The sequence below is a fragment of the Pseudomonas sp. NPDC088368 genome, from assembly GCF_044753445.1.
GTDB classification, from domain to species: domain Bacteria; phylum Pseudomonadota; class Gammaproteobacteria; order Pseudomonadales; family Pseudomonadaceae; genus Aquipseudomonas; species Aquipseudomonas bambusae.
The window spans coordinates 1-110993 of record NZ_JBIVNG010000006.1; the positions used below are offsets into that span (position 1 = coordinate 1).

At 60.8% G+C, this 110993-nt stretch carries 110 protein-coding genes and 1 pseudogene (1 of these 111 running past the window's edge); 49 read left to right on the forward strand and 62 right to left on the reverse strand.

Going from position 1 to position 110993, the window contains the following annotated elements:
- Positions 1-156 precede the first annotated feature (156 nt).
- Positions 157-1074 carry a LysR family transcriptional regulator gene (locus tag ACIQAL_RS14030; protein ID WP_401146247.1) on the reverse strand — a complete coding sequence of 306 codons (918 nt, stop codon included), beginning with the start codon at positions 1072-1074 and terminating at the stop codon, positions 157-159.
- A 120-nt stretch (positions 1075-1194) separates the two neighbouring features.
- On the opposite strand from ACIQAL_RS14030, the gene ACIQAL_RS14035 reads away from it, so the two are divergent.
- The gene (locus ACIQAL_RS14035) at positions 1195-1947 is read left to right on the forward strand and encodes an SDR family NAD(P)-dependent oxidoreductase (RefSeq protein WP_401146250.1); all 753 of its coding nucleotides are present in this window, start codon (positions 1195-1197) and stop codon (positions 1945-1947) included.
- A 127-nt stretch (positions 1948-2074) separates the two neighbouring features.
- On the opposite strand, the gene ACIQAL_RS14040 is transcribed toward ACIQAL_RS14035, so the two are convergent.
- From ACIQAL_RS14040 to ACIQAL_RS14075, 8 genes are all read right to left on the reverse strand, one after another.
- On the reverse strand, positions 2075-2362 hold the full coding sequence (locus ACIQAL_RS14040; protein ID WP_166595330.1) for a hypothetical protein: 288 nt from the start codon (positions 2360-2362) through the stop codon (positions 2075-2077).
- Between the two features lie 208 nt (positions 2363-2570).
- Positions 2571-3650, reverse strand: coding sequence for an ABC transporter ATP-binding protein (locus ACIQAL_RS14045; protein WP_401146252.1), 1080 nt, complete (start codon positions 3648-3650; stop codon positions 2571-2573).
- 31 nt (positions 3651-3681) lie between these two features.
- A complete protein-coding gene (locus tag ACIQAL_RS14050) occupies positions 3682-4635 on the reverse strand; it encodes an SIS domain-containing protein (protein ID WP_401146253.1) in 954 nt (317 codons plus the stop codon).
- Positions 4636-4653: 18 nt separating this feature from the next.
- Positions 4654-5529 carry a carbohydrate ABC transporter permease gene (locus ACIQAL_RS14055; protein ID WP_401146255.1) on the reverse strand — a complete coding sequence of 292 codons (876 nt, stop codon included), beginning with the start codon at positions 5527-5529 and terminating at the stop codon, positions 4654-4656.
- Positions 5529-6434 (reverse strand): carbohydrate ABC transporter permease, encoded by a 906-nt coding sequence (locus ACIQAL_RS14060; RefSeq protein ID WP_401146256.1) that lies wholly within the window; start codon positions 6432-6434, stop codon positions 5529-5531. The genes ACIQAL_RS14055 and ACIQAL_RS14060 overlap by 1 nt, the downstream gene beginning before the upstream one ends.
- Positions 6434-7693, reverse strand: a complete 1260-nt coding sequence (locus ACIQAL_RS14065) for an extracellular solute-binding protein (protein WP_401146259.1) — start codon at positions 7691-7693, stop codon at positions 6434-6436. Before ACIQAL_RS14065 ends, ACIQAL_RS14060 begins: the two co-directional genes overlap by 1 nt.
- Positions 7694-7703: 10 nt before the next feature.
- A complete protein-coding gene (locus ACIQAL_RS14070; protein ID WP_401146261.1) occupies positions 7704-8675 on the reverse strand; it encodes an N-acetylglucosamine kinase in 972 nt (323 codons plus the stop codon).
- Positions 8672-9472 carry a DeoR/GlpR family DNA-binding transcription regulator gene (locus ACIQAL_RS14075; RefSeq protein ID WP_401146264.1) on the reverse strand — a complete coding sequence of 267 codons (801 nt, stop codon included), beginning with the start codon at positions 9470-9472 and terminating at the stop codon, positions 8672-8674. Before ACIQAL_RS14075 ends, ACIQAL_RS14070 begins: the two co-directional genes overlap by 4 nt.
- A 132-nt stretch (positions 9473-9604) precedes the next feature.
- On the opposite strand from ACIQAL_RS14075, the gene ACIQAL_RS14080 reads away from it, so the two are divergent.
- From ACIQAL_RS14080 to ACIQAL_RS14105, 6 genes are all read left to right on the forward strand, one after another.
- Positions 9605-10906 carry a D-tagatose-bisphosphate aldolase, class II, non-catalytic subunit gene (locus tag ACIQAL_RS14080; RefSeq protein WP_401146267.1) on the forward strand — a complete coding sequence of 434 codons (1302 nt, stop codon included), beginning with the start codon at positions 9605-9607 and terminating at the stop codon, positions 10904-10906.
- A 152-nt stretch (positions 10907-11058) separates the two neighbouring features.
- Positions 11059-11916, forward strand: a complete 858-nt coding sequence (locus ACIQAL_RS14085; protein WP_401146270.1) for an SDR family oxidoreductase — start codon at positions 11059-11061, stop codon at positions 11914-11916.
- A gap of 200 nt (positions 11917-12116) precedes the next feature.
- A complete protein-coding gene (locus ACIQAL_RS14090) occupies positions 12117-12380 on the forward strand; it encodes a DUF1652 domain-containing protein (protein WP_401146271.1) in 264 nt (87 codons plus the stop codon).
- 285 nt (positions 12381-12665) lie between these two features.
- Positions 12666-13565: a LysR family transcriptional regulator gene (locus tag ACIQAL_RS14095; protein ID WP_401146273.1), complete on the forward strand. Its 900-nt coding sequence runs from the start codon at positions 12666-12668 to the stop codon at positions 13563-13565.
- 195 nt (positions 13566-13760) lie between these two features.
- Positions 13761-14108, forward strand: a complete 348-nt coding sequence (locus ACIQAL_RS14100) for an EthD domain-containing protein (RefSeq protein ID WP_166595342.1) — start codon at positions 13761-13763, stop codon at positions 14106-14108.
- Between the two features lie 213 nt (positions 14109-14321).
- Positions 14322-16220 carry an ATP-binding protein gene (locus ACIQAL_RS14105; protein ID WP_401146277.1) on the forward strand — a complete coding sequence of 633 codons (1899 nt, stop codon included), beginning with the start codon at positions 14322-14324 and terminating at the stop codon, positions 16218-16220.
- 14 nt (positions 16221-16234) lie between these two features.
- On the opposite strand, the gene ACIQAL_RS14110 is transcribed toward ACIQAL_RS14105, so the two are convergent.
- From ACIQAL_RS14110 to ACIQAL_RS14120, 3 genes are all read right to left on the reverse strand, one after another.
- Complete coding sequence (locus tag ACIQAL_RS14110) at positions 16235-16864, reverse strand: DJ-1/PfpI family protein (RefSeq protein ID WP_401146279.1); 630 nt, start codon at positions 16862-16864, stop codon at positions 16235-16237.
- 148 nt (positions 16865-17012) lie between these two features.
- On the reverse strand, positions 17013-17639 hold the full coding sequence (locus ACIQAL_RS14115) for a LysE family translocator (protein WP_401146282.1): 627 nt from the start codon (positions 17637-17639) through the stop codon (positions 17013-17015).
- 97 nt (positions 17640-17736) lie between these two features.
- The gene (locus ACIQAL_RS14120; RefSeq protein ID WP_401146284.1) at positions 17737-18633 is read right to left on the reverse strand and encodes a LysR family transcriptional regulator; all 897 of its coding nucleotides are present in this window, start codon (positions 18631-18633) and stop codon (positions 17737-17739) included.
- Between the two features lie 94 nt (positions 18634-18727).
- On the opposite strand from ACIQAL_RS14120, the gene ACIQAL_RS14125 reads away from it, so the two are divergent.
- Positions 18728-19894, forward strand: a complete 1167-nt coding sequence (locus tag ACIQAL_RS14125; protein ID WP_401146287.1) for an MFS transporter — start codon at positions 18728-18730, stop codon at positions 19892-19894.
- A gap of 95 nt (positions 19895-19989) precedes the next feature.
- Here ACIQAL_RS14125 and ACIQAL_RS14130 read toward each other — a convergent pair whose 3' ends face one another.
- Positions 19990-20895 carry a LysR family transcriptional regulator gene (locus ACIQAL_RS14130; protein ID WP_401146289.1) on the reverse strand — a complete coding sequence of 302 codons (906 nt, stop codon included), beginning with the start codon at positions 20893-20895 and terminating at the stop codon, positions 19990-19992.
- 136 nt (positions 20896-21031) lie between these two features.
- On the opposite strand from ACIQAL_RS14130, the gene ACIQAL_RS14135 reads away from it, so the two are divergent.
- A complete protein-coding gene (locus ACIQAL_RS14135) occupies positions 21032-21784 on the forward strand; it encodes an SDR family oxidoreductase (protein WP_401146292.1) in 753 nt (250 codons plus the stop codon).
- Between the two features lie 63 nt (positions 21785-21847).
- On the opposite strand, the gene ACIQAL_RS14140 is transcribed toward ACIQAL_RS14135, so the two are convergent.
- The 5 genes from ACIQAL_RS14140 to ACIQAL_RS14160 all read right to left on the reverse strand — a co-directional run bounded on the left by ACIQAL_RS14140 (position 21848) and on the right by ACIQAL_RS14160 (position 27386).
- Positions 21848-23704, reverse strand: coding sequence for an ABC transporter ATP-binding protein (locus tag ACIQAL_RS14140; RefSeq protein ID WP_401146295.1), 1857 nt, complete (start codon positions 23702-23704; stop codon positions 21848-21850).
- 83 nt (positions 23705-23787) lie between these two features.
- Positions 23788-24948 (reverse strand): MFS transporter, encoded by a 1161-nt coding sequence (locus ACIQAL_RS14145; protein ID WP_401147130.1) that lies wholly within the window; start codon positions 24946-24948, stop codon positions 23788-23790.
- 146 nt (positions 24949-25094) lie between these two features.
- A complete protein-coding gene (locus ACIQAL_RS14150; protein WP_401146297.1) occupies positions 25095-25835 on the reverse strand; it encodes an SDR family NAD(P)-dependent oxidoreductase in 741 nt (246 codons plus the stop codon).
- Positions 25836-26123: 288 nt separating this feature from the next.
- Positions 26124-26687, reverse strand: a complete 564-nt coding sequence (locus ACIQAL_RS14155) for a hypothetical protein (RefSeq protein ID WP_401146300.1) — start codon at positions 26685-26687, stop codon at positions 26124-26126.
- A gap of 87 nt (positions 26688-26774) precedes the next feature.
- The gene (locus tag ACIQAL_RS14160; protein WP_401146302.1) at positions 26775-27386 is read right to left on the reverse strand and encodes an SRPBCC family protein; all 612 of its coding nucleotides are present in this window, start codon (positions 27384-27386) and stop codon (positions 26775-26777) included.
- 170 nt (positions 27387-27556) lie between these two features.
- On the opposite strand from ACIQAL_RS14160, the gene ACIQAL_RS14165 reads away from it, so the two are divergent.
- The 4 genes from ACIQAL_RS14165 (at position 27557) to ACIQAL_RS14180 (ending at position 34562) form a co-directional block, all read left to right on the forward strand.
- Positions 27557-28444 carry a LysR family transcriptional regulator gene (locus ACIQAL_RS14165; RefSeq protein WP_401146304.1) on the forward strand — a complete coding sequence of 296 codons (888 nt, stop codon included), beginning with the start codon at positions 27557-27559 and terminating at the stop codon, positions 28442-28444.
- A 215-nt stretch (positions 28445-28659) separates the two neighbouring features.
- Complete coding sequence (locus tag ACIQAL_RS14170) at positions 28660-29814, forward strand: efflux RND transporter periplasmic adaptor subunit (RefSeq protein WP_401146306.1); 1155 nt, start codon at positions 28660-28662, stop codon at positions 29812-29814.
- Between the two features lie 15 nt (positions 29815-29829).
- A complete protein-coding gene (locus ACIQAL_RS14175) occupies positions 29830-33069 on the forward strand; it encodes an efflux RND transporter permease subunit (RefSeq protein WP_401146308.1) in 3240 nt (1079 codons plus the stop codon).
- An 8-nt stretch (positions 33070-33077) separates the two neighbouring features.
- Positions 33078-34562, forward strand: coding sequence for an efflux transporter outer membrane subunit (locus ACIQAL_RS14180; protein ID WP_401146310.1), 1485 nt, complete (start codon positions 33078-33080; stop codon positions 34560-34562).
- 127 nt (positions 34563-34689) lie between these two features.
- Here ACIQAL_RS14180 and ACIQAL_RS14185 read toward each other — a convergent pair whose 3' ends face one another.
- Together ACIQAL_RS14185 and ACIQAL_RS14190 are read right to left on the reverse strand one after the other, a co-directional pair.
- Complete coding sequence (locus ACIQAL_RS14185) at positions 34690-34998, reverse strand: LysR family transcriptional regulator (protein WP_401146313.1); 309 nt, start codon at positions 34996-34998, stop codon at positions 34690-34692.
- A complete protein-coding gene (locus tag ACIQAL_RS14190; RefSeq protein ID WP_341964148.1) occupies positions 34998-35309 on the reverse strand; it encodes an antibiotic biosynthesis monooxygenase family protein in 312 nt (103 codons plus the stop codon). The genes ACIQAL_RS14185 and ACIQAL_RS14190 overlap by 1 nt, the downstream gene beginning before the upstream one ends.
- Positions 35310-35404: 95 nt before the next feature.
- Between ACIQAL_RS14190 and ACIQAL_RS14195 the strand changes: the two genes are divergently transcribed.
- Positions 35405-36310, forward strand: coding sequence for a LysR family transcriptional regulator (locus ACIQAL_RS14195; protein WP_401146317.1), 906 nt, complete (start codon positions 35405-35407; stop codon positions 36308-36310).
- Between the two features lie 80 nt (positions 36311-36390).
- On the opposite strand, the gene ACIQAL_RS14200 is transcribed toward ACIQAL_RS14195, so the two are convergent.
- Positions 36391-36771: a hypothetical protein gene (locus ACIQAL_RS14200; protein WP_401146319.1), complete on the reverse strand. Its 381-nt coding sequence runs from the start codon at positions 36769-36771 to the stop codon at positions 36391-36393.
- A gap of 264 nt (positions 36772-37035) precedes the next feature.
- Between ACIQAL_RS14200 and ACIQAL_RS14205 the strand changes: the two genes are divergently transcribed.
- A complete protein-coding gene (locus ACIQAL_RS14205; RefSeq protein WP_401146322.1) occupies positions 37036-37533 on the forward strand; it encodes a DUF302 domain-containing protein in 498 nt (165 codons plus the stop codon).
- A 55-nt stretch (positions 37534-37588) separates the two neighbouring features.
- Here ACIQAL_RS14205 and ACIQAL_RS14210 read toward each other — a convergent pair whose 3' ends face one another.
- The 3 genes from ACIQAL_RS14210 to ACIQAL_RS14220 form a co-directional block, all read right to left on the reverse strand.
- Positions 37589-38278: an SDR family NAD(P)-dependent oxidoreductase gene (locus ACIQAL_RS14210; RefSeq protein ID WP_401146324.1), complete on the reverse strand. Its 690-nt coding sequence runs from the start codon at positions 38276-38278 to the stop codon at positions 37589-37591.
- Positions 38279-38529: 251 nt separating this feature from the next.
- On the reverse strand, positions 38530-39345 hold the full coding sequence (locus ACIQAL_RS14215; protein WP_401146325.1) for an alpha/beta fold hydrolase: 816 nt from the start codon (positions 39343-39345) through the stop codon (positions 38530-38532).
- 1 nt (position 39346) lies between these two features.
- Positions 39347-40444, reverse strand: coding sequence for an MFS transporter (locus ACIQAL_RS14220; RefSeq protein ID WP_401146328.1), 1098 nt, complete (start codon positions 40442-40444; stop codon positions 39347-39349).
- Here ACIQAL_RS14220 and ACIQAL_RS14225 point away from each other — a divergent pair.
- Both ACIQAL_RS14225 and ACIQAL_RS14230 read left to right on the forward strand, forming a co-directional pair.
- A complete protein-coding gene (locus tag ACIQAL_RS14225; protein ID WP_401147164.1) occupies positions 40329-40577 on the forward strand; it encodes a hypothetical protein in 249 nt (82 codons plus the stop codon). The genes ACIQAL_RS14220 and ACIQAL_RS14225 overlap by 116 nt on opposite strands.
- Before the next feature lie 60 nt (positions 40578-40637).
- Positions 40638-41420 (forward strand): AraC family transcriptional regulator, encoded by a 783-nt coding sequence (locus ACIQAL_RS14230; protein ID WP_401146330.1) that lies wholly within the window; start codon positions 40638-40640, stop codon positions 41418-41420.
- A gap of 165 nt (positions 41421-41585) precedes the next feature.
- On the opposite strand, the gene ACIQAL_RS14235 is transcribed toward ACIQAL_RS14230, so the two are convergent.
- Positions 41586-42245, reverse strand: a complete 660-nt coding sequence (locus ACIQAL_RS14235; protein WP_401146332.1) for a glutathione S-transferase family protein — start codon at positions 42243-42245, stop codon at positions 41586-41588.
- Positions 42246-42370: 125 nt separating this feature from the next.
- Between ACIQAL_RS14235 and ACIQAL_RS14240 the strand changes: the two genes are divergently transcribed.
- Positions 42371-43270, forward strand: coding sequence for a LysR substrate-binding domain-containing protein (locus ACIQAL_RS14240; protein ID WP_401146334.1), 900 nt, complete (start codon positions 42371-42373; stop codon positions 43268-43270).
- Positions 43271-43375: 105 nt separating this feature from the next.
- Here ACIQAL_RS14240 and ACIQAL_RS14245 read toward each other — a convergent pair whose 3' ends face one another.
- Together ACIQAL_RS14245 and phnA are read right to left on the reverse strand one after the other, a co-directional pair.
- The gene (locus tag ACIQAL_RS14245) at positions 43376-44665 is read right to left on the reverse strand and encodes an MFS transporter (RefSeq protein ID WP_401146336.1); all 1290 of its coding nucleotides are present in this window, start codon (positions 44663-44665) and stop codon (positions 43376-43378) included.
- A 97-nt stretch (positions 44666-44762) separates the two neighbouring features.
- On the reverse strand, positions 44763-45986 hold the full coding sequence (gene phnA / locus ACIQAL_RS14250; protein ID WP_401146339.1) for a phosphonoacetate hydrolase: 1224 nt from the start codon (positions 45984-45986) through the stop codon (positions 44763-44765).
- Between the two features lie 155 nt (positions 45987-46141).
- Between phnA and ACIQAL_RS14255 the strand changes: the two genes are divergently transcribed.
- Positions 46142-47029 carry a LysR substrate-binding domain-containing protein gene (locus tag ACIQAL_RS14255; protein WP_341964157.1) on the forward strand — a complete coding sequence of 296 codons (888 nt, stop codon included), beginning with the start codon at positions 46142-46144 and terminating at the stop codon, positions 47027-47029.
- A gap of 88 nt (positions 47030-47117) precedes the next feature.
- Here ACIQAL_RS14255 and ACIQAL_RS14260 read toward each other — a convergent pair whose 3' ends face one another.
- The gene (locus ACIQAL_RS14260) at positions 47118-47528 is read right to left on the reverse strand and encodes a VOC family protein (protein WP_401146341.1); all 411 of its coding nucleotides are present in this window, start codon (positions 47526-47528) and stop codon (positions 47118-47120) included.
- A 76-nt stretch (positions 47529-47604) separates the two neighbouring features.
- Positions 47605-48345: an SDR family NAD(P)-dependent oxidoreductase gene (locus tag ACIQAL_RS14265; RefSeq protein WP_401146344.1), complete on the reverse strand. Its 741-nt coding sequence runs from the start codon at positions 48343-48345 to the stop codon at positions 47605-47607.
- 158 nt (positions 48346-48503) lie between these two features.
- Between ACIQAL_RS14265 and ACIQAL_RS14270 the strand changes: the two genes are divergently transcribed.
- Positions 48504-49100, forward strand: coding sequence for a TetR/AcrR family transcriptional regulator (locus ACIQAL_RS14270; protein ID WP_401146346.1), 597 nt, complete (start codon positions 48504-48506; stop codon positions 49098-49100).
- Positions 49101-49140: 40 nt separating this feature from the next.
- Here the strand turns inward: ACIQAL_RS14270 and arsH are convergent, their stop codons facing one another.
- The 4 genes from arsH to ACIQAL_RS14290 all read right to left on the reverse strand — a co-directional run bounded on the left by arsH (position 49141) and on the right by ACIQAL_RS14290 (position 51735).
- The gene (arsH, locus tag ACIQAL_RS14275; protein ID WP_401146348.1) at positions 49141-49842 is read right to left on the reverse strand and encodes an arsenical resistance protein ArsH; all 702 of its coding nucleotides are present in this window, start codon (positions 49840-49842) and stop codon (positions 49141-49143) included.
- Between the two features lie 12 nt (positions 49843-49854).
- A complete protein-coding gene (locus tag ACIQAL_RS14280; protein ID WP_401146351.1) occupies positions 49855-50325 on the reverse strand; it encodes an arsenate reductase ArsC in 471 nt (156 codons plus the stop codon).
- Positions 50326-50369: 44 nt separating this feature from the next.
- The gene (locus ACIQAL_RS14285; protein WP_401146353.1) at positions 50370-50717 is read right to left on the reverse strand and encodes a metalloregulator ArsR/SmtB family transcription factor; all 348 of its coding nucleotides are present in this window, start codon (positions 50715-50717) and stop codon (positions 50370-50372) included.
- Between the two features lie 256 nt (positions 50718-50973).
- The gene (locus tag ACIQAL_RS14290) at positions 50974-51735 is read right to left on the reverse strand and encodes an SDR family NAD(P)-dependent oxidoreductase (RefSeq protein ID WP_401146355.1); all 762 of its coding nucleotides are present in this window, start codon (positions 51733-51735) and stop codon (positions 50974-50976) included.
- 438 nt (positions 51736-52173) lie between these two features.
- On the opposite strand from ACIQAL_RS14290, the gene ACIQAL_RS14295 reads away from it, so the two are divergent.
- The 3 genes from ACIQAL_RS14295 (at position 52174) to ACIQAL_RS14305 (ending at position 54520) form a co-directional block, all read left to right on the forward strand.
- Positions 52174-52578, forward strand: coding sequence for a hypothetical protein (locus ACIQAL_RS14295; RefSeq protein WP_401146357.1), 405 nt, complete (start codon positions 52174-52176; stop codon positions 52576-52578).
- A gap of 183 nt (positions 52579-52761) precedes the next feature.
- Positions 52762-53499: an SDR family oxidoreductase gene (locus ACIQAL_RS14300; RefSeq protein WP_401146360.1), complete on the forward strand. Its 738-nt coding sequence runs from the start codon at positions 52762-52764 to the stop codon at positions 53497-53499.
- 109 nt (positions 53500-53608) lie between these two features.
- The gene (locus ACIQAL_RS14305; RefSeq protein ID WP_401146363.1) at positions 53609-54520 is read left to right on the forward strand and encodes a crotonase/enoyl-CoA hydratase family protein; all 912 of its coding nucleotides are present in this window, start codon (positions 53609-53611) and stop codon (positions 54518-54520) included.
- Here the strand turns inward: ACIQAL_RS14305 and ACIQAL_RS14310 are convergent.
- A complete protein-coding gene (locus ACIQAL_RS14310; RefSeq protein ID WP_401146365.1) occupies positions 54452-54790 on the reverse strand; it encodes an isochorismatase family protein in 339 nt (112 codons plus the stop codon). The genes ACIQAL_RS14305 and ACIQAL_RS14310 overlap by 69 nt on opposite strands.
- A 77-nt stretch (positions 54791-54867) precedes the next feature.
- Between ACIQAL_RS14310 and ACIQAL_RS14315 the strand changes: the two genes are divergently transcribed.
- Positions 54868-57444 (forward strand): EAL domain-containing protein, encoded by a 2577-nt coding sequence (locus ACIQAL_RS14315; RefSeq protein ID WP_401146367.1) that lies wholly within the window; start codon positions 54868-54870, stop codon positions 57442-57444.
- 9 nt (positions 57445-57453) lie between these two features.
- Here the strand turns inward: ACIQAL_RS14315 and ACIQAL_RS14320 are convergent, their stop codons facing one another.
- Complete coding sequence (locus ACIQAL_RS14320) at positions 57454-58356, reverse strand: LysR family transcriptional regulator (RefSeq protein ID WP_401146370.1); 903 nt, start codon at positions 58354-58356, stop codon at positions 57454-57456.
- A gap of 87 nt (positions 58357-58443) precedes the next feature.
- Here ACIQAL_RS14320 and ACIQAL_RS14325 point away from each other — a divergent pair, with 87 nt between their 5' ends.
- Genes ACIQAL_RS14325 through ACIQAL_RS14340 form a run of 4 tightly spaced genes read left to right on the forward strand, consistent with a single transcriptional unit; the run spans position 58444 to position 62023 of the window.
- Positions 58444-59568, forward strand: coding sequence for an alanine racemase (locus ACIQAL_RS14325; RefSeq protein ID WP_401146373.1), 1125 nt, complete (start codon positions 58444-58446; stop codon positions 59566-59568).
- 58 nt (positions 59569-59626) lie between these two features.
- A complete protein-coding gene (locus tag ACIQAL_RS14330; protein WP_401146374.1) occupies positions 59627-60922 on the forward strand; it encodes a dicarboxylate/amino acid:cation symporter in 1296 nt (431 codons plus the stop codon).
- 13 nt (positions 60923-60935) lie between these two features.
- The gene (locus tag ACIQAL_RS14335) at positions 60936-61325 is read left to right on the forward strand and encodes a RidA family protein (RefSeq protein ID WP_401146377.1); all 390 of its coding nucleotides are present in this window, start codon (positions 60936-60938) and stop codon (positions 61323-61325) included.
- A gap of 5 nt (positions 61326-61330) precedes the next feature.
- Positions 61331-62023: an HAD-IA family hydrolase gene (locus ACIQAL_RS14340; RefSeq protein ID WP_401146380.1), complete on the forward strand. Its 693-nt coding sequence runs from the start codon at positions 61331-61333 to the stop codon at positions 62021-62023.
- Here ACIQAL_RS14340 and ACIQAL_RS14345 read toward each other — a convergent pair.
- Entirely contained in the window at positions 62009-62902 is an 894-nt protein-coding gene (locus ACIQAL_RS14345; RefSeq protein WP_401146383.1) for a LysR substrate-binding domain-containing protein, read from the reverse strand. The two genes, ACIQAL_RS14340 and ACIQAL_RS14345, sit on opposite strands and share 15 nt — an antisense overlap.
- 98 nt (positions 62903-63000) lie before the next feature.
- On the opposite strand from ACIQAL_RS14345, the gene ACIQAL_RS14350 reads away from it, so the two are divergent.
- Positions 63001-63744 (forward strand): SDR family oxidoreductase, encoded by a 744-nt coding sequence (locus tag ACIQAL_RS14350; RefSeq protein ID WP_401146386.1) that lies wholly within the window; start codon positions 63001-63003, stop codon positions 63742-63744.
- 134 nt (positions 63745-63878) lie between these two features.
- On the opposite strand, the gene ACIQAL_RS14355 is transcribed toward ACIQAL_RS14350, so the two are convergent.
- The 3 genes from ACIQAL_RS14355 to ACIQAL_RS14365 form a co-directional block, all read right to left on the reverse strand.
- Complete coding sequence (locus tag ACIQAL_RS14355) at positions 63879-64508, reverse strand: glutathione S-transferase family protein (RefSeq protein WP_166595370.1); 630 nt, start codon at positions 64506-64508, stop codon at positions 63879-63881.
- A 104-nt stretch (positions 64509-64612) separates the two neighbouring features.
- Complete coding sequence (locus ACIQAL_RS14360; RefSeq protein ID WP_401146389.1) at positions 64613-65509, reverse strand: NAD-dependent epimerase/dehydratase family protein; 897 nt, start codon at positions 65507-65509, stop codon at positions 64613-64615.
- 11 nt (positions 65510-65520) lie between these two features.
- A complete protein-coding gene (locus ACIQAL_RS14365; protein ID WP_401146392.1) occupies positions 65521-66573 on the reverse strand; it encodes an SDR family oxidoreductase in 1053 nt (350 codons plus the stop codon).
- Between the two features lie 224 nt (positions 66574-66797).
- Between ACIQAL_RS14365 and ACIQAL_RS14370 the strand changes: the two genes are divergently transcribed.
- A complete protein-coding gene (locus ACIQAL_RS14370; RefSeq protein WP_401146395.1) occupies positions 66798-67685 on the forward strand; it encodes a LysR family transcriptional regulator in 888 nt (295 codons plus the stop codon).
- Positions 67686-67773: 88 nt separating this feature from the next.
- Complete coding sequence (locus ACIQAL_RS14375) at positions 67774-68343, forward strand: TetR/AcrR family transcriptional regulator (RefSeq protein ID WP_166595374.1); 570 nt, start codon at positions 67774-67776, stop codon at positions 68341-68343.
- Positions 68344-68406: 63 nt separating this feature from the next.
- On the opposite strand, the gene ACIQAL_RS14380 is transcribed toward ACIQAL_RS14375, so the two are convergent.
- The 3 genes from ACIQAL_RS14380 to ACIQAL_RS14390 are packed head-to-tail and all read right to left on the reverse strand — an operon-like array spanning position 68407 to position 74313.
- Entirely contained in the window at positions 68407-69963 is a 1557-nt protein-coding gene (locus ACIQAL_RS14380; protein ID WP_401146398.1) for an efflux transporter outer membrane subunit, read from the reverse strand.
- A complete protein-coding gene (locus tag ACIQAL_RS14385) occupies positions 69960-73100 on the reverse strand; it encodes an efflux RND transporter permease subunit (protein WP_401146401.1) in 3141 nt (1046 codons plus the stop codon). The genes ACIQAL_RS14380 and ACIQAL_RS14385 overlap by 4 nt, the downstream gene beginning before the upstream one ends.
- A gap of 7 nt (positions 73101-73107) precedes the next feature.
- Positions 73108-74313, reverse strand: a complete 1206-nt coding sequence (locus ACIQAL_RS14390) for an efflux RND transporter periplasmic adaptor subunit (protein WP_401146404.1) — start codon at positions 74311-74313, stop codon at positions 73108-73110.
- A 360-nt stretch (positions 74314-74673) separates the two neighbouring features.
- Between ACIQAL_RS14390 and ACIQAL_RS14395 the strand changes: the two genes are divergently transcribed.
- The gene (locus ACIQAL_RS14395) at positions 74674-75570 is read left to right on the forward strand and encodes a LysR family transcriptional regulator (protein ID WP_401147133.1); all 897 of its coding nucleotides are present in this window, start codon (positions 74674-74676) and stop codon (positions 75568-75570) included.
- A gap of 160 nt (positions 75571-75730) precedes the next feature.
- Positions 75731-76837 (forward strand): alkene reductase, encoded by a 1107-nt coding sequence (locus ACIQAL_RS14400; protein ID WP_401146406.1) that lies wholly within the window; start codon positions 75731-75733, stop codon positions 76835-76837.
- A 313-nt stretch (positions 76838-77150) separates the two neighbouring features.
- Here the strand turns inward: ACIQAL_RS14400 and ACIQAL_RS14405 are convergent, their stop codons facing one another.
- The 5 genes from ACIQAL_RS14405 to ACIQAL_RS14425 all read right to left on the reverse strand — a co-directional run bounded on the left by ACIQAL_RS14405 (position 77151) and on the right by ACIQAL_RS14425 (position 82166).
- On the reverse strand, positions 77151-77426 hold the full coding sequence (locus ACIQAL_RS14405; RefSeq protein ID WP_401146409.1) for a hypothetical protein: 276 nt from the start codon (positions 77424-77426) through the stop codon (positions 77151-77153).
- A gap of 143 nt (positions 77427-77569) precedes the next feature.
- On the reverse strand, positions 77570-78562 hold the full coding sequence (locus tag ACIQAL_RS14410) for a zinc-dependent alcohol dehydrogenase family protein (RefSeq protein WP_401146411.1): 993 nt from the start codon (positions 78560-78562) through the stop codon (positions 77570-77572).
- Positions 78563-78640: 78 nt separating this feature from the next.
- Positions 78641-79852: an MFS transporter gene (locus tag ACIQAL_RS14415; RefSeq protein ID WP_401146414.1), complete on the reverse strand. Its 1212-nt coding sequence runs from the start codon at positions 79850-79852 to the stop codon at positions 78641-78643.
- Positions 79853-79894: 42 nt separating this feature from the next.
- Positions 79895-81010, reverse strand: coding sequence for an alkene reductase (locus tag ACIQAL_RS14420; protein WP_401146417.1), 1116 nt, complete (start codon positions 81008-81010; stop codon positions 79895-79897).
- A 43-nt stretch (positions 81011-81053) separates the two neighbouring features.
- On the reverse strand, positions 81054-82166 hold the full coding sequence (locus tag ACIQAL_RS14425; protein ID WP_401146420.1) for a Gfo/Idh/MocA family protein: 1113 nt from the start codon (positions 82164-82166) through the stop codon (positions 81054-81056).
- Between the two features lie 262 nt (positions 82167-82428).
- On the opposite strand from ACIQAL_RS14425, the gene ACIQAL_RS14430 reads away from it, so the two are divergent.
- Positions 82429-83337 (forward strand): LysR substrate-binding domain-containing protein, encoded by a 909-nt coding sequence (locus ACIQAL_RS14430; RefSeq protein ID WP_401146423.1) that lies wholly within the window; start codon positions 82429-82431, stop codon positions 83335-83337.
- Positions 83338-83341: 4 nt separating this feature from the next.
- Here the strand turns inward: ACIQAL_RS14430 and ACIQAL_RS14435 are convergent, their stop codons facing one another.
- Both ACIQAL_RS14435 and ACIQAL_RS14440 read right to left on the reverse strand, forming a co-directional pair.
- Positions 83342-83659: an EthD family reductase gene (locus ACIQAL_RS14435; RefSeq protein WP_401146426.1), complete on the reverse strand. Its 318-nt coding sequence runs from the start codon at positions 83657-83659 to the stop codon at positions 83342-83344.
- A 15-nt stretch (positions 83660-83674) separates the two neighbouring features.
- Positions 83675-84568: an NAD(P)H-binding protein gene (locus ACIQAL_RS14440; protein ID WP_401146429.1), complete on the reverse strand. Its 894-nt coding sequence runs from the start codon at positions 84566-84568 to the stop codon at positions 83675-83677.
- A 275-nt stretch (positions 84569-84843) separates the two neighbouring features.
- On the opposite strand from ACIQAL_RS14440, the gene ACIQAL_RS14445 reads away from it, so the two are divergent.
- From ACIQAL_RS14445 to ACIQAL_RS14480, 8 genes are all read left to right on the forward strand, one after another.
- Positions 84844-85956 carry an NADH:flavin oxidoreductase/NADH oxidase gene (locus ACIQAL_RS14445; protein ID WP_401146432.1) on the forward strand — a complete coding sequence of 371 codons (1113 nt, stop codon included), beginning with the start codon at positions 84844-84846 and terminating at the stop codon, positions 85954-85956.
- A 37-nt stretch (positions 85957-85993) separates the two neighbouring features.
- Positions 85994-86761, forward strand: a complete 768-nt coding sequence (locus ACIQAL_RS14450) for an SDR family NAD(P)-dependent oxidoreductase (RefSeq protein WP_166595386.1) — start codon at positions 85994-85996, stop codon at positions 86759-86761.
- Between the two features lie 31 nt (positions 86762-86792).
- Complete coding sequence (locus ACIQAL_RS14455) at positions 86793-87032, forward strand: hypothetical protein (RefSeq protein ID WP_401146435.1); 240 nt, start codon at positions 86793-86795, stop codon at positions 87030-87032.
- 31 nt (positions 87033-87063) lie between these two features.
- The gene (locus tag ACIQAL_RS14460) at positions 87064-87489 is read left to right on the forward strand and encodes a MarR family winged helix-turn-helix transcriptional regulator (RefSeq protein WP_401146438.1); all 426 of its coding nucleotides are present in this window, start codon (positions 87064-87066) and stop codon (positions 87487-87489) included.
- An 83-nt stretch (positions 87490-87572) separates the two neighbouring features.
- Positions 87573-88277 carry an SDR family oxidoreductase gene (locus ACIQAL_RS14465; RefSeq protein WP_401146441.1) on the forward strand — a complete coding sequence of 235 codons (705 nt, stop codon included), beginning with the start codon at positions 87573-87575 and terminating at the stop codon, positions 88275-88277.
- A gap of 16 nt (positions 88278-88293) precedes the next feature.
- Positions 88294-88599: a putative quinol monooxygenase gene (locus tag ACIQAL_RS14470; protein ID WP_401146444.1), complete on the forward strand. Its 306-nt coding sequence runs from the start codon at positions 88294-88296 to the stop codon at positions 88597-88599.
- A gap of 343 nt (positions 88600-88942) precedes the next feature.
- Positions 88943-90478 (forward strand): catalase, encoded by a 1536-nt coding sequence (locus ACIQAL_RS14475; RefSeq protein ID WP_401146447.1) that lies wholly within the window; start codon positions 88943-88945, stop codon positions 90476-90478.
- A gap of 61 nt (positions 90479-90539) precedes the next feature.
- Entirely contained in the window at positions 90540-91193 is a 654-nt protein-coding gene (locus ACIQAL_RS14480) for an ankyrin repeat domain-containing protein (protein WP_401146450.1), read from the forward strand.
- Between the two features lie 13 nt (positions 91194-91206).
- On the opposite strand, the gene ACIQAL_RS14485 is transcribed toward ACIQAL_RS14480, so the two are convergent.
- Entirely contained in the window at positions 91207-92094 is an 888-nt protein-coding gene (locus ACIQAL_RS14485) for an alpha/beta fold hydrolase (RefSeq protein WP_401146453.1), read from the reverse strand.
- A gap of 231 nt (positions 92095-92325) precedes the next feature.
- Between ACIQAL_RS14485 and ACIQAL_RS14490 the strand changes: the two genes are divergently transcribed.
- On the forward strand, positions 92326-93474 hold the full coding sequence (locus tag ACIQAL_RS14490; RefSeq protein ID WP_401146456.1) for a lysozyme inhibitor LprI family protein: 1149 nt from the start codon (positions 92326-92328) through the stop codon (positions 93472-93474).
- A gap of 129 nt (positions 93475-93603) precedes the next feature.
- Here the strand turns inward: ACIQAL_RS14490 and ACIQAL_RS14495 are convergent, their stop codons facing one another.
- Complete coding sequence (locus ACIQAL_RS14495; RefSeq protein WP_401146459.1) at positions 93604-94491, reverse strand: SDR family oxidoreductase; 888 nt, start codon at positions 94489-94491, stop codon at positions 93604-93606.
- A 98-nt stretch (positions 94492-94589) separates the two neighbouring features.
- Between ACIQAL_RS14495 and ACIQAL_RS14500 the strand changes: the two genes are divergently transcribed.
- A complete protein-coding gene (locus ACIQAL_RS14500; RefSeq protein WP_401146462.1) occupies positions 94590-95417 on the forward strand; it encodes a helix-turn-helix transcriptional regulator in 828 nt (275 codons plus the stop codon).
- Positions 95418-95420: 3 nt separating this feature from the next.
- On the opposite strand, the gene csgH is transcribed toward ACIQAL_RS14500, so the two are convergent.
- The 8 genes from csgH to ACIQAL_RS14540 all read right to left on the reverse strand — a co-directional run bounded on the left by csgH (position 95421) and on the right by ACIQAL_RS14540 (position 101915).
- Positions 95421-95726: a curli-like amyloid fiber formation chaperone CsgH gene (csgH, locus tag ACIQAL_RS14505; protein ID WP_341964198.1), complete on the reverse strand. Its 306-nt coding sequence runs from the start codon at positions 95724-95726 to the stop codon at positions 95421-95423.
- A 5-nt stretch (positions 95727-95731) separates the two neighbouring features.
- Positions 95732-96244, reverse strand: coding sequence for a curlin-associated protein (locus tag ACIQAL_RS14510; protein WP_401146465.1), 513 nt, complete (start codon positions 96242-96244; stop codon positions 95732-95734).
- Positions 96228-97127, reverse strand: a complete 900-nt coding sequence (locus tag ACIQAL_RS14515) for a CsgG/HfaB family protein (protein ID WP_166595403.1) — start codon at positions 97125-97127, stop codon at positions 96228-96230. The genes ACIQAL_RS14510 and ACIQAL_RS14515 overlap by 17 nt, the downstream gene beginning before the upstream one ends.
- A gap of 49 nt (positions 97128-97176) precedes the next feature.
- Positions 97177-98454, reverse strand: a complete 1278-nt coding sequence (locus tag ACIQAL_RS14520) for a hypothetical protein (RefSeq protein WP_401146468.1) — start codon at positions 98452-98454, stop codon at positions 97177-97179.
- Positions 98455-98599: 145 nt separating this feature from the next.
- A complete protein-coding gene (locus tag ACIQAL_RS14525; RefSeq protein ID WP_166595405.1) occupies positions 98600-99022 on the reverse strand; it encodes a curli assembly protein CsgF in 423 nt (140 codons plus the stop codon).
- Between the two features lie 12 nt (positions 99023-99034).
- Positions 99035-99478, reverse strand: coding sequence for a CsgE family curli-type amyloid fiber assembly protein (locus ACIQAL_RS14530; protein WP_166595406.1), 444 nt, complete (start codon positions 99476-99478; stop codon positions 99035-99037).
- Between the two features lie 603 nt (positions 99479-100081).
- Positions 100082-100771: a GNAT family N-acetyltransferase gene (locus ACIQAL_RS14535; RefSeq protein ID WP_401146473.1), complete on the reverse strand. Its 690-nt coding sequence runs from the start codon at positions 100769-100771 to the stop codon at positions 100082-100084.
- 259 nt (positions 100772-101030) lie between these two features.
- Positions 101031-101915, reverse strand: a complete 885-nt coding sequence (locus tag ACIQAL_RS14540; protein ID WP_401146475.1) for a LysR substrate-binding domain-containing protein — start codon at positions 101913-101915, stop codon at positions 101031-101033.
- Between the two features lie 189 nt (positions 101916-102104).
- Between ACIQAL_RS14540 and ACIQAL_RS14545 the strand changes: the two genes are divergently transcribed.
- The 4 genes from ACIQAL_RS14545 to ACIQAL_RS14560 all read left to right on the forward strand — a co-directional run bounded on the left by ACIQAL_RS14545 (position 102105) and on the right by ACIQAL_RS14560 (position 106272).
- Complete coding sequence (locus ACIQAL_RS14545) at positions 102105-102989, forward strand: transketolase (protein ID WP_401146476.1); 885 nt, start codon at positions 102105-102107, stop codon at positions 102987-102989.
- Position 102990: 1 nt separating this feature from the next.
- Positions 102991-103992, forward strand: coding sequence for a transketolase family protein (locus ACIQAL_RS14550; protein WP_401146478.1), 1002 nt, complete (start codon positions 102991-102993; stop codon positions 103990-103992).
- A gap of 11 nt (positions 103993-104003) precedes the next feature.
- Positions 104004-104849: an NAD(P)-dependent oxidoreductase gene (locus ACIQAL_RS14555; RefSeq protein ID WP_401146480.1), complete on the forward strand. Its 846-nt coding sequence runs from the start codon at positions 104004-104006 to the stop codon at positions 104847-104849.
- 88 nt (positions 104850-104937) lie between these two features.
- Complete coding sequence (locus ACIQAL_RS14560) at positions 104938-106272, forward strand: MFS transporter (RefSeq protein WP_401146482.1); 1335 nt, start codon at positions 104938-104940, stop codon at positions 106270-106272.
- 405 nt (positions 106273-106677) lie between these two features.
- Here the strand turns inward: ACIQAL_RS14560 and ACIQAL_RS14565 are convergent, their stop codons facing one another.
- From ACIQAL_RS14565 to ACIQAL_RS14575, 3 genes and pseudogenes are all read right to left on the reverse strand, one after another.
- Complete coding sequence (locus ACIQAL_RS14565; RefSeq protein ID WP_401146486.1) at positions 106678-107016, reverse strand: hypothetical protein; 339 nt, start codon at positions 107014-107016, stop codon at positions 106678-106680.
- Between the two features lie 99 nt (positions 107017-107115).
- Positions 107116-107568 (reverse strand): GNAT family N-acetyltransferase, encoded by a 453-nt coding sequence (locus ACIQAL_RS14570; RefSeq protein WP_401146489.1) that lies wholly within the window; start codon positions 107566-107568, stop codon positions 107116-107118.
- A gap of 60 nt (positions 107569-107628) precedes the next feature.
- Positions 107629-109686: pseudogene (locus tag ACIQAL_RS14575) on the reverse strand (ATP-binding protein); the annotation flags it as partial.
- A gap of 374 nt (positions 109687-110060) precedes the next feature.
- On the opposite strand from ACIQAL_RS14575, the gene kaiC reads away from it, so the two are divergent.
- Positions 110061-110993 carry the 5' portion of a circadian clock protein KaiC gene (kaiC, locus tag ACIQAL_RS14580; RefSeq protein WP_401146491.1) on the forward strand. Its footprint extends 783 nt past the window's final position, so 933 of the gene's 1716 nt are visible here — the first part of the coding sequence; its start codon is at positions 110061-110063; the stop codon falls past the right edge of the window.

A 110993-nucleotide genomic window follows, 5' to 3' on the forward strand; every position in this document is an offset into this window, starting at 1 on the left:
CCACGGTCTGTACTGCTGCTAACAGTCAGAAGCTGGCTTTTGGTCCCACCCACCCCTTCGAGTCTTACCATACAAGCTGGCTTGCCTGCGATCTGCCGCGCAGCGGCAGCAAAACCGGTTCATGCAATGGCGCTGGGACGGCGCAGGGGGCGGCTTTCAGGGATTCCACCGCCACACCGGGTTCGAAAGGTGCTCGGTGAAAAAATCCGACAGCGCGCGGATTTTTGCGGGGCGGCTTCGCGCCGAGGGGGTGACAAAATACAGTCCGCCCCGGGCCATGCTCCAGCCCGGCAGGAGCGTGACCAGTCGGCCATCCGCCAGGTATTCGGCGGCAATGAACTCGGGCAGTTCGGCAATCGCCAGTCCCTCCAGCAGCACCGGGAGCAGCGCGTCCGAGTTGGTGACCCTTAATCGGCCTTTCGGCGCCACGTCTTCTTTCGTGCCGTTGGTGTGGGTGAAGCGCCACAGGTCACTGCGCGCCCGATAGGCATAACTGAGGCATGACCGATCGGCGAGCTCTCGCGGATGCGCCGGATGCCCGTGCTCCGCCAGGTAACCCGGCGAGGCCACCAGAAATTGCGTCACAGAACACAGTCGGCGCGCCACCAATGAGGAGTCGGGCAATACGGCGATGCGCAGTGCGGCATCGAAACCCTCGGCGATCAAGTCCACCGATGCGTCAGAAAGGTGAAGGTCCACCGACAGCTCAGGGTATTGGCGCAGCAGTCGGGGCAACAACGGCGCGACCCAGCGCAGGCCGAACGCCATCGGCATCGCCAGGCGCACTTGCCCGCGAGGCTGTATGGCCAGGTCCTGCGCCTCACTCTCGACCTCTTCGGCCTGCCGATAGATCTCCCCGGCCTTCGCCGCCATGCTTGAACCGAACTCGGTCAATGCCAGTTGCCGAGAAGTCCGGTTGAACAGCCGACCGCCCAGACGCTCTTCCAGCCGGGCCACCGCCCGCGAAACGGTAGGGACGGAAACGCCCATCAGCCGCGCCGCTGCCGCGAATGACCCTTCTTCCGCCACCTTGGCGAACATGGCGAGACCTTCGAAATCGGGGAGTTTGCTCATTTCATTTCTGCAATGATGGATTGCGGACAATTCTATTTTGAAAGGTGTCAGTCGTCGATAAGCTTCTCCTCATCGAAACACCTTACCGAACTCACTGACTGACCTTTCTGGAGAATCACCATGGCTCGCAAACTCGAAGGCAAAATCGCACTGGTCACCGGTGGCACCACGGGCATCGGCCTGGCCACCGCCAAACGTTTCGCCGAAGAAGGCGCCCACGTTTACCTCACCGGCCGCCGTCAGGCCGAACTCGACGCCGCCGTCGCGCAAGTCGGTAACGCCACCGGCGTTCGGGTGGACTCCACTCGCCTCGATCAACTCGATGCGCTATACGCACAAATCAGCGCGGAGAAAGGCCACCTTGACGTGCTGTTCGCCAACGCTGGTGGCGGTTCAATGGTGCCGCTGGGCGAGATTACCGAAGCGCACTACGACGACACCTTCGACCGCAACGTGAAAGGTGTGCTGTTCACCGTGCAGAAAGCGCTGCCGCTGCTGGCGAAAAACGCGTCGGTCATCCTCACCGGTTCGACCGCTGGCAGCTCGGGCACCGCCGCTTTCAGCGTGTACTCGGCCTCGAAAGCCGCTGTGCGCTCCTTCGCCCGCAGCTGGATTCTCGACCTCAAGGACCGCAACGTTCGCGTCAACACCTTAAGCCCTGGCGCCACCAAAACCCCTGGCTTGGTTGATCTGGCCGGCCCGGATGCCGCGCAACAGCAAGGGCTGCTCGACTACCTCGCTTCGCAAGTGCCGATGGGCCGTGTGGGTGAACCGATAGAAATCGCCAACGCCGCGGTGTTCCTCGCATCAGACGACGCGAGTTTCGTGAACGGCATCGAGCTGTTCGTCGATGGCGGCCAAGCGCAAGTTTGATGGATTAAAGCGGGAGGGGATTGCCCCGGCTGTCATCGACGGGCGGCGCGAGATGTGATGAAAAACACGTGGCCAGGCGAGCGAATGCTCAGCCTGGCCAGCGTCATGGGCAAATCAGAACCTGCTGTTACTCGTCAGTGCTACCGGCACCCGACGGGCTTTTGTTGCCGGGGCTGGAGTTGCCGCCGCTGCCCGCTTCGCCACCGGAGCCTGGCAGCGCCGTGCCTTTGGTTTTGGCGCCGTTGGTGCCGGCTGCCTTTTTGTCGGTGTGAGTGGATGTGGTATGGGTCTGGCTCGCTTTGGTTTTGTGGGTGTCGCTAGGGGCAGTGGTGGTGCTGCTCGCGGCCATTACCGGCAGCGAAAGAATGCAGGTCAGTCCTGCCAGGGCGAACGCGGAACTCAGTTTCTTATTCATGTCGTCAAGCCTCATGGTCACTAAATTCAGAGCGCATGCATGCTGACGAGGGCGTCAGCAGCTCTAGTGTTTGGGGCATTGAGGGCGGGGAAAAGTTTGTGAAATTAATGCCCCGGCGATGAACGGTCGGATACCGGGAGACTGGCTGTTGCCGTTTCGATGCGCCCCCGACCCCGCGAAACCTTGCAGGGAAGGGGATGGCCAGGTATCAGACCAGACGCGCGCCGCTGGCCTTGTCGAACACATGAACATGGTCGCAACTGCCCCGCAGCGTCAGCTGTTGGCCCAGTTGAAGATCGCCCTTGCGCGGAAGAGAGGCCACGACCGGGGTCGTGCCCGACCTGCCATAGACGTGGCTTTCCGCCCCGGTCGGTTCGATCAGGTCGATGGTGAACGGCAGGCTGAAATCCGACGCATGCGCGCTGCCGAGGCTGAAATGCTCGGGCCGGATGCCCATCACCACCGGGCTTGCGCTGGCCAGATCGACGCGGCGACCAAGGTCGACCTTCTGATCGCCCACAAGCACGATCGACGTCGAATCCTCCTGCACCAGAATGCCGTCGATCAGGTTCATCGCCGGGGAGCCGATGAAGGTGGCGACGAACAGGTTGGCGGGGCGGTCGTACACCTCGATCGGGGTGCCGACCTGTTCGATGCGACCGGCGTTCATCACCACGATCAGGTCGGACATGGTCATGGCCTCCATCTGATCGTGGGTCACATAAATCGCCGTGGTGCCCAGCCGACGCTGCAAGGTGCGGATTTCGATGCGCATCTGCACCCGCAGTTTGGCGTCGAGGTTCGACAGCGGTTCATCAAACAAAAACACCTGGGGCTGACGCACGATGGCCCGGCCCATGGCGACCCGTTGACGCTGTCCGCCAGACAACGCCTTGGGATAACGATCAAGGTAGTTGGAAAGCCCCAGCATGGCCGCCGTTTCCTTGACCGCCGCCGCGATGCGGGCAGGCGATTCCTTGCGCAGTTGCAGGCTGAACCCCATGTTCTGGGCGACGGTCATGTGGGGGTACAGCGCGTAGTTCTGGAACACCATGGCGATGTCCCGGTCCTTGGGCGACAGGTCGTTGATGACGCCGCCATTGAGTTCGATGGTCCCGGAAGACACCGATTCCAGACCCGCGATCATCCGCAGGAGCGTGGATTTTCCGCAGCCCGACGCCCCGACCAGCGAGACGAACTGACCGTCGGCAATGCTCAGGTCGATGCCGTGCAACACCGGGATCGTGCCGTAGTTCTTGCGAAGTTGCTGAATGTTTACGGTTGCCATTTCGGGACACTACCTCTGCCGGGCCACTGCTTCAGGAAAGACGTACAACCTTGGTGAGGTGGCGCGGGGCCGTGCTGTCCAGGCCTTTGTGCCGGGCCAGACGCTCACCGAACAGTTGCAGCGCCGGCAGGATCGCCAGGCTTCGGTCCAGACCGGTTTCGCTGACCTCGACGTGCAGGTCGCCGGGGCCGCCCACGCCAATCACCAGCGCGCCTTTTTCCTTGAGTTCGCTGTACAACCGGGTCTCTTCCTCGTGGGTTTGCGGGCTGTAGATCAGCACCACGCAGGTTTGGTCATCCACCAGGCTGACCGGGCCATGACGGTATTCCAGCGGGTGGAACACCTGGGTGTAGGTCAGGCTCATTTCCTGGAGTTTCAACGCGCCTTCGCTGGCCAGACCGTAGTAAGCGCCGCCGCCGAGGTACACGAAATGGGTGCGGGACAGCACGGTGCTGCTGACTTGACGATCCAGCGTCTGCATCGCGCGTTCAGCGGTGTCAGCGATGTGAGCGTCAACCGGAGACCCGGCGAGTCGCAGGCCCAGCAGCAGCATCAGGCTGGCGGAGCTGCTCATGACGATGCCTTCCGAGGGGTGGGTCGGCGCGAACACCACTTGATCGCTGCCTTTCGCCAGGCTGCTTTCGCTTTCGCAGGTGATGCCGATGGTCTTCAAGCCACGGGTGCGGCTGGCCTGCACGGCCTCGACGGTTTCCGTGGATTCGCCACTGCGGGAGAGGGCGATGACCAGCGCGTCCTGATAGTGCGCCAGATACGCTTCCGGACGACGCGCCCATTCGCCGCCAGGCACGGCGATGGCGCGCTTGCCGTTCAGGTTGAACGCGCTGGCCACCGTTTGCGCCAGGTAATACGAAGTGCCACAGCCGACGACCACCACGAAGGTGGCGTCCACGGTCGGGAGGGGTTGGGTCAACGCGGCTTGCCAGAAGGGAAACTGCTCGACGATGACGCGTTCGGTAACGTTCATGTGGGGGTCCTTATGAGGTTATTTGGTCGCGCCGGCGATGAGGCCGCGCACGAGGAAACGGTTGAGAAAGATCACCAGCAACACGGGCGGCAGCATGGCGATGACCCCGGCCGCGTTCATCAGGCCGTAGTCGACGTAGTTGCGGGTGACGAATTCGGGAATCAGGACGGTCAGCGACTTGGTGGCCAATGAAGGCGAGAACACCAGCGGCACCATGAACTGCCCCCAGGCGCTGAGAAACGTGAGGATGGCGGTGGCGATCAGGCCGGGCGCCGCCAGCGGCAGAACGATGCGGATCAGCGTGTACGTGCGGCCCGCGCCATCCAGCCAGGCGGCCTCTTCGAGGGACACCGGCAGCGATTGATACACGCTGCGCATGAGCCACAACGCCAGCGGCAGAAACGCGGACACGTAAATCAGCGTGACGCCCAGGTACGTGTCGATCAGGTGCAGCGAAATCATCAGGCGATACAGCGGAATCATCACCGTGTACGCCGGTACCGCCATGCTCGCGACCACCAGCCCGAACAGCAGGTTTCGGCCCGGAAAGCGCAGCCGCGCGAAGGCGTAGCCCCCGAACGCGGCGGCGACCAATGTCACCAGCGTCGCCGCGACCGAGGTCACCAGACTGTTGATGAACGCCCGAGAGAATTGCGGCCAGACCGACTGCACTTCGTTGCCCTGGGAGACGCTGCTGGCGCCGAACAGCTTGGCGAAGTGTTGCAGCGTAGGGTGTTCCGGCCACAGCGTCAGGTGTTGGCTGAGCATGTCCTTCGGGTCGGTGAAACTGGTCATCACGGCCCAGTACACCGGGCCCAGCGACCAGATCAGCAAGACCAGTACGGCGAGGGCGAATCCGGCCTTGCCCAGCCATTGCAGGGTGAGTTTGCGCATCAGTCGAACCTCGTCTCACGGTAGACCTTGAGGACGTAAATCATCGACACCACCAGCGAGGCAATCATGGCCAGCACCGACAGCGCCATCCCGTAGGAGAACTTCAGGTTCTGGAACGCCGACATGTACACCTGAATGATCAGGCTGCGGGTGTCCAGGCTGGAGCCGTTGAGAATCCAGGCCTCGTCGAACAGGTTGAACGCAAACACCGTGGACTGGCTCAGCGCGATGGCCAGCCCGCCTGCGATCAGCGGCAACGTGATCATGCGGAAGCACTTGAGCGGGCCCGCGCCGTCGAGTTTGGCGGCTTCGTACAGATCGCCCGGAATCGCCTGTAACGCCGCGAGCAGAATGATCGCGGTGAGGGGCAGCATCCTCCAGACGTGCACCAGTGCCACCAGCAGCAGGGCGGTGTTGTGGTCGTTGAACCACACCACGTTTTCGTCGAGCAGCCCGACCGCTTTGAGCAGGTTGTTGAGCAGGCCGTAACTGGGGTTGTAGATCCACAGCCAGACCAGCGCATTCACCACCGGCGGCAGGCACCAAGGCAGCACCAGGGCTGCCAGCAGCCATTGGCGCCCGTGACGGACCTTGTTCAGCAGCAGGGCGGCGCCCAGTCCTCCGACCGTTTCCAGGACCACGGCCAGCACCACGTAAATCAGCGTGTTCCAGGTGGCGTGCTGCACGTTGGTGTCGGTGGCCAGGTTCTGGTAATTGAGCAGCCCGATGAAGGGGCTGCCCGGGCGCATCGGATCGATGCGGTACAGGCTGTCGAGCACCGTGGTCACCAGCGGCACGAACACCAGACTGGCCATGACCACAATGATCGGCAGCACGTACACCAGCCCGAGCCAGGTCTCGCCCGGCACCGGACGCAGCCGTTCTCTGATCGTGTTCAGATTCATCACGGCTGCATCGCACTCTGGGCTTCGCGGGCGATCTGGGCCACCGCTTGATCGACCGTCAACTCACCTTTGGCGGCCTGATTCAGCGCACTGGAGACTGCGCTGGTGAACTGCGGATACCAGACCGGCGTGCCTTGCTTGAACAGCGGGTCCACCAGACCGGCCTGTTGCAGGATCACGTCACCGCTCTTGAGCTTGCCCTCGCTGTTGAGTTGCTTGAGCACGCTGGTGCGGGTCGGCAGGTTGCCCAGGGTTTCATAGCTCTCGATCTGGTTCTGCGGCTTGATGAACCAGTTGATGAACGCCTTCGCCCCTTCCTTGTTTTTCGCGGTGGCCGGTATGCCCACCGCTTCCGGCAAGCCGATGGTGCGCGCGGTGCCGGTGGTGGTCAGCATCAGGGCGGCCGCGACGTGATCCGCAACCTGAGACTTGGCCGGGTCGCTGTAGACCGCCACGTTGCCTGCCCAACCGGCGAGGTCGAAGGAGGCATCGCCTTTCTTGAACAGCTCCTGGACTTCCACGTCTTTGAGGCCTGTCGCGGCGGGGCTGATCAGCCCGGCCTTGAGGGCTTCGACCTCGAACGCCATCGCCTTGTAGCCCGCCGAATCCGGCTTGACGAATTGCGGCTCCAGTTTGTCGTTGAACAGCTCGCCACCAAACACCTTGGTCAGCAGATACCAGGCGGTGGCACTGCCTTCGGTGGCCGACAGGGGAAGGGCGATCGGGTATTGGGTGATGTTCTTGGCCTTGATCGCCTTGGCATCTGCCAACAGTTGATCCGGGGTGGTCGGCGCCGCGCTGATGCCCGCCCGTTGCAGGTGATCGCGGTTGTAGATCAGCACGCGGAAGTCGTTGGCGTACGGAATCGCCAGCAACTGGCCGTCGAACACGAACAGCTTGGCAGACGGGATGTCGGCCACGGTGGCCGCGTCCACCGCGCCGTCCAGCGGTTGGTACCACTTGGCGGTGCCGAACTGCCCGACCCACGACCAGTCCACTTCCGTCGCGTCCGCCGGTGGGCTGCCCGCGATCATCGAGGTGGCGACCTTGGTCAGAATCTGATCCCAGCCCAGGGTCTGGGTTTCCAGCGTGAGGTGGGTCTCGGCTGTCAGTCGATCCGTCATCGCCTTGGGCAAGGTGCCCCAAGGTGGCAACAGCACTTCGGTGGCGCTGGCCGCGCTGGCGAGCCGGACGAACGCCGGGGTGGCGAACGTCAGGGGCAACAGCGCGAGCGAAGCGATCAGGTGGCGTCGGAGCATGGCAAAACCTCTAGATCGGATAAGGGGAGGTAGATGGCAGTGCAAGCGTGTGATTCAGGTGTGAGGCGAGCGTGTTGATCCAGTTGTTATCCGGGTTCCATCCCGCGTTGTGTGCTGCGCGCCAGAGTGCGCCACCCACGGGTGGCAGACGAGGCGTGAGAGGGGCCGCGGACAGCAGCCGCGTCATCTGACGGGTAATGTCGGGATGGCTGAAGACGCCCCCGGCATGGCTCCAGACCGGGGCGTTCACTCCGCCGATGCGCTGCCAGGCCGCCGTAACGTGTTCAGCGAGGTGGCGGGCGGCGGCGTTCAACAGTTCGAGGGCGTCCGGATCACCGGCGTCGGCCCATGCCGAGACCTGAGCGGCCAGCGCCGCGACGCCCGCACGGCGGTTGCTCAGGCCGTACACCCAATCGATCAATTCATCGGGTTTCAGGGACAGATGCGTCAGCAGTGCCTGGGTCATGCGCGCGGCATGGGCCCGTCCATCCAGCGTGCGACTGGCCAATGCCAACGCCTGAATGCCGATCCAGTGCGCGCTGCCTTCGTCGCCGAACACATCCCCCCAACCCCCCACACGCAGGTGTGGAGCGTCGTCTTCGTTCCGGCTGGCCCAGGCCATCGAACCGGTGCCCGCAAGGATCAGCACCCCCGCGTGAGCGCCGGTGAATGCGCCGTCGAAGGCGATGCGCACGTCGTTCTCGACGGTCACGGGGCAGGGCAATGCCTGCCGGGAGATGTCGGTTTGCTCAACGGACACGGCTTCCAGTTCGCCATGCAGCGGCAGTCCCAGAACGGCGGCGGCGAGGGGCGTACCCGCGGCTTTTGCCAGCAGCGCTCGCAGCTGTTCGCGCCACTGGGGATGAGTCATCGGGTCGAGCCCTTCGCTCGTTCCCCACTGCACGACCTGGCCCTGACGATCAGCCACGACCCACTGCGTTTTCGAGCCTCCGCTGTCCAGGCCCAGGATGCAGGTGTTCATGCCTTGAGGTCCTCGGCAGCCATCGATTGGCTGGAGCCGGTCAGCAGGCCGCAGCCCAGTTCTTTCAGGCGGGCCTGCCATTTGCTGCTCAACTGTTCGTCGCTGACCACGGTGAGCGCTTCAGTCAAAGGGGCGACGCGGTAGGTCAGGCGTTGGTCGAATTTGCTGGAGTCCACCAGCAGCCACGTGCTGCCAGCGCGGGCCAGCATCTTCTGGTTCAACTGGGCTTCGCTGGCGTCGAGGCTGTAGATGCACGCGTCCGGGGCAATCGCGCCCGCACCCAGAAACAGCTGATCGAACCAGAGGTTTTCGATCATCGCCTCGGCCAGCGCACCAACCATCGACGCGTTCTCGGCGCGTAATTGCCCGCCCAGCAGGACAATGGTGATGCCGGGGGTGTTCATCAGCACTTGCGCGACGTTCAGGCAGTTGGTGAAGACCGACAGCGGCACTGGGTCGAGACGCAGACGCCGCGCCAGTTGCAGCACCGTGGTGCCTGCATCAAGGAAGACAGTGGAGCCGGGAACGATCCGCTCATAGGCCACTTCGGCAATGGCGCGCTTGGCGTAGAGGTTCTGGTTTTCCCGCAGATCGAATGCAACCTCGACGCCTGCATTCTTGGCAATGCGTGCGCCGCCGTGGGTGCGATGAATCGTGCCGTCCGCTTCCAGGGTCAGCAGGTCCCGGCGAATGGTCGCCAGGGACGCCTTGGTCACATCGGCGATGGCCTGGATCGTGCTTTCGCCGTGGCTGTAGAGGTGCTGGCAGATCAGCGATAAACGCTCGTCTTTAGTCACTGTGATTGCTCTTTAGTGATTCATGGGAATGAAATATAAGCCTTAAAAAATCACTGTCAATCAAAAATATGATTGATTGTGATCGTTTGGCTCTCTATGGTGACGCTTCAACGTCATCCAGAGGCTTTGGTCATGCAGGCTCATTATCTTCAGGAATTGGTGAAAGCTCACGCACAGGGTCGACCTGTCGGCATCACGTCCATTTGTTCGGCCCACCCGCTGGTGATTGAAGCGGCGCTGCGTGAGGCGACAGGGCATCAGGGGCCTGTGCTGATCGAGGCCACGTGCAATCAGGTCAATCATGAGGGGGGCTATACGGGCATGACCCCTGCCGACTTTCGCCAGTTCGTTCTCGACATCGCGCAGCGCGTGGGCTTCGACGCCGAGCGCCTGATTCTGGGAGGGGATCATTTAGGGCCCAACCCCTGGAAGGACTTGCCCGCCGAGACGGCGATGGTGAAGGCCGAAGCGATGCTCGACGCGTATGCCCGCGCTGGCTTTTCGAAGATTCACCTCGACGCCAGCATGGCCTGCGCGGGAGACGCCGAGCCGTTGCCGGGGGCGTTGATCGCCGAGCGTGCCGCGCGTCTGGCGGCCGTGGTGGAGCGGGCGGTCACGCGTTCCGGCATGCCGCCACCGGTGTACGTCGTCGGCACCGAAGTCCCGGTGCCTGGCGGTGCGCTGGAGAAGGTCGAAGACCTTGCCGTGACCACGCCGCAGGATGCCCAGGCCACTCTGGCGCTCCACCGTGAGGCGTTTGCCGCCCTCGGTCTGCAAGAGGCCTACGGGCGGATTGTCGGGTTGGTGGTGCAGCCCGGCGTCGAGTTCGGCAATGAAAACGTGGTGGTGTACGACGCTCCCAAGGCGCGTGCGTTGAGTGCGGTGTTGCAGAGCGAAAGGCAGGTCGTGTTCGAGGCCCATTCCACCGACTACCAGCCGCTGACGGCCCTCGGTGAACTGGTCCGCGACGGGTTTGCCATCCTCAAGGTCGGCCCCGGCCTGACATTCGCGCTGCGCGAAGCCTTGTATGCCCTCGAACAGATCGCCGCGACGCTGCAGGTCTTGCCGGAACAGGGCCACGTGCATGACGTCATGGAAAACCTGATGCGTCAGCAGCCTCAGCACTGGAACCGCTATTACCACGGCGACGAATCGGCGCTGCGGCTGCAACGGCACTTCAGCTACAGCGACCGCATCCGTTACTACTGGCCGTCGGAACCGGCGAGCGAAGCGGTGGAGGTCCTGTTTCAGGCGCTGGGAGAGCAGCCGATCAGCGAAACCCTGATCAGCCAGTTCCTGCCACACCTCTATCCCCATGTGGCGAACGGCAAAGGCGACAGCTCGGCGAAAGGCCTTGTGCTGGCGGCGATTGCCCATGTGCTGAAGCAATACCGACACGCGTGCGAGGGCGAGCAACAACGCATGGCGTCCTGACGTGCCGTGATGAATGGGTCATGGAAGACCCTCATGAGCCTGCGCGTTCTGCCTCCGAAACGGGCAGCGGTCAAAAAGTCCGAACTCCTTTCGCCCACGCAAAGTCCACCCTAGACGCGCACGTTGCGTCTGGACTTTTAAAGGAGAGCACCATGACCGATTACCCGAAACCACCGTTCAAGCCTCAACAGCAGCCGGTGCCCGGTGATCAGAGCCGAATGGACCCGTACCCGGATTGCGGCGAAAACAGCTACAAAGGTTCGGGCCGCCTGGCCAACAAGATCGCGCTGATTACCGGCGCCGACAGCGGCATTGGCCGCGCCGTCGCCATCGCGTTTGCCCGTGAAGGCGCCGACGTGGCGCTGTCGTACCTCGACGAGCATGAGGATGCGAAAGAGACCGCGCGTTGGGTGGAAGAAGCGGGGCGGCAGTGCCTGCTGCTGCCGGGGGACCTGGCGAAAAAAGAGCAGTGCTCGGCCATTGTCGATGCCACCGTGAAAGCGTTTGGCCGCATCGACGTACTGGTCAACAACGCCGCGTTTCAAATGACCCACGAACACCTTGAAGACATCTCTGACGAGGAGTGGGTGAAGACCTTCGACATCAACATCACTGCCATTTTCCGCATCTGCAAGGCGGCGCTGCCGTCGATGGCCCGTGGCAGTTCGATCATCAACACGAGCTCGGTGAACTCGGATTCGCCCAAGCCGACGCTGCTGCCTTACGCCACCACCAAAGGCGCCATCGCCAACTTCAGCGCCGGTCTGGCACAGATGCTGGGACCGAAAGGTATCCGCGTGAACAGCGTTGCGCCGGGACCGATCTGGACGCCGCTGATCGTTGCCACCATGACCGATGACGACGTGAAAAGCTTCGGTGAAGAAACGCCTTTGGGCAGACCGGGCCAGCCTGTCGAAGTGGCGCCGATTTACGTCCTGCTGGCGTCCGACGAGGCCAGTTACATTTCCGGCACCCGCTACGGCGTGACGGGGGGCAAGCCGATTCTCTGACCTGACCCCCAGAGCCATAACCTTCAACACCCGGTTCGCCTGCTTCTCATGCCGGTTTTGGTTCGTCACACTGACGGCCGAAATCGGGGTGATCAGGGACGGGAACGGGTGTTCGTCTGCCTTCTGAAAAATACTGGGAATTTCCTGCGAACGGGCAATGTCCACCGACCACACAATAAAGGTCACCAAGGAACACGGACATGGCCATCTCCACGCTTGAACTTCGCCACATCATTGAATCTGCCTTTCTACCCATGCGCTCCACCTGTTCGGCCTCGGCCCACGGTGAGCTGACCATTGAAATCATCGATCCGGCCACGGGGTTGAATGTCGTGTTCGGCGGTATTCCCATGGCGTCCCTCGGCACCAGTCGAGCGATTTCCGATCTGATTGCCCAGCTTCGTGCACAGGTCTGTCGTCCAGCTCGACACGCCAATGCCTATCGGCCCCGCGCGATGGGGTGAACGCTGCTGAGGCGCGACTTGACGGCAGAGAGTGCTGGGCGCGGTCATCCGGAAGGATAGGTGCAGTCTGACGCCGATGTGTCGCCTGCCGGGTCGTTTCGCGAATGAATTCGCTCCCACAGTGAACTCTGCGTCAGGCTGCACGATCAGCGGCGACGCCAGACGTCTGTGGGAGCGAATTCATTCGCGAAGGTGTTCAATACGCAGCCTGTGTTACATTTGCCCCTGTTTTCACTAGGCGCCACCCTAAGCCTCTCCCCACGACCAGCCCCTTTCAGGACATCCATGACCGACCAGTTCGCGGCGTTGCGCGTGTTCGTTCGCCTTGCGCAGACCGGCAGTTTTTCCAGAACGGCACGGGAGCTGAAACTGTCGCAACCCACCACCTCGCGCATGATTTCCGATCTGGAAGCGCATCTGGGCGTGACCCTGTTCAATCGCACCACCCGCGCCGTGGCGCTGACCCAAGCCGGGGCGGACTATCTCGTGGATATCCAGCCGATACTCGACGCGTTGACCGAAGCCGATTACCGCATCCGCGGCAGTGGCGAGTTGCGCGGAGAGTTGCGGGTGAGCATGGCGTCCATTATTGCGTCACGCATCATCCTGCCGCGCTTGAAGGGTTTCATGGCCGAACACCCGCATCTCACTGTTCTGCTCTCGACCGAGGACCGACGTCAGGACCTTATCCTGGAAGGCATTGACGTGGCGCTGCGCTTCGGCACGCTGGCCGATTCCAGTGCGTTGGCGCGCAAGGTGGGCGGTTGGCCGCTGATCATGGCGGGCGCCCCGGATTATCTCCGCCAACAGGGCACGCCCTCATCGCCATCCGATCTGACCGTACACCGCTTCGTCGTGGCGGGACCGGTGGCCGCCCGAACGCTGTTGATCGAACAGAATGGGCTGGAAATACCCGTTGAAATCCACGGCAACCTGACCGTCACGGGAACGGATGCGGGGGTCGTCGCGGGGAAGGAAGGCCTTGGGCTGGTGGTCGCGACCGTTCCCGCGCTTATCGCCGACATTGAAACCGGCAGTCTGGTGCGGGTCATGGCCGACTGGAACCTGGGCGCGGTGGACGCTTACGCGCTTTATCCGGGAGGGCAGGCGCCGAAACCCGCCGCCCGGGCATTCGTGGAGTTCATGATCGACGCGCTAAGCGATGTCGATCTCTGCCCCGAGTGAGTCAAGATAAATCGCGACCTGCGCAGACCCTAACCGTTGCGTTGTTCGTGTAACACCTAAATATCTGAATAAGTCTTATACCTCGCCCGCCGTCGGCACTGGCGGACGCCGATGTTATTGTTCGGCTTCACCTGTATCGCCCGACAGGCAGACTTTTCGTCAAGTTCGGGCTGTCCTGTAATTGGAGTCGTTGTCATGATCAAGATGAGTTTATTCCTCACCCGCCGTTCGGATCTAACGTTCGAACAATTCAGTGAATACTGGGCAAACGTGCACTGGCCCATCGTACAGACAGTGCCAGAAGTGTTGGAGCACACCATTCGTTATGTGCAGCAGCACAACGTCGGAGGCCTCCCGGAAGGCGTGCCTGCGGCCCCGTTCGACGGTTATGCGGAAGCCTGGTTCGCCAACAAGGAAGCCATTTATAAAGTGATCGGTTCTCCGAAGTGGGACGAGATCGTTGCGGTCGATGACGAGAACTTTCTCGACCGTTCCAAGACGCTCGTATTGTTCACTGAAGAGAAAGTCGATTACGTCGCTTGAAACTTCCAGGCGTTGTACAAGGCTGTAAACGTTGAACTAAGGAGTCTCTGCGAAGAGGCTCTTTTTTTGTGGCTGCATGGTCAAGAACCGGTACGCATGAAGGGCGTTTCCAGTCCCGACAGGCTAGTCGTCACCTGGTGGCAATCTGCATCGCGATCCAAGGGGTTTGCTGGTAGTCTGCCACCCGTGAATACGGGCTCCACAGGAGCAGCCATGACCCCTCTACACGCCATCCCTTCGGCACCTCCGCCCGCCGCGTCCGCGACGTCAAAGGATGACCTGTCCGATATCGAGCTTCTGCACACCATCAGCATGGCGCTGATAGGCGAGCAGGACCTTGAAGCCCTGTACGGCAAGATCGTCGACGCAGCAGTGTCCATTACCGGTTCGCAGTTCGGCACGATGCAGAAACTTTGCCCTCCCGACCACGCGTCAGGGCATGGGGGCGAGCTTCAATTGCTGGCTTCTCGGGGCCTGCCCCCCGAGGCCATCGGGTTCTGGCAATGGGTCAGGCCCACGGCCTACAGCAGTTGCACGATGGCGCTGAAACTGGGGGAACGAGCCGTCATCCCCGACTTCGAACAATGGGCCGACATTTCAGGCACCGAAGACCTGCAAGCCTTTCGCCGCACCGGCATCCGTGCCGCGCAGACGACGCCGCTGCTGTCGCGCAGTGGCGACCTGCTGGGCATGATTTCCACCCATTGGAGCCAACCTCACCAGCCGTCCGAGCGCGACTTGAGGTTGCTGGACATTCTGTCGCGCCAGGCTGCCGACCTTCTCGAACGCACGATTGCAGAAGAGTCGTTGCGTGCGCGGGAACAGGAACTGGCACGCACCTGCACCATGCTGCTGGAAATCGAAGAGCAGCAGCGTCAAGGCGCCGCCGAGCTGCGCCGCCTGAACGAAACCCTGGAACAGCGCGTCGCCGAGCGCACCGCCGAATTGATGCAGGCCGAAGAAAAACTGCGTCAGTCGCAAAAAATGGAGGCGGTTGGGCAACTGACGGGCGGGCTGGCCCACGACTTCAATAACCTGCTGGCGGGCATTTCGGGCTCCCTCGAACTCATGGGCAAACGGATCGTTCAGGGCCGGCTGGCCGAGGTGGACAAATACATGGCCGCCGCTCAGGGTGGTGCAAAGCGGGCCGCCGCGCTCACCCATCGCCTGCTGGCCTTCTCGCGACGCCAGGCCCTCGAACCGCGCGCCACCCACGTCAACACGCTGATGCACGGCATGATCGAGCTGGTCCAGCGGACCGTCGGCCCCGGCATCACGCTGGAAACCGCCGGTGCCGCTGATTTGTGGCCGGCCTTTGTCGACGCGAGCCAGCTTGAAAACGCGTTGCTCAACCTGTGCATCAACGCCCGGGATGCCATGCCCGACGGCGGATGCATCACGCTCAAGACGTCCAACGAATACGTCAATCGCGAGACCGCGCTTGCCCACGACATGTCGGAAGGGCACTACCTGTGTCTGTGCGTCAGCGACACCGGCATCGGCATGACGCCGGAGGTGATCGCTCATGCCTTCGAACCGTTCTTCACCACCAAACCCATGGGTCAGGGCACCGGGCTGGGGCTGTCGATGATCTACGGTTTCGCCCAACAGTCGGGCGGCCAGGTCCGGATTCAGTCCCGCGTGGGCGAGGGCACGAGCGTCTTCATCTACCTGCCGCGCCACCATGAAGAAGGGGTGCCGGAAGCGTCGCCCCGGAAAATCACTGCCGTGGATGTCGCGCAGCACGGGGAAACGGTGTTGCTGGTAGACGACGAACCCACCGTGCGCATGCTGCTGGCGGACGTGTTGGGTGAGCTCGGTTACACCGTGATCGAAGCTGCCGACAGCCTCGCCGGACTCAGGCTGCTGCGCTCGGACATGCACATCGACGTGCTGGTCACCGACATCGGCCTGCCGGGCGGCATGAATGGTTGGCAAATGGCCGACGCGGGACGGGAAGTGCGACCCGCGCTCAAGACGCTGTTCGTGACCGGGTACGCCGAAAGTTTCGTGCTCGACAGCGGTCAGCTTCAGCCGGGTATGCAGTTGCTGACCAAGCCGTTCGAGATCGACACCCTCGGTGGCCGCCTGCGCGACCTGCTGTCCTCATAACGGCTGGCGGCGGCTCACGCGGCTGGCACCTGCGGCGTTGTGAACCAGGCCTCAGAGGGCGTTGGAAAGCGCATCTTCTCTCGAAGCCGTGCAGCGTTGTTCGCGTTGGTCAGCATCTCGACCAGCAGAAACGCCACTTCCGACGCCGTGCCCGGTCCAGTGGATGTGATCAGCTTTCTGTCTCGCACTACCGGTTGGTCGACGAACGTGGCACCGGTCTCCACCAGTTGCTGCTTTCGGCGTCCGCCCACCTGGTGATAAACCGTGGCCTGGCGCTCGTGCAGCACGCCCGCCCGGCCCAGGCACAGCGAGGAGACGCAGACGCTGGCGACGATCTTGTCGGCCTCGACGAAGTGGCGGATCGTCTCCAGAAACGGCTCACTCAACGCTTCTTCGTAAAACCCGCTGGGTTCGAAACCGCCCGGCAATGCCAGGGCGTCGAACGCAGTCAGGTCCAGATCGGCCAACTGCCGATTGGGGCGAATCACCAGGCCAAACGTTGAGGTGATCTCCTCCCTCAGACCTGCCATCACCAGTTCGATCTTTTCCTCACCGACCAAGTCAGCCCAACCCAGAATATCGGTGAACGCCGCCATTTCCATGGGTTCAACGCCATTGGCGAGTAACATCAAAACCTTTTTCACATCGTCTCTCCATTCACGTGGACGCACCTCCGGCTCGCAAGCCGTCAGTCATGAACGGAATGGTTGATGTTCGGGCGGCTGGGGACAATCCCTTGGAATCGCAATTGATCATTCCATGGCGTGAAATGATCGCGGGCACTGCGTTCGCTCACCGCTGCTGCAACGCCACCTTCAATCCCAACCCCACAAACAGTGTGCCGATCAGTTTTCCTTCCCAGCGACGGAGTTTCGCCAGGCCTTTGATACACCGCCCCAATGGGCGGATGGCAATTGCGATGAGGCTGGTGTAGGCAACGCTCAGCCCGGAGAAAATCAGCCCCAGCAGGGCGAACTGCACCAATGAAGAATCAGCTCCGGCGTGAACGAACTGGGGCAGAAAGGCGAGGAAGAAGATCGCCGTTTTCGGGTTCAGGATTTCGGTGCCCACGGCTTGCAAAAACGCCTGCTTCGCGCTGACGGCGGGCAGGTCTGGGCGGCTTGTGGCGCCGGGTTTGGCGACGAACGCCCGGACACCGAGGTAAATCAGATAACAGGCGCCGGCCAGTTTTACCGCGTTGAACGCGGTGGCGGACGTCATCAGAATCGCCGACAACCCGAGTGCGGCGCTCAAGGTGTGAAGCAGATCTCCCGCCGCAATCCCCAACCCCGTCGCAATGCCCAGCTTTCGACCGCCTTGCAGTGTGCGGGTGATCACCAGCAACACCGCTGGACCGGGAATCAGAAACAGACCGAGGACGACAGCGACGTAGGTCATGAGAGAGGCGGGGTCGAACATGGCGGCAGGTCTCGTTGAGGGGGGGGGCTGACAGTAATCCTCAGGTCTTTTATGAAAGCAATAGGCGCGACAGGCCGCGCAGCTACAGCGGTGGGTATCACCACCCCCGATGGTGCTCCAGCAAGAAATCCACGAATACCCGAACCCGCGCCGTCATGGTCGAGCCGCCCACGAACACGGCGTGGATCGGTTCGCGGTCGCCCGGGTTGTAGGCTTCCAGCAGGGGGACGAGCAGACCGCGTTCGATGTCCTCAGCCACGGAGAACGCGCCGATGCGCGCGATGCCTGCGCCGAGTATCGCCAGTTGTGAAAGCGCTTCACCGCTGCTGCATTCGAGGCTGCCGCTGACTTTGAGGGAAAAGTGTTCGCCGTTACGACAGAACGGCCAACCGTCTGCGGCGCGGCGAAAATTGAAGCGCAAGCAGTTGTGGCGGGTGAGGTCTTCGGGTTCGAGGGGCAGGCCGTGTTGTTCGACATAGCCGGGGGAGGCGACGATCACTTGGCCGGTTTCGCCGATGCAGCGGGCAGTCAAGGGGCTGTCGGGCAGGTCACCGAAGCGGATCGCCACGTCCGCCTGGCCTGCGAGAATGTCGACGATTTCGTCGCCCAGGGTCAGATCGACGAGGATCTCCGGGTACTGCGCGCTGAACGCGGCGATCAGCGGCACGATGGTAAGGCGACCGTGTGCCAGCGCTGCGCTGACCCTCAGGCGCCCCCGTGGGACACCCTGGCTTGTGATGGCTTCTTCGACTTCGGCCATGTCCGCCAGAATGCGCCGTGCACCGCGCAGGTACGTTTCGCCTTCGGCGGTGAGGGCAATCGCCCGGGTCGTGCGCAACAGCAGGCGGGTTCCGATGCGTTGCTCGGTACGGGCGATGATCCGGCTGACGGCCGAGGGCGTGAGGTCCAGTGCCCGGGCAGCCGCTGAGAAGCTTCCCGTCTGCGCCACCTTGGTGAACACCTCCATCTCACCCGACTTACCGTTGAGGTCCATTTGTGCTCCTGGCGCAAAAGTGCTTGGACAGAAAGCGGTCTACCGCCTTTAACGCGGGGATCGTAGCATTTGCGGCATAGATAAGGAGCCCCTCATGCGTATCAATCCACCCCTCATCGCGCTCTCGATCGGTGCTTTTGGCATCGGCGTGACCGAGTTCGCACCCATGGGCATGTTGCCCGGTATTGCCGCCGACCTTGGCGTTTCCATTCCCACCGCCGGGCTGCTGGTCAGCGCCTATGCATTGGGCGTGCTGATCGGCGCGCCCCTGATGACCCTGACTACTGGAAAGATTCCACGGCGTGCTCTGCTGATCGGCTTGATGGCCATTTTTACCCTCGGCAACCTGATGTCGGCGTTGGCCACCAATTACGAAAGCCTGCTCATCGCCCGGGTGGTGACCTCGCTGAACCACGGTGCTTTTTTTGGCATTGGCTCGATTGTCGCCGCCAGTGTGGTGGCGCCCGAAAAACGGGCAGGGGCCGTCGCGGCCATGTTCATGGGGCTGACCATCGCTACCATTGGCGGGGTGCCGCTGGCCAGTTGGTTCGGCGAAATGCTGGGTTGGCGAACGGCGTTCTGGGGCATTGCCGGTCTCGGTTTTGTGGCAATGATTTCCCTCTGGTTCGCCTTGCCTAATCTGCCGCTGCCGAAGAGTGACGGCGTGATGGCGGAGGTTCGGGTGTTGCTCCGGGGATCGGTGCTGTCGGCCCTGGCGCTGACGGTCATCGGCTCGGGCGCGATGTTCACGGTGTTTACCTACATCGCGCCGATCCTGCAAAGCGAAACCCATGCGTCCACCGGGTTCATCACCGCCATGCTGGTGCTGTTTGGCGTGGGGCTGACGCTGGGCAATGTGTGGGGCGGCAAGGCGGCGGATCGCTCGGTCGACCGGACATTGATCGTCTCGCTGGTGGTGTTGATCGTAGTGTTGCTGGCGTTCTCGGTGCTCATGCGCTGGCCGCTGCCGACCGCGCTGGCGATTCTGGTCTGGGGCGCGGCGAGTTTTGCCTTGGTGCCGCCGCTGCAGATGCGGGTGATGGAAGCCGCAAAAGACGCACCGAACCTGGCATCGGCGGTGAACATCGGCGCGTTCAACTTCGGCAACGCCATTGGCGCGGTGCTGGGCGGCGCGGTGATCAATGCCGGTCTGGGCTACCCCGCGATTTCGCTGGCGGGAGCAATGATGGCGGGGCTGGGTCTGTTGATGGTGTTGGGGTTTGCCTGGCGCGCCCGAATTCGCTCAGTGCGATATGCCTGACAGGGCCGAAGTATCCCGCGTGACCTTCGTGGGGACCATCGGCCTGTAGTGGATGGACGGCCAGGTGATGCAGGACGTCCTTCCCAGGAAGGCCATTAGTGCTTGCGGGTGGCCGCCACGTTCAGCGCCGGTATGCCGGCGAATGCCCTGGCGATGAAATCCATGAACGCGACGGCCCGTTGGGGCAGCAGCCGATTGGCCACGTACAGTATCTGAATGGGAACGGGCGTCGGGTTGTCGTCCGCCAGAATGACCTCCAGCTCGCCACTCGCCAGCCCGTCGGCGAACAGCCAGCGCGGGCCGTAGCCAATGCCGAGCCCCGCATCTACGGCCGCTTGAACAGCTTCCGGTGAGTTGACCCGAAACCGCCCCGACACCTCGATGGCCTGATGCCTGAAATACCAGGATGTGCCCGACGACAGCAGCGTGTACACCACACAATCGTGATGTGCCAGGTCGGAAGGGGTCGTCGGGCGGCCTTTGCGGGACATGTAGCGTTGACTGGCCACGCACACCCGCTCGAACAGGCCGATGCGGCGGCTTCGCAGCGCGCTGTCGTCCAGATGCCCGATCCGGATCGCCAGTTCCGCGCCTTCCTCCACCAGATTGATGTAGCTGTCGCTGATGTGCAGGTCCAGCGACACGCCGGGGTACGCTTCAAGAAACGCAGGCACGGCGGGCATCACAAAGGTGTGGGCGAGGGCGGTCGGGCAGGCCACCCGAAGCAGCCCTGAAGGCGACACGTTGTCGCGCAGGGTGGATTCCGATTCGCTGACGGCGTCCAGAATCCTCCGCACCTCGGCGTAGTAGCGCTCGCCTTCCGGAGTCAACGAGAGCTTTCGCGTGGAGCGGTGCAACAGCCGGGTTTGCAGATGGTCCTCAAGCGCCGCGACGTACCGACTGACGTTGGGTTGCCCCAAGCCCAGTTGTCGGCCTGCGGCGGAAAAACTTCCGGTTTCCACCGCCCTGACGAAGCACGTCATCAGCAGGAATCGATCCACGTCCACCTCTCGTCATTCATGCTCGAAAAGACATGAATGATATACGAACAGGCAGTCTTATCGATTTTTATGCATGAAGGCATGCTGGTGATTCTTGAGGCGTATCCGATGCCTCAACCGTCGACAGGAATGATGCATGTCTCGCTTGAACGGAAAACGCACGTTGATTACCGGTGGCACCAGTGGAATCGGACTGGAAACCGCGAAGCAGTTTTTGGCTGAAGGCGCACGGGTGATCGTCACAGGCGTCAATCCCGATTCCATTGCTCGCGCAAAGCGGGAGTTGGGCGCGGAGGTTCGCGTCATCAGCGCCGATTCGGCCAGCGTTGACGCCCAACGTCAGTTGGCTCGGATCGTTGAGGAGCACTACGGGCGGTTGGACATCGCCTTTCTGAATGCGGGCATCGCTGAATGGCGCCCGGTCGAAGAGTGGACCGAGGAACGTTTTGACCGTTCGTTCGACATCAACGTCAAAGGGCCGTACTTCCTGATCCAGTCACTGCTGCCAGTGTTCGGCACGCCCGCGTCCATCGTGCTCAACACGTCCATCAATGCCCATGTGGGTGCGGCGACATCGTCGGTTTATGCAGCGACCAAGGCCGCGTTGCTGAACCTGTCGAAAACCTTGTCGAGCGAACTGGTAGGACGCGGAATCCGCGTCAACGCCGTGAGCCCCGGCCCTGTGGACACGCCGCTCTACGACAAGCTCGGTATTCCGGATGCGTACCGCGATCAGGTCAATCAAGCCATCATCGACTCGGTGCCTTTCGGTCGCTTCGGCACGCCGGACGAGGTCGCGAAAGCGGTGCTGTACCTTGCCTCGGATGAGTCGCGCTGGACCGTCGGCGCTGAGATCATCGTCGACGGCGGGCGCATGCTCAACGGCTGAAGGCTGCGGTCAACCTTCGGCCGATAAGCGCAATGGCTTCGCTGAGAGTCAGTGAAGCCGTCGTTACTCCATCGCTTCTGCCACCCCCTGATCCTCCCCCAGAAACCCGCCGCTCTGGTGCTGCCAGAGCCGTGCGTAGGTGCCGTTCTTTTCGAGCAATTCGGCGTGAGTGCCTTGTTCGATGATCCGGCCTTCATCCATGACGATCAGCCGATCCATCGCCGCGATGGTAGACAGCCGGTGGGCGATGGCGATCACGGTCTTGCCCTGCATCATTTCATCGAGGCTTTCCTGAATGGCGACCTCGACTTCCGAATCCAGCGCGCTGGTGGCTTCGTCCAGCAGCAGGATCGGCGCGTTCTTGAGCATCACTCGCGCGATTGCCACGCGTTGGCGCTGGCCGCCGGAGAGTTTGATGCCGCGTTCGCCGACCAGGGTGTCGTAGCCAGAGTGGCCTTGTTTGTCGCTCAACTGACGGATAAACCCATCGGCCTGGGCCATGCGGGCGGCTTCGTAAACGTGCTCGTCGGTGGCGTCGGGCCGTCCGTAGGCGATGTTGTCGCGGATGGAGCGGTGCAGCAGCGAGGTGTCCTGCGTGACCATGCCGATAGCGCTGCGCAGGCTGTCCTGAGTGACGTGGGCGATGTCTTGGCCGTCGATGTGAATCTGGCCTTTGTCCACGTCATAGAAGCGCAGCAGCAAGTTGATCAGCGTGGATTTGCCGGCGCCGGAACGACCCACCAGGCCGATCTTTTCGCCCGCACGAATGCTCAGGCTCAGGCCGTCGAGCACCTGGCGTTCGCCGTTGTAGTTAAAGCTCACGTTGTCGAAGGTGACGGCGCCGCCGGAGGTCGTCAACACGCCTGCATCGGGCGCGTCCTGCACCTTGGGGCCGCGCGTGAAGGTGGTCATGCCGTCCTGCACGGTGCCAATGCTCTCGAACAGCGAGGTCATCTGCCACATGATCCAGTGGGACATGCCGTTGATGCGCAAGGCCATGGCCGTGATCGCCGCCACTGCACCCGCACCGACGTCGCCCTGGTGCCAGAGCCACAGCGCGTAGCCACCGGCGCCGAAGATCAACCCGACCACCAGCGCCTGATTGACGATCTCGAACTGGCTCACCAGACGCATCTGGCGAAAGCCCGTGTGCTTGAAGTCTTCCATTGCCGCGCGGGCGAAGTGCGCCTCACGCTTGGAGTGAGAAAACAGCTTCACGGTGGTGATGTTGGTGTACGCATCGGAGATGCGCCCGGTCATCGACGACCGTGCATGGGCCTGTTCCTGCCCGACCTTGCCCAGACGCGGCACGAAGTACCACATCGCCAGGCCAAACAGCACGATCCAGGCAATGAAAGGCAGCATCAGCTTCAGCGCGAAGCCACCGGCCAACGCAATGATCGCGATGAAATACACGCCGATGCCAGGTGCGATTTCGATCAGGGTGAACAGCACTTCGCGCACGGCCAGGGCAGTCTGCATCACCTTGGTGGTGACCCGGCCCGAGAACTCGTCAGAAAAAAACGACAGGCTTTGCCGCAGCATCAAGCGGTGGAAGTCCCAGCGCAGCCGCAGCGGCAAGTTAATCGCCAGCACCTGGTGCTGCACCATCGTACGCAGGGCGACCAGCCCGACACTGGTCACCAGAACGATGCCGATGCCCCAGAGCACGCGGGTTTCCTGCGCGACCGCGGCGTCTCCGCCGTTCTTCCAGGAGGACAACAAGTCCACCACCTGACCCAGAAAGGAAAACAGCCAGGCCTCGTAGATCGACACCCCGGCGCTGAGCAGGGCCAGGGCGAGCACGTAACCGCGAGCGCCACGGGTGCAGGCCCACAAAAACCGCACCAGACCGTCCGGTGGCGGAGGGACTTCGTCCGGCGGGAAAGGGTCTAGCCATCGTTCAAATGCGCGAAGCATTGGGTTCTCCATCACGTTTCAGTGAGGGGGATTCTGCCATTTAACGGCGCCGTGGGGGGACTACAGGTCGCGAACCGCGTTTTTTAGGGGTGCTCACAACCTGTGGAAGATGAGAATCTCGCGCACAGCATTGCGGCGATGCCGGCAACCATTGCGATGAGGGCTGCGACGACGGGAATGGCCACCATCGCGTAACCCGCGGACAGCACGAGGCTGCCCGCCCAGGACCCCAGTGCCACGCCAACGTTGAACGCTGAAATATTCAAGGTCGAGACCAGGTTGGGTGCTCCGGTGCCAAATCGCATCACGTTGACCTGGGTGACCGGGATGGCCGCGAAGGTGGCAACGCCCCACAGGAACCAGTTGAGTTGCGATAACAGCCAGTACGGGCTGCTCCATCGCAGCGTCAGCGAAACCACCGAAATGGCGACCGCGATCAGAATCAGAGCACGATTGACGTTCCAGTCGGCCAACTTTCCTCCGAGCAGGCTACCCACGGTCATGCCGACGCCGACCAGAAAAAGGCTTCGCGTCACGCCGTCTCCGGTGAGCCCCGTGACGTCCCGCAACAGGGGGGCGATGAACGTGAACAACGGAAACGCGCAGCCTGTGAACAGTGCGGTCACGCCCAGCGTCGCCCATATGCGCGGATCCTTGAGCGCCCGCAGTTCTGCCCGTAGATCGGGTTTTGCATCGTTGTCGTTGGCTGGAATGAGCATCGACAGACCGATCACGGCGATGACGCCCAAGCCCGCAATGGCCCAGAACGGAGTTCGCCAGCCGTCCCATTGCCCCAGTGCCGTGCCTATCGGAACGCCTGCGATGGTGGCCAGGGTCAAGCCGAGAAACATGGTGGCAATGGCTGTGGCTTTGCGATGTTCCGGGACGAGATTGGCGGCCATTACCGCACCAATGCCGAAAAAGGCACCTTGCCCGAGGGACGTCACGACGCGTGCCGCCAGCAGTGAGACATAGCTCGCCGCAAGCACGCAAAGCAGGTTGCCGATCACGAACAGAACCATGAGGGCCATCAACGAGCCCTTGCGGGAAAACCGTGACGTGACGAGGCTCATGATCGGCCCGCCAATAGCGATGCCCAGCGCGTAGGCGGTGACCACCCATCCGGCCTTCGGCACCGAGACCTGCAGATCGGCGGCGATGTCGGGCAGTAAGCCCATCATCACGAACTCGCAGGTGCCCAGAATGAAAGTGGCCAGGGTTAAGACGAGGACGGCGAGCGGCATTCGGTCGTTCGCCTTGTGTGCGGCAAAAGTGTCTTGCACGTAAGCTCCTGCGACCTGTGTCGCTCAGGATAGAGGAAAGAGGAACGCCCCTGTTTCAAGGAAGCCGGAGGATTTATCCACGGCCACTTCTACAAGGGCGGGCAGGCTTAGGCGCCGTAGCCGCCGTCGACAGCAAATCCGGCGCCAGTGATGTGCCCGGCGGAGGAGCCGCTCAAAAAGGCCACCATCGCTGCAACGTCTTCGGTCTTGCCGTAGCGACCCAGCGCGATGGCATCACGCATGGCGTCGGAACCTTCGCCGTCGGCGGGGTTCATGTCGGTGTCGGTCGGGCCGGGATGGACGATGTTGACGGTGATGCCACGCGGCCCCAAGTCCCGCGCCAGTCCCTTGGTGAAGGCAATCAGCGCCGCCTTGCTCATCGAATAGATGCTCAGGTTGGCCATCGGCACCCGCTCGGCCAGAACGCTGCCAAGGTTGATGATGCGGCCGCCGTCGGGTAAGTGGGGCAGTGCCGCCTGGCTGGCCAGGATCACCGACTTGATGTTGATGTCGACGACACTGTTCAGCGTCGCCAGATCAAGCGCCTCCAATGGCCCGTACTGGAAGATCCCGGCGTTGTTGATCAAGATGTCCAGCCCGCCCAGTGCGTCGACGGCCTGGTCGATCGAATCTTTCACCGCTCGTGGGTCGGCACTGTTGGCCTGAAACGCAAAGGCCTTGCGCCCGGTTGCGTTGATCTCTGCGACCAGCGCTTCGGCTTTGTCGCGGGACCGTTCGTAGGTAATGGCGACATCCGCACCTTCGGCAGCCAGCGCCAAGGCAATGGACTTGCCGATGCCGCGACTGGCGCCGGTCACCAAAGCTCGTTTTCCGTTAAGAGTGGACATCTTCTTTTCTCCTGACATAAATGAGGCGGCCGCCCTGTCACATGTGAACAGTTCAGCCGCCCGTTGGTAGTGCGTTATTACCGTGTTGATCGCCGCCAATCGACGGGTCTGAAGTCGACGCATGTTGTCTCCATCAATCCAATGAAAGAGTTCAACCGTTATAAAAAGAGCTTGTTAAATAAGTGCGTGGTTGAACGCGAAACGCCGTGCTCAACTCACTGTAAGTACGATCGTTAACGTGAGCCGATCTAAACGTGGCCATAAGTTCAGGGACGAGCGTGCGGTGCGTCAGACCTTTATATGAAGACTGCCCTGTTGGGCGCTGGCAGCCTGGCCCTGTTGTTGAAGCGAGGACGTTGCACGTTGTCTGGCGTTTTGTATTCGGGCGAAGTCGTCGAGATTCTGCAGTGCATGAACGGTTTTGATGTAGTCCGGCACGACATGAAAACCGTATTCATCAAGGCCTGACGTCGCGGTGCGCAGGCTCGAGATTCGTGCGGCAAAGTAATCGAGTGCATTCATTTTCTCGTTCGGCCGTGTCTGATTGCCAAGTGCATCGAGGTGCGTTCCTGCCGCGACCATCAAATTGGCGGTGATTTTATCGATCAAGCCCAACGCATAAAGATTTTTGCTGATCAAACCTAATTCGACAGGTGTGACGGCGCTGATATCGAATTGCGAAAAGCTGGCGCCTAGCCCCAACTTCTCCAGCGCAGCGGTGTCCAGAACACCCTCCTTCTTTCCGATCTCTCTTAATACCTGTTGCGTGGTAAACGATGAACTTGCACGCGTCGTTGCACTGGCCATTTTAATGGACACGGCGCCAAGCGAAGTTCCGACGGCACTGGGCATTTCATCACCTTTACAAGAGTCGATAGTGTGTCGGGTGCAGCGAGGTGCCACCGGGGGTGGGAGCGGCGAAAGTTCCGCGTACGCCTGTCACGAATACATCAGGGCTGTATCCGGTGAACTGTCATCGTCATCATCCGGCGACAGCCCTGACTGGGCCTTTTGGCTCAGTGCCTCCAGCCATATTTCGTGCTGATCGATGAGGCCCTGCGTGAAGCGGTCGGTGGCCCAGATCCCCAGCGTGCTGATCTGCGTTTCATCGGTGATGACCAAGGTCTGAGTCGCGGAAAGCGGGTGCAAATACCAGGTGTGATAAGCCATGACCCCTTCGGCACGTGCGACCCATCCCAAACGTTTTTCGAATTCGAAATCATGAACGGTGGAGGTGAGGCGGAACCCGAACGTCGACCATTTGAAGACAGAGCCCGCCTTCAGCGCAGGGCCGGGCCAGATGACAAATTCCACGTCCTGAGCGTTGGCGTACCACTGGGGCCAACGCCGGGCATAGGTGAGCCATGCCCATACCTTGGACACTGGCGCCGGGATCACCTTCTCATTGCGAGCGCACAGTGGTGCGTTCCTCGGATGGTAGGCCTCGGGCCAATGAATGTCGGCTCTCAGGGTCGGCAGCAATGCATGAAGTGCCTGTTTATCCATGGGGCTTACCTCGAGTGAGATTGAAGAACGGTATGGATGAAGCATTTGGGGTTCACGAGGCTCTGATCGGAGATCGCGGGACGACATGTTCGCCCGACGCCAGAAGCACCTCGGCGGCAGGGCGCTGCCCGAATCTCGGTCGAGACGTGATGCAGCGCAGACTAGGATTGCCGTGATACAACTACAAACAATCGTTTTTTGTATGAGATACAAATATGAACAAGGTATCCCGGCTGGGCGTCAGGCAACTGCGCATCTTCGCTGCGTTGATCAAGACGCGAAACCTGAGTGCCGTTGCTGACCAGATGGGGCTGACGCAGCAGGCGGTCAGCGCCAACCTGACGACGTTGCGTGAGGTCTTCAGCGATCCATTGTTTGCCCGCACCGGCCGAGGTGTGATGCCCACGGCACTGGCGCTCGAACTGCGCGGCGAAGTGGATGACATTCTTGCGGCACTCGAGCGGCTGGTAGAGCGCGCTCCGTTCGATCCCGCTCAAGTGGTCGGCACATTGAACGTCTCGGCGTCGGATTACGCCCATCAAGTCGTCATTGCGCCCAAGCTGGCTCAGATCCGGCAACAGGCGCCCGGTCTGAAGCTGATCCTCAGCGAAATGCTGGTCGATGCGGTGGCCAACAAGATGGCGAGCGGCGAAATCGATCTGGTCATTTCTTTGAATGATTACGTTCCGGCGCATTTCTCCCGGCAAACGCTGTTCGACGAGCACTACGTCTGTGTCGCAGGGGCGGGCTCACCCCTCGCAAAAGGGCGCATCAGCCTGTCGACATTGGCTCGACAACCCCATGTCGTGGTATCCCCGGCGCGGGCTAATCTCATCGGTTCCGCCGATGGCTGGTTCCAGGCCCGTGGCCTCACGCGTGAGGTGATTCTGTCGGTCCCGCATTTTCTGCTGGTGCCGTCGATGGTCAGCACCGCGAACGCGGTCGCGTTCCTTCCCTCGCGCTTACTGCCATCCCCCGGCCTCGTGGCGCTGCGGCTGGAGGATGATGCTTGCCCGCCTGGCTATCAACTCATTGCGGCGTGGCACCCTCGCTCCAATTCGAATCCGCTGATCAACTGGCTCGTCGGGTTGCTGTCTTCCTGAGCAGGCGGTGCGAGTCAAGGTCGTGATAGTGGCGGCAAACGCCACAATCAGTGTCCGCACGCGTCGTTTATCAATCCACTGCCCCCTCCCACAATGGCCGCCCTCGGTTCCCTTGGCATCAGCGGGGAACAACACAGCCAGGGCGCTAGGCCCTCAGGCTTCAAATCCGGACAGTGGAAAATATGACGATGTCAGCGAATCGCAGGCGGTGGGGTGTGGCAGTGACGGCCGTGTTAATCGTGGGTGGCGGGTTGGGTGTGGGCTCGTCGCAGAGAACGCCTCACGGGGTGATCGGTTTTGCCGAAGCGGCAGGCGCGGTCCAGGCCACGGAAGTGGGTGTGGCGGTGGTCAACGCGCAGCCGGTTACGGAGCGTCAGGGGTATTCCGGCCGACTACAGGCTATCGAGGACATTGCGATTCGGCCGCTGGTGTCCGGGACCCTCGTCGGTGTGCATTTCAAAGACGGCAGTCTGGTGAAGCGGGGCGACGTGCTGTTCAGCATCGACCCCAAGCCGTATCAGGCCGAAGTGGACCGTGCGGCGGGTGTCCTCGCCGCCTCCCAGGCTCGCGTGGCATTCGCATCCTCCGATGCGGCACGCGCAGAGAGGCTCATTGCAAGCAACGCCATCTCCAAACGGGACCTGGACGAGAAGGTCAACGCGTTGCGCGAGACACAGGCGAACGTCAAGACCGCGACGGCGGCACTGGACGCCGCCAACATCAATCTTGGCTATACGCGTGTGAAAGCACCGGTGGCGGGGCGGGTGTCGCGGGCGGAACTGACCGTGGGCAATACCGTAGCCAGTGGCGCCTCTGCTCCGGTGCTGACGACGCTGGTTTCGGTGTCACCGATTTATGCGGCGTTCGACGTCGACGAGCAGACCTACCTGGCGTACCTGTGTTGTTCATCGGGTGCTCCGGTGCCAGTGTCCCTCGGTTTGGCGAACGAGACCGGTTATTCCCGCAGCGGCGTGATCGATTCTGTCGACAACCAGATGAACAGCGGCTCCGGCACCATCCGCGTGCGCGCCCGCTTCGATAACCTCGATGGTGCGCTGTTGCCGGGCCTCTATGCGCGCATTCAGGTGTCGGCAGGCCGAGCCCACGATCGGGTGTTGATCAACGATGCGGCGGTGGGGACCGATCAGACCCGCAAGTACGTGCTGGTCGTCGATGAGCAAGAGCGGGCGCAGTATCGGCAGGTCGAACTGGGCAACCTCCACGACGGATTGCGCATCGTTCTAAGCGGGCTTCAGCCGGGTGAACGGATCATCGTCAACGGCGTGCAGCGCGTGCGGCCCCAGGAAAAGGTCAGTGTTCAAACCGTCGACATGGCGAATCTGAGCCCTTCCATCAAGCCTGCAGCCTAAGCGACGGATTCTTTCATGAACATCTCGAGATTTTTTATCGACCGGCCGATCTTCGCCGGTGTGTTGTCCGTGCTGGTGGTGCTCACCGGGCTGATCGCGCTGGCCAGGCTGCCGTCCGCCGAATACCCCGAAGTGGTGCCGCCTTCTGTGCTGGTGCATGCGCAATACCCGGGCGCCAGTTCGAAGGTCATTGCCGAAACCGTTGCCTCTCCGATCGAAGAGCAGATCAATGGTGTCGAGGACATGCTTTATATGCAGTCGCAGGCGACCAGCGACGGCCAGATGACCACCACCGTGACATTCAAGCTCGGGACCAACCCTGACCTGGCGCAGCAACTGGTGCAAACCCGCGTGGCGCAGGCGTTGCCGCGTCTGCCCGAGGACGTCCAGCGCCTGGGGGTGACCTCGATCAAGTCCTCGCCGACGCTCACCATTGCGGTGAACCTGGTGTCACCCGACCGTCGCTACGACCGGGCTTACCTGCGCAATTACCTGTTGATCAACGTGCGCGATCGCCTGGCGCGGATTCCCGGCGTGGGCGAGGCGCGGCTCTGGGGCGGTGGCGATTACGCGATGCGCGTCTGGCTGGACCCGCAAAAGATTGCGCGGCTGGACATGACTGCTTCCGATGTGGTGAACGCCATCCGTGAGCAAAACGTTCAAGTGGCAGCGGGCATGGTCGGCGGTTCCCCCATGATCGCCAACGTTCCGCAGCAGCTGACCATCGACGCCCAGGGGCGGTTGAAAACCGAGCAAGAGTTCCTCGACATCATCTTGAAGTCATCCCCCGGCGGCGCGATCACGCGCCTCTCGGATGTGGCGCGGGTCGAGATGGGCGCTGCCGAATACGGCCTTCGTTCATTGCTCGACAATGAGCAGTCGGCTCAGGTGGTGATCTTCCAGCAGCCCAACGCCAACTCGCTGCAGATTTCCAAAGACGTGCGCGCCGCCATGGCTGAGTTGCGCGCGGACATGCCCGAGGACATGGATTACCGGATTGCCTACGACCCCAGTCAGTTCGTCCAGGAAAGCATCAACGCGGTGATCATGACCTTGCTCGAGGCCATCGCGTTGGTGGTGCTGGTGGTCATTGTCTTCCTGCAAACCTGGCGCGCCTCGCTCATCCCTTTGCTAGCGGTGCCGGTCTCGATCATCGGGACGTTCGCCCTGTTACTCGCCTTCGGATTCACCATCAATGCGCTGTCACTGTTCGGTATGGTGTTGGCGATCGGCATCGTGGTTGATGACGCCATCGTCGTGGTCGAGAACGTCGAGCGCAACATCGAAGCCGGCCTTTCGCCCCGCGATGCGACGTACAAAGCCATGCAGGAAGTCAGTGGTCCGATCATCGCCATCGCACTGACGCTGGTGGCCGTGTTCGTGCCGCTGGCGTTCATGTCCGGACTGACGGGCCAGTTCTACCAACAGTTCGCGATGACGATTGCCATTTCCACGGTCATCTCCGCGTTCAACTCACTGACCCTTTCGCCCGCGCTGGCAGCGATTTTGTTGAAGGGACACGGCGCCCCCAAAGACTGGCTGACCCGGATCATGGATCGCCTGTTCGGGCGCTTTTTCGATGGCTTCAACGGGTTGTTCAATCGCGGGTCCGAGGCTTACGGGCGCGGCGTGGGCCGCATGATCAATCGCAAGGTCGTGATGCTCGCCCTTTACGGTCTACTGGCCGCAGGGGCGGTGTACATGGGCAAGGTCGTGCCCGGTGGGTTCGTACCGCAGCAGGACAAGGATTACGTGCTGGCGGTTGCTCAACTGCCCAATGGGGCATCGATGGAGCGCACCGAGCAGGTCGTGCGGGAAATGGCCGACATCGCCTTGAAACTGCCAGGCGTAGAACGGGCCGTTCAATACCCTGGCATGTCGATCAACGGCTTTACGCATTCCTCCAGCGCGGGTTTGATTTTCATGATCCTCAAGCCTTCGCGGCAACGGGGAGAGGGTGAATCGACGGCGGATATCGTGACGGCATTGAACGCCCGCTACGGCAAGATCAAAGAGGCCAGTGTCGCCGCGTTTCCTCCACCACCCGTCTTGGGGCTGGGGACCTTGGGCGGATTCAAATTGCAGCTCGAAGACCGTGGTTCGTTGGGCTACGAGGCGTTGAATGCGGCCACTCAGGCGTTTCTGGCCAAGGCTGCCGAGGCGCCTGAGCTGGGGCCGGCGTTCTCGACGTTCCAGATCAACGTGCCACAGCTGAACGTTGAACTCGATCGGATGAAGGCCAAGCAATTGGGGGTGTCTGTGACCGATGTGTTCGAGACGCTGCAGATCTACCTGGGCTCCACCTACATCAACGACTTCAACAAATTCGGGCGGGTCTATCAGGTGAGGGCGCAGGCCGACGCGCCGTTCCGTGCCACGGCTGCCGATATCGGTCTGCTGAAAGTGCGCAATGGGGCGGGCGAAATGGTGCCGCTGTCTTCTCTCATCAGAGTGACCACGACCTATGGTCCGGAGTCGGTCGTGCGTTACAACGGTTTTCCCGCGGCCGATATCAATGGCGGACCTGCGCCGGGCTACTCCTCCGATCAGGCGCAGGCGGCAGTGGAACGCATCGCCAACGAAGTCTTGCCGCGAGGCATTCGCTTTGAGTGGACAGACCTGACGTACCAACAGGTGCTGGTGGGCAATGCATCGCTGTGGGTATTCCCGATCAGTCTGATTCTGGTGTTTCTGGTGCTGGCCGCGCTCTACGAAAGCCTCACCTTGCCGTTGGCGATCATTCTGATCGTGCCCATGAGCCTGCTGTCCGCCCTGGTCGGGGTATGGCTGACCGACGGCGACAACAACATTTTTACCCAGATCGGTCTGATGGTGCTGGTGGGGCTGTCGGTGAAAAACGCGATCCTCATCGTGGAGTTCGCGAGGGAGTTGGAGATGCAAGGGCGCAGCATCGTGCAAGCCGCCGTGGAAGCGAGTCGTCTGCGATTGCGGCCCATTCTGATGACGTCCATCGCCTTCATCATGGGTGTCGTTCCGTTGGTGTTTTCTTCCGGTGCAGGGGCCGAAATGCGAGCCGCGATGGGTATCGCCGTGTTCTTCGGCATGCTGGGGGTGACCTTGTTCGGGCTCATGCTCACGCCGGTTTTCTACGTGCTGTTGCGCAAGCTGTCCGGGGTCGAGCATCTGGTCGATAAACATGGCATGCACCCAAACCTTCAAAGCGTGGCCGCCGGGCACCCGCACCACGACGAGCGGTCCCTTGTGCGCGCAGCGTCTCCCGAGTATTCGAAGTGAGTGGCGGAATGAGAAAACAGTCGATCAATAAACCGAACGTGAATGCGATGTGGCTGTTGTCCACGCTGATGCTCGCAGGCTGCGCGCAAACCCCTGACTACCTGAAGCCTGAGATGGTGCTGCCCCCATCGTTCAAGGAAACGTCCGCATTGCCGGACCCTGAAGCGGGCGAGTGGAAGAGGGCGCAGCCTTCCGAGGAGGTCGCCAGGGGGCAGTGGTGGAAAGTCTTTGACGACCCGTTGCTGGATAAGTTGGAGGAAGAAGCGCAACTGCAAAATCAGAACCTGCTGGCCGCCGTGGCACGTCTCAAACAAGCCAGAGGTTTCGGTCAGATGGCCAATGCGGATCGGTTTCCCACCCTTAGCGGCGGGATAGGGCCCTCTCGGCAACGGCTGTCGTCCGAGACTCAACCCGAGACAGGCGGAGGACTGCTACAGACATTCTGGCGCGCTCAGGCAGGGGCTTCGTACGAAGTCGACCTGTTTGGCCGTGTCTCCGCGTCGGTTGCAGCCGCCAATGCCGATACGGAGCGAGGAATGGCCCTGCTTCGCTCCGTGTTGCTGAGTGTGCAGGCGGACGTGGCACAGCATTATTTTGCGTTGCGTCAACTGGATGCCGAGCTGGAAGTATTTGCTGGCGCCGTGACCTTGCGCGAACAAGCGCTGGCACTCATCGAGCATCGGTTTGCGATGGGCGATATCGGCGAGCTGGATGTGGCTCGCGCCAAGGCGGAACTGGCGACCACGCGATCCGACGCGATGTCGGCCCAACGGTTGCGCGCTGTGTCAGAACATCGCTTGGCCCTGTTACTGGGCAAGACGCCTTCACAGTTCTCGATCCCGGCTCAGCCGCTTAAGGACATCCAGGTCGAGGTCCCTGCCAGCTTGCCCTCTTCACTGTTGGAGCGTCGCCCCGACATTGCAGCCGCTGAACGCACCATGGCGGCAGCCAACGCGCGCATCGGCATGGCCAACGCGGCGTTTTTTCCGTCGCTCACGTTGACGGCCGCCGCAGGCTTGGAGTCAGGGTCCTTGAGCAACCTGTTCAACTGGAGCAGCCGCACGTTCCTGCTGGGGCCATTGGTGGGAACAGCATTGAACATGCCTCTGTTCGATGGTGGCTTTCGCAAGGGCAATCTTGCGGTGGCCAAAGCGGTCTACGAAGAAGACGTGGCGCGATATCGTGAGCAGGTGCTGCTGGCGTTCCAGGAGGTCGAGGACAATCTCTCGGAACTGCGGATCTTGCGTGAGCAAGCCGTGGAGCAGGCCCGCGCGGTCGACGCTTCTCAGCGCGCGGCCACGATTGCGCGCACGCAATACGACGAAGGGGACGTCATCTACCTGTCGGTGCTCGACGCGGAGCGCACGGCGTTGCAGTCCAGGCGCAGTGCTATTCAGTTACAAGGAGGCCGGGCGACGGCGACGGTCAATCTGATCCGGGCCTTGGGCGGGGGCTGGGACGCGCCGGGAGAGACCATGGCGATCGCCGATTAGTCAACCACCCCGTCCGGCATGACAAAAACCCAGGCGCGCTGCACATCGCGGGCCTGGGTTTCTTTGTATCTCATACAAGAAAGGATTGTTGGTACAGGGCGTCTGGCTTTCGCACAATCACGCCCCGTCAGTCAGGTGTTCGTGAGCGTCTTGTCAGGCACGAAGGGGAGAGCAGGGATTCGATGCTGTGCATCGCGGGCAGGAGGACGGCGGCAATCGCGTCAGCGCCCGAGGTGGGGCGCATCTTGCGGCCCGCGCGAATGAACAGTGGGTCGTTGAAATGCTGCCTCAGTTTTGCCAGGGAGTTACTGACCGCCGGCTGGCCGACTTCTAGCCGCATCGCGGTATGGGTGACGCTGCGCTCCCGGTAGAGCACTGAAAAGGTGAGCATGAGATTCAGGTCGACATTCCGGAAACGCGTCTCGTCGATCGCCATCAGACGGCACGTCCGAAGGATTCGATCACATAACTGTTGAACTCCATGGAAAACACGCTCTCGAGTTTGATCAGCGAGATGAAGTATTCACCGGCAGGGTGATGGAACGAGGCCCGCATTTCGTACACCGATTTCCAGTGCCCGGTGATGATCCATAAGTGCGGATTGAAGTGGCTTCGGGCGACTTGATACAGCACGCAGCCTGGCAGCCGTTTGACGTTCTCGCCTGCCAACAGCAGGGCCTTGCCCAACTCATCGCTTCGCTCGGGCAGCGAGCGTATGTGGATGGTATTGATCGCCTGCGTCAACATGCTTTGTTCCTTATAGGTAGTTTCTGAATGATAAAGATGGCGTATAGGGCGATAAACGACGCCAAACGAGTTTCTCCGTGGCGACGGAGGCGACAATGAGCAAGCGCAGTGATCTTTCACTCGCCGACATCGTGACGTTCACGGCAGTGGCTCAGGCCGGCAGTTTTACCCGGGCCGCCGACGCGCTCGGCACGGACAAATCGAATGTGGGCAAAGCCGTGCAACGGCTGGAAAACCGCCTGGGCACGCAGCTGTTTCAACGCACCACGCGGGCGATACGCCTAACGGATGATGGAGAGACGTACCTGAGGGGCGCGTTGATCGCGCTAGACAGTTTTCAGGAAGTCGAGCATGCGTTGGCTATTCGAAGGACTGAACCGGTAGGCCGCGTGAGGCTCAATCTTCCGGCCAGTTTCGGGCGATTGTTGCTACCGTCTTTTGTTGCGCTGGGGGAGCGTTATCCGGGGCTGACTCTGGAGCTGGCGATCACCGACCAAGTGTCCGACCCGGTTGCCGACGGCTGGGACATCGTGGTTCGCATTGGTGAATTGCCCGCTGACAGCGAGATGACCGTGCGCAAGCTTTGCGACACGCATTTCGGGATTTACGCCGCTCCGGCATATCTGACGCGCAAGGGCCCACTCGATTCGGTTGAACAACTCACCCATCACTCGGCAATCATTTTCAAAGGCCGGAACGGCCGACTCAGGCCGTGGACCGTTCTGGATGGCGATCAGGTTAAAGACATCAAACCCGAGCCCGCCATCATCATGTCTGACACGCAAGTGATGATTGACGCGATGGTCCAGGGGCTTGGGGTGGGGCAAGTCCTCGACCGGATGGCCGCCCCCTACGTCCGGGAAGGGCGGCTGGTGCACCTGCTCCCGGGGTGCGACACGCCGGGAATGCCTATTCACGCGTTGATCCCTCTGGGGCAAAAGATGTCGGCGCGAACCCGGCTAGTGCTCAACCACTTGTCAGAGCATTTGCGGGTAGGGTAAGCGCGGTTCGTGTGCAAGGGCCGGAGAATCCCGGTCAGCCCGCTCATTCGGTGAGCCGCGATCAGAATATCGGTGGGCCGTTATGCATAGTCCCCGATAAGCGTGAGTACATCGTCGATAAACCGCTCCTCGACAGGGTCGGTGCCTTCTCGAAGGTAGCCCGGCAGCCGCTGTTGAAATTCGCTTCGGTCGGCCGGTTTGAACTCCAGCAGGGCCTCAAGCATCGCAGGGCGGAGCAAGCGTCGGTTGTCCGGTGTATCGGGGAGGGCCGGACGGATGATGTGCAGGTCGAGGTAGAGCAGTTTCTCGCGAAGCGTCGTGTCTCCCTCCTGGGTGATGCGTTCGGCGTGTTGGCTCTGTTTCTCGGCAACTTGCTGGATGATTTGCTCTTCAGCCTGATCCGATTCCATTGAGATAGGTAAAAGGCGGATGCAGAGCGAGCTTGCCCAGGAGGCAACCATGATCGGAGAGGGCGGGCAGCATTCAGGACGCTGAGATACTTGCTGAAGCCGTCCTTGGGATCGTTTGGCGAAGCTTTGACTGCGGTGGCGCCACATTAGCGGCTGGGCCGGATGGGGTAAAGCGCGGAAAGGATAGCGATGCGCTGTTTATCCCTCTTCACCCGCTAAGCCGCAGACAAGACAGAACTCCTGAACCCGACGCATTGAACTCTATATGAGGACTGTAATCTCTACCAATACCACATTCATTTTCGGGAGCGTTCCATGCACACCACCGAACAGCCGTTCCAAGGTACACGCGTACGATTGACGTCCTCCAGAGCGGTCGAGTCTGTGCTCCATTCGCTTCTTGAAGACATCGGCCACACGCCGGTGAACATGGAAGAAATAACCGCACGCCACGAGACGTGGGAGGCTTTTCGCGATCATCTTCAACAGCTCGAAGGGCCGAGTGGTTTCATGCTGTTCGGTCTCGTCGACCACGGCGCCTGGACGCGCAAGGCAGGGCTTTCCCGCCGAGCGGTCAGGGTGATCCTGGGTAATCCGTTGATCGCGATCACGATGCTCAAACACGACTCCCAAGCAGGACTGTTTGCCCCGGTCGAGATGTTGCTGCTCGAAGAGCCTGGCAACACCAGCAGTCTGCTCTATGTGAAGCCGTCGTCGCTGATAGTGGTGGACGCCAACCCGCCGCTTCATGAGGCCGCTGCCGTGCTGGACCGCAAGCTTGCGGCGCTCGCCGATAAAGTGACGGGCCAATAACGTTGTCCTGAGTGCAGGGCGGCTCCTGAACCCGCAGTCGGCGATTGGGGTTCACTTACCAGGGCAACTCGGTCCCATGGCGGTCGGTGAAGCGAAGGCCGGGTTTACCTGCGTTTCGGGCGACGACGTCCACGACCAGAGGGATGCTCTCCGACACCTCCAACGATGCGCTCTGGGTGCCCATGTCCGTGCGAACCCAACCTGGGGCAACCAGAAGAAGTGCGCGGCTGTCGTGTGCGTGACGCGCATGGAAGCTCTTCATCAGCATGTTCAGTGCTGCCTTGCTGGAGCTGTAGAGCTCCCAAAAGCCGGTACTTTGCGTGATGCTGCCCAATTCAGAAGACATCACCGCGAGGACGCCGTTGGGTTTGACGCTGTCATGGAAGATCTCGATGACGCGCATGGGGCTCAATGCGTTGGTCAACAGCATGTCCAGATAGTCTTTTTCTGACACCTGCAACGGCGTCAGCGCATTGGCTTTGCAGATACCGGCGTTGACGAACAACACGTCCAAGGTTCGACCTTGTTGACGACGATGCAGCGCCTGAACGGCGTCGAGATCCACGACATCGACCTGTTCGATTTCGAGGGAAGCGCCGAAGCGTTTTTCGAGGTCGTTGAGGCCTTCAGATGGACGACGGGTGGTTGCGACGACGTGCCATCCCCGAGACAGATATTCTTCTGCGAGGGCCAGGCCAAGTCCGCGTGAAGCCCCGATGATCAAGGCGGCAGGTTGAGTGCTCATCATGTTCTCCTTGGTAACGCCCAGTCAGGAAGACGGGCGCAAACGAGGAGGAGAAAGTAGCAGCCGCGTTGTTGAGCAACGACGCCTCAACGGTCATCGCAGTCATGACGGCCTGTCATCAGTCAGGCCACGATCGCGATGGGAATATCGTCGTCTTCGGGCAACTGGCTCGCCAAGGCTTGGCCCGCATCCTGTAAGAGGCGGGTGTCGTGAATGCTCACGGCTGACGCAGCCTCACCCCTGTCAATCAGTCATGGCAGTGTGTAGTTGAAGGCAGGTTCAAGCCAGCTGGGTGGTTCCACATCAGGCTGATTTTTCGTGCGCCCGGCCGCAAGGTCCAGCAGCGTTTGAACCAATAGATCTGGCGCGCTCATCATCGCGTTGTGACCTGTCGCAAGTTCGGTCCATGCCCAATCTGGCCGCGCCTGGACACGCGCCCGGCTCCGTGCAAGCGGTTCGTAAGAGGGCGCCGAGCAGTACACGTATACCTTGGGTACATTCATTCCCGAAGCGTTTGGCGCTACCAGCGAGTCCTCATAGGTTTTCAGCGGATGGGGCGTGCAGCGTGCTTCGATCAACGCCTTATGATCGTGCAGTGCCACACCGAAGGATTCCGCAGCCGGGACCGGTATCGAATGGCCCTGGCCGAATCTGAGGGCGTTGGTCAAATGAGCGCTCACCCGAGAGGGCGGTAGGTGGGAGAAAACGTTCTCACCATGATCCAACACCAATGCATCGAGCATCACAAGACAGCGAAGGGCGTTGAAGCATCGACTGGCAGCACCCATGGCAGGGACTCCGCCGTAGCTGTGCCCGACCAGGATAACGTCCGTCAGACCTTCGTATTCGATGACGTTCATAACGTCTTGTATGTGGGTTTCCAGTCCAACTTCCGCATTCAACAGATGCGAACGCTCACCTAACCCGGTCAGCGTTGGCGCATAAGCCTGATGGCCCCGTGCGCGCAGCTGGTGAACCACACTTTCCCAACACCAACCGCCGTGCCACGCGCCATGCACAAGCACAAATGTCAGCGGAGCGGGATGATCTGTTTTTGCACGGCTCATCTCAGGCCTCCTGACGCGCCCAGAAGCGCAGGGCGATCACGGCACTGATGGCCATGACCAAGAGAATGAGGATGACGCACGCGGGCCAGCCACCCCTGGCGTAAGCGAAACCCGGAACGTAGGCGCCCACGCTGCCGCCGGCGTAGTAGGCGCAGACGTATAATCCTGCCGCTGAGGACTTGGCCTTCGCGGCGACTTTGCCCAGGTGGGTACTCGCAGCGGAGTTGCCGACGAACACGCCCATCGAGATGAGCGCCAGGCCCACAAAGGTCAACAGAAGGTAGGGGGTCAGTGTCAGCAGAAGGCCCACCGCGCTGCTCGTCAAGGCAATGATCAGCACTGTTCGGGAGCCGATCTTGTCGATCCATCTGCCCGCGAACGGCGTCGCAACGGCGCCAAACAGGTTCAGCAAAAACATGGACCCCAACTGCACAGTGGTGAGATTGAACGGCGCACTGGCCAGGTGAAAAGTGATGAAGGTAAACACCGCGACGAAGACGAACAGGGTGTTGAAACCGATGGCCCATACAGCGATGAGCGGAAGATTTTTGAAATGGCCCAGCATCGCCCGGATGCCTTGCCCGAAATGACGTTGCGCCACAAAATTCTGCGACGGGGGCAGGAGTGCCCACACCGCAAATCCTCCTAAAACCAGGAGCACTGACTGAGCGACGAAAGCGTAGTGCCAGTCAGTCCAGGTTGCGACGAAACCTGCAACGACCCGTCCTGACACGCTGCCGAGCACGTTTCCTGCAATGTACGCAGATGTCGCGAGACCCGAATTCGGCCCCTTCCACTCTTCTCCCAGGTAGGCAAGTGCGACCGAGAAAATGCCAGGGATGAACAAGCCCTGGAGAAATCGCCAGACAATGAGTTGATTCAACGTGCTGGAAGTGGCTGCGAGCGCCATGGGGATGGCCAACCCAAAAATGGCTACCACAATGACCCGTTTGCGGCCGAGGGCATCGGCAATGAGTCCGATGATGGGCGCCGTCAAGGCCACTGCCAGCGTGGTGGCGGTGACCGTAATGCTCACGGCACCGACGGATGCCGAAAAGGCGTGTGCCAACAAGGGCAGCAAGGGTTGCGTGACGTACACCGCCAGAAAGGGGCAAAACCCACACAAGGCGATTGCCAATAGCCGCAGCGCAAGTCGCGTGGGCGGGGTTTCGGAAGGGGTCAGAGGATCTACAGACGTGCGAGTGTTCATGGCAGAAGGCTTTCTTCGATAACAGACAGCTGCTAGCGTAATCTGACTGGTTATCGATGTGCGGCCAAGGAATATCGCGGAAATGCCAAATGACTTCGACCCCTGTTCAACGGTTACGGCTGAGGTGTCGCTGCTGTCTCGCAGTTATCGACGGGGAACCCGGCTGGGTGATCACGTCCATCGGCAAGGGCAGCTGCTTTACGCTTACCAAGGCCTGATGCAGGTCACGACGCGTACCAGACGCTGGCTTGTTCCACCGCAGCGAGCGGTATGGCTGCCGGCTTTTCGCGAACACGCGATCGATGTCTTGGCTGACATCGAGATGAGGACCTTCTTCGTTGAGCCCTCCAGGATCGTCAGACAGTGCGGTGAGGCAGCTTTGCAGAAAGAATTCGTGATCGAGGTCAATGCGCTTTTGCGTGAAGCCATCCTGGCGATGTTCCAGCCCAATCTCACGGCTCAGCGACTCGACTTGCTATCCCATATCGCCTTATTGGAATTGCCGGAAGCGGGCGATGCAACGACCTTCATCCCGATGCCGATCGACCCGCGGGCACGCCGTGTGGCTGAGCTCGCGCTTGAGGACATCCAAGGCATCAGAGATATCGACGAACTGGCGGTTGCGGCAGGCTCCTCGGCTCGAACGATTGCCAGGTTGTTCGTGGCAGAGACCGACATCACCTTCAAGAAATGGCGGCAGCGTGCGCGCATACTGGCGGCACTGGAAATGCTCAATGCAGACAGGACGATGATCAAGCAGGTCGCTCACCGGACCGGTTATGCCAGCGTCGCGGCGTTCAGTGCGGCGTTCATCAAAGTGATGGGAATGACACCGTCTGAATTTCAAGCGCGCGGCGCGAATTGAGTACGATCGCTGACTTGCCGGGCGAGGTCTGCGTGATGGCAACCGAGGATGTAATAACCTGCAGATCGCCGCTGGCCAGAATCTTCATCAAACGGCCAGCGGCGCGTCACAGCCGAGTGGGCGGGCCGGGATGTCGCGGTTTGCTACGACTTACCCGTGCGACACTCAGGTATCGGGGCTGAGCACACCCGCCATTCTGGCTTCTACCTCGTCACGGGTTGCAGCCCAGGCCGGTACGGTTTCGAGCAGACGTTGTTGCCAGCGCAGCAGATTTGGAAATGTTTCAAACGGTGCGCCGGTACGTGTGTACTGCGAGAAGGGCGCTGCGATGTCGATGTCCGCCAGGGTCAGGGCGTCGCCGACGATGAAATTCCGGGTCGCGAGGTGAGCGTCCAGGACGCGTGCGGCATTACGGATATTCGTCATCGCCAATTCGACGATGGCGTCGGTTTTTGGTTTGCCCATGAACGTCGCACCTGCCCACTCGTTGAACAGAAGCGTGGAGAATACCCGCCACTGTTCTCCTGCCCAGAACATCCATTGCAGCACCTGGAGCCTGTCCGCCTGCGTTTCTCCCAGCAGCTTGGCGTTTGTTTTCTCGGCCAGGTAGAGATTGATGGCCGACGCTTCCCAGATAACGGTATCCCCGTCCTGGAGGACGGGCGTGAGCCCGTGCGGATTGAGCTTCAGAAATTCCGGGGTATGACTTTCCCCCTTGAACAAGTCGATATTAATACGCTCGATGTCGAGGTTCATGATCGCGGCTGCGGTGGTCACGCGGCGAAGGCTACCGGAGCCAGGATCGCCGTAGATTTTGATGGACATGGTTTCTTCTCGCCTGTTGGAAGGGGAATGTTCAAAAGCTCGCTAGGGCTTGACGAGACCACGGTAAACTTTTTCTTCCGGCAAAATTATACTGTCGTTTCGCAGAACACTTATTTGGAATACGAATGACTGACCGTTGGCTGGAGATCAAAGTGTTTACGCGGATAGCCGAGTCCGGAAGTTTCTCCCGCGCCGCTCAGGAGCTTGGCCTGTCGCAGCCGTCCACTTCTCGTATCGTCACGGGCCTGGAGACTCGGCTGGGTGTGAAATTGCTGTTGCGCACGACCCGTAACGTCGCACTCACTGACGCGGGCGTAGCGTTTCTGGAGAGGGCGCGTCAGGCGGCGGCCGACCTGGAAGACGCCGAAGATGCAGCGCGTGGAATCGACTCCCTCCGAGGCACCCTCCGAGTCGCAGTGCCTATTGTGTATGGCAGCCGTGCGATCATCCCCGCGTTGCCAGCGTTCCTGGCGCGCTACCCCGATCTGCGTGTCGAAATCACGATGCGGGACGAGCGACAGAATCTGGTGGCCGCTGGAGTCGACGTGGCAATCCGCATGGGCACGCTTGAGGATTCCACGTTTGGCGCCCGCCAACTGGCTTCCGTGGCGCGGGTTTTGGTGGCGTCGCCTTCCTACCTGGCCAGCAGAGGGGTGCCCCAGACGCCTGAAGATCTGCCGTTTCATGACGCACTTCTCCACGAACAAAGCTTTCCAGAGAAGAGCACATTGAAGGTGTGCAAAGCGGGCGTCGAGCAGGTGGTGATGTTGCGCGGGAGACTCAAGGTCGATGCGGCGCCCGGTATTCTGGCGGCTGCACTGGCGGGCCTTGGCATCGCCAATGTCACCACGATCATGGCCGAAAAAGCACTGCGCGAAGGCCGTCTCGTGCAGTTGTTGCCGGACTATGACATCGAGCCATTGAAGGCGTTTGCCGTCTTTCCTTCCGGCCCGAAACCCTCTGCCAAGGTGCGCGCCCTGGTCACCCACCTCATCGCGGCCTTGGCGGAGGGCGAACCGGGGTGATCCGCTGACCCCCCGCAGGGCCTATGCCCTGCGGGGTGCGAAGTGGCCGCCAGGGCGCTGGATATCACCGGAAAAGGTCGATGTTTTCGATGACACGGTGGTTATTTAGCGTTTGATCAAGAGCGACAACACCGCACTCGCAGAGCACAACCCGGCCACGATGGGAAAGATGATCGATGTGTCGCCACTGGCATCGATCAGATGCCCGATGATCGGCTCACCAATGCCAGCGAATACATAGGACGCGGTGTTGAGTACCCCGGTAGCCGTTCCAGCGGCGCTTCGGCCGAAAATATCAGGACAAAGCGCCCAGAACGAAGAGGCAGGGCCAAAGACGAAGAAACCGCAGGCGAACAACAACGCAATGGCCAACACGCTGCCATGAGGGATGAACATCATGACGATGGCGGTTATTGACGCGAGCACCATGTAGGAGACGATTGCCAGATAGCGGCGCCCATTGAACACGGTATCGGAAATCCAGCTATTGGACAGCGCGCCCAGGGCCATGCCGACGGGTAACGCCACCGTTATCCATTTGGGGTCGATGACGGCTGAAGACGTTTTCCAGTCAAGCCCCAGAAAGTGGACAGGCACCCAGACCACCAATGCATAGCGCGCCGCATTCTGAAAGCCGATTGCCAACCCCGTGATGTAGAGCTTCCAGTTTCGCAACACCATGACGTAGCGGTCGGCGCTGCTTAATGCTTCCTCCGGTGCCACGGACAAGTTGCTCGAAGGACTGCCGTCGGCCTGTTCTGACACCGTATCTTCGGGACGTTCGGAAACGAATAGCCACAGCACCAGCGCGCCCACTAACATAGTGAGCGGCGCCAGTCTGAATATCCAGATCCAATCCAGATTCATCGCACCCAAAATAATGATGGGCAATATAAAAGCGAGGACAGAGGAGAAGCCTGAGAAGCCGACATAGATGCCATATACAAAACCGCGATGCTGATGTCCCCACCAGTTGGACAACAATCGACTGCCTGGCGCAAAGCCCATGGATTGAAAGTAACCATTGGCGCCCCAGGCCAGCATGAAAAACCAGAAAGAGTGACCAAAACTGAATAACCAGTTCGCCGCAAGCGACAAGATAACGCCGGCGATCATCATGCGTTTGCCGCCCAGTTTGTCCCCCAGATTACCGTTGATAAACTGCCCGCTGGCGTAGCACCACAACATCGTTGCGCTGATCCAGCCAATCTCGTACTTCGACAACCCATAATCATGCTGCAAGCCAGGCACGGCGAAGCCCAATGTCTGGCGCCCGGTGTAATAAAACAAATAACAGAACGTCACGCCGATCAAGGCGCGCCATTTATAGCGGTCGTAAGTTGCGCGGCGGCTTGAAGAGGAATAGTCCAGGGTATCAACGGTTTTTATTGTCATGCCTGTCTCCGGGCGGCGCGCCGTATTCGCGGCGCTAACCTTTTTTTAGGCGAAGGGGCGGCCTGCAATCCGGACGGCGCCCCTCATTTTTGTGTTGTTACGCAAGGTGGTTCAAAGCGAGGTCGATGATGTCGAAGTTGCGCAGACGTCCCTTTTTGACGAGTCCCGTCAGGCGGCGATTGAAGATCAACGGTACTTTCTGCTCGGATACGCCGCCGTGGGAACGAAGCGGTACAGTCAGTCCTGTCAAATCGTGTTTGTCGGCAGCGGTCCCCAGCACGGTCAGGCGCTCTCCCACGACCACCAGATCGCCAATCCGGTCCCCTGGCAGTTCGAATCGTTCGCAGGCTTGGGCACGTGTCAGCACTTGCTCAACCCCGGCGATGGAAGACAGAAACGCTGCCATCGCTTCATGGCGGTCGTCATTTCTGACATACACGGTGGCGAACGATCCCAGCGCGCCGTGGTGGACGACGTAAGGGTCAGTGATGGGCAGGAGTACTCGCGCTTCTTCAGGTCCGAAATGTGCATCGAGCAGGTCTTGCAAATACAAAATATTGGGTCGCCCAATGGCGTCGGTCTTTGCATTCATCCCATGATCGGCAGTGATGGCAACGACCGCACCTTCGTCGTGATAGCGTTTGAAATAACTGTCCATCATTGCGTAAAACTGATTCGCTTCGGGTGTTCCAGGTGCGTGCTTATGCTGCACGTAGTCAGTGGTGGAAAGGTACATGAAGTCCGGCCGTTCTTTGGTCAAGAGGGCGAGCCCTGCCGCAAATACGAACTCTGAAAGTTGTGCGCTATACACCGAAGGCACCGGCATGCCAACCCGCCCCACAATGCCTTCGATGCCGTGCTCCTCAAGGTTGACCTGGTCGGCTTTTTCAGCCGAAAAACAAATGCCTTCCAAGCGGTGTCCGAGAAGACTGCGTAACTTGTCTTTTGCCGTCACGACGGCCACTCGCTGACCGGCCTTCGCCATCTCGGCCAGTACAGTCGGTGCACGCAAGTATTTGGCATCGTTCATGAGCACTTCTTCTTGTGTGTCCAGATCAAAGAAGAAATTGCCGCAGATCCCGTGAACCGAAGGCGGTGCCCCCGTCACGATGGACAAGTTATTGGGATTCGTGAAAGACGGAATCACGCAGTCGCCCGTCAATACGGTTCCGAAATTCACCAGCTCGGCAAGAAAGGGAGCATGGCCGGACTGTATGGCCTGGTTGATGTATTCCTGCTCGCACCCGTCAACGCAAATGACGATAGTTGGGGTCGTGGGCAGACGATAATCTCGCGAATTGACAGTGATGGTCTGTGTCATGGTCAGGCCTATAGTGGGTTTTTTAAATGGGCGCCTGGATAACCGTTGCGCCTTAACGCACTTCAGGTTTCAGAGATGCGTGAAGTCACCGTAAAATGCGTGCCCTCCTCACACAATCGAATTAAAGTATCGAGCCCTGTGCGCGAGACTCACACATGAGACAGAAACTGCCGCCTCTGCATGCGCTTAAAATCTTTGAGGTCGCCGCTCGAGCGGGCAGCTACACCGCGGCTTCCAAAGAACTCAATTTGACCCACGGGGCGGTCAGCCGACAGATCGCTGTCCTTGAGGATTGGCTTGGCCAGCCACTTTTTGTGCGGGAGGGGCAGAGCATGGTCGCGTCTTCCCACGCACGTGCGCTTGCGAGAGAGATCAGCGCTGCGTTCGATCACATCTCGGATGCGGCCGAACGCTACGGCAAGAGCCAACAGTTGAAGGTTATCCGCGTCAGTGCGCCCGCGACATTCGCAATGCGCTGGCTCATCCCGCACTTAAACGCGTTCGCCGAGCGATGCCCTGGCATAGACGTGAGGGTTTCGACCGTGCTGTCCACGCAGCCGATGCTGAGCGGAAGTTTCGACGTCGCCATACGGAGGGAACCCTTGAACGCGGGGCAGTACCAGGTGCTCCCGTTGTTCAGCGAAACCAACACGATCATTGCCAGCCCGTCACTCCTCGCACGCCGAGGGATCATCGACGTCGAGCAATTGGCCGAAGAGACGTGGCTGACCACCGAGACTCGGCCTGGCGACTGGGAAGCGTGGACGCGCGCGACCCATCATTCAGCGCTCAGGGCCAACAGGATGCTTCGCTTCGATCACTATTTCGTCACGTTACAAGCGGTGATGGACGGCTTGGGATTTGGTATCGGGCCCTTTCCGACATTGGCCATCGAGTGCGCGAACGGTCGCCTCGCGCAGCCATTTCCTTCCCTCTGCGTCCCGGGCTCGAAATACCATGCGATGGTGCCGCTCGATGCCGATAAACCTGCGCATCTGCGGGCGTTTCTGGAATGGTTGCAGTCAGTTTGCCCTGAGCCCTGATGCGGCTGATACCGATTACGCAAACGCCACCGGGCAGGCGATCAGCCCGTCAGGGGGTGGCGAGCGCTGCCTGGATGCAGCGCCGAGATCAAGAGGGTATCTGACAGACCGCTTCCAGATTCACGCCGTCAGGTGTCAGCAGATAAGCGGCGTAATAACTGGGGTGGTAACGGGCCCTGATGCCCGGCGCCCCGTTATCCCGTCCGCCAGCGGCCATGCCTGCTGCGTGAAACGCATCGACCGCCTCGCGGCTGTAGGCGATGAGCGCTATGTGCGTCTCCTGACTGGGAACTGTCGCAGCATGCAACCAGAGAAAGGGTTTACCGTTTGAGCCGAAGCCCAATCGCCGAGGCGCAGGACAGGGAGGATCAGCCTCGATGCTCCTCATCAAGGTAATCCCGAGTGGCCTGAGCACTGTTTCGTAGAAAGCTTTGGCGCGCAGGATATCGGACACGCCAATGCCCACATGATCTATTTCTGAACCTGCAAAAACGCTCATCCCGTCACTCCATGGATGCCGATGGGGCGGGGGGATACCCGCTGTCATTTACACAACGCAGTCACACGTTGCCCGTTCACACCTGGGAGGCACCACCGTCGGCGAATAACTCGGTGCCGTTGATGTAGCTTGAGGCATCGCTGGCCAGGAACAGTGCTGCCTGACCTATCTCGTGGGCCTCACCGATCCGACCGAGCGTGCTTTTTTCGCTCAGGTCGTCGATGACCTGCTGTGCGTTTTCGCCAAGCACATCGCGCAGGGACTGGGTGTTCACCGGGCCAGGACTGAGCAGATTGATGCGTACCCCTGAACCTTTGATATCCAGAATCCAGCTGCGCACCAGCGCCCGCAACGCGGCCTTTGTCGCTCCGTAGGCACCTAGACCGGGGCCTGGATTGATCGACGCGGTCGATCCGAGAATGACGACACTGCTTCGCTTGCCCATCAAGGGCAGCGCGCCCTGCACAGTGAAGGTCGTGCCTTTGACGTTGGTTGAGAAAACCCTGTCGAAGCCTGATTCGGTGATGGCGCCCAGAGGCTCCATCACGCCTATCCCGGCATTGGCGATCAGTACATCGATACGGCCATGAGCCGCGCGGATATGGTCGAACAACCCGGCGAGATCGGCGGGGTCAGAAATGTCCGCGCGCACGGATGAGGCATTCTTGCCGAGGCGATTCACGGCATCGTCGAGTTCAGGCTTGCGGCGTCCGGTAATGATCAGCGTGGCGCCTTGCCCGGCGAACGCTTGCGCAATCGCGAAACCCAGACCCGAAGATCCTCCGGTGATCAGGACAACTTTGTTCTTGAATGGCATAGGGAGTGTCTCGGTCATGGTCTTGTAGCGGACACTACATAAATTCCGATTCGGCCACAATCTTTTTAGCGATCGCTAAATGAATCGGCCGCATGTATAGGGGTTGATATAGCGTGTAGCGATCGCTACAGTCTGCGTATCGATTCAGAGAGATGGCCATGAACGAAAAACACCGACAGCGCCGCGCCGCCTTCGACCGCGAGCAAGGGATCGCCGTCGCTCAGGCGCTGTTTCATCAACATGGCTTCGACGCGGTCAGTCTGTCCGACCTGACAGCGGCCATGGACATCAAACCTCCCAGCTTCTACGCCGCCTATGGCAGTAAGGCCGAGCTGTTCGAGCGGGCATTGCATCGCTACGCCGAGGAAAACTCGCTCCCTCTGGACACGCTGTTGGCTGCGGATCTCCCCCCCGCACACGCGCTGACGTCGCTGCTATTGGCGGCTGCGAAACAGTACGCAAGCGATAGCACGTTGCGGGGTTGCCTGATCACCGAAGGCATGCGCGCCGATGATCCTGTCGCCCGCGGCATGGCCGAGAAACTGGCTGCTGCCGGAATCCTCAGGATCCGCCGTTACCTCGATCACGTGTGCCCGCAAGACGCGCAGGCGCTGGCCGACTACGTGTTGATCACGCTCCGTGGGCTGTCATCCGCGGCATGCAGCGGCCTGTCCCGAAAGCGGATACGGGACGCTGCGCAAATTGCCAGCAACGCCATTTGCGCGACGTTGGAACGACCAAACGTCGAGATCTGAGTGTCCGCGTTTGATCAAGGCGGACACTCTCAAGACCCTTTCAAATCGCCCGCTGGTTGACGCGTGAAGAGAGCTGTTCGGCTGACTCTTTACGCTCTGAGTATCGGTCCACCAGGAAGTCTTTGCGGTCGCGAAGCAACACGGTGAATTTCACCAGTTCCTCCATCACATCCACGATCCGGTCGTAGTACGCAGACGCTTTCATTCGGTTGGCCTCGTCAAATTCCAGATAGGCCTTGGGCACCGAAGACTGGTTGGGGATGGTAAACATCCGCATCCACCGGCCAAGCACGCGCAGTTGATTCACCACGTTGAACGACTGTGAGCCACCGCAAACCTGCATGACCGCGAGGGTCTTGCCCTGCGTCGGGCGAACGGCGCCGAGTGCCAGAGGAATCCAGTCGATCTGCGCCTTGAACACGGCCGACATGGCGCCATGACGCTCGGGTGAACACCACACCTGGCCTTCCGACCACTGCACAAGGTCGCGCAACGTTTGCACCTTGGGGTGTTCAACCGGCGCGTCGTCCGGCAGTGGCAGGCCAGACGGATCGAAGATGCGCGTCTCGGCCCCGAAGTGCTCCAGCAGGCGCGCGGCTTCCTCGACCAGCAAGCGGCTGAATGAGCGCTCCCGCGTCGATCCATAGAGCAGGAGGATGCGTGGCTTGTGAGTGCTCGAAGGTGTTGCGGGAGCCTCGATGTCAAACAGACTGAGATCGAGGTTGTGAAGTTCTTCGGACATGTGTCCTCCTGCTTACAGGGTGGCGATGCGATTCAGCTCGCGCTTGAGGGCTTCCGAATCAAGGGAGCTGAATGGAAGCTCGAAGAAGGCTCGGCAGCGTCGTTCGATACGTCCGAGGGTGGCGAGAAAGGCCGCATTCACTGTTTCCTCGTCACCGATGGCATCCGAGGGATCCTCCAACCCCCAATGCGCCTTCAGTGCGGGGCCGAAATACACCGGGCAGGATTCGCCAGCGGCTTTGTCGCAGACCGTAATGACGATGTCCGGGGGACAATGCTCGAACGCATCATTGCCCTTGCTGCTCAGCCCGTCAGTAGAAATGCCAGACTGCTGCAGGGTGCTCAGGCTGCGAGGCAACACCTGTCCCTTGGGAAAGCTTCCGGAACTCACGGCTTCAAAACCAGCGGGAGCCAGGTGGTTGAACATCGCCTCGGACAAGATGCTGCGGCAGCTGTTGGCCGTGCACATGAACAACACTCGCATGAAAAGCTCCTGCCGCACTGAGGCGGACGTCGATGGTCGGCGTGTCAGCAGCAGGCGGACGCGCGAACCGGGCGCCCATCCATCTGCTGCAAGCGTTCTGAATTGATCTGGAGCCACTGGGCGTTGGCCAGCGATGTCACGTCCAGAATCTCGTTCACCCACGTTGGCAGGTCAGGATTCAGGCGGTAGTAAACCCACTGGCCTTGGCGACGATCCAGCAACAGACCGCTGGTGCGCAGCTGTGCGAGGTGGCGACTGATCTTCGGTTGGCTGTCGTCCAGTGCACACATCAGCTCGCACACACACAACTCGCCTTGGCTGGCGATCAGCAACGTGGCGCGAGCGCGCGTTTCGTCCGCGAGGCTCTTGAAGACTTCGGGAGGGGAGAGCATGGCTGTGCCTTACATATATGGATGCGCGAATATACGGATATTCATATATGTTCGGCAAGCGCTGAATGCGCGGGCACGGCAGCTGGCGTTAACTGCTGAAACGCCGAGGCGATTCTCGATTGTGACCACGCCCGCGTAACCTGCCCATGCCTACTCACCGAAGCGAGCACCACAACAGGCAGCGTTGAAACGAAGAATATCCGTCCGGCGTTTTAACCGTTGTTTTCTCATGCTGCCCCTGTAAAAAGCGCTCAACCTAGGTCAGATTCAATCCGCCGTCTGACAGCAGCACCTCACCGGTCAAATAGTCCGAATCCATCAACATTAAAACCGCGTTTGCAATGTCATCCGGGCTCGCTGCCCTGCGCATTGGGGCGCGATCTCGCCACAATGCCTGGGCATCTGTCCACTCTGCGGTCAGGGGCGTGTCTACCAGGCCGGGCGCCACAGCATTGACGCGAATGTCCGGCCCGAGTGACACCGCGAGCAGGCGGGTCATGTGATTGAGCGCCGCTTTGCTCACCGCGTAGGGAATGGATGCGCCCTTGGGACGGACACCCGCATGGGAACTGATGTTTACGACGCAACCTGCTCGGCGGTCACGGGCAGCATCACGCAGTGCCGATTCGGCCAATGTGACCAGATGGAACGGCGCTACCACATTGATTTCGTTGAGTTCGTGCCACACCGCTGAGGTAGCCGCGGAAAGGTCGGTGTGCGGAATAACCCTGCTGATGCCGGCGTTATTGACCAATACGTCGAGCTGACCCCACGCGGCGATCGCGTCGCTGACAAGCCTGACCCTGTCCGCTTCGATAGCAAGATCAGCTTGTATGTAGATAGCCTGTTTCATGTCGGCAGCCATCGCGCGCCCCGTGTCCGCAGAGTTTCGCGAATGGAGGATCACTGCATAGCCTGCCCGACTCAGCGCACGTGCGATGGCTGCGCCGATACCGGAGGTAGAGCCTGTGACCAAGGCGACGCGCAGTGTGTTATCGAGTGGCGGACTGGATTTCATAGTGAGATCTCGAATGGGTGGCTAGAGAGTTTCCACCGCAGCACCCTGCGCTGCCGGAGGTGGAAATGCCTTCCTGTTGGTTGGTCGTTCCCGACCCGTATTTCTTCGTGTCATTCGGGTTTCAGGTCGCGGACTTGATATTTGATTGCGTACAGCAGCTGGAGGTCTCAACGCCCCAACCACAAGGCGTTCAACGGCCTCCCCACTCGCGTCCAGCTCGGATGCAGCGCAAGAGGCGGATTCAGCGCCTTCGCTCATTCGGTAAACGGCAATGGCGTTACCGGGCCCACAACCCGTGTGGCCGCAGAGGGCGTTGGCTCCCGGGCAGGTTGAGCGGTTCGGCAATCCGCACCATACCTCATCCACGCGTCTTCAATAGTCGCCTGCGCACGGAAACCTCTACACTGCTCATCCCATCGATCAAGAGCGTCCCCCGCGATGCGTTTTTTTCCCCTCTTTTTATTGATCCTCCCTTCTCTCGCTGTTGCGCTCCCGGCCCTGAAAGACACCGAACTGTTCAGCAGCAAGGCGACGGACTGTCACGATGTGGACCTCGGGACCTGGCAGCACCCGGCCCGCGCTGTCTTGGAGAAACATGACATCAAGCTGGAACGGATTCAGCTGTGCAACGGCGGTCACTACCCGGTGTTCACCGGGGAGGTGCCGTACGATCCGACGGGGCAGACCAAAGACTATTTCCTTCCGCTGTATCAGGAAATGAGGAAGGCCAACGGAAAATGGCCGTACGCAATCGTGGCCACCAGTGACGATATCGTGGTGTACGTCAGCTACCCGGCCAGTGACGGGATTTCGCTGGACTACGAGCAGTTTGCGGCGCCGTAGGGAGAAGCGATTCATCACTCGCTGTCCGTATTCCCCTGCCGAATAAGTGTTAGTCCCGGCGCCGGTCTACAGGGGACTTCGCCCGCCCTTTATCTTCCTGCTTCGGCGCCAGACTGGCGCCTCGTCGAGCCGCTCCGAGAGGGGGCGGCGGGCGCAATGTCAGGTAGATGGAAGGTACGCGACATGAGCAGGAAACTTGAAGGTAAGGTCGCCGTCATCACGGGTGCCAGCGCCGGAATCGGGTTGGGTATTGCCAAGGCGTTCGCCAGTGAAGGTGCTCGCGTGTTCATCACGGGCCGCCGTCAGTCCGAACTGGATCGCGCGGTCGCGGACATTGGTCATGGTGCGATTGGCGTTCAAGGTGATGCGGGTCAACTGGCGGATCTGGACGTGCTGTACGCGACCGTCAAAGAGAAGGCCGGCCACATCGATGTATTGGCTTTGAACGCCGGGTTCTACGAGTTCATGAAGCTCGGCGAGATCACTGAGGAGCATTTCGACAAGACCTACAACGCGAACGTCAAAGGCCTGCTGTTCGGCCTGCAGAAAGCCCTGCCTCTGCTGCGCAAGGGCTCCTCGGTGATTTTCACCGGCTCGATCGCCGCGTCCATCGGCATCCCCAACATGTCCGTCTACTCATCGACCAAGGCAGCCATTCGCAACCTGGCCCGCGGCTTCATGCTCGACACCAAAGAACTGGGCATCCGCATCAATGTCCTGAGCCCTGGCCATACGCTGACGCCGGGTTTGCAGTTGTTGATTCCCGAAGCCGCGCATGCCGGCATCGTTGACACCATTCCGCTGTCCCGCCTGGGCAGCCCGGAAGACTTGGGCAAGGCCGCCGTCTTCCTCGCGTCCGATGACAGTGCCTACATCACCGGCATCGAACTGGATGTGGACGGGGGCGTCTCCCAGTATTGAGCTGACACCCTGAACGGCGTTGGGTGTCAGCGTCGGCCGCTTTGCAATGAGGCGGCCGAACCTCCGGATGACTCCCTTCGCACCGCACACTTCACTGAAGGACGTTTCGATGCTACGCATGTTCCCGACGATCACTCTGTTTTCAGCCCTGTCCCTGGTCACGGGGGTTGTCGTTGCGCAGTCTCTCGACGACACCAAGCCTCACGCAGCCGACGTCGCAATGATCGACATGCCGGTCAGTGCATCCCACAAAATCACAGTCGAGCGTCGCGGCCCGATCGTATTGATCGGTATCAACCGCCCCGACATTCAAAATAGGCTCGATCCCGAAGCCTACCTTACCCTCGCCAAGGCCTATTACGACTACGACCACGATCCCTCGCTTCGCGCCGCCGTGTTGTTCGGACACGGGGACAACTTCTCGCAGGGCCTTGATGTCGAGGGCTTCAAGGCGGTTGCCAGTTCGGGTGGCGTAACGCTCGGCGATGGACTGATCGACCCCCTCGGCAAGAAAATGCCCGGCCTCACCAAACCGCTGATCGTCGCGGTTCAGGGCGACACGTGGAACATGGCGCACGAGCTGTTTCTGGTCGCTGACATCCGGGTCGCGGCAAGCAACACCGACTTCGGACAGGATGAAAACACCCACGGTCGTTTTCCGGGCGGTGGATCGACCGTTCGGTTCGTGCATGAAGCCGGCTGGGGCAATGCCATGCGCTACCTGCTGACGGGCGATCACTGGACCGCCCAAGAGGCGTATCGCATGGGAACGGTTCAGGAAATTGCCGCTCCGCAATCGGCACTCGACAAGGCGATCGGGATGGCCAACAGAATCGCCGCCAACGGACCGTTGGGAATCAAGGCCTCGCTGGCCTCTGCGCATCGGGTCATCGACCCGGTGCAAGCCGACGCGCTCTCGTCGCTGGATACGCAACGCGCCGCGCTGTACAAGTCAAATGATTTTCAGGAAGGGCGCAAAGCGGAAGCGGAGGGAAGAGCACCTGTCTATCACGGTCATTAGATCGATCGCCGAAGAGATCGGTAAGGTGAAGCCAATCTCGCGTAGCGGGTCAGCCAGATGAGTCTGGACGAAGGCGCTGGGGCGCCTTTTCCCGAAAATGAACTCCTCACCTGTCAGCGCCAACGCCGGAATAAGGTCGGTGAGCGGACTTCCTGGCTCGATAGGCCACCCGGCCGGGCCCACGTGGCGTGCCAGAAAGATGGGGCCGCCGCGCTCCCGCGCACGAAACCAGCCGGGTGCATTGCACGGGTACATTTTGCGGCTGTCCATCCTGGCCCCTAATAATCGCCATGACGCGGCCGATAGCCTGATGACAACCTTACGTCAGTGCCTAGCGATGATCCTTTATGCCTGAACCTTCCACCGCCATCGCCAGTCCAGTGCCGCGCCGCTCGAGTGTGAGCATCATTCGGGCCTCTGTGCTCAAATTCGTCGGCCTGCTGACGGGGGTGTTTCTCCTTGCCGGTTATCTGGTGCTTTATCTGGCCCATGACCTGGATCGCAACGAGGAAACCGAAAGCGCGTTTTATACCCAGAAAGCCGTGCGAGCCCTCGAAAAATCCATAGCCGCCACGGTCAAGGATTATGCGTTTTGGGGCGATGCCTATAAGCACCTGCACACGAGGATCGATACCGATTGGGCCTACGTGCGGCAAAACGTCGGGCCCACGCTTTATGCCGACTTTGGATTCCGGGGCATATTCGTCGTCGACGCCGCTGACCACACCGCGTATTCCGTCGTCGATGGGCAGCTGTCGTCGGTCGACGCTTCCACTTGGCTGAAGCACGGGCTTCCCGACCTCTTGACTCAAGCGCGGGCGGGCGCTGAAGCCGAAACCCCTACGACCCTGTTCGCCAACATCGGCGGTCGACCCGCACTGGTGGGGGCTGCAGCGATCACCCCCGGCACAGACCCGACCGTGACACCGGATGACGGGCCGCCTTCGGTATTGATCTTCGTCGACATCCTCGGAGACGACAGGCTGGGCACACTGGGCAAGGATTACGGCGTGGATGAGTTGCGCATCGCCACGGCCGCCGAACTCAACGGGCCGTCGGTCTTCGTGTTGGGTGAAAACGGGGTGGCGGGGAGCTTGCACTGGAATCCGCCGAAACCGGGCGAACGCCTGCTTGGCCTCGGCTTGCCCTTGATCGGTATTGCCGCGTTGCTGGTGTGCCTGATGGCATGGGCGATATTGCGTCGCACAACGGCGAGCGCCCGAGCGCTGGATGCCAGTTACCAGTCCTTGCAAACCAGCCAGTCGGCGCTGGCGATCAGCGAGGCACGCTTTCGGGACGTCGTCGAAGCCAGTTCCGACTGGATCTGGGAGATCGACCATGCGGGCCGCTTTACGTACTTGTCTGAGCGATTCGAAAGTGTGACCGGTCTGACCCGGCCCGAGTGGCTCGGCGCACCCATGGATCAGCTGCTGTGCACGGAACTGGGCACGGTGACCCAATGGCTGAGCATCCCCAATCGACGGCCGGACATCAGCGTTCAGTGCCGATACGTGGACACCCAAGGTCAGGAACGCATTACCCGCTTGTCTGCCCGGGCGATGGCCGACCAGGGATTTCGCGGCACTGCGACAGATGTTACGGAAGAAGTCGAGTCCCGTCGGCGCATCGAATTTCTGTCTCAACACGACTCACTCACGGGACTGCCGAACAGAACCCGGCTCAGAGAGTTCCTCGATGGCAAGCTCAAGACGCAACCCACAGCCGAGCGGCCGCTGGTCATGCTCAGTCTGGACCTCGATCGATTCAAATCGGTGAATGATCTGCTGGGCCACGCTGCGGGGGATGCGGTATTGAACGAAATCTCCGGTCGGCTGGCCAACCGTGTTCGCCATGGGGATCTGGTCGCGCGTATCGGCGGCGACGAATTCGTACTGATATTGACGGACCTCAAGGGCCAAGACGAAGTAGAAATGCTCTGTCAGCGCCTGATTGAATCGATCGAAAGTCCGATTCGGATCGGCGAGCAGGAGGTGTTCGTCGGTGCGAGTATCGGTATCGCGATGGCGCCCACGGACGCCACCGAAGCCACCGAGTTGCTTCGCTACGCCGATATTGCGCTGTACGAGGCCAAGTCTGGGGGGCGGAACACATGGCGATTTTATGCCGGCGACATGAACTCGAAGATTGTCGAGCGTCGTCGCCTGGAGAGTGACCTGCGGTTCGCGATCAAGCATGGCGAGCTGCGCTTGCATTTTCAGCCGCGCTTTCGCATTGCCGATGGAAAAATGGTGGGCGCTGAGGCGTTGGTTCGTTGGCAGCACCCGGAGCGTGGCTTGATCCCCCCTGACACGTTCATTCCGATCGCTGAAGAAACCGGCTTGATCCTGGCATTGAGCAACTGGGTCATGGAGACCGCTTTTCAGTACGCCTCAAGCTGGCCTGATCAACTGTTCGTGTCGGTCAATCTGTCTCCCTCCGAGTTCAAGCGCGGCAGTCTGGTTGAGCGTGTGCAACGGGCCGTGCAGCAGTCGCGAATCGAGCCGGGGCGGGTAGAACTTGAAATCACCGAAAACGTCATGTTGGACGATGCACCCGGTGCGCTGGAGATCATGCGAACGCTGAAACGCCTGGGCATTCGTATCGCCATGGATGACTTCGGCACCGGGTATTCATCACTGAGCTACCTGCGCACTTTCCCCTTCGACGGGCTGAAGATCGACCGCAGTTTTCTGTCTCGGTTGACCGCTACCGAGGACGACCGGCCGGTGATCGAAGCGATCGTCGGGCTGGGTCACGCGCTTTCACTGACCGTGACAGCCGAGGGGATAGAAACGCCAGAGCATCTCGAATTGTTGCGGTCCGTACTCTGCGATGAGGGCCAAGGCTACTTCCTTAGTCGCCCCTTGGATATGGAGGGTTTCAGCGCTCTGATCCGGGTCACCGAGACCACCGGCGAAACCTGAAGGGCACCCTCACCGCCAAGGCGGACTGGGCCGAAACGATTCTTGAAGGAAACGCATGAAGTTGCGCGTCCGCTCCGGCAGTCCCTCTCGCTGATGGGTCAGCGCGACGACGTCGGCATCGGGCAGTTTCCATCCCGGCAGCAAGCGCACGAGCGAACCGTCTTTCAAGGCATCGGCCACATCCCATTCTGAGCGGAGGATGACACCGAGCCCCTCACACCCCCATTGCCGGATCACATGGCCGTCGTTGCTGCTCAGGGACGGCTGGATGCGCACGCTCTGGGTGTTTCGCCCTCGGGTGAAGTGCCAGAGCGTGACGTCTTCGTTGTTTTCCCGCAGGGCGATGCAGGGCAGTTGAGTCAGGTGTTCGGGGCTTTCGACAGGGTCGTGACTGGCGAGGAAAGCGGGGGAGGCGCAGACGAAGCGGCGGTTCGGGGCCAGCGTACGACAGACCAGATTAGACACGCCAAGCTGGCCGATATGGATGACCACGTCGAAGCGATCGGCCGCTTCCAGCATGGGCTGATCCGACAGGGTCAAGGCGATCTCGACTTCCGGGTGCAACTGTTTGAACGCGGCCACCGACGGTGCCACGTACGCTCTGCCAAAGCCGAAAGGGGCGTTGATTTTCAGTTTTCCGACAAATCCCCGGCGTCGTTCGTGCAAGTCTTCCAACAGAGTATCGAACTGCTCAAGCAGCTCGGCGCCCCGCACGCACAAGAGTTCACCTTCGTCGGTGAAGCGCAGTTGACGGGCGGAACGGTCCACCAATCGTACGTCGAGTTTCTTCTCCATTTGCTGAAGGCGCTGACTGACGGCAGAAGGCGTCAGGCCCAGTTTTCGGGAGGCCTCCAATAGGCTTTTGCTTTCACGAATCACCAACAAAAAGCGAATTTCAAGGGCGTCTGTCATTAAGAATTACTGAATCATAGAGTTAATGAGATTAACGTTCACGACGGTTTTGACGGCTTAGAATAGCGCCATTACCGGAGAGAACCTATGGCTGAACTACCTGAAACGCCCTTGCTGTTACTGGACCGTGAACGACTCGACGCCAACATCTTGCGCATGCGCAGCGCATTGGCGCCCCACAACGTCACCCTGCGACCGCACGTCAAAACCAATAAGTGCCTTGAAGTCACCCAGCGTTTCTTCGCTGACGGCAAAGGGCCCATCACCGTCTCTACGTTGCGTGAGGCGGATGTGTTCTTCGCCGCAGGCTTCACCGACATCTTGTATGGCGTCAGTATTGCGCCCAACAAGTTTGAGCACGCGGCACGGTTGCTGGCGCAAGGGGCAGACCTGAAGCTGGTGCTGGACAATCTGGAAACCGCGCGGCTGTTGGCGGATTACGCCCGCTCCAGCGTGCAGCGGTTCAATGTGCTGTTGGAGATCGATTGCGACGGGCACCGTTCAGGCATCCCGCCGGACTCCCCTGTGCTGGTCGAGATTGCACGCGTGCTCGAAGGCAGCGGCGTGACGGTGGGCGGCGTGATGACCCACGCGGGTAACTCCTACGACAGCCGATCAATTGCCGAGATCGAAGCCTTCGCCCGACAAGAGCGCGACGCGGTGGTTGAAGCGGCCCAGCGGTTGCGCGACGCCGGATTCGAGCTTTCCGTGGTCAGTGTGGGCTCGACGCCCACGGCACTGTTCACTCAGGGTCTGAGCGGGGTCACCGAAGTGCGCGCAGGGGTGTTTGCGTTCTTCGATCTGGTGATGGCCGGGTTGGGGGTTTGCAGGGTGCAAGACATTGCAGTCTCGGTGCTCGCCACTGTCATCGGTCATCAGCCGGAAAAAGGCTGGGTCCTGATCGATGCAGGCTGGATGGCGCTGTCTCGCGACCGTGGCACGGCCAAACAGCCTGTGGATCAAGGTTATGGCGTCGTCTGCGATGTGTCAGGCCAGCCGTTGGGCGACCTGATCGTGACGGCCGCGAATCAGGAGCACGGCATCATTTCGTCCCGCTCGGGGCATCTCGACAACTTCACCGCTCTGCCGGTGGGCACACAGCTGCGCATCCTGCCCAATCATGCGTGTGCCACCGCCGCGCAGCACGCGGGTTATCACGTCCTGACCGAGGGACGCTGCCTCGGTTACTGGCCCCGCATCGCGGGTTGGTGAACAGCTCCTTCTTCTCACTGCCGCCTATTAATCTCATAACAGTAAGGGCGTTAAACCTATGAAAAACCTTTCAGTCTGGATCGTGATCGGGATGCTGCTGGGCGCCACCATTGGCGGTTTTCTGCACCCCGTTTTGAGTGAGTCCACCGCACAAATCGTGGTGTCCCAGTACTTGTCGATATTGACGGACCTGTTCTTGCGAGCGATCAAAATGATCATCGCGCCGTTGGTCTTTTGTGGTCTGGTGTCGGGGGTGGCCAACTTGCAGGACACACACGCCATTGGCCGCATGGGGCTGCGTGCGCTGGCCTGGTTTCTGTGCGCGTCGTTCATCTCCCTGCTGATCGGCATCCTGGCGTGCAATCTGCTTGATCTGGGCGGCGAGATGGCGAGTCACCTGCCCGTAGCTGCGGAGAGTTCAGGCATCAACGTTGCGCCTTTCAACCTCAAGTCCTTCATCACAAACATCATTCCGCAGAGCGTGATCAGTGCGATGGCCAGCAACGATATTTTGCAGATCGTGCTCTTTGCATTGCTGTTCGGTATTGCCACGGCGGCGGTTGGCGGGCCGTTGAAAGTCAGGGTCCTGGAACTGACGGATGCGGTCTTCGACATCATGTTGAAGCTCACGGGTTACATCATGTGGTTGGCACCCCTGGGCGTCGGGGCCGCGCTGTGTTCCATCGTCACGACCCGTGGGCTCGGCGTGTTGGCGACCTACGGAAAACTGTTGGGCGGCTATTACTTCGCGCTGTTTCTGCTGGCATTGCTGTTGATCGGGGCAGGGCGGGTGATTCTGGGACCTCGGGTTTTTCGCCTCTTGAGGCTGATTCGTGATCCGCTGCTGATCGGCTTTTCGACGTCGAGCAGCGAGGCGACATTCCCCAAGACCATCGAGCAATTGCAGCGTTTCGGGGTGTCGCGTCGGGTGTCCGGGTTCGTGCTGCCGCTGGGGTATTCGTTCAATCTGGACGGCGCGATGCTTTATCAAGCCTTTGCCGTCATTTTCATTGCCCAGGCGTTTCATATCGACATGACGTTCACCCAGCAGGTCGGAGTGCTGCTGGTAATGCTGTTGACCAGCAAAGGCATGGCTGGCGTTCCCCGCGCTTCTCTGGTGGTGGTCGCAGCCTCGTTGCCTTCGTTGGGCTTGCCAGCCTCCGGTTTGTTGCTGCTCTTGGGCATCGATCCGTTCTTCGACATGGGTCGTACCGCAATCAATGTGCTAGGCAACAGCATCGCCACGGCGTCAGTGGCGAAATGGGAGGGTGACCGTGGCGCTGAAACCGAGCCAGCACCGTCGCCTGTCGGGCGGCCAGCGGGTGCGCACATCGAACCTCTTTCCAATGCATGAAGGGAGAACATCAATGAAAACGGTCACGTCATCGCAACTGCCTTTACCGGGCGGGCATTACTCGCAAGGGGTCGTTGCGGGAAACCTGTTATTCGTTTCCGGGCAACTGCCTTTCGACCCTGCGTCGGGCACGTTTGCGGAAGGCATCGACGCTCAATTCCTTCAAGCCATGGCAAACGTGGAGGCGGTATTGGTTGCGGCGAATGCCACCTTGGCGAGTCTGGTAAACGTGCACATCTTCCTCTCGGATGTCGCGCACTGGACCACCGTAAACCAGCACTACGCACGGTTGCTGGGCGACCACAAACCCGCACGGGCGATCATTCCGTGCGGTGAACTTCACTACGGTGCCTTGGTGGAAATCACCGCCATCGCCGAACTCATCAACCCTGCACAGGAATAGCTGCCATGAATACGATCCTTGATCCACGCCCACAACCTGTCCAGCCCTCAGCGCCGGTTGAACTGGTGTTGTTTGATTTGCTGACCGCCTTGCTGGATTCCTGGACCCTGTGGAATACCGTGGCCGGTTCTGCGGAAAGGGGGCGGACGTGGCGTATGGCCTATTTGAAAGCGACCTACGGCTGTGGCAGCTACAGGCCTTATGAAACGCTGGTTGAAGAGGCTGCCATAGAGGTCGGTTTGGGGCCGCAGGCCGCGTCGAGTCTGGAGGCGCGTTGGGGTGAGTTGCAGCCGTGGCCAGAAGCCAAGGCGGTGTTGGCTGAGCTCCAGACGCGTTACAAGCTGGGGATCGTGACGAACTGTTCGGAGAGGCTGGGGCGGATGGCAGCGGACCTGCTGGGCGTGCCGTTTGACGTGATCATCACGTCGGAACAGGCCGGCTTCTATAAACCCGACCCGGCGCCGTATCGGCTTGCGCTGGAAGTGGCAGGCGTCGCCCCCGCCAACGCGGTGTTCGTGGCGGGTTCTGCCTATGATCTGTTTGGCACGGAAAAGGTCGGCCTGCCGACCATCTGGCACAACCGGATCGGTTTGACGGCTCCCGACGGGGCGCCCGCGCCTTTGATCATGAGACCGACGCTGGAGACGCTGGCGTCAGATATCGCGGGGTTGGATGGCACACCCTCAGTCGTCCTCTGACCCCCGAAACGCTTCAGCCAAAAACTCGGCAAACGCCCGCGCGGAGGGCTTGGCGGCCCTGCCCGCGGCGAATACGGCATGCAGATCGATCAGGCCCATGTCCCAATCCGGAAGGAGTCTGATCAGCTCGCCCGTTTCAATCTCTTTGCGACAGCCACCGAGGCTCATCGACACGATACCCAATCCCGCGACGGCCGCCGCGATGGACACTTCGTTGACCGTCACCAACAGTTGGCCACCGACGCGTACCGACGTGGTTTTTCCGGCCTTTTGAAAGGACCAGGACTGGCCGGTGCGTGACGGGCCAGCGATCACGGCGTGGTGCGTCAGGTCAGCCGGAATCAGTGGCACGCCCGCACGTTTCAGATACTCCGGCGACGCCGCCAGGACGCGGGGTGACGAGCAGATCCGCTTTGCCACGGCGGTGGAGTCGGTCAAAGCGCCGAAGCGCAACCCGACATCGACGCCGTCCGTTACGAAGTCCTGGCGTTGGTCGTCAAGGATCAGCTCGACTTTCAACCCGGGGTGTCTGTCCAGAAACGGCTGCAGTCGTGGCACCACGCCTCGAATCGCAAAGCTTGAAGAGATGCCGACGCGTAACACCCCACGGTAATCATCCGAGCCTCGGGCGGCCTGCTCGGCGTCTTCCAGCGCGTCGAGGATGGGTTCCAGTCGCGCCAGGAAGTCAGCGCCAGCCTCGGTCAGACTCACCGCGCGGGTAGTGCGCGTGAGGAGCGCGACACCCATGTTTTTTTCCAGCGAGGAGATGGTTCGCGAAACCCTAGGCTGGGGCAGGTTCAGGTCTCGACCGGCTGCGGAAAAGTTGCCTTGGCGGGCCACTCGGACGAAAAGTTTCAACGCGAGCAAGTGATCATTCATGACGGAAACGCATTTCTGAAATTCACGTTCGTTACCTAGTCCCATGGGGGGTGTGAGGGCTAGCCTTGGCGTTTTTACACCCCACGACGGAGTCTTTGATGGAAAAGCACATTGCGTTTATCACCGGCGGCAACCGCGGTATTGGCTTCGAAACAGCGCGGCAATTGGGGCAATTGGGCATTCATGTGGTCATCGGCGCTCGCGACAAAGCGTCGGGTCAGGCGGCAGTCGACCGCCTGCGCGAAGAACACATCGCGTCCGAAGCGATCACCTTCGATGTCACGTCCGAAGCCGATCATAAAGCGGCCTTCGATTACTTTTCCAGCCGCCATGGCCGGCTGGATATTCTGGTGAACAATGCAGGTCGTCATCTCGAAGGTGAGCCGGGCGTCGAACACCGCTACTCGACCTCGACGTTGCCCATGCAGGTGTTGCGTGACACGTTCGAAGCGAATTTCTTCGGGTTGATCGGTGTCACGACCGCGCTGCTGCCTCTGCTTCGGCAATCGGCGGCGGGTCGTATCGTCAACCTGTCCAGCATCCTCGGTTCGTTGTCCTTGCACGCCGACCCCACGTCGCCCATTTATGCGATGAAATCCGCCGCCTACGACAGCTCGAAAACCGCCGTGAACGCCTACACGATCCAGTTGGCCTACGACCTTCGGGACAGCGCCATCAAGGTCAACGCGGCCCACCCTGGCTGGGTGCAAACGGACATGGGCGGACGTGCAGCGCCGATGGGCATCAAGGAGGGCGCCCAGACCAGTGTGATTCTGGCGACCCTGCCAGCGGACGGTCCGACCGGCGGGTTTTTCCATCTGCATGATGCCTTGCCCTGGTAAGGCGCGCGCTGTTCGTGTCATTGAACGCGGCGCGCTTTCGTGCCATTGCAGGGCGTCGTCAGTGACACGAATACACCCGTTCTGCGGCGCCCAGGCCATCGTGACGTTGTCAGGGTGAGGCAGGGCTTGCACTGTCATGCGTCAGCGACGAGAAAGGCAGCTTGGCCGCGCATCACGGCCGGTCGCATGGAAATCGCCTGGAACCAGCGGCTAAAGTGCGGGTGCGCATCCCAATCGAGGGTGTCGCGCATGAAGTCGGCGATGGTAAACGCTGCGATATCCGCAATAGAAAACGCGTCGCCTGCCATGAAGGGCGACGTTTCTACGTACTTTTCCGTCGAGAGCAGTGCCGTGACTGCGCGTTCGTTCAGCGCCTGTATGGCGGGGGAAGGTGACTGCGGACGCAGCGCCCATGCCGCGTGACTCAGCGCAATCACGTCGGTGACGAAAAAGAAAAACCGTTCAAGCGTCAACGCTCGGGCAAGTGGGTCTTGCTGGGGGATGAGCCGGTTAGGACCCGTTTCGGCCGCGTAAAGAACGATCGCATTCGACTGCGACAGCGCAAACGTCTTGCCCTTATCCGGAATGATCAGGGTGGGCACTTTGCCGTGGGGATTGATCGCCAGGTGTGCGGCTTCCCGGTGCTCCCCTTGCGACAACGCCAGGTGAGTAATCTTGTAGGGTATTCCGGCTTCTTCAAGGGCGATGGCTGCACGGATGCAGTTGCCGGTCAACGCGCCATGGAGGTGCAGCGTCTGATTCATACGTGCCTCAACGCTAAGTGTGTGAGCCGTCTATGAAAAGGAAACGACCGATCAGCAAGGCCAGGCCGTTGCGCACCGGTCGTCTCCAGGGAGCATATCCTGCTTCAGACGCCGCGAATCAACGCCTCTCTCAAATCAGGTCCGGTGGGTGCCCAGCCAAGCAGTTTTCTGGCGTTCGTGGCGCGCACACGCGCGTTGGTCGCCAGGGCCACGCGAGCGAAGGGGCCGAGCGCTTCGACCGCTTCGTCATAGGGCCAACTGCGTGTTTCGCCTTTGAACCCAAGAGCGGCGTGGACAGCTTCGGCGATCTGCTGAAAGGTCGCTTCGCCGTTTTCCGCGAAAAAGAAGGCGCCTGACGGGGCGTTGTCGAGGGCCTGCACATACAGGTCGGCCAGGTCGCTGATGTAGACGTTGGACCAGACAGTCGCCCCTTTGCCGATGAACACCCCGGCACCCACGGCCTGTGACTGCTTGACCAGCTTGGGCAATTGGTCGCTGTCCTTGCGCAGCCCCAAGCCTGTGCCGTAGACCATGGACGGGCAGATGACGAAGGCCCGGATGCCGTCGTGAATGCCGGCCGACCGCACCAGTTGATCGATCCGGACCCTGCCGCCTCTGTGCAGTTGGGGTTCGAAAGGCGTGTCGTCCTGGAGGATGGCCTCGCTGGCAAATTCGCCCTTGGCGTCATCGCAAACGATGCTGGTGCCGCTGGTGTGGATCAGCGTTTTTCCACTGCCCTTGAGCGAGCTGATGAGGGTCTGGATGGAGAAGAAGTGATCCGAGTTGGCGGCGTTGATGGTGGCGTCGGATTCGGTGGCGCCTTTGTGCAGGGCACCGGCGTCGTCCAGTGTCCCGAGCAATGCCGAGATGCCCCGTTGTTCGAGTTGTGCGGCCTGTTCAGCGGTGCGCACGAGCCCCAGCACTTCATGGCCTTGTTCGATGAGCTTATGGCTGATCGAACCGCCCAGATACCCGGTAGCGCCAGTGACGAAAACTTTCATGGTGATCTTCCTCAGGGAATGTATTTCTGCTGACGCAGGCTAAAAATCGTGTCGATCAAAGACGCTTCAGGGCTTTTCATCGGGAGCGTGAAGCCGGCGCGGCGTATCTTGCCCATGTCTGAAAGCATGTCCTGTTTGATGCTGAAGACGAAGTCGCCGAACCCCCAATTGACCAGTTGCTGATACGGCACGGGTTTCAAATCGTGCTGATCTACCAGGCGCTGCCACGCTTCGGCCTTGTCAGGCATGTGTTGCGACAGCGAAACCGGTTGTGGCTCGGCCAGCTCAAGCTCAAACGCGTCGGCCACTTTTTGCCACAGGCGATTCCAGCGAAAAGGTTCGCCCACCAGATTGAACGCCTCATTGCGCGCGTTGCGATCCGCCGCTGCCCATAGGCTCGCGCGAGCCAGCCAGTCGGCGTCTGTGACCTGGGCCAATACACCGCTGTAGGTTTCCAGCGCGCCGGGGAACCGCAATGGCACCCCAGCCTGTTTGCTCAGTGCGGCGTAAACGGCGATGACCATGGCGATGTTCATGATGTTGCCAGCGATGTCTCCGATCACCGGGTCTGGCCGCAGGATCGACCATTCAAGCTCGCCCGCCCTGGCCCGTGCTCGCAGCAGGTCTTCCTGCGCGAAATAAAAGTTGGCGGCCAGGTGGCGGGGAGCATCTTCATAAAAGGGCGTGGAGATCGGGCCGCCCAAATGCGGGCCGTAGACTTTTGCGCCCTGGAACAAAACCACGCGCTCCAGATTCGCCCCGGCCTGTTTGAGCCCGTCCAGCACATTGGCCAGCATCGCGGTGTTGACGGTCGATTCGACCTGGGCATTCTGGTGGGGCACCAGCGCGGCATAGAACACATGGGTCGTGTCTTTAGCCTGCTTGAGCGCTTCTGCGGTGGCTTCAGCGTCCGTGATGTCGCAATGCACAATCTCGACGTCAGTTACCAGGGCGCGACGGGTCGCGCGGACGTTCCAACGGGGATTGCGCAAAAGCTCCCGGGTCACGGCATTGCCGATGATTCCGCTGGCGCCTACGACCAGCGCCGTTTTTGTCTCTGTCATGTGTTTGCCTGTCCTGCGAGAGCCCGCTCTCGCGATTGAGTGTTGCCGCCAGACGCGGCAGGGAGAAGGAATGACGCGCGGGTGCTTGAGGTGGGGAAGTGGCGGCGCAGCCTGGGTGCGTGACGCAGCCAACCCACATGAGCATTTGCGCTGCAGCGGATGCTGAGGTATTTGTGGCATGTCCACTATCCCCCAAAACTTAACAACAGATATTTGCCAGACAAATGAGTGATCGCTTTCAGGAACTGGTCGTTTTCACCCGCGCAGCGGACCTTGGCAGCTTCTCGGCGGCAGCTCGCGAGTTGGGGCTGTCTCAACCGTCGGTCTCCCGAATCATCTCGGAGCTGGAGACCCGTCTCGATACCCGGCTTCTGACCCGAAGCACGCGACGCATCGTCCCGACGGATGCGGGGGTTGTTTATCTGCAGAAGGCGCGTCAATTGCTGCATGACCTGGATGACGCCGAGGCGTCGGCGAAAGGGCAGGACAGCTTGCACGGAAGGCTGCGCGTGGCGTTACCGGCGATCCTGGCGGTGAGACACGTCATCCCCGAGCTGCCCGCGTTCGTCGCCCGGCATCCCAATCTGGACATCGAGTTGCTGACGTCGGACGACATGCACGATCTGATCGCCGAAGCGGCCGACCTGGCGGTAAGGTTCGGCCCTCTGGAAGACTCGAATTTTGGCGCGAAGAAGCTGGCCGTTGAAAACCGCCTGCTGGTGGCGTCACCTGTCTACCTCTCACGCTTCGGCATCCCTGAACATCCGCAGGATTTGCTCAACCACACGTGCGTGGCAGGGCCGGGTGGTTCGGCGAGCAAGCGCTGGTTGTTCACGGCCAATGGCCAGGCATTTGCCGTTCCTGTTCGCTCCAGAATCCGGGTGACGTCCTCGGAAGCGACCCTGGCCAGCGGGGTCGCAGGATTAGGCATCATCATCGCCTCGGAATGGATGTGCCGCGCCTCTCTCGCGGACGGCTCACTCGTCCGGCTTCTTCCGGGATACAGCCTGGACGCGGTGGACGTCCACGCGGTCTTTCCGAAAGGCCGCGTGCCGTCCAGTAAGGTGCGGATGTTCACCGAATTTCTGATCGAGGTGCTGGCGAAGGCCTGAGTTCTGCGGTCATTGAACAACACTTGGATGTCTTCTAGAATCCAAACACCGATTTTAGAGGTCCCCTGCACGTGCGAGATTTCAGACGATGAGAAAGTCCAGGCAAGAGGCTGCGCAAACCCGACAACGGATCGTTGAGGCTGCTTCTTGGGAGTTCCGCTGCAAAGGAATCGGTGATACCGGGCTCGCAGACATCATGGCCGCTGCGGGGTTGACCCATGGCGGTTTCTACAAGCACTTCGACTCCAAGGACCAAGTGGTCGAAGAATCCCTCACCCTGGCGATCGACGGGGTGGTTGGCACCGTGGAAGCCACGTTGTCGGCGCATTCAGGCAAGAAGGCGATGAACACCGTCGTTGCGGATTACCTGTCGGTCGAGCACCGCGACGATCCTTCCGGAGGTTGCCCGTTCGTGGGGCTTGGCATCGAGCTGTCCAGAAGCAGCGACAGCGTGCGTGACGTCGCGACCGCCGGTTTCAAGAAGCTCATTGACACCCTCGCCAGCAGCTATGCGGAGATGACGTCGGCGGCGGCCAAAAAGGAAGCGATGGTGACGCTGTCGACAATCATCGGCGCGGCCACGCTGGCGCGGATCGTCAACGACGAAGCCTTGTCCACAACCCTGTTGCAGCAGGCGCGGCTAAGCCTGACCCAGTGATCCCGGTGTCAACTCCGCGCCCCCCGCGACATCCCATCGCGGGGGCTGCACAGGCACTGCGCTTTATTTTTCAGCCAGCGCTGCTGATCCCTCCTTGCCGTGACTGGCGACCTCCGCGCCTTCATCCCATCCGCCCCCCAATGACCTGAAGACGCTCACGGCCGCACGGGCTGAATTCGCACGCGTGCCGTCGAGGTCATCACGGGCGGCCAGCAGTTGCCGGTCAGAATCAAGCACATCCGTCAGGGTGATAGAGCCCGCCTTATAGGCGCTCTCCGAGAGATTTCGGGCCCGCTGGAGTGATGCGACCTCATTCTCAAGCACCTGCTGCCGGACACTGGACTGTGTCAGCGCCGTGACCGCGTTTTCCACATCCTCCGACGCCCGCAATGCGGCCTGACGGTACAGGGCGAGCGCCTCGGCATTTTCGCCCTTGGCTTGCGCCACCTCAGCGGCTACTTTGCCGAAATCGAAGAGCCGCCAGCGCAGGGCGGCTACGCCGATCGGCTGGAAGGTCCGTGAGTTGAACAGGTGGCTGGCGTGGGTGTTGTCGAACCCCAGCACCGCCGAGAGCGACAGTTTCGGGTAGTAATCGGCCACGGCGGCGCCGATCCGTTCATTGGCGGCCGCCAGACGCCGTTCGGCAGCGATGATGTCTGGACGCCTTCTCAAGACGTCAACCGGGCGAGCGCTGTCACTGATCGACGGAATGCCCGGAATGTCGGATGGGGCCGCCAATTCCTGTGCGTAGGTGCCCGGCTGGACGCCCAACAGCACGTCCAGTCGGTTCAGTTGCGCTTCGAGGGCGGTCCGCAGCGTGGGCACCGTGGCCATCGCCTGTTGCAACAGGGCTTCGGCTTGCGCCACCTCGCGGTCTTGCGAGGCACCGGCCTGCACGCGGGCCTTCACCAGGCTGAGCAACTGTTGATCGGTGTCGATCTGGTTTTGCGCCACGCTCAGTCGAGCCTGATAGCCTCTGATTTGCAGGTAGGCGTCGGCGACGTCGGCGGCCACGGTGATTCGCGTCCCCAACTGATCGGCCTCGGCAGCGGTCGCTTCGGCCCGCGCGGCAGCGGCCTTGCGGCGCAAACCTCCCGCCAGGTCAAGCTCCCAACTGGCGGCCGGGCCGACATTGAATTCCCGCTGATGGCGGTCATAACCAGGGAAGCCGCGCGCCAGACGGCCGTCGGCACTGTCCAGACTCTGGTGTTGCACCGTCGCACTGGCATCGAAGTCCGCCGTCGGCAACAGGTCCGCCCCGGCTCCGGCGGCGGCCGCTCTGGCCTGATCCACCCGAGCGAAGGCGGCGACGATGTCCAGGTTCTGCGCCAGGGCGCGTTCGAGCAACCGTGACAACACCGGGTCGTTGAATCCCGTCCACCAAGTGTCCAGCCGTGGTGCCGTTGCCGCGTTTTTCACCTGTGGCAAATCAGTGTGAAACGGGGCCAGCTCAATGTTCGGCTGTTTGTAATCCGGCCCTACCGAACAGGCGGACAGGGCCAGACTCAGCGACAGGCCGGTGCTCAGTGCCATGAAAGCCTGACGCAGCCGGAAGGGCGCAGGCATGTAGAAAGGTTGGGCACCGACAGTGGCGTTCTGTTGAACACGGACGACATTCATTTAACGAGCTCCTTGCGGCCAAGCTTGCGGATCAGGATGTAAAACGCAGGCGTGAACAGCAGGCCGAACCCGGTCACGCCGAGCATGCCGAACAACACCGCGGTGCCCAGCGATTGCCGCATCTCTGCACCGGCGCCTGTTGCAATGGCCAACGGCACCACGCCCAGAATGAACGCAAACGACGTCATCAAAATCGGCCTGAGACGCGTCCGTGCCGCGTGCACCGCCGCTTCGGTCGGGGAGAAGCCGTCGTCTTCTTTCTGTCGGGCGAATTCGACGATCAGGATCGCGTTCTTCGCCGCCAGTCCCACCAGCACCACGAAGCCGATTTCCGCCAGGATGTCGATGGGCATGCCCCGCGCCATCAGGCCAGTGACGGACGCCAGGATGCACATCGGCACGATCAGCACGATTGCCAGCGGCAAGCGCCAGCTTTCGTACTGGGCGACGAGGACCAGAAAGACGAACAATGCGGCTGCGCCGAAGACCAGCAGCGTCGGCGTGCCGTGCTGTTGTTGCTGGAAGGCGAGGTCGGTCCATTCGAACTCGATGCCTTTCGGAAGCGTTTGATGAGCCAGTTCTTCCATGCGTTGCAGGGCCGTACCGGACGCTACGCCCGGTGCGGCGCCGCCCAGAATCTCGGCTGCCGGAAACAGGTTGTAGCGGGGCACTCGATAGGGAATGGTGTCGGTCTTCAGCTGTGCGACAGTCCCGATGGGCACCATGTCTCCGGCGGCATTTCGCGCCTTGAGCCGAGTGATGTCTTCGCCGCTCTGGCGGAATTGTCCGTCGGCCTGCGCAATCACCTGATAGGTGCGGCCCAGGTAGTTGAAGTCGTTAACGTACTGCGAGCCCAGATAGACCTGCAGCGTCGAGAACACATCGGTGGGCGTCAGGCCCACTTGTTGGGCTTTCAGGCGGTCCAGATCGGTATAGACGGACGGCGAATTGGCGTTGAACAGCGTGAAAACGCCTGCGAACATCGGGTCTTTGTTGGCAGCGGCCACTAATGCGTTGGACGCTTCGACCAGCGCTTTCGGCCCAAGCCCGGCCCTGTCTTCGATCATCATTTTGAAGCCTCCCGCGCTGCCCAATCCCTGGACGGGTGGAGGCTGGATCACCAGCACGCGCGCTTCCTTGATAGCCGACAGCTTCTGACGAAGCGCCGCCAGTGCGGTACTGGCCGTGACCCCCTCGACCTCATGGTTGTACAGCGAAGGCAGCCCGACAAAGATGGTGCCGGCGTTGGAGGCAATGGTGGACGTCGTGGCGTCAAGCCCCGCGAAAGGCGCGACGTGCTCGATGCCAGGGGTGCCGAGGATGATTTCCGTCGCCTCTTTGACGACCTTCTCGGTCCTGCTCAGCGAAGAGCCCGGGGGAAGCTGAATGATGGTCAACAGCAGACCCTGGTCTTGCTCCGGGATAAACCCGGTCGGTGTCTGGGAGAATTCGACACCCGCGAGTGCGATCAACCCGACGTACACCACCAGCACCAGCGCAAGCCCCCGGATCAGTCGCCGTGTCAGTGTTCCGTATCCTGCGGAAATGCGCTCGAACCCATCGTTGAACACAGCAAACCCACGGTTCACCACGCGCCGGACAGGCCCGGGATTGGACGTCGCCGCTTCATCACGGGACTTGAACAACACCGCGCAGAGGGCAGGGCTCAACGTCAGCGAGACGAAACAGGAGATGACGGTCGAGGCCGCGATGGTGATCGCGAACTGACGGAAAAACAGCCCCGAGATACCGCTGACAAACGCGGCCGGTACGAACACCGCACACAGCGTCAGTGCAATGGAGAGCAACGCACCGCCGACTTCGTCCATCGTGCGGTGGGCCGCGTCTTTGGGCGAAAGCCCGTCGTGGATGTTCCGTTCGACGTTTTCGACGACCACGATGGCGTCGTCCACCACGATCCCCACCGCCAACACGAGACCGAACAGCGAGAGGTTATTGAGCGAGATGCCGAACGGGTAGAGCAGGATGAACGAGCCAAGCAGGGAAACCGGAATCGCGATCACCGGAATGATCGTGGCGCGCCAGTTCTGCAGGAAGATGAACACCACGCACACCACCAGCAAGATGGCGATGAAAATCGTGACGATCACTTCATCGACCGATTTGCCGACGAAGTTGGTGGGGTCGTAGATGATTTCGTAGTCGACGCCAGGCGGGAAGCTCTTCTTGAGTTCCTGCATCGTTGACAGGACTTCACGCTCCACGGTCAAAGAGTTCGCGCTGGGCACCGAGAACATCGCCAGCGAGGCCGAGTCAGTGCGGTCCATGAACGCCGACGAGCCATAGTTCGCTGCGCCGAGTTCGACCCGGCCGATATCACGAATACGCGTCACCCGGCCCTGATCGTCCGACTTGACGATGACATCAGCGAACTGCTCGGGTGTCGACAGCCGCCCCATGGTTTCGACGTTGATCTGGTAGGCGTTTTCGTTGGGCACGGGGGGCTGGTTCAGGATGCCCGCGGACACTTGAAGGTTCTGAGCGCGGAGTGCGTTGAACACCTCTTGGGCGTTCAGGTTTCGGGCAGCGACCTTGTCCGGGTCGAGCCAGACGCGCATGGCGTATTGGCGCTCGCCGTAAAACTGAATATCGCCAACACCGGGCAACCTCGCCAACACGTCCCTGACGTTCAGGGTGATGTAGTTCGAGAGGTAAAGCAGGTCTCGCGACTTGTCAGGCGAGTAGAAATGCACCGCGACTAGAATGGCCGGAGTGGTTTTGCGCACGTGCACGCCTTGGCGCTGAACATCCTCGGGCAGGCGGGTCAGTGCGTCCTGTACGCGGTTTTGCGTGAGCATCTGCGCGATGTTCAGGTCGGTCCCGATCCGAAACGTCACGGTGAGCGTGAGGTTGCCGTCGCCCGTGGACTGGCTGTTCATGTACAGCATGTTTTCGACGCCGTTGATCTGTTGTTCAAGCGGCGTGGCGACGGTGCGGGCGATGGTTTCGGCGGAAGCGCCGGGGTAAGAGGTCGTGATCTGTACGGTGGGCGGGACGATTTCCGGGTACTGCGCGACCGGGAGCACGAACATCACCCCCAGACCGATCAGCGTCAGGAAAGCGCTCACGACGGTCGCGAAACGTGGCCGTTCGATAAAGAAATGGGCAATACGCATGGTGGGCTCAGTCCTGATTGGCAGCGAACTGGAGGTCGCTGTCTTGTGGGTCGACCTTGGCCCCCGGACTTGCGTAAGGCAGGCCCCCGACGATGACGCGATCGTTTTCATCCAGACCGGACTGAATCACTCGCAAGCCACCGCGCTTGTCGCCGGGTTTCACCAGCTTGGGCACAACGGTGTTGTCGGCGCCTACGGTCATGACGGTGTATTGAGACTGGTCAGGCAGCACGGCGGCGTCAGGAATCAGCAACGTAGGCGCGGCGTGAGCGACGGCCAGACGGACCCTGGCGAACTCGCCTGGAATCAGGAACAGATCGGGATTGGGCACCGTGGCTCGCGCATGGATCGTCCCACTGGCCCGATCCAGCACGTTATTGATGAAGTCGAGCGTGCCTGATCGGGCAAATTGCTGATCGCCGCCCAGGGCGAACTCGACTTTGTTCGATGGCAGCTCGCGCAGTTGCTTGCGGTACTGGGTGAAGGTCTGAAAATCGGATTCGCTCAGGTCGAAGTCCAGATGGATCGGGTCCAGCGAAACGAGGGCGGCCAACAGGGTGGTCGGGCTGGTCGCGGCGCGGCTGCCCGCGATGAGGTTCCCCACCGAGACCAGGTGCGTGCCAATGCGGCCGCTGAACGGCGCGACGATGCGGCAATGTTCCATGTCCAGTTGGGCGTCGCGGATCTGCGCCTTCGCATCATCGGCAGAGGCGGCGGCGGAGAGCTGTTCTGCGGTGCGTTGCTCGACGCTTTGCACGGTGCCCGCGCTGCTCTTCACCAGGTCCTGGGCGCGGCGCAGCTCGCGGTCTGCCAGTTGGAGCCGGGCTTTTGCGGTTTCCAGCTGCGCGGTGGCCTGGGACAGTTTTATTTCGTACGGGCGCGAATCAATGGTGAAGAGCACTTGGCCTTTCTGAACGATTTCGCCGTCCTTGAAATAAATGCCGGTGAGGGTCCCGCCGACCTGGGCGCGCAGCTCGACTTGATCGACTGCCGAGAACTGGCCGAGTAAACCCAGCCGGGTGTCGAGGTCCTTTTTGAGTGGCTTGCTGACGGACACCTTCGCTGGCGGAGGGGGCGTGGGATTCGCCGCGCTGCCTTTGTGGGCAAAAAAGTATCCGCCTGCGACGCCGAGGACGATCAATAACACCAGCAAAAACCAGCCCGTCGCGTGGCTCTTTTTGGCAGGTCGGCCGTGGTGGCTCTCTTGGTTCAACCCATTGTCCAGCCTTGTTTCCGTGTTCACTCGGTGACGCCCCCCGCCCAATGTCGTAGCACATGATGTGTGGCTTTTCGCGCAGATGCAGACAAAACCGGTCGCAAGGCATGCGCCTTTGAGACTCGGTCAACCGTCGGATCAAATGCCGCGTCGAGCATCTTGGATGTTTTGTAACTTCTAATTTCGAGAAAGGATTACATTCAACATCCAATCGGGTCAACGGGTCATGTGTCGCGATAAAATCCGCGTGGGATGGGTAGGGAAAGGTTTCCTCGATTCAGGAGATCCCTTGGGATGAATATGGGGCTACCATGGCGCAACGTCATTTGGTCACCTCAGCGAGAACCCCTCACCATGCTGGACAGCCTCAGCGGCATCATGGCCTTCGTGCAGGTCGCGGAAACCCGGAGCTTTACCGAAGCCGCCCGTTTGATGGAGATTTCGTCCTCGGCGGTGGGCAAGAGTGTGTCGCGCATGGAAGAGCGCTTGGGCGTGCGGCTGTTTCACCGCAGCACCCGTAGCGTCACCCTGACCGCCGAAGGCGAGCTGTTTCTGGAGCGGTGCAAACGCATCATTCAAGAGGCCGAGCAGGCGGAAATCGAGCTGTCGCAGTTGGCGGACGAACCGCGCGGCAAGTTGCGCATCAGCGTGCCGTTGCAGAACACGCTGATCTTTCCGCTGCTGACCGGCTTCATGCAGGCGTACCCGCAAATCGAGCTGGACGTGGACCTGTCCGACCGCATGGTGGACGTGATCGAAGAAGGCTTCGATGCCGTGGTGCGCACCGGGCAGCCGTCGGATTCGCGGCTGATGGCGCGCAAGCTGGGGGAATACAAGCTCGAACTGGTGGCCTCCCCGGAGTATCTCGCCCGCCGGGGCCGACCGACCCACCCGGATCAATTGCGCAATCATGCGTGCCTGCTGCACAAATTCCCCGCCACCGGGTCTCTTGAGCGCTGGCCGGTCCGCGATCCGGACGCCGACAGCGACCCGGAACTGGGCCGGGTCATCGCGTGCACAACCACTGACGCGCTGACCCACATGGCGCTGGAAGGGCTGGGCATTGCGTGCCTGGCAGACTTCTCGACGATTCAGGCGTTGCGCGACGGCAAGCTTGAACGCGTGCTGCCGGAATTCACTGATCATCGAGGCTCGCTGTGGATGCTGTGGCCGTCGAGCCGCAACGCCACGCCGAAGCTGCGGGTGTTTATCGACTATTTCAAACAGCACATCGCGACGGTAGAGCAGCCCTGACGCGACGAAAGGGGATTACAGCCGAATAGTCCGAATTGTTGTGACGGTTGGGCTGTTTATCTCGTTCGGGAAAAGCCTTGTACTAGCCGCCAGTGCCCAGGCCTGAAAGCGCTGGCTTTCGGGCGGGCAAGCGTCTTTTCCCTATCCGAACGAGGCAATCATGTCCAAGCTCCATACCCCGGTCACCGTCGGCCCCTTCACGTTTTCCCACCGCGTCGTGCTGGCGCCCCTGACTCGCATGCGTGCCGAAGAGGGCGCCCGTCCCGGCGCCTTGATGGCTGAGTACTACGCACAGCGCGCTTCCGAGGGCGGCTTTCTCATTGGCGAAGCGACCATCGCGGCGCCCAACGGCAACGGCTATCTCGGCGCGCCAGGTCTGTTCGATGATAGCCAGATCGCTGGCTGGAAACAGGTCACCGACGCTGTCCATGCCAAGGGTGCAAAAATCTTCCTGCAGCTCTACCACGCCGGTCGCCAGTCCAACAGCGAAGTGCAGCCCCACGGCAGCATCCCGGTCGGTCCGTCGGAAGTGCTCCACGGCGGGGTCGCTTACACCCAGGAAGGCTGGGTGCCGAATACCCCGAACCGTGCGCTGACCGTCGACGAAATCGCCGAACTGGTCGAGAGCTTCCGCACCGCCGCCGAGCGTGGCGTGAAAGCCGGTTTTGACGGCGTCGAACTGCACGGCGCCAACGGTTATCTGGTGGATCAATTCCTTCAGGACAACAGCAACAAACGCACCGACAGCTACGGCGGGTCGTTCGAAAACCGTGCACGGTTTCTGCTGGAAGTGACGAACGCGCTGATCTCGGTCTGGGGTTCGAACCGCGTGGCCGTCCGCCTTGGCCCAAGCGGCACCTGGGGGGACATGGGCGATGCCGATCCGGAAGGGCTATTCACTTACGTCGCCCAGCAACTGGCGCCGCTGAACCTGGCGTATCTGCACCTGATCGAGCCGCGCATCCTGGGCAACGTGGAAGATGAAAATGCTGACCCGGCTCCTGTTGCGGCACAGATGATCCGCAAGCATTTCCCGGGCGTGATCATCGCGGCGGGCGGTTTCGACGGCGAAGGCGCCGAAGCGATCATTCGTGCCGGCGATGCGGACCTGGTGGCGTTCGGTCGCCACTTCATCGCCAACCCGGACCTGCCGGAAAGACTGCGTCTCAAACTGCCACTGAACGCCTACGACCGTCCGACCTTCTTCGGCGGCACGGAAGTCGGCTACATCGATTACCCGTTCTACGAAGCAGCCGCCGTGGTGTGACAGCCAAGCGGTGCAATCGAGCCGACAGCGATCCTTCGCTGTCGGCTTTTTTGTGGGCACGGCCCGCGGCCAGATGCGAACTCGACTTCGACGCGACCCGCTTCTGCCCGAAGGGCGTAGGAGCAAGCTTGCTCGCGATCGGCTGCGGAGCAGTCGCAAATCCGGTGTCTGCGGTCTGCCTGACGAAACCGAGGTGATCGCTTTTACTGCCGCTACGCGCCAGATCGTAGGCAAGCCAACTCCCACGGCCTTCGGCCAGAATCAAAAGCAGGTTGGCGGGATAAGCTCTGACTTCCACGGCCTTCGGCCAGCATCAAAAGCGCGTAGGGCGGATTGAAGTATGACTCCCGGGCAGAAGCGCATAGGCGATGTATGCCATGCGCACATCTCGCTTCTGCCCGAAGGGCGTGGGAGCAAGCTTGCTCGCGATCGGCTGCGCAGCAGTCGCAAATCCGGTGCCTGCGGTCTGCCTGACGAAACCGAGGTGATCGCTTTTACTGCCGCTACGCGCCAGATCGTAGGCAAGCCAACTCCCACGGCCTTCGGCCAGAATCAAAAGCAGGTTGGCCGGATAAACTCTGACTTCCACGGCCTTCCGCCAGAATAAAAAGCGGGTGAGTCCTGATTAAACACTGACTTCTACCGCCTGCGGCCAGCATCAAAAGCGGGGGAGGCCCAATCAAAAGCCCGATGGCAGGCATCGGGCGTTGAGGAGGGAGGCGAGACGTCGCTTCAGTTCACAGTCACCACGATACGGCCAAGGTGCAGGTTCTTCTCCAGTTCACGGTGTGCCTCGATCATCTCGTCGAAGGTGAAGGTCTTGGCGATGACGGTGTGCAACGCGCCGGATTTCAACCCCGCGAACACGTACTCGGTGGCCTTGCGTTGACGTTCCGGGTCGGTGGTGGTGCCAAACAGGTTGTAGCCGCGAATCACCGGGGTCTTGGCGATGACCGTCAGCAGCGGCAAAGGCGTGATGTCTTCGCTCAAGGCGCCGTAGATGAACACGCTGCCGCCAATACGCAGGGCCTCCAACAGTTTCGGGAAGGTGGCGCCACCGACAGGCTCGAACACAATGTCGGCGCCGTGACCCTCCGTGATGCGGTTGACCGCGTCCACCAGGTCTTCTTCGTCGGTCACGATCACGTGGCTCGCACCGGCCGCCAGCAGTTGTTCGCGCTTGGCGCGGGTGCGGGTCAGCGCGACCGGAATGCCGCCTGCCGCACGCACCACTTGCAAGGTGCCGAGGCCGACGGAGCTGGACGCCGCCGGTACGAGTACGACGTCGCCCGCTTTGAGCAGGTCGTTTTCGATCAGTGCGCCATAGGGCGTGATGAACACGTTCCAGATGGCGGTGGCCTGTTCGAACGACACCGCGTCTGGCAGTTTCACGACGGCGTGGGCGGGCGCCAGGACTTCTTCGCCGTACATGCCGTAATCGTTCAGCGAGAAGGACGGCACTGTGCTGACCCGATCGCCGACCGCGACGTGTTTGACGTCGGCACCGACGGCCGTGACAACACCGGCCGATTCGTAACCCAGACGAGCAGGGAGCTGGACCGGCTCAACATAACTGCCTTGCCGCCACATGGATTCGGCGCGGTTCAAGCCGATGGCATGAACCCGGAACAGCACTTCGGTCGCGGCCGGTCTCGGGGTTTCGATGGTTTGATAGCGCAGCACGTCAGGGCTGCCGTATTCGGTGAAATGGATGATGCGAGGCATGGGAATCTCCAGGGAAAGACAGGGGGAGGAAACGTCGGTGCCCTCGGGAAGAGGGCGATTACGGGAAAGGTGTGTGCCTCAGACGGCACACACCAGGGCTGCACTGCTCGACATTTTTCGCCGGATCAGCAGGTGCAGCATCAGACCGGAGAACTCACAGGCCGCCGCCACCCAACCCAGCGCAGTCACCGAGGCAAAGCTCAGTGTCAGCGAACCGAGGGCAGCGCCCAGTGAAAAACCCAGGTACATGAATGAGGCGTTGAGGGACAGCGCGATGGGCGTTCCTTTGAGACCGGCGATGCCGATCAGGCCCGCTTGCTGCGCCGGGTAAAACGACCAGTGAGCCACGCCCCACACCAGCACCCCGACCACGACCGGGACCAGCGCCTGATCGGCAGAAAACGTGTCGACGCTCAGGGAAAGGATCACAAACGAGGCAATCATCGCCGTGAGGCAATAGGGGATGACTCGACGCGCACCGAGACGATCCACCAGCTTGCCGCCGACGATCACACCCACGCCCGCCGCGACACCCCAGGCGAAGAACACGTACCCGACTTGCGCGCCAACCAACCGCGTCGTGTCGGTGATGAACAACGCCAAGTAGGTGTAAACGGTGTACGCACCCGTCGCCCAGAGCGTGGTCACCCATAGGCTGAGCAGAATCACCGGACGGCGGGCCGTGTCGATCCGTTCGCGCAATGAGGCCACCGGCAAGCCCTGACCGATGGCCGCAGGCAGCCCGATGATCAGGCCAAGACTGGCCAGTGCGGACAGCGCCGCCACCCCGGCGAAGGTCATGCGCCAGCCGAGGTGTTCCCCGACGATGGCGCCCAGCGGCACCCCGAACGCGACGGCGAGGGTGATGCCGCCGTTGACGATGGCCAGTGCCGTGCCACGTTTGTCGGGACCGGCAATCGCACCGGCCAGCGCATTGGCCCCCGGCACGAACAGCCCTGCTGAGAACGCCAGCAACACCCGGGCGAACATCAGCACCCAATAATTGGGGGCCACGAAGGCAATCAGGTTGGCGAGGGTGAAGCCAATCATCGTGAAAATCATCAGCGTTCGGCGGCTGAACCGGCCCGTCAACGCCGTAAGGATCGGCGAGCTGAAGGCATACGCCAGCGCAAAGACCGTCACCAGTTGTCCGGCGGCGACGACGGTCGTCGTCAGGTCGGCGGCAATGTCCGGCAACAGCCCCGCGAGCATGAAACTCTCGGTGCCGACGGCGAAGGTGCCCAGCGCCAGCCAATACAAGGGCACGAGTGAAATCGACGGGGTACTCATCGGTGTGATCCTCCTGACAGTGAAGCGTTGATGACGCGGCGGTCAGCGCGGGGGTTGCTCAGCGGCGTATTCGGGAAAGTCGTTGTAGTTCTGGGCCGTGCCGCCCCAGAACGCGTCCCGCACGTAAGGGGTCAGTGGCCAGTTGTGGCGCAGGCGTTCGGGCAGGTCCGGGTTGGCGCTGAAATGACGACCGAAAGCCACAAGATCCGCCGCGCCGGATTGCAGAATGGCTTCGGCACCCCCGCGATCAAACCCGCCGGCCGCGATGATCGGACCGTCGAAAAACGGCCGCAAAAAGGCAGCCGCCACGGGTGGACGGTCAGGCTCGATTTCATCGGTGCCCTTGATGCGCGGTTCGATGACGTGCAGGTACGCCAGGCCGTATGCATTCAGCCGGCGCACGAAATACTCGAAAGTGGCTTCCGGGTTGCTGTCAGAAATCGAGCCCCATTGGCCGCTCGGCGACACGCGCACGCCGACCCGGTCCGCACCCCAGACCGACACCAGCGCGTCGAGCACCTGCAACGGGAAGCGCACGCGGTTTTCGAGGGAGCCTCCGTATTCGTCGGTGCGCTTGTTGGTGCCGTCCTGCAGAAAGGTGTCCAGCAGGTAGCCGTTGGCATTGTGCAGCTCGACGCCATCGAAGCCTGCGTCCAGTGCACGTCGAGCGCTTTCTCGATAGCTTTCGATCAGTGCGGGTAACTCGTCTTTTTCGACAGCGCGGTGAGGCGAAGCTGGCACCCAACCGTCCTGAGTGAAGGCGTTGGTCTCGAACGGCACGACCGAGGGCGCAATCGGCGGCTTGCCGTTGCTCAAGTCGCTGTGGGACTGGCGGCCGTCATGGCCGAGTTGCAAGAACACCACGCCGCCCTTGGCGTGCACGGCTTCGACGATGGGTTTCCAGGCGTCGCGATGGGTGTCGGTGTAAATGCCCGGCGCACCGAGGTAACCCCGGCTGTCCACCGAGGGGTGGGTCGATTCGACGATCAACAGGCCGCCTTGGGAGGCGCGCTGCTCGTAGTAGCTCAGCATCATCCGGCTCGGGCTGTCGTCGCGGTCTGCGCGCAGGCGGGTCATAGGCGCGTGCACCACGCGATGGCTGAGGCGATGGAGGCCGACAACGGCGTCCGATAACAGCTTCAATGGCGAAGAGGCCATGGTTGTATCTCCAGAAATGGGCTTGGCAATCAGTGATCAGGATTCAAAGGGCGAGCAGGGAGCGGCGGCCGGTTTGCGAAGAGGCCAGCACACCGTCGAGCAGCTTGTGCATGCGCACGGCATCGTCGAACGTCGCGGCGGCGTGGGTGCCCTCGGCAAGGTCTTGGGCGTACACGTGGTACAGCTCGGCGAGTTCGAGCACCGAGGACGGCAGGTCTTCGGCCGTTGGAAGGCGCAAGTAGCTGGCGGGGATCGGCAACACCTCCAGCGGCAGGTGATCGCCGTGGGCGCCTTCGATCACGTAGTTCTCGCCCACGCCGCCGAACGCCGAAACGTTGGTGATGCGCAGGTCGCCTTCGTGACCGGTGATTTCGATCTGCACCCCAGAGCCGTTGCGTTTGCCGCCTTCGATGTGAACCGAGAGCAGGGCGCCGTCTTCCAGTTGCCCGGCGAGGACCAGTTGGTCCGGCGCGGTGCCGCTCAATTGCTCACCGGTTTCCTTGATGGTGACAACGTCGAACTGGTTGACCGCCAGCGCGCTGACATTCACCGGCCAGCCCATGGCGGTGAACAGCATGTCGAGGAAATGGCCGGCATAAATCGACACCACGCTGGAGAAGTTCTCCACCGGTACGGTCCAGCGCAGGGCGTTCGGGCGCAGCGCCTGGAAGTAATTCATGCTGACGTGGATGCGCACCGAGCGCACTTTGCCAACGTAGCCCTGTTGCAGCAGGTCTTGCAGGTAACGGTTGTGGGGCGCGTGACGGCGCTGCAAACCGACGATGGTGCGCACACCCGCTTGCTTCGCCAGGCAGGCCAGCTCTTGCGAGACCGCGGTGCTGGTGGTCAACGGCCATTCGCAATAGACGTTCTTGCCAGCCGCGATGGCGGCGCGCACCGCCTCTTCGTGTTGAGGGGCAATCGTCAGGACCACCACCAGATCGACGTCGGGGTGATTGACCAATTCGTCCAGGGATTCGGCTACATGGGGAATGCCCAGATGAGCAGCGGCGACTTGCGCGCTCTCCAGACGTTGGCTGTAAACGGCAGTGATTTCATATTGAGGCAACAGCGAGAGCACGCGAACGTGACCGTGCATGGCCCAGGTGCCAATACCGACCAGGCCGACGCGGATAGGGGAAGCAGTAGGGCGCATGACAGACTCCAGAGATTCACAGGACAGGCTTCGAAGTCTAGGGAGCGCAAGGCAGGGGAAAAACAGGCCGGATATCCGAACATTCCGGACAAAAAAGCTTTAATGACAAAGGAGCACAGCCAAACCCCGTGTAGCGAGGGCACCAGCCTGCGGGGGGATTTCAGCCTTTTTGTCCACTGTGTTCGGAGGCGTGGCCGGTTTTTCCCGGCACGTCGATTGCCTACTCTGTGGGCTTTCTCACCACATCGCTGGAGGCCCGCCGATGGACCTGTTTTTCGCCATGAAAGTGTTCACCCGCGTGGTGGAATCCAACAGCTTCACGCGGGCGGCGGACACACTGCACATCCCCAAGGCGTCGGCCACCATCGTCATTCAACAGCTCGAAGCCCACTTGAAGATTCGGCTGTTGCAGCGCACCACCCGCAGCCTTGGGCTGACGCCTGACGGGGCGGCGTATTACCAGCGTTGCGTACGAATTCTGGCGGACATCGAAGAGGCGGAACACACGCTGGTGGCGAAAGCGGACACGCCGCGCGGCACGTTGCGCATCGACATGCCGACGTCGTTGGGCAAACTGTTGGTGCTGCCGGAGCTTTATGCCTTCCACCAGCGCTACCCCGACATCGAGCTGATGGCGGGCTTTGGCGACAAGCCGGTGGACCTGATTCAGGACAGCGTCGATTGCGTGATTCGTGTGGGCGAACTGCCGACGTCCAACATGGTGGCGCGGCGCATTGGCTTCTATCGACCGGTCACAGTGGCCAGTCCGGATTACCTCGCACGACACGGCATGCCCACGGCGCTGGACGAGCTCAAGACCCACGTCGCGATCAATTTTTTCTGGGGGCGCCACGGCAAGCGGATGAACTTCAGTTTCACCGTCGGAGACCAGGTCGTCGAAACGCTGTTGCAGGGCAACCTGGCCGTGAACGACACCGACGTCTGGATGCAGTCCTGTTTGAGGGGGTTGGGGATCATTCAGGCGCCGCGGTTCATGGCGGCGCCTTATTTGGCGTCCGGAGAGTTGGTGGAAGTATTGAACACTTACATTCCGCCGCCCTTGCCGATTTCAGTCGTCTACCCGCAAAACAGACACCTTTCACCGACAGTCAGGGTGTTTGTCGATTGGATCGCCGAGTTGTTTGCACACCATCCGTTATTGGTGGAATGAAACGTCAGTCCACTTCCACGACTTCGCTGATCTGGTACACCGGCGACGCGTTGGTGAAGTTGGCGATGTCGTTTTCCAGTTCTTCGCCGTGGGGCGCAATACCTGCTTGAAACGCTTCGACGGATTCACAATACAGATGGCACAGGCCGACGTATAAGGGCGCGCTGTCCGGTTCCATCCCCGACAGCCCCTTGTCGATGCTGTAGGAGATCAGGTGATCCCCCAATCGCCTTTTCACCAACGGCAGGTGCACGTCGCGGTAATAACGATGATTGAAATGAATCCCGCGTCCGGAGGGGTACATCACGCTGATCTTGATCACGTTGTCACCTCCCCATCAGCGGCTTTTATAAATCGCGGCGAAACGCTTGGCGAAGGCTTCAATGGACGTGCCACCAAATGGCGCTTTCGTTTCGAAGAAGTGTTCGAACAACAGCCCTTTGTCCAACGTGTCGAACATCTCGACGTAGTCGTTCGCTGCGCCCTTGGCGAACCCGTAGCCCAACAGCACTTGGCGGAAGTCTTCTTTCTCGAACTTCTCCCATTTCAGACCCGGGATGCCGATTTCCTTGCCGATCAGTGCAGCAATTTCATCGGTGCCGGTGATATCGCTGATGACGTACTGGTAGCTGTGGCCCTTGAAGTTCTGGGTGGCCAGCGCCGCTGCGGCGGTACGGGCAATGTCTTCAGGGTCGACGACCGTGAAACGGCCATGCGGGATGGCGAACATGTTGCCCATGTGCCCGGCCTTTTTGATCAGGTCGATGGACAACAACAGGTTGCTGTAGAAGTAACCCGTGCGCAGGCTCAATACGTTCACGCCGGAGCCCAGTGTATTGAGCACATCTTCGGCCAGGCCCATGCCGCTGATGGGGCCGGCATCCGTCTGGCGGTCAGCGCCGTAGCTGCTCAGGAACACCACGTTTTTAACGCCGGTGGCTTCAATGGCGGCCTTGAAGTTGTGGGCGTATTCGATGCTTTGTTGCTTCTGGTCTTGCGAGTTCCACATCGGCGGCAGCATCAAGTACACGCCGTCTGCACCCTTCAACGTGTCTTTCAGAAAGGCCACATCTTCCATGTCGCCAATCGCGGCATTCGCGCCTTGTTTGACCAACGCGGCGATGTTGTCAGCGTTGCGGCTGACCACACTCACGTCATGACCCGCGGCCAGAAGCAGTTCGGTCAGAGGTTTGGAGACATTGCCAGCACTGCCTGTTACGACGAATTTCATATCGAGTATCCCGTAGTGAGAGAAGAACATTGCCGTGTCCACATGGGGGAACACCGCAGAGGTGGGCCGACGATACGGGGCCGATGAACCGGGATAAATCGAGGGGCGCGGTAAACAGAATTCATTCGGGCTAAACAATGCATCGATGGGCCCGTGGGTTGGGCGGCAAGGGAATAACAGACAAAAACGCCGAAGTGACCGGACCGCCGCGCCGTTTATTGCGAACAACGCTTCGGACATGCTGAAGGTCATCCACTCTGATCGATGAGGTTCACATGAATGGTCTGTTTTCAACCTTGAAACTGCGGGGGCTCACGTTGCCCAACCGCATCGTCGTGTCACCCATGTGCCAATACTGCGCGGCCGATGGCCTGGCGAATTCCTGGCATGTCGCTCACCTCACACAACTGGCCATTTCCGGCGCGGGCATGTTGACCATCGAGTCGACGGCGGTCGAGCCTGACGGGCGCATCACTCCCGGTGACCTTGGACTGTGGAGCGATGACACTGAAGCGGCGCTCGGCACGGTCATTCAGGCGATCCGGGATAATTCGCGGACCCCCGTTGCCCTGCAACTCGCTCACGCCGGGCGCAAGGCGTCGAGTTATGAGCCTTGGCGCGGCGGGCAGCTCATCCCGGTGTCCGAGGGTGGTTGGGAGACCGTCGCACCGTCCGCGATTCCTCATAAAGAGGGTGAAGCTGCACCGGTCGAGCTGACAAAAGCCGACATCGTGCGTCTTCGCGAAGCCTTCGTCGCCGCCACCCGGCGCGCGGCCCGCTTGGGCGTGGACGCGCTGGAATTGCATGGTGGCCATGGCTACCTGATTCACCAGTTCTTGTCGCCGATCGCTAATCAGCGCACCGACGAATACGGCGGATCGCTGGAAAACCGCATGCGCTTTCTGCTGGAAGTCTTCGACGCCGTGCGCGACGCCTGGCCGGACGAGCGTCCACTGGGTGTGAAACTGTCGGCCTCCGATTGGGTGGAAGGTGGGCTGGACATCGACGCGACGGTGACCATTTCTCGCGCCCTGAAGGCACACGGTGCGGACTGGGTGGTGTCGTCGTCGGGCGGCATTTCCCCGCTGCAAAAAATCGCGCCAGCCCCCGGTTATCAGGTGCCGTTTGCCGCTCGGGTGAAGCAAGAAACCGGGCTCATTTCCACCGCTGTCGGCCTGATCACCGAACCGCGTCCGGCCGATGACATTATCCGCTCGGGCCAGGCCGATCTCGTGGCCATCGCCCGCGCCATGCTCAACGACCCGCGCTGGCCATGGCGGGCGGCCGCCGAGCTGGGCGCCAAGGTGACGGCACCGCCGCAATACTGGCGAGCGCTGCCCCAAGGCCACGCAGACATTTTCGAGCACCTCGTGTTTGGCGCCCGTTGAGCGGGCGTGACACCGCGAATCAACTCTGGAGAATCCTATGAGCAGCTCTGTAAACAACAGCAACGATGGGCCAGTGGCGCTGATCACAGGCGCGCTGGCGGGTATTGGTCGAGCGACGGCCATTGCGTTCGGGCAGGCGGGCTACCGGGTGGTGATCTCGGGGCGTCGCGAAGAAGCCGGGCAAGCGTTGCTCGCGGAACTGGAAGCGCAGGGCGTGCAGGCGATCTTTCAGCGAGCCGATGTCCGTTATGAAAACGAAATCGAACGCCTCGTGGACGTGACCGTCGCCGAGTTTGGCCGACTGGACACCGCCGTCAACAACGCAGGCGTGGACGGGAAGTTCGCGTCCATCCTGGAGGTGACGTCCGCCGAATACGAACAGGTGTTCGCCGCCAATGTGCTGGGCACGCTGCTGTCGATGAAGCACGAGATGCGTGTGATGCGGGCGCAAGGGTTTGGCAGCATCGTCAACCTGTCGTCGAGCATGGGTATCAAGGGCGCGCCCAATGCGTCCCTTTACGCAGGTAGCAAGCACGCGGTGGAAGGGATCACCAAATCGGTGGCCCTGGAAGCCGCGCCGTTTGGTATTCGGGTCAATGCTGTGGCACCCGGCCCCGTGCAAACCGAGATGTTCGACCGCATCACAGGTGACGAGGCGGGAAGAGAACGCATGATCGACGGCGTGCCCATGAAACGGATCGGCACACCGGAAGAAATCGCCCGCATGATCGTGTTCGTCGCCTCGGGCGCCGTGCCATTCATGACCGGCGAAATCGTGCGCGTGAACGGCGGCAAGACGGCCTGAGTGGCGATGATCTTTAAGCAGGAAATAGTCGATGGCGAAGGCAGAATGGACGGTGCTGGACAGCGTCGAAAATGACGAGCGCAATCGGTGTGTCGATATTTTCGTGCGCACCGATGGGTCTTACGGGTTCGAAGAGTTCCGCTTCGATCCCGAGGACGGCCAGTGGATGAAGACTCGATACTACGCCGATCAGCGTTTTGTGGCGCTGGATCAGGTCTATTCGGAGATTGAGCGCCGAGTGCCCTGGAGCCAAGGAAAACAAAGGGGTTGACTGATGTGTATATACACATATGATGGGCGTCATGAAAGAAATTACCGGCCCCGATCTCTGCCATTGCCTTGCCGTCAGGCGCAATGCGAGGTACCTCACTCGACTCTATGACCGACATCTGGCCAGGACCGATCTGTCGATTTCGCAGTTTTCGTTGTTGGCGATGCTCGTCAAACACCCGGAAATCTCCATCTCGGACCTGGCCGAGATCATGGTCATGGAACGCACGACGTTGGTAAGAGCCCTCAAACCGCTTCAAACGTCAGGATTCGTCCTCAGCCGCACGGAAGGGCCACGGTCGGCCTTGCGGCTGTTTCTCTCTGAAGACGGGAGGGCGAAATTCGAAGAGGCGCTGCCCGATTGGGACGCCGCACAAGCCGAACTGGAAGCAGAAATGGGTCAGGAGCAAGCGATGTCGGTTCGCGCGTCGTTATTGGTGGTCGTACCGGAGCTGTAATTTTTTTTGACTCTCTACTGTGTAATTACACACTAACATCGCGAAGCCGCTGCTTCGCTTTTCTGAACCATCAGGAGCATCCAATGAATATTGCCGGATCAGTCGTGTTTGTGACGGGGGCCAGCCGTGGGCTGGGCCTTGCGCTTGCCAAAGTAGCGTTGGCTCAAGGGGCTTCGAAGGTTTATGCGGGTGTGCGCAACACAGAAGGGTTCGACGTACCGGGCATCATTCCGGTCAAGGTCGATGTGACCGACGAAGCGTCGGTGCTAGCGGCCGCCGATCAGTGTCAGGACACCACGGTACTGGTGAACAACGCGGGGATTGGCGAGATTCAGGACAGTGCCCTGGCGCCCAACATGATTGAGCTGACTCGGCGCATGATGGACACCAATACCTTCGGCATCGTGCGCACGGCCCAGGCCTTTGCCCCGATTCTCGCGCGCAATGGCGGCGGTGCAATCGTCAACGTGTTGTCGGACGTGACGTGGTTGAGTCGGCCGATGCTGGCTGCTTACGCGGCGTCCAAGTCAGCCGCCTGGAGCGTGACCAACGCCCTGCGCCTCGAACTCACTGGCCAGAAGACTCAGGTCGTTGCGGTGCACGTGGGCTTTGTCGACACCGACCTTGTCAGAGGCTTTGACGTGCCGAAAACCGACCCCCGCGTTGTGGCTGAAGTGGTGTTCGAGGGCGTGAATGGCGGGGCGCTCGAAGTGCTCGTCGACGAAGGCACTCGACTCATCAAGTCCAGCCTGTCACTGCCTGACGCGGTGTACTTCAACCCGCAGTGACCATGAGGAAAAAGGTATGAGCGACGTCCCGTACATTCTGCTGGTGAACGCAACGGTCAAGCCTGAATACCTGACCGAGGTACTGGAAACCGCTGCCGTGACATTGGCACACACGCTCAAAGAACCGGGCTGTGTGGCGTTTCATCAGACTGCTTATGCGCAGGACCCCACGCATCTGTGTTTCTTTGAATACTTTGCCTCGGAAGCGGCTCATGCCGAACACATGGCGCAGTCCTATACCCAGGCCTTCATGGCGCTGCTGGACGGCAAACTGGTGACTGCACCGGACATGCAGCGATTGACTCTGGCACCCGCAGGCTGACGGTATTGGCTGAGCGTGTGGTCGGGACGGGCTTGTTGCCGGAGCATCAGTGGCCTGCCTGATTGCAGCGTGCAACAAAACCTCGCGTTGCCCGAGATTCGTTGATCACCTTATCAAGGGCGATGGGCGAACTTCTCGGGCGACTGCGTTTGTTCAAATGCTATTGATGAACCGGTAGAACATAAAATGTTTTTGTTTCAGTGGGGCTTTCGAAATTGACCACTTTAAAGGTCCGATTTCCGTTCCATTGTTTTTTCATATGGGGCTGATGATTAAAAGCCAATGGCTGACAACTCCCGCACTCACCAGTATTCGGAGGCTATTAATAATAAATGAGGAAATAATGTCCATGAGCCATAATCGTTCTCTCTGGAGCGCCTCCGTGCTCACTGTTGCCATTGCCGCTTCGTCTGGCGTTCATGCAGATCAACTCACGCGAGACAGTGGTGCCCCTGTTGGCGACAATCAAAACTCTCAAACGGCAGGCGATGCCGGTCCCGTATTACTTCAAGACTCCCACTTGATTGAAAAACTGCAGCGGTTTGATCGCGAGCGCATTCCCGAACGCGTCGTTCATGCGAGGGGCACGGGTGCATTTGGAGACTTCGAGCCGACTGCTGATCTGCATGACCTGACCGTGGCGCAAGTTTTTCAACCGGGCAATAAAACGCCCGTATTCGTCAGGTTTTCCACGGTGATGGGGTATCGGGGATCGCCCGAACAAGCCCGTGATCCCCGCGGTTTTGCCGTGAAGTTCTACACCTCACAAGGTAATTGGGACATGGTCGGCATTAACTGGCCGATCTTTTTTATCCGCGATGCCATCAAATTTCCCGACTTCGTTCATGCCAACAAACCCAGCGCGGTCACCGGCGTACAAGATCCCAACCTGGCGTTTGACTTCTTCGCGCACACGCCAGAAGCCACCAATATGTTGACTCACCTCTATACCGTCGAGGGCATGCCGGATTCCTATCGTCACATGGACGGCTCGGCGGTCCATGCGTTCAAATTCATCAATGCTGATGGCGTGACCCATTATGTGAAGTTTGCCTGGAAGAGCCAGCAGGGCGTTCATGGTTTTGAACCCAAACAAATCGGTGGTTCCATTGCGAATGACTGGAACTTGATGACCAATGATTTGTATGGCGCCATCAAAAAAGGTGACTTTCCCAAATGGGATCTCTATGTCCAAGTGCTGACACCAGGGGAGTTGGGCAAGTTTGATTTCGATGCCCTCGACGACACCAAAGTCTGGACCGGCGTGCCGGAGCGAAAAGTCGGCACGCTGACGCTGAATAAAATTCCGGACAATTATTTCGAGTCCACCGAAGAGTCGGCCTTTGCACCGTCACGTTTGGTCCCGGGAATTGAAGCGTCCGAAGACCGCATGCTTCAGGGGCGACTGTTCGCGTATGCGGATACCCAAATGTACCGGCTCGGCGCCAACTATCAGCAACTTCCCATCAACGCGCCGAAAACACCTGTTAGCAATAACAATCAGGACGGTGCCTTGAACGCGAGTGGTCGTCAGGGCGAGATCAACTACGAACCGTCGGGCATCAAGGAGCTCAGCCAGGACCCTAAATACAAAGACGCAGCGACGCCGGTCAGTGGGGTCACTCAGCAGCGCATGACCCAGAAACCGCGAAACTTCTTCCAGGCCGGCGAGTACTACCGGGGCCTGTCCGAGAAGGACAAAGGCTTCCTGATCGAAGCCTTGAGCGCGGACCTGAACCACGTCACCAACGAGGCCAACAAGTACACGATGCTCTCCTACTTCTATAAGGCGGACGCCGGTTACGGCGGGCAGTTGGCGAAGGCGACCCACGCCGACGTCGAGCGCGTCAAGTCACTCGCAACTCGCCTGCAAGACTGAGTCGGCGTTGAGAACGGCCATCGCGTCGGGCACTGACGCGATGGTCTTGAGGAGATGATCCATGCACACCTATTCCCGTCGCCGAATCGGCTTCGTTGTTGCTGCACTGGTGCTGTTGGCGGGTCTTTCGTGGGTGGGACTGCGCGTCAGCCACCTGCTTGTGCCCGATTTCTGGCTGCCCTCCACCCCCGAGCACCTGGTCAGCGAGGAACGCCCCGTCCAGGTGAATCCGCATATTTATGATCAGCAATGGTTCGACGCGGCCCGTGCGGGGCGAACCGACATCAGCCAGGCACTGATCGACGCCGGTTTTCCGGTGAACAGCCAGAGTGGCGAGGGTTACACCGCGCTGGTGTTGGCGACCTACCACGGACAGACCGACGAGGTCAGGTTGTTGCTCGGCGCCGCCGCCGACCCTTGTATCCCCGACCACAACGGCAACACCGCGCTGATGGGCGCGTTGTTCAAGGGGGAAATGGCCATGGCGAAATTGCTGGTTGATCATTGCGCCATCGATCAGACCAACAACACCGGCCAAACCGCGCTGGCCTTTGCCGCGCTGTTCGGGCGTCTGGAGTTCGTGCCGGTGTTAATCGCACAGGGTGCCGATCTGAACCATCAGGATGCACGGGGCGAAACCGCGCTGAGTATCGTGATGGGGCAGGGCAATGAGATCGCCGCCGCTGCGTTGCGTCGCAGTGGGGCGACGGAATGAGCGGGGTCAGGCGCTAGGCACCCAACACCTCCAACACAGCGTCGGCGAATACAGCAGGCGCTTCCTGCGGCACATTATGACCCACGCCCGCCAGCATTTGCCTGCGTACTTTTCCGCTGAAGCCTTTCACGGCCGCCACGTCATCACGCTTCGACGACACGCCATCATCCGCCCCGCTCAGAATCTCGCTCGGCACCGAAATCGGGGGCCGTTGCGCCAGTTGGCGTTCGATCTCGGCGTAACGCGGGTCGCCCTCCACCAGGCCGAATCGATGACGGTAGGAGTGGGTCACGACGTCGACAAAGTCCGGGTTGGAAAACGAATTCGCGCTCGCCTCATAGGTCCCATCGCTGAATGTCCAACTGGGCGACCACTGTTCCCACAGCAGGCGACAGAACGCTTTGCCATTGGCCTTTAGCCCGGTATATCCACGCTCGCCATGGAGGTAATACTGATACCAGAGACGATGCTCGGTCCGGGGTGAAGAGGGCGTGTTGGCGGCGGCAATGTCCTGAATGTTGTAGCCCGGATCACCGCTTACCAAGCCGATCACGCGCTCGGGCCACAACGCTGCGACGACACACGCCGCGCGGCCACCCCAGTCATAGCCCGCCAGCACCGCGCGTTCGATGTTCAGCGCGTCAAGCAAGGCCAGCAGATCGGCGCCAAGGGCGGCCTGTTCACCAGAGCGCAAGGTGGCCGCGTCGAGAAATCGGGTAGGGCCATAGCCCCGCAAGTACGGCACGATGCAGCGACAACCCGCGCCCGTCAGCCGTTTCGCGACCTCGTCATAGGCGCGAACGTCGTAAGGAAATCCGTGCAGCAGCACCACGACTGGCCCGTCGGCAGGGCCGCTTTCGAGATAGGCGACGTTGAGCACGCCTGCTGTGATCTGTTTCATGTGTCTCTCCCAAATCTAATGTGCCCGCGTCGGAATCCCGCCAGACGCTGAGGCAGGATCATGCGCTTCAGACCCAAACCCGATGTCATCGGTTTAACGAATCTTGGCGGCGGTGCGTGCAGGATGACGCCCCCCTACGACAAACCCATGAATTCAATATATTCCGTCGGCTGCCGTTACACCCTGAAGCCTGGTCATTTATCCCTCTTTTCCCCTATCAAGGACGATCCCATGCATCGGTTTCTATTGCTGCTGCTCTTGAGCCTTTCAGCCCCCGTGTTCGCAGTCAGTTTCGACTGCAGCAAAGCCTCCAATTTCGCTGAAAAAGAGATTTGCCGGGACGGCTATCTTTCAGGTGTGGACAGCATCCTGGCGGGTGAATATCGCAAGGCCATGGCAGCGGCCTCTGATCCGGCAGCCCTTCAGGCGTCGCAACGTGAGTGGCTGATCGTTCGCAATCAGTGCACGGTGCAGAAGTGTCTCGACACGACGTTATCCGACCGCATCAAAGTGCTTCAGCAATACGTGCAGCGTGAAAAGGAGCAGGCGTCCATTGCCGAGTGGAATCAACAACAGGCGCAGCGTGAAGCGGTCGAGGCGGAGCGACTTCGACAGCAACAGGCCGCGCAGACACAGGCCCCAACAAATGTGCCGGCTGCGCCTGTCGCCATCGCACCGCCAGTCGTGAAAGCACCGCCCGCGATCGTGCCTGTTCCTTCCGTGCAGCGGCCCGCTCAAACGCAGACTCAAGCGGCGCCTCGCGTGGTCGCTCAGCCGTCGACGGTCCAGGGCGCGTCCGGTCCAAGCCTATGGACACGATTCTGGGAAGGACCCGCCTGGAAGTACGCATTGCTTATTCTGGGCGCTGTCACGGGTTCAGCCATGGTTTTGCACAGACGGGAGACGCTGACGGTGTACCTCGATTACACCGATGCTGTCGTTGCTAATGTGCTTCCCTTCGCGGGTTTTCTGGTTTTCTTGCTGTTGACCTGGCTTGAGGTTCCTGCCGGCATTCCTTACGCGGTTCTCGGGGCCGCTGTCGTTGCCACCGTGGCGTTCAGCGCCTGGACGTCCATTCAGGCCAATGACTCGCTCTGGAAGGCGATGGTGTCGCTGGTCGCGAAAGTGATCCTGGTGGTCTTGTTTTACCTCTGCGTGGTGTTCTTGCTGTTTTCAATGTTGTCCACAAAGTACAAGGACGAAACCCGTGCTCAGGCCGCTGCCCGCAACCGTCGTGCGCACCGCGAGGCGCGGGCTGCACTCGCGGGCTTGACCGTGGGGTACACGTTCCTGACGCATTGGCTGTGCCGATACGGCGAATTCAGCTCGCTGTCGGAATGCCTCGGGATCGAGGGCGGTGCCGACGTCGCTCAAGGCTGACGCGTCGTCGAGGCATGGAGGCGTACGGGAGCTCGCGAGGCTGAACCCGCGTCAGGTGTCTGAGTACCTGACCTGACGCCATCGCGAGCACGCCCACGGCTACAGGTGATGCGGCGCCCCGAATGTGGATCACCGACTGAGACACACCCGCACATCCTCCAACAACCCCGGCCCCTTCGGGTTCCACCCCAGCCGTTCCCGTGTCTTAGTGTTCGACGCCGACATGTCCTGCCCCGCGAAGCCGGCCATCCAGCCGAAATGCGCTGCCGCCTGTTCAGGGCTCAGGGAAACGGTCGGCACGCCCAGCCCTTCGCCGATCACCTGCGCGATGTCGCGGAAGGCAATCGTCTGTTCGGCGGTGGCGTTGTAGCGGGCGCCGGGCGCGTGTTTTTCCAGGGCCAGGCGGTAGAGGTGGGCTGTGTCGGCAAGGTGTGCGGCGGACCAGCATTCGAGCCCTTCGCCGACGTAGGCCGACACGCCTTTCTGCCGCGCCAAGTCGATGAGGTAGGTGACCAGGCCCTGTTTCACCGGGTTGTGGATTTGCGACAAGCGCATGACCACCACATTGATACCCCGCTCGCTCAGTGCGTGGCCGGCCAGTTCCGAGGCGGTGCGTGGATGGGGATGGGCCGGGTCGAAATGGTCTTCGTCTGCAGGCTGGCCGGGGGCAGGGCAGCCCATGGCAGTGCCGGAGGTGATGATCAGCGGCCGCGTCGACCCCTCTAGCGCTGTGCCCAACGCCGTGATGACGCGGCCATCCTTCTGGCAATTTTCGACGAAGTGAGTGAAATCGTGATCGAAGGCGGTGTGGATCACCGCGTCGCATTGTTCGGCGCCTTTGCGCAGGCTGTCGAGGTCTTCGATGTCGCCTCGGTGAGCGACAGCGCCCACGGCACGCAACGCACGTTCGCCGTGATCGGAGCGGGTCAGACCCAGCACGTCATGGCCTGCGTCGAGCAATTCCCGCGTGACCTGGGTGCCGATGAAACCTGTGGAGCCGGTGAGAAATACGCGCATGGGGTCACTCTCGCTTTGCTGAAAACACCAGCCTGCGCGTAGTCTGTATCCAGTTAAAGACGTGACGTTATCAGGGTATACACACTAACAGGCTCGCTATGTCAGATCAGTCGGTTCAATTGCTGGGTGCGTATTTGAAGGATTGCCGGGGGCGGCTCGACCCGGCGAGCTTCGGCTTTTCCAATGCGCGCAGGCGCACGCCGGGATTGCGTCGCGAGGAAGTCGCGCAGCGCGCCAATATCAGCGCCACCTGGTACACCTGGCTGGAACAGGGCAGGGGTGGCGCGCCGTCCACCGAGGTGTTGAACCGCATCGCCCAAAGCCTGTTGATGACCGAACCCGAGCGCGAACACTTGTTCATGCTCGCGTTCGGCCACCCGCCAGAAGTGATTTACCGCGCCCCTGAAGGCGTGACGCCGCGCTTGCAGCGCCTGTTGGACACCCTTGAATTCAGCCCCGCGATCATCAAGACGGCCACTTGGGATGTACTGGCCTGGAATCGTGCGGCAGCTGTTGTATTCACCGATTACAGCCTGCTGCCGGTGGAGGAGCGTAACATTCTGCGCCTGATGTTCTGTCGGCAGGGCGTGCGCGAACGGCAGGAGGATTGGGAGAGCATGGCGAGGTTCGTGGTGGCGGCGTTTCGCGCGGATGCGATTCGAGCGGGGGCGGCGTCGGAGGTCAGCAAACTGGCAGAGGAACTGTGCGTGTTGAGCGCTGACTTTGCGCGGTTCTGGCGGGACAACGATGTGCGGGTACACGGTGAAGGCAGCAAGCGGCTGCATCATCCGATGATGGGCTTGATCGCGCTGGAGTATTCGGGATTTGCCGTGGATGGCAGGCCGGACCTCGGCATGGTTATTTACAACCCTGCCACTGCTGAGGACACCGACAAGATCCGCGTATTACTGGAGGGGAATGATTGAGCGTCAGCTCGTGGTTTCGTCGCAGCGCTTGTCGACGGATTTGACCAATACGCCGTCCTGGAAGAGTTCCAGGTGAATGTTGCAGGCGGCTTCCGGTGGAATGCTCAGGCGCACGAGAGAGGTGCTGGCGCCGGTCTGGATATCGCCCTGCTGGCTGATGCTGGAGGTGCCCGCGGCGCTGCGTTGGCTGATCGCCATGCGGTAACGCAGGGTCAAAGGTGTCGGGTTTTCGATGTGCGGACGAATCAGCACAGCCGCCCCTTCACGGTGGGTATCGATGGCGACGACCAATTGCGATAAGTCGATCATGGGGCTCACTTCTGCGTGACTGTAGCGTTCATGTTGCTGCCGAACTGCTGGACACTGACCACGCCACCAAACCCGCTTTGGGTGACGTTGGCCTGGTTGTTCTGGCCATACTGCCCGACGTACGCCTGATTATAGGCGCCGCTTTGCACGACGTTGGCCTGGTTGCCGGTGCCCACTTGCGCGATGGCCGCCTGGTTGTAGCGCCCGCTCTGCTCCAGGGTCATAACGTTGTTGTAACCGTTCTGCTGGGCATACGCGGCATTGTAGGCGCCGCTCTGGTTAATGGTCGCCGCGTTGGCCTGGCCCGTCTGGATTTCCACCAGACGCTGGCGTTGGCCACTTTGATCGACCGTGGCGCGGTTGTAGGAGCCGATCTGGCTCAGGTCAACCCGGCTGCCCGACACACCAAGGCCGGAGTAGCGGGCCTCCGACACCAGGTCGGCGGCCGAACACAGCGTACTGCCAAGAGACAGTAAGGCAGCGAAGGTCAGCAGCGCATATTTATTGTGGTTGCGCACTTGAATCTCCCAAGAGCTTGGTCTGCTCCGCAGAGGTAATTGGCGTATTCATCGTCTGCTCGTCATACGCCTTCAGGTAGCCCGCAAGCAGGGGCTTTTTCAGGTCGTCCGGGTTTTTCAAGGACCAGCTGCCGTCGCGGGCACCTTGGGCAATCAGGTGAATCAGGCCCGCTTCGATGGCTTCACGCACGCACTGCTGAACCGGTTCGTTGCGTGAAAGGCCGGTTTCCACTTCCAGCAGGTGACGCAGCGACACGAACTTGAAGACGCCGAAATCCAGCTGGATAGAAAACACGGTCTTGGTGGTGGTGATGCTCTGGATCACGTCGCCGGTGCGGATGTCCACTGCCCGCAGGTTGATGGTCACCTGATCCTGGCGGTAAATGTCCGACGGGCCGATGCCCAGGTAACGCACGCCGAAACCGCCGGTGCGCACGTTGCTTTCGTAGGCGACGATGGCGCCTTCGATGATCATGTTGGCCGGACGCAGCGGAGGCAGTTGAGTCTGTGCCCGGTCCGATGGCTGCTCCAGCGCGCGAACGATCTTGCGTTCGGTCAGAAGGTCTTGCAGGTTTTCGCGTTCCACCGGTTTGAACCAGCGCGAATCGCGTAACGCCCCGACCAGAAGCGACGCGGCGCCCTGAGTCACTGACGTGGAGAAAGAACTGTCCGGCGAAGGCTTGTACTGGCCGGTCTGGTCACGCATGCCGTACACCGCCACTGGAATCTGACCTGCTGGAAGCGGCAGGTTGGCGAGGTCGCGGGTGGATTGGGTGGGCGGCGAAATGGTCGCCGGAGAAATGGTGCCCGCCGGGCGCGAAGTGGCACAACCACTCAGGACTACAGCGGCGAAAATCATCAATGAAATCGTGCGGGCGCGCATGATAAAACTCCGAAAAAACCCGCCGGCGAACCGGCGGGTACGACCTGGATTAGTGCTGATTGATCACAACGTTGTTGTTCAGGCCGCCGGTCTGGGTGACGTTGGCGGTCAGGTAGCTGCCGGACTGAGTGACGCGGGCAGTGTTGTTGATCGCCGAAGCAGTCTGGTTGAGGTCGATGGAGTTGTGGCCGCCGGCTTGCTGAGTCAGCTCAGCCAGGTTGTTGACGCCAGCCTGGTTGCTGAGGATGCTGTTCTCGTAGCCGTCCTGCGTGGCGACCAGGCGGTTTTTGCTACCGGTCTGGTTGCTGGTGGTGGCGTTGCCGTCACCGGTCTGGGTGATTTTCGCGGACAGATCGTAACCGTAGGTTTGATTGGCTACGACGCGGTTGTACGAACCGTTTTGGGTCGCTTGGATGCTGCCGTCGAACGAGTTTTTCTGAGTCAGCGCGCCGGTGTTGTTGCTGCCAGTCTGAGACAGTGTCGCGGAGGAACCATCAGCGACGTTCTGGTAGATAGTGCCAGTGCTGTTGTTGCCGTTCTGGGTCAGCGTGGCATGGGTGGTCCAGGTGTCGTTCTGCAGAATCGAACCGGTATGGCCATTGCCGTTCTGGGTCAGGTCAGCCGTCGAGTCGCGGGTACCATTCTCTTGGGTGGTGGTGGCCTGGTTGTAGCCGCCATCCTGACTGATGGTGGCGGTGACTTTGTAGCTGCCAGTCTGGGTCAGGTTCGACGTGTTGTTGTTGCCGCGCTGAGTGACGGTGCCGGTGGCATCCGTGTTGTTTTTCTGAGTGACGTAGGCGCGGTTGTCATTGTTGTACTGCTTGACGGTGGCGACTGCCTTGTTATTGCCTTCCTGACGGAGCTCGGCCGTATGACCGGAACCGTCCTGGTTCAAGGTGGCGCTGTTTTGTTGGCCCAGGTTGTTTTTCTGGGAGATGTAACCGGTGTTGTAGCTGCCGTCTTGGGTCAAGGTGGCGGTCTGCTTGTTGTCCGAGTTGAAGTTGGTTTTGCCAACCTGCTCGATGGCTGCGTTGTTCTGGACACCGCCACGCTGGGTAGCGTAGGCCGTGTTGTAGGCATTGCTCTGCAGGATGGTCAGGTTGCTGTCACGGGACGCCTGAAGCACCTTGCTGCCTTCGGTACCGGCCACGTTACGGTTGCCAGTCTGGTTAAGGGTAGTGGTGGAGTTGGTCGCACCGCTCTGTTCGATGTTGGCGCCGTTGAAGTTGCCGTCCTGGTAGCTGTTGACGGTACCGTTGCCAGCCAAAGCTGCGCCTGAGACAGAAGCCAGTACTGCGAGGGCGATAAGGGATTTACGTGCTTGCATGATTAATTCCTTTATTCAATGTTTTAGTTGTTTCTGGGTTTATGGCAGGCGAGCGACGCCCGCGAGTTATTGCACAAGGCACAACACGTCTTACAGGAGCGTTACAGCGAAATCGTTAGTGCTGAAGCGGTACAGCGACCGTTACTTATTGGTTGATCTGGAACGACGTACTTTGACCGGTGGTTTTATCGGTGGTGGTTATTTGCAATAAGCCCGGCGACAAGTTGACGATGGAAATCGTGAAGTCTGTTGTTTCAACGGTTCCTGGCGTCAACTTGCCGTCGGTGCCGACAATGCTCGACGTGACCGCGGAAGACACGCGGCTCAGAATCGCGCTTTGCAACATACTGTTGAACTGATTCAGCGTGCTTTGCGTCGATCCCGAGGAAGACGACTTCTCGGTGAACTTGTTTTGCGCGTTCGCCTGGTTCAACAGCACGGGGCCGTTGAGCGGGTTGCCGCCGAAGGATGGGTTGACCGGGACGTACACCAGTTCACTGGCAAGGACGCTGGCGCAGGGGCCGGACAGCGAGAGCAGACTGATGAAAGCAAGAGACAAGCGGTTCATGATTAACTCCTTTTAGATCTCATCGCGACCCATGTCAGGGTCCCCGAAGAACTGCGCCAATTGGTAGTCAAGAATGGCCTGGAACACTTGAGCCGCCACGTCTGCACCCAATCCGGCAATCTGGCTGCGGTTCGGTGGGAGCGCCACCTGAAGCATCCGGCGATTGCCGTAGTTGATGAAAATCTGACTGCCTAGACGTGCGGTGGGGCGCTCCGTGACTGAAACCGTAAAACGACCTTCTTCATCTTTTTCGGCCCAGGCCGAGGCAAAACTGTCGTAAAACGCATGCCCGTTCTGAGTCACTGTCTGCCCGACCACCAGTCCGCCCACTTCAGCGCGATTGAGAGAGCGCTGAGAAGATAAAGCGGGTGTTGTGTTGACGCTTTCTTCGGCAAATGCCGTCGCGGCAAGGCACAGGGGAAGCACCATCATTATCCTTAAAGTGGTGTGTTTCATGGCAGGCACATACAAAGTTTGTTGGAGTGGTCACAGTGTAAATACAAATAATGGGAAAGCGCCACCACGAAACTAAAAATAATGTCATTTATAAATTGGCGCCAAAAATTAGAGTGACTAACTAGTACGGTTTAAAAAAGACTAATCGCGTCGCTAAGTTGGCGTCGGTTTTTCGTGCGGGTCCGCGTGTTTCGCGGAGGCTGTCCTGCAAAGTCACACGGAAAGGCCGTTTCAGACAGCGCGCCTGAAAAAGTATCGTTCGGAGGAGTAACCCGTTTAAGCGCGGTTATTTAAGAGCGTTGTTTTCTGTCTCGTTTTTGAGACTTTTACGGCGGTGGCGGTATAACGAAAGTTATAACTGTCAGCAGCCCCGAGGGGGCCTGAGGCGTGCGGAGCGAGCGGGGGCAGGGCATTTTTTGCCGACAAACGGCACGGAGTCGGCATCTGTTTCAGGCCGCCCGAATGCTTTTGATGCGTGCGGCGAGGTCATCCATGGTGAACGGCTTGGTCAGCAAGTGCATGATCACGCAACGTCGGGCGGGAATAGCCTGTCGCCAGCCGTCGGGCGCTTTAACGTTCAGTGAGCGCCCGTTTCTCCCGGGTTTATATCGCGCGTCGCAGGCCTGACAGGAAAAACCCCTGCCGTGTTTCGAAGCCCAGCCGTTCATATAAGGCGATGGCCGAAACGTTGCTGCTCAGGACATGCAGAAACGGGATCGCGCCACGGGAAAGAATGTCGCGACGAAGAGCGTTCATCATTCGTCCCGCCAGTTGCCGCCCGCGATACGCTTCGTCCACGCACACGGCGCTGATTTCCGTGAATCCGTCGAGGCGCATGCGCTCCCCGGCCATGGCGATCAACCGGCCATTGTCGCGGACGCCCAGATAGCGGCCCATTTCGATCGTGCGCGGACCGAACGGCCCAGGGCGGGCCCTGGCGGTGAGTTGCAGCATGTCCGGGATATCTGCCGTCCCCAGCGGTTGCAGGTCGGTGTCGTCGGAGGCCAGCGGCGCACCGGGCGCGACCATTTGCACGAGGGTGCCAATCTCGCTCGCGACGAGATTGCGCAAGGCGGGCAGCGGCGCGAGGGTCTGGATCGCCACCTGGCCGTCGTGGGGGATCAGGTCATGCAGGGCGTCGAACGCTTCGGGCGAGGGTTCGATGACTGAGGCGAAGGGCGCGACGTCCGGCAGATAACGGCCACTCAACGCGCCCCGTTCACCGAGATGGCTCTGGAGGGTGTTCAATGCATGCCAGGTGGGGTTGTCGAGCGTGGCGTAGGCGTTGTGCATGAGGAACGAGTCGTCAGGTCGGATGGGTGTGGGCCACTGTTTGTCTGTTATCAGCGGATTCGGGCAGTTTCACACCATGAAATGATAAGAGCAATCCTGTGGGAGCGAATTCATTCGCGAAGGGTGGGTACATCCACAGCATCTCCGTCGCCTGACCTCTCTTTCGCGAATGAATTCGCTCTCACAGGTTTCGTGCCACGGCGGGACCCGGTGACCGACATCATTCGTCTGTGCAGCCCGGCTTGGCGGGGCATCGACCTCACGGTCCCGACACAACAGGCCGCAACCCCAACTCATCCAACAACCACTTTTTGAACACCTCCGCCGCTTCATGCCGCGTCCGCCGTTTCGGGTACACGAGGTAATGCCCGATGTATTGAATGTCGTGGGTCACGGCGCGGAGCGGGGCGACCAGGGTGCCTTTTTCCAGTTCGGTCTGGGCCAGCAGGGTCGATTCCAGCACCACGCCCATGCCGCTGGTGGCGGCCGCGATGGCCATGATGCTCCGGTCGAAGCGCAGGGCGTAATGGTGCGGTGACATGAGGTGGTTGGCCTCGAACCAGCCTTTCCATTGCAGCATTTGCACATCGCACTGAATAAGTCGGTGTTCGTACAAGTCCTGGGGCGTGCGGATGCTGTCCGCCAGTTCAGGGCTGCACAGCGGCGTCAGGTGCTCCACGGCCAGCGGGATTTTTTCGATGAGGTTGGAGCGCGGTTCGCCGTAGACGATGTCCAGGTCGAAATCATCGTTTTCGAATTGCGCGTAATCGGTGCTGGCGGAGAACCGCAGGTCGATGGACGGGTATGCCTGCACGAAGCGCGACAGTCGTGGCATCAACCATTGCATGCCGAAGCTGGGGGCCGTGTGCAGGCGCAGCGGCGGCGGTTCCTCGGTCTTGGCCAGCATGAAACCGCGCTGCATTTCATCGAGCCCTCGCTGCACATGTTCCATCAGCAATCGACCCTTGAGCGTCAGGTTGATCTCGCGGGTGGTGCGCTCGAACAGCTGAATGTCGATGGATTCTTCCAGCTTGCGGATGGAATGACTGACCGCGCTGGGTGAAATCCCCAGTTCATGAGCGGCCTGAATGAACGAGCCGGTGCGTCCCGCCGATTCAAAGACCCGCAGGGAAGACAGCGGCACTCTGCGTAGCTGTTGTATTAGTGAATTCTGTTCATTCATTGCTGTAAAAATGTCTTTTGTAGGGGCTTATTTCTCGATGTTAGCTTGATTGCAAGTCGGACGCAGGCCCTTTGATGAATTCGAAACATCAGTCGTTAGCCTGCTTCCTACTCTGAATCGTGAACCGATAAAAATAAGCAGGCACCCATAATGACAACAATTCCTCAAGGCGCCGCCGTGGCCTCGTCGCCGCTGCAGCGCGTCGCGCACCATGCGTGGCGCATCCGTCGTTTCGCCCTGCGCATGGGCGAAGTCCAGGGGCAGGGTTATGTCGGGCAAGCGCTGGGCTGGGCCGATGTTCTCGCCACCGCTTACTGCCATGCCATGAACGTCAAACCCGACGATCCGCTCTGGGAAGGCCGCGACCGCTTCCTGCTGTCCCACGGGCACTACGCAATCGCCCTCTACGCCGCGTTGATCGAGGCGCAAATCATTCCCGAAAGCGAGCTGGAAACCTACGGTTCCGACGACAGCCGTCTGCCGATGTCCGGCATGGCGAGCTACACGCCGGGCATGGAAATTTCCGGTGGTTCGCTGGGCCAGGGCTTGCCGATTGGCGTCGGCATGGCGCTGGGCCTGCGCATGAAAGGCAACCCGGCGTGGGTCTTCAACTCGATGTCCGACGGCGAACTGGACGAAGGCTCGACCTGGGAAGCTGCCATGTCGGCCGCTCACCACAAGCTTGGCAACCTGATCGCGCTGGTCGACCTCAATAAACAGCAGGCCGACGGCAACTCCCACGAGATCCTCGATTTCGAACCCCTGGTCGACAAATGGCAGGCGTTCGGCTGGCACGTGCAACGTATCGATGGCAATGACTTGGCTGCGGTCATCGCTGCCTTTGATGAAGCCATGGCGCTGAAAGAGGCGAAACCCCGCGTGATCCTGTTCGACACCCTGATGGGCAAAGGCGTGGACTTCCTTGAAGTGCGCGAAAAGAACCACTTCATTCGCGTCGAGCCTGATGAATGGCAGGCCGCGATCAAGGTTCTGGATGCCAGCTACCAGTCCCATCTGGAATCGGAGAAACGCTGAAATGGATACGCCAACCGCAAACAAACCGCGCCTGACCACCTCGGCCATGATCGCCTCGATTGCCAGCGAAGGGCAGCGCACCGAAGCCGCACCGTTCGGTCACGCATTGGTCGCTGCCGCGCAGAACGATTCCCGCATTGTCGGCATGACCGCCGATCTGTCGAAATACACCGACTTGCACATCTTCGGTCGTGAGTTCCCCGAGCGGCACCTGCAAATGGGCATGGCCGAACAGCTGCTGATGGCCGCAGCAGGCGGCATGGCGAAAGAGGGCATGATCCCGTTCGCCACCACCTACGCGGTGTTCGCCACCCGGCGCGCCTATGACTTCATTCATCAGGTGATCGCCGAGGAAAACCTCAACGTCAAGATCTGCGCAGCCCTGCCAGGCCTGACCACCGGTTACGGCCCGAGCCACCAGGCCACCGACGATCTGGCGCTGATGCGCGCCGTGCCTGGCCTGACCGTCATCGACCCGTGCGACGCACTGGACACCGCGCAGGCCGTGGCCGCCATCGCCGAATACAACGGCCCGGTCTACATGCGTCTGTTGCGCGGCAAGGTGCCAATGGTGCTTGACCAGTACGACTATAAATTTGAGTTAGGCAAGGCCAAGTTGCTGCGCGACGGCAAGGACGTGCTGATCATTTCCAGCGGCATCATGACCATGCGCGCCCTGGAAGTCGCCGAGCTGCTGGGCGACGGCAGCGCTGATGTGGCGGTGTTGCACGTGCCAACCATCAAGCCACTGGACGAAGCCACCATCATCGAGCAGTGCCGCCGCAGCGGGCGTCTGGTGATCGTCGCGGAAAACCACAGCACCGTCGGCGGTCTGGGGGAAGCCGTGGCGCTGGCCCTGTTGAAAGCGCGGGTCAGCCCGGCGTTCCAGCAGATCGCTTTGCCGGACGCCTACCTCGACGCCGGTGCGTTGCCGACGTTGCACGACCGCTACGGGATTTCCACTCAGGTCATGGCGGCCAACATTCGCCAGTGGCTGGCATGAGGAGCGCGCAGATGAACGTTGCATTCATTGGTCTGGGCGCCATCGGCCTGCCCATGGCCCGACAGATTCAAAAGGCAGGGCATGGCGTCGTCGGCGTCGAATTAAGCGAAGCGAACCGCGCCTTGGCGTTGACCCATGGCATCGAGTCCAGCGCTGACTGGCGCGTGGCAATCGATTCCGACGTGGTGGTGGTGATGGTCGCCACCCCCGCGCAGCTGGATGCGTTGGTCAGCCAGTGCACTGAACTCAAACCCGGTCAGCATTGGGTGGTGATGAGCACCGTCGGCCCTGCCGCGGTGCGTGAGCAATCCGTGCGCTTGCTGGAGAAAGGCGTGCAGGTGGTGGACGCGCCGGTCACCGGTGGCGTGGCGCGGGCCGAAACCGGCAGCCTGCTGATTTTTGCGTCGGGGCCTCAGGCCGCTGTCGAGCGCGTCGAACCGGTGCTGCGGAGCATGGGTGAAGTGCGCGACGCGGGCACGGATGTCGGCGATGGGCAGGCGATCAAGGTCGTCAACCAGCACCTGTGTTCGGTGCACCTTGTGGCCGCCGCCGAAGCGCTCAGTCTTTCGCGTTCGCTGGGCCTGGACCCGGCGCGGGTGCTGGACCTGGTGCAAAAGGGCGCAGGCGGCTCGTGGATGTTGTCCGACCGAGGCCCACGCATGCTCGAAGGCACTGACACCCGCGTGACGAGCATGGTCGACATCTTCGTCAAGGACAGCGGCCTTGTGGCCTCGGAAGCCCAGAGCTGTGGCGCTGTCGTGCCGTTGCTCGACATTGCCCACGCCCGTTTCAGCCAGGCTTCCGAAGCCGGACTGGGCAGGCGCGACGACAGCCGGGTCATCGAGACCTGGGACTGACGCCCGATACAGATGTAACGACGTTTCAACACTCAGGGCAGGTTCGTGATCTGCCCGCTACAACAACAATAAAAGTTCGGAGTTTGCCATGAGCAGATCCACAACGGCGTCAAGCCAGACAGACAGCAAAGCAGGAAAAGTCTCCTTCGCTTCGATGGTCGGTTCGGCCGTGGAAAGTTATGACTTCTTCATTTATGGCACGGCGGCGGCCGGCTGGTTTGGCCAAGTGTTCTTCCACACCACCGAGCCCATCGTCGGCATTCTCGCGGCGTTCGCCACCATGGCCGTGGGTTTCTTCATGCGCCCGCTGGGCGGCTACCTGGCAGGGCACTTCGGTGACCGGCTGGGCCGCAAGACCGTGTTGCTCTGGTCGTTGCTGGCCATGGGCGGCGCCACGGTGTTGATCGGTGCGTTACCGACCTATGCGCAGGCCGGGGTCATCGCTCCGATCTTGCTGATTCTGTTGCGGATGATTCAGGGCATCGGGTTCGGTGCGGAGTGGGGCGGCGCAGTGCTGATGGCCTGTGAACATGCCCCGGCCCATCGTCGCGGTTTCTTCGGCGCGGTGCCGCAGATCGGCATCCCGCTGGGGCTGTTGATGGCCAACGGCGCGTTCCTGCTATCGGCGGTGCTGTTCGAAGGCGACTGGGTGTGGCGCGCGCCGTTCCTGGCGTCGGTCGTGATGGTGGCCGTCGGCATGTGGATTCGTCTGAGCGTCAGTGAGTCGCCAGAGTTCGAAAAGGCCAAGGCTGAAAATACTCTGGTCAAACAGCCCGCGCTGCAAGTGATTCGCGAGGACTGGCGCAAAGTGCTGCAAATTGCCGGTCTGCGCCTGGCGGAGACCGGCGGTTATTACCTCGCGACCAGCTTCATGTTGTCGTACGTGGTCCTCTCCGGCATCGCCACCAAGCAGAACGTGCTGTGGGGCACGATGATCGGCTCGGCCATCGGCCTGGGCAGTCATCTGTTCTACGGCGCGTTGAGCGACCGGATCGGGCGTAAACCGGTGTTCCTGATCGGCTCGCTGTTCACCATCGTGTTCGGCATCCCGATGTTCATGATGATCAACACCGGGATCGTGCCGCTGATCATTGTCGCGGTGGCCATGGCGTTGATCCTCAGCCACGACCCGATCTTCGCGGTCGAGGCGAGCTGGTTCACCGAGCAGTTTCCGGCCAACGTGCGGTCGTCCGGTATCTCGCTAGGCTACAACTGCGCGTCGCTGGTGGCCGGTACGCTGCCGTTCATTGCCACGGCGCTTTATTCGCAAGTGGGGTGGATGGGGCCTGCGATTCTGTTCAGTTTGCTGGGCGTGGTCTCGACGGCGTGCGCGGTGAAAATGCGTGAGACGGCACCGGCGGTGGCGAAGGATCTGCCGGTGGTCGAGCGAAGTGGAGCGGTAGCGGGGCAGGTGGCGCGGTAAATGAAAGCGTGAAAAAAGGCCGGACCGGGGAGGGTCCGGCCTTTTCGTTTTCAAGGGAGGGGCAAGCGCGTTGCCCCACCGCCAATCAGACGTGCGCCGCTTATTACTGTGGGAGCAGCCGGAGGTTACGACGGCCGCGAAGGCGGGGGATCGATGACAAACCATTCGCCTGACCCACCGCCGTCGCTGCCGTCGTGCCTCCGGCGTCTCCCACAGGATTTCAGGCAACTCCAAATGCGGCGGCGGGCGCAGTTCAGAGAGAGTCCAGACAACTCCAAACGCACCCGTTCAGAGCAAATCCAGATCACTCAAAACCAGTGGCTTCCACAAGGTTTGTGTCTTTCAGGGGATGTGCGTCATAGCCAAAGCGCGCACATCGTATGCGCGCCTTTTTCAGCTCACCCATCACCAACGGCCATACCCGCGGCCATCGTCATGACGGTCATAGCCCCGACCGTAATACCCATGCGGTGGTGGCGGGGCGAAGCGGCGGTATTCCACTCGCTGCACTGGCACATATGCCACCGGTTGGTACACAGGTTGGTAGCGAGGCTGTGGACGGTAATCACGATACTCGGGACGGTGGTGGTCCTGGCCGGAACCGCTGAGCACGGTCGCCAGCACTGCACCGACTGCCGCCCCGGCGATGACCGGCACGACCACATCGCGTTCACTTGCCGACGCTGCACCCGCAGCGACCAGGCAACCGGACAGGATCAAGGCTTTAGTCATCTTCGAAATCATGGTGTCTCCTCAGGCGATGTGTTTGGGTTCGCCATGTGTGTATGAAACACCCGATCCGTGTAAACGAACGTCCAGACTCCGTAAAAATTGAGTAAAGGGTCAGGAAATATCGAGGGGCTTGCGCATGAACACACGGGCGAAGCCTTGCTGCGTCGCGCGATGGGTTTCCCGATAGCCGAGCTTTGCATAGATCGCCAGGTTCTCGGTCATCAACTCATGGGTGTACAGCCGAATCCCCAGACAGCCGTGCTCGCAAGCGAGGTCTTCGCAAAAGCTCATCAGCTGCTTGCCAATCCCCTGGCCCTTGCAGCGGTTGGCCACAGCAATGTTGACCAGCAACAGGTCGGTGTCTTCCGGTTGCACCACCAGCACGCCGGTGATCCCGGTGTCGTCATCGCATACGTACACCACGGATTCCTCGATCACCTGCGCGTAATCGTCGAGCATCGGCCCGGGCTTGCGGCCAATGCGCGGGATGTAGGGCGAATAGGCCTCGTCTACCAGTGACGCAATCCCCATCGCGTCGTCGGGTCGTGCCCGGCGAAGGGACACGGAAGGTGTCGAATCGGAAAACCCCATCAGCTCATTAGCCTCTGTTCGATAAAAGCCCTGTCAGCTGTTCATCAGCTCACGCACCCGCGACGTCAGCGCGTCCACGGCAAACGGCTTGGTCAGCACCCACATGCCCGTTCCCAGATCACCGTTGCCAAGGGCTGCGTTTTCCGCATAGCCGGTGATGAACAGCGTTTTCAGATCGGGCCGGACTTCCCGTCCCGCATCTGCCATTTGCCGGCCGTTCATGCCGCCCGGCAAGCCGACATCCGTGATGAGCAAGTCGATGTGCACATCGGAGCGCAACAGTTTCAGCCCCGCCACACTGTCAGCGGCCTCCATCACCGTGTAGCCCTGATCCGCAAGGACATCCATCAGCAACATGCGCACGGTCGGTTCATCGTCCACCACCAGCACGGTCTCGCTGGCTGCACAGGCAGGGCTTTGCGGATCACAGGCCTGGTTTTCTTCCGTCACCGCTTCACCGTTGTAACGCGGGAGGAAGATGCACAGTGTCGAGCCTTTCCCGACCTCCGAATACGCCCGGACCTGCCCGCCTGACTGCTTGGCGAAACCGTAGATCATCGACAGGCCCAGGCCGGTGCCCTGACCGATGGGCTTGGTGGTGAAGAAGGGGTCGAACGCCTTGGACATCACCTCAGGCGTCATGCCGGTGCCGGTGTCCGTGACCGCCAGCGACACGTAAGGGCCGGGCGGAATGTCGTGGGCGGCGGCGACGTCAGCGTCCAGCCACTGGTTGGAGGTTTCGAGGGTAATCGTGCCGCCTTGGGGCATGGCATCCCGGGCGTTGATGCACAGGTTCAACAGGGCGTTTTCCAGCTGGCCGGCGTCCACCCGCGTGGCCCACAACTGCGGCGCACCGACGGTTTGTAGCTGGATGGCCGGGCCGACAGTCCGCTGGATCATTTCAGTGATCCCCAATACCAGCGCGTTGACGTCCGTAGGGCGCGGGTCGAGGGTCTGGCGACGAGAGAACGCCAACAGCCGGTGGGTGAGGGCGGCCGCTCTCCGGGTCGCGGCCTGGGCCGCAATGATGTATTTCTCGACATCGTTGAAGCGGCCCTGAAGAATCCGACTGCTCATCAGTTCCAGCGACCCGGAAATCCCGGCCAGCAGGTTGTTGAAGTCGTGGGCGATTCCGCCGGTGAGTTGGCCGACCGCTTCCATTTTCTGCGACTGCCGCAGTTTTTCTTCGGCTTGCATGAGGTCGGCGGTGCGTTCGACGACCCGCTGCTCCAGCGTGTCGTTCAGCGCCCGCAATGCCGCCGTGGCTTTGTCACGCTCGTTTTCCACCGAGCGACGCTCTTCGACGTCGATCAGCACACCGGGGAAACGCAGCGGCGTGCCGTCTTCTGCCAGCTCCACCCGGCCGTTGGCTTCAAGCCAGTAATAGACGCCGTCGGCGCGGCGCACGCGGTACTGGTGAGCGTAGGCCCCGCCCCGAGCAATCGCGGCGGTGATGGCGACCTTCAAGCCTTCCCGGTCTTCGGGGTGAACGGTGGCGATGACTTGCTCCAGGCTCAGGCCCTCACGCCCCAGCGTTGGGTCGAGGCCGAACGCTCTGGCGAAGGCTTCGTCCACGGCAAACCGATCAGAGGGCAGGTGCCAGTGCCAGGTGCCGATGATGGCTCCGGCCGACAGCGCCAATTGCACGCGCTCAATGTTTTCCCGGGCGATGGCCTCGCTGATCGACAGGCGTTCCTGGGCGCGGCGCCGTTCCGTGACGTCGCTGAAGAAGATTGCGATCTGACGCTCCGCCGGGTCCCCGACCCGAATTGCCCGCACGTCGAACCAGCGCTCGAACGCCTCGGCGTAGCTCTCGAAATTGGCAGGCTCGCCGGTCTTGGCCACGTGGCCATAGGTCTCGAACCAGAAGCGTTCGAGGTTCGGCGCGAATTCAGTGACCCATTTGCCTCGCAGGTTGACCCCTGCCTGCTGCTCGAACGCGGGGTTGGCCTCGACGAAACGGTAATCCACGGGACGGTCGTCGGCGTCGAACTTGACCTCGACAATGGCGAAAGCGGCTTCAATGGTTTCAAGGATCGTGCTGGAGCGTTCGGCGTTCTGCCGCAACGCAGCCTCGGCGCCGCGCACCTGCGCCAGTTCGCTGCGCAGTCGTGTGACTTCAGCGGCCAACTCTTCCCGAGTCTGGTCGTTCAACGCGGCCTCCCATGACACATGGCGATTTTCCTGTGGTGATCAGTGACAGCGCACCCCGAGGCGCCATCAGACCAGAAATGGCGACAACTTGCACTAGCGCCGGGACCCCGCAGGCCGTGGCCTGCGTTGATGTTTTTGGAGCGGGACGGCGGCCAGGGGTTCCTTGAAAATCTGCCATCGATCAGGCGTCAGCGATGGCGCCGCCCCCCCGAAATCCTGTACAACGTAGTCTTTATGTACAAACCACCTAAAGGCACCGAACTCCTCGCTGCTTCCGGTGCCAAACCGTCAAGCATTCCGAGTAGCAGCGATTGAATACATCCTTTAAGCCTGAAGCGTCGAACCCTTCCTCCTCGAACCCGCAGCTGGCAAAAGCCGCCACGGGCATCGAAGGGCTGGACGACATTTTATTGGGGGGCATTCCCCAGGGCCGACCGACGCTGGTGTGCGGTGCTGCGGGGTGCGGCAAGACGCTCTTCGGCATGACGTTCCTCGTGAAAGGCGTGACCGACCACGGCGAAAACGGCGTGTTCATGAGCTTCGAAGAGCGCGCCGGCGACCTGGTGCAGAACGTCGATTCCCTGGGCTTCGACCTGCAAACCCTGGTCGACGACAAGAAAATCGCCATCGACCATATCTATGTCGATCGCAGCGAAATCGAAGAAACCGGCGACTATGACCTCGAAGGCCTGTTCCTGCGCCTCGGTTACGCCATCGACAGCATCGGCGCCAAGCGCGTGGTGCTCGATACTATCGAAGCGCTGTTCTCCAGTTTCAAGGACACAGCGATCCTGCGCTCCGAACTGCGTCGGCTGTTCTACTGGCTGAAGGAACGGGGCGTCACCACCATCATTACCGGTGAGCGCGGCGACGGTCAGCTGACCCGCTACGGTATTGAAGAATACGTCTCGGACTGTGTGATCCTGCTCGATAACCGTGTGGTCGACCAAATCACCACTCGCCGCCTGCGGGTCGTTAAATATCGCGGTTCGGCCCACGGCACCAATGAATACCCGTTCTTCATCGATGAGCATGGCTTCACCGTCTTGCCTATCACCGCCGCCGGGCTGAATCACGAAGCGTCCCAAGACATCGTCGTCACCGGTATTCGTGGCCTCGATTCGATGATGTCTCGCGGCGGTTATTACAAAGGCGCCAGCGTGTTGGTGTCCGGTCTGGCGGGCACCGGCAAGACCACGTTTGCCGCCAGTTTCGTCGATGCCTGCTGCGCCCGTGGCGAGCGC

Excerpts from the sequence above, each read along its gene's own strand:
- ACIQAL_RS14030 (WP_401146247.1), bottom strand. The coding sequence starts at position 1,074 with ATGAGCAAACTCCCCGATTTCGAAGGTCTCGCCATGTTCGCCAAGGTG.
- ACIQAL_RS14035 (WP_401146250.1), top strand. The coding sequence starts at position 1,195 with ATGGCTCGCAAACTCGAAGGCAAAATCGCACTGGTCACCGGTGGCACC.
- ACIQAL_RS14040 (WP_166595330.1), bottom strand. The coding sequence starts at position 2,362 with ATGAATAAGAAACTGAGTTCCGCGTTCGCCCTGGCAGGACTGACCTGC.
- ACIQAL_RS14045 (WP_401146252.1), bottom strand. The coding sequence starts at position 3,650 with ATGGCAACCGTAAACATTCAGCAACTTCGCAAGAACTACGGCACGATC.
- ACIQAL_RS14050 (WP_401146253.1), bottom strand. The coding sequence starts at position 4,635 with ATGAACGTTACCGAACGCGTCATCGTCGAGCAGTTTCCCTTCTGGCAA.
- ACIQAL_RS14055 (WP_401146255.1), bottom strand. The coding sequence starts at position 5,529 with ATGCGCAAACTCACCCTGCAATGGCTGGGCAAGGCCGGATTCGCCCTC.
- ACIQAL_RS14060 (WP_401146256.1), bottom strand. The coding sequence starts at position 6,434 with ATGAATCTGAACACGATCAGAGAACGGCTGCGTCCGGTGCCGGGCGAG.
- ACIQAL_RS14065 (WP_401146259.1), bottom strand. The coding sequence starts at position 7,693 with ATGCTCCGACGCCACCTGATCGCTTCGCTCGCGCTGTTGCCCCTGACG.
- ACIQAL_RS14070 (WP_401146261.1), bottom strand. The coding sequence starts at position 8,675 with ATGAACACCTGCATCCTGGGCCTGGACAGCGGAGGCTCGAAAACGCAG.
- ACIQAL_RS14080 (WP_401146267.1), top strand. The coding sequence starts at position 9,605 with ATGCAGGCTCATTATCTTCAGGAATTGGTGAAAGCTCACGCACAGGGT.
- ACIQAL_RS14085 (WP_401146270.1), top strand. The coding sequence starts at position 11,059 with ATGACCGATTACCCGAAACCACCGTTCAAGCCTCAACAGCAGCCGGTG.
- ACIQAL_RS14090 (WP_401146271.1), top strand. The coding sequence starts at position 12,117 with ATGGCCATCTCCACGCTTGAACTTCGCCACATCATTGAATCTGCCTTT.
- ACIQAL_RS14095 (WP_401146273.1), top strand. The coding sequence starts at position 12,666 with ATGACCGACCAGTTCGCGGCGTTGCGCGTGTTCGTTCGCCTTGCGCAG.
- ACIQAL_RS14100 (WP_166595342.1), top strand. The coding sequence starts at position 13,761 with ATGATCAAGATGAGTTTATTCCTCACCCGCCGTTCGGATCTAACGTTC.
- ACIQAL_RS14105 (WP_401146277.1), top strand. The coding sequence starts at position 14,322 with ATGACCCCTCTACACGCCATCCCTTCGGCACCTCCGCCCGCCGCGTCC.
- ACIQAL_RS14115 (WP_401146282.1), bottom strand. The coding sequence starts at position 17,639 with ATGTTCGACCCCGCCTCTCTCATGACCTACGTCGCTGTCGTCCTCGGT.
- ACIQAL_RS14120 (WP_401146284.1), bottom strand. The coding sequence starts at position 18,633 with ATGGACCTCAACGGTAAGTCGGGTGAGATGGAGGTGTTCACCAAGGTG.
- ACIQAL_RS14125 (WP_401146287.1), top strand. The coding sequence starts at position 18,728 with ATGCGTATCAATCCACCCCTCATCGCGCTCTCGATCGGTGCTTTTGGC.
- ACIQAL_RS14135 (WP_401146292.1), top strand. The coding sequence starts at position 21,032 with ATGTCTCGCTTGAACGGAAAACGCACGTTGATTACCGGTGGCACCAGT.
- ACIQAL_RS14140 (WP_401146295.1), bottom strand. The coding sequence starts at position 23,704 with ATGCTTCGCGCATTTGAACGATGGCTAGACCCTTTCCCGCCGGACGAA.
- ACIQAL_RS14145 (WP_401147130.1), bottom strand. The coding sequence starts at position 24,948 with ATGCCGCTCGCCGTCCTCGTCTTAACCCTGGCCACTTTCATTCTGGGC.
- ACIQAL_RS14150 (WP_401146297.1), bottom strand. The coding sequence starts at position 25,835 with ATGTCCACTCTTAACGGAAAACGAGCTTTGGTGACCGGCGCCAGTCGC.
- ACIQAL_RS14155 (WP_401146300.1), bottom strand. The coding sequence starts at position 26,687 with ATGCCCAGTGCCGTCGGAACTTCGCTTGGCGCCGTGTCCATTAAAATG.
- ACIQAL_RS14160 (WP_401146302.1), bottom strand. The coding sequence starts at position 27,386 with ATGCTTCATCCATACCGTTCTTCAATCTCACTCGAGGTAAGCCCCATG.
- ACIQAL_RS14165 (WP_401146304.1), top strand. The coding sequence starts at position 27,557 with ATGAACAAGGTATCCCGGCTGGGCGTCAGGCAACTGCGCATCTTCGCT.
- ACIQAL_RS14175 (WP_401146308.1), top strand. The coding sequence starts at position 29,830 with ATGAACATCTCGAGATTTTTTATCGACCGGCCGATCTTCGCCGGTGTG.
- ACIQAL_RS14180 (WP_401146310.1), top strand. The coding sequence starts at position 33,078 with ATGAGAAAACAGTCGATCAATAAACCGAACGTGAATGCGATGTGGCTG.
- ACIQAL_RS14185 (WP_401146313.1), bottom strand. The coding sequence starts at position 34,998 with ATGGCGATCGACGAGACGCGTTTCCGGAATGTCGACCTGAATCTCATG.
- ACIQAL_RS14190 (WP_341964148.1), bottom strand. The coding sequence starts at position 35,309 with ATGTTGACGCAGGCGATCAATACCATCCACATACGCTCGCTGCCCGAG.
- ACIQAL_RS14195 (WP_401146317.1), top strand. The coding sequence starts at position 35,405 with ATGAGCAAGCGCAGTGATCTTTCACTCGCCGACATCGTGACGTTCACG.
- ACIQAL_RS14200 (WP_401146319.1), bottom strand. The coding sequence starts at position 36,771 with ATGGTTGCCTCCTGGGCAAGCTCGCTCTGCATCCGCCTTTTACCTATC.
- ACIQAL_RS14205 (WP_401146322.1), top strand. The coding sequence starts at position 37,036 with ATGCACACCACCGAACAGCCGTTCCAAGGTACACGCGTACGATTGACG.
- ACIQAL_RS14210 (WP_401146324.1), bottom strand. The coding sequence starts at position 38,278 with ATGAGCACTCAACCTGCCGCCTTGATCATCGGGGCTTCACGCGGACTT.
- ACIQAL_RS14215 (WP_401146325.1), bottom strand. The coding sequence starts at position 39,345 with ATGAGCCGTGCAAAAACAGATCATCCCGCTCCGCTGACATTTGTGCTT.
- ACIQAL_RS14225 (WP_401147164.1), top strand. The coding sequence starts at position 40,329 with ATGGGCGCCGTCAAGGCCACTGCCAGCGTGGTGGCGGTGACCGTAATG.
- ACIQAL_RS14230 (WP_401146330.1), top strand. The coding sequence starts at position 40,638 with ATGCCAAATGACTTCGACCCCTGTTCAACGGTTACGGCTGAGGTGTCG.
- ACIQAL_RS14235 (WP_401146332.1), bottom strand. The coding sequence starts at position 42,245 with ATGTCCATCAAAATCTACGGCGATCCTGGCTCCGGTAGCCTTCGCCGC.
- ACIQAL_RS14240 (WP_401146334.1), top strand. The coding sequence starts at position 42,371 with ATGACTGACCGTTGGCTGGAGATCAAAGTGTTTACGCGGATAGCCGAG.
- ACIQAL_RS14245 (WP_401146336.1), bottom strand. The coding sequence starts at position 44,665 with ATGACAATAAAAACCGTTGATACCCTGGACTATTCCTCTTCAAGCCGC.
- phnA (WP_401146339.1), bottom strand. The coding sequence starts at position 45,986 with ATGACACAGACCATCACTGTCAATTCGCGAGATTATCGTCTGCCCACG.
- ACIQAL_RS14255 (WP_341964157.1), top strand. The coding sequence starts at position 46,142 with ATGAGACAGAAACTGCCGCCTCTGCATGCGCTTAAAATCTTTGAGGTC.
- ACIQAL_RS14260 (WP_401146341.1), bottom strand. The coding sequence starts at position 47,528 with ATGAGCGTTTTTGCAGGTTCAGAAATAGATCATGTGGGCATTGGCGTG.
- ACIQAL_RS14265 (WP_401146344.1), bottom strand. The coding sequence starts at position 48,345 with ATGCCATTCAAGAACAAAGTTGTCCTGATCACCGGAGGATCTTCGGGT.
- ACIQAL_RS14270 (WP_401146346.1), top strand. The coding sequence starts at position 48,504 with ATGAACGAAAAACACCGACAGCGCCGCGCCGCCTTCGACCGCGAGCAA.
- arsH (WP_401146348.1), bottom strand. The coding sequence starts at position 49,842 with ATGTCCGAAGAACTTCACAACCTCGATCTCAGTCTGTTTGACATCGAG.
- ACIQAL_RS14280 (WP_401146351.1), bottom strand. The coding sequence starts at position 50,325 with ATGCGAGTGTTGTTCATGTGCACGGCCAACAGCTGCCGCAGCATCTTG.
- ACIQAL_RS14285 (WP_401146353.1), bottom strand. The coding sequence starts at position 50,717 with ATGCTCTCCCCTCCCGAAGTCTTCAAGAGCCTCGCGGACGAAACGCGC.
- ACIQAL_RS14290 (WP_401146355.1), bottom strand. The coding sequence starts at position 51,735 with ATGAAATCCAGTCCGCCACTCGATAACACACTGCGCGTCGCCTTGGTC.
- ACIQAL_RS14295 (WP_401146357.1), top strand. The coding sequence starts at position 52,174 with ATGCGTTTTTTTCCCCTCTTTTTATTGATCCTCCCTTCTCTCGCTGTT.
- ACIQAL_RS14300 (WP_401146360.1), top strand. The coding sequence starts at position 52,762 with ATGAGCAGGAAACTTGAAGGTAAGGTCGCCGTCATCACGGGTGCCAGC.
- ACIQAL_RS14305 (WP_401146363.1), top strand. The coding sequence starts at position 53,609 with ATGCTACGCATGTTCCCGACGATCACTCTGTTTTCAGCCCTGTCCCTG.
- ACIQAL_RS14310 (WP_401146365.1), bottom strand. The coding sequence starts at position 54,790 with ATGGACAGCCGCAAAATGTACCCGTGCAATGCACCCGGCTGGTTTCGT.
- ACIQAL_RS14315 (WP_401146367.1), top strand. The coding sequence starts at position 54,868 with ATGCCTGAACCTTCCACCGCCATCGCCAGTCCAGTGCCGCGCCGCTCG.
- ACIQAL_RS14320 (WP_401146370.1), bottom strand. The coding sequence starts at position 58,356 with ATGACAGACGCCCTTGAAATTCGCTTTTTGTTGGTGATTCGTGAAAGC.
- ACIQAL_RS14325 (WP_401146373.1), top strand. The coding sequence starts at position 58,444 with ATGGCTGAACTACCTGAAACGCCCTTGCTGTTACTGGACCGTGAACGA.
- ACIQAL_RS14330 (WP_401146374.1), top strand. The coding sequence starts at position 59,627 with ATGAAAAACCTTTCAGTCTGGATCGTGATCGGGATGCTGCTGGGCGCC.
- ACIQAL_RS14335 (WP_401146377.1), top strand. The coding sequence starts at position 60,936 with ATGAAAACGGTCACGTCATCGCAACTGCCTTTACCGGGCGGGCATTAC.
- ACIQAL_RS14340 (WP_401146380.1), top strand. The coding sequence starts at position 61,331 with ATGAATACGATCCTTGATCCACGCCCACAACCTGTCCAGCCCTCAGCG.
- ACIQAL_RS14345 (WP_401146383.1), bottom strand. The coding sequence starts at position 62,902 with ATGAATGATCACTTGCTCGCGTTGAAACTTTTCGTCCGAGTGGCCCGC.
- ACIQAL_RS14350 (WP_401146386.1), top strand. The coding sequence starts at position 63,001 with ATGGAAAAGCACATTGCGTTTATCACCGGCGGCAACCGCGGTATTGGC.
- ACIQAL_RS14355 (WP_166595370.1), bottom strand. The coding sequence starts at position 64,508 with ATGAATCAGACGCTGCACCTCCATGGCGCGTTGACCGGCAACTGCATC.
- ACIQAL_RS14360 (WP_401146389.1), bottom strand. The coding sequence starts at position 65,509 with ATGAAAGTTTTCGTCACTGGCGCTACCGGGTATCTGGGCGGTTCGATC.
- ACIQAL_RS14365 (WP_401146392.1), bottom strand. The coding sequence starts at position 66,573 with ATGACAGAGACAAAAACGGCGCTGGTCGTAGGCGCCAGCGGAATCATC.
- ACIQAL_RS14370 (WP_401146395.1), top strand. The coding sequence starts at position 66,798 with ATGAGTGATCGCTTTCAGGAACTGGTCGTTTTCACCCGCGCAGCGGAC.
- ACIQAL_RS14375 (WP_166595374.1), top strand. The coding sequence starts at position 67,774 with ATGAGAAAGTCCAGGCAAGAGGCTGCGCAAACCCGACAACGGATCGTT.
- ACIQAL_RS14380 (WP_401146398.1), bottom strand. The coding sequence starts at position 69,963 with ATGAATGTCGTCCGTGTTCAACAGAACGCCACTGTCGGTGCCCAACCT.
- ACIQAL_RS14385 (WP_401146401.1), bottom strand. The coding sequence starts at position 73,100 with ATGCGTATTGCCCATTTCTTTATCGAACGGCCACGTTTCGCGACCGTC.
- ACIQAL_RS14400 (WP_401146406.1), top strand. The coding sequence starts at position 75,731 with ATGTCCAAGCTCCATACCCCGGTCACCGTCGGCCCCTTCACGTTTTCC.
- ACIQAL_RS14410 (WP_401146411.1), bottom strand. The coding sequence starts at position 78,562 with ATGCCTCGCATCATCCATTTCACCGAATACGGCAGCCCTGACGTGCTG.
- ACIQAL_RS14415 (WP_401146414.1), bottom strand. The coding sequence starts at position 79,852 with ATGAGTACCCCGTCGATTTCACTCGTGCCCTTGTATTGGCTGGCGCTG.
- ACIQAL_RS14420 (WP_401146417.1), bottom strand. The coding sequence starts at position 81,010 with ATGGCCTCTTCGCCATTGAAGCTGTTATCGGACGCCGTTGTCGGCCTC.
- ACIQAL_RS14425 (WP_401146420.1), bottom strand. The coding sequence starts at position 82,166 with ATGCGCCCTACTGCTTCCCCTATCCGCGTCGGCCTGGTCGGTATTGGC.
- ACIQAL_RS14430 (WP_401146423.1), top strand. The coding sequence starts at position 82,429 with ATGGACCTGTTTTTCGCCATGAAAGTGTTCACCCGCGTGGTGGAATCC.
- ACIQAL_RS14440 (WP_401146429.1), bottom strand. The coding sequence starts at position 84,568 with ATGAAATTCGTCGTAACAGGCAGTGCTGGCAATGTCTCCAAACCTCTG.
- ACIQAL_RS14445 (WP_401146432.1), top strand. The coding sequence starts at position 84,844 with ATGAATGGTCTGTTTTCAACCTTGAAACTGCGGGGGCTCACGTTGCCC.
- ACIQAL_RS14450 (WP_166595386.1), top strand. The coding sequence starts at position 85,994 with ATGAGCAGCTCTGTAAACAACAGCAACGATGGGCCAGTGGCGCTGATC.
- ACIQAL_RS14455 (WP_401146435.1), top strand. The coding sequence starts at position 86,793 with ATGGCGAAGGCAGAATGGACGGTGCTGGACAGCGTCGAAAATGACGAG.
- ACIQAL_RS14460 (WP_401146438.1), top strand. The coding sequence starts at position 87,064 with ATGAAAGAAATTACCGGCCCCGATCTCTGCCATTGCCTTGCCGTCAGG.
- ACIQAL_RS14465 (WP_401146441.1), top strand. The coding sequence starts at position 87,573 with ATGAATATTGCCGGATCAGTCGTGTTTGTGACGGGGGCCAGCCGTGGG.
- ACIQAL_RS14470 (WP_401146444.1), top strand. The coding sequence starts at position 88,294 with ATGAGCGACGTCCCGTACATTCTGCTGGTGAACGCAACGGTCAAGCCT.
- ACIQAL_RS14475 (WP_401146447.1), top strand. The coding sequence starts at position 88,943 with ATGTCCATGAGCCATAATCGTTCTCTCTGGAGCGCCTCCGTGCTCACT.
- ACIQAL_RS14480 (WP_401146450.1), top strand. The coding sequence starts at position 90,540 with ATGCACACCTATTCCCGTCGCCGAATCGGCTTCGTTGTTGCTGCACTG.
- ACIQAL_RS14485 (WP_401146453.1), bottom strand. The coding sequence starts at position 92,094 with ATGAAACAGATCACAGCAGGCGTGCTCAACGTCGCCTATCTCGAAAGC.
- ACIQAL_RS14490 (WP_401146456.1), top strand. The coding sequence starts at position 92,326 with ATGCATCGGTTTCTATTGCTGCTGCTCTTGAGCCTTTCAGCCCCCGTG.
- ACIQAL_RS14495 (WP_401146459.1), bottom strand. The coding sequence starts at position 94,491 with ATGCGCGTATTTCTCACCGGCTCCACAGGTTTCATCGGCACCCAGGTC.
- ACIQAL_RS14500 (WP_401146462.1), top strand. The coding sequence starts at position 94,590 with ATGTCAGATCAGTCGGTTCAATTGCTGGGTGCGTATTTGAAGGATTGC.
- csgH (WP_341964198.1), bottom strand. The coding sequence starts at position 95,726 with ATGATCGACTTATCGCAATTGGTCGTCGCCATCGATACCCACCGTGAA.
- ACIQAL_RS14515 (WP_166595403.1), bottom strand. The coding sequence starts at position 97,127 with ATGCGCGCCCGCACGATTTCATTGATGATTTTCGCCGCTGTAGTCCTG.
- ACIQAL_RS14520 (WP_401146468.1), bottom strand. The coding sequence starts at position 98,454 with ATGCAAGCACGTAAATCCCTTATCGCCCTCGCAGTACTGGCTTCTGTC.
- ACIQAL_RS14525 (WP_166595405.1), bottom strand. The coding sequence starts at position 99,022 with ATGAACCGCTTGTCTCTTGCTTTCATCAGTCTGCTCTCGCTGTCCGGC.
- ACIQAL_RS14530 (WP_166595406.1), bottom strand. The coding sequence starts at position 99,478 with ATGAAACACACCACTTTAAGGATAATGATGGTGCTTCCCCTGTGCCTT.
- ACIQAL_RS14535 (WP_401146473.1), bottom strand. The coding sequence starts at position 100,771 with ATGCACAACGCCTACGCCACGCTCGACAACCCCACCTGGCATGCATTG.
- ACIQAL_RS14545 (WP_401146476.1), top strand. The coding sequence starts at position 102,105 with ATGACAACAATTCCTCAAGGCGCCGCCGTGGCCTCGTCGCCGCTGCAG.
- ACIQAL_RS14550 (WP_401146478.1), top strand. The coding sequence starts at position 102,991 with ATGGATACGCCAACCGCAAACAAACCGCGCCTGACCACCTCGGCCATG.
- ACIQAL_RS14555 (WP_401146480.1), top strand. The coding sequence starts at position 104,004 with ATGAACGTTGCATTCATTGGTCTGGGCGCCATCGGCCTGCCCATGGCC.
- ACIQAL_RS14560 (WP_401146482.1), top strand. The coding sequence starts at position 104,938 with ATGAGCAGATCCACAACGGCGTCAAGCCAGACAGACAGCAAAGCAGGA.
- ACIQAL_RS14565 (WP_401146486.1), bottom strand. The coding sequence starts at position 107,016 with ATGATTTCGAAGATGACTAAAGCCTTGATCCTGTCCGGTTGCCTGGTC.